Here is a 115,343-nt window from a genome sequence, read left to right as displayed (position 1 = left end):
GCATTAGCTGAATATTTACCAACAATTAAAAATTCACTATTAATCTTTTTTTGACTTTGTAAAGCCGCATCAAGTAAATAATTATCAAATAGAGGCTTAAACCATTTTACCCCTAGCCAAATAGTCAAAATTGAAATAACTAAACTTAAAATAATTTCACCCACTTTCACCGGCGGAGGAAAATTATTAATTAGTAAGGCAATGTCACCCAGAGATAACAACCAAATTATTGTCAAAAAACTCAAATCAGGTTTAATAACTTCCGAATAAAATTTTCTGCTTTGATAAGGAATAAATTGCTCTGTTAAATATACAATTAGCTTCTTAAAATAATTAAAAATTATAATAATGCCTAAAATAATAGTTACAATTATTCCTAGCTTAAAAAAAAGCTCATAATCCAGCGTGATACTCATTATAAAAAAACTCAAATAAACTTACTCTGATTACATCTTTGAATATGGATGATGACTCGATAAATAGTTTACGAGATGACTAAATTTAAGGTTTGATTAAAAAATTTATGATTAATAATCAATAACGAATCCCATATATCAGAAATAGGAATAACTAGATCCTATAACATAAAATAATTAGTTGATAAAATTATTCATCATACTAATTTCAATTAGTTAATAAGTCAACGCAATACTAAATTTAATTAAACAAATGAAAAGAAGAACTTTACTAAGTGCAGGTTTAGGGGCTTTTTGTATAGCAATACCTTCAATTATTGCTTTTATCCTAGGGATGGAAGAAAGTAAAAGTGAAGAAAATAAATCAATCAAGAAATTGAATTTAACTCAAGCTCAATGGAAGAAAAAATTAACTCCTGCCCAATACCATATCCTAAGGGAAGAAGGAACAGAGAAACCTTTTTCTAGTGCTTTGAATAATGAAAAAAGAAAGGGTATTTATACTTGTGCAGGGTGTGATTTGCCCCTTTTCAAATCAGAAATGAAGTATGACAGTGGAACAGGTTGGCCTAGTTTTTATGACACTATTACTCAAGCAGTGGAAACTAAGGCTGATTTTAAATTATTGATTCCCCGCACTGAATATCATTGTGCTAGATGTGGGGGACATCAAGGTCATGTATTTAATGATGGGCCAAAACCCACGGGAAAAAGGTATTGTAATAATGGTTTAGCTTTAAAATTTATTCCCAAAACCTAAAAATGAGCAAAATACTAGCCATTATAATTTCTATATTCTTAATTTTAAGTCCCTCCGCTAATGCCCAAACAGATAAGATACAAACTGCAACATTTGCAGGGGGATGCTTTTGGTGCATGGAACCTCCCTACGACAAAGTAGAAGGAGTAATTTCTACTACCTCTGGTTACACTGGAGGCAATGTGAAAAATCCCACTTACAAACAAGTAAGTCAGGGACAAACGGGTCATGCTGAAGCCGTTCAAGTAAAATATGATAGTAGCAAAGTTAACTACGAAGATCTGTTGGATATTTTCTGGAAAAACATTGACCCTACCGTGAAAAATCGTCAATTTTGTGATGTTGGGAATCAATATCGCAGTGGAATTTTTTACCACAGTGAAGAACAAAAACAACTCGCTTTAGCTAGTAGAGAAAAAGTTGAGAAGCAATTAAATGGGAAAATTTACACCGAAATTACTCCTGTTAAAGATTTTTATCCTGCCGAAGAGTATCATCAAGACTATTACAAGAAAAACCCCTTGTTGTATAAATACTATCGTTTTCGTTGCGGTAGAGATCAGAGGTTAAAAGAACTTTGGGGAAGCTAGTGGCGAAGGAGGGAAGATGGGAGAAACGAGTTTGAAGAGAACCTTCGAGAGCTTGTAGAGGAGTTGGAAGTTATTAATTATCAACTATTTATCTTTGCCCTCCTCCCTTTCGAGGCAGGGTTTTTCATTCTCAAAAATGTCAATTTTTGAAACTAACAAATAGTAACAGATACCTTAAGGGGGGACAATAACTCTAAAAACCTTATAGGTAGCAGGTAGCAGGTGTTAGGTGTTAGGTTTTGTCTCCACTAATATTTATCATTATCTCTATTTACTCAATGGTTCAAATAATAGGCAAAACTATTGGATTATCAACATTTTGAGATAATATGTCTGGCTATTTATTTAGTAAATACAAAATACTGTTCATGTATTTAAAACCTGCAACCTGAAACCTGAAACCTAAAACCTACCCTCACTGCAGTTTCATTGTCTCCCCGTCAGAACAGATACATGAGTTTTTAAGTATTAATTAATCAATTATTAAGAAAAAACGCTCCCCTCTACTGTGGGAGAGGGGTGGGGTGAGGGCAAGATAATTTTGCCCTGACTTTGAAAAAAACCCTGCTTTCGAGGGGGAATAAAGGGGGTTTTGCCCTTTGCCTCTTGCCTTTTGTCCTTTTGAAATTTATTCACTAATTGCTTTTCTATAGTTTTTGATTTATTAAGAAATATTAAATACGAATAAAACTGTCTTAGATAAAGGAATAATAAGAGTTTGGCATTTTTATTGGTAAGACTATTCTGAGAAAAATGTGACAATTTGTTAAAATATTTGCTAGAAATAGAAAAAGTAATTTGGCAAAGATACTTAAATCGTATCGAAAAACGGAGTTACATTAACTCTAACTCATGCTATATTAAGAAAAGTTAATTGCAGATCAGTATTATTGCTGAGTAGCAGTGCCGTCTCCAATAATATAAAGAGAGACAATATAAAAGTAAAACTTGACAAGTTAAAAAAAGAAAGATTATGACCATTGCAGTCGGACGTGTGCCAGAAAGAGGATGGTTTGATGTCCTTGATGACTGGCTCAAAAGAGACCGCTTTGTATTCGTTGGTTGGTCTGGTATCCTTCTTTTCCCTTGTGCTTATTTAGCTTTGGGTGGTTGGTTAACTGGTACAACTTTTGTTACTTCTTGGTACACCCACGGTTTAGCTAGTTCCTATTTAGAGGGTGCTAACTTCTTAACCGTTGCTGTTTCTTCTCCTGCGGATGTTTTTGGACATTCCCTCTTGTTTTTATGGGGTCCTGAAGCTCAAGGAGATTTCACCCGTTGGTGTCAAATCGGCGGTTTATGGCCTTTCGTAGCATTACACGGAGCTTTTGGTTTAATTGGCTTCATGTTACGTCAGTTTGAAATTGCTCGTCTTGTGGGTATTCGTCCTTACAATGCGATCGCATTTTCTGCTCCTATCGCTGTATTTGTAAGCGTATTCTTGATGTATCCTTTAGGACAATCTAGCTGGTTCTTTGCACCTAGCTTCGGTGTTGCGGGTATCTTCCGTTTCATCTTGTTCTTCCAAGGATTCCACAACTGGACTCTCAATCCTTTCCACATGATGGGAGTTGCTGGTGTGTTAGGAGGAGCTTTACTTTGTGCGATTCACGGTGCAACAGTAGAGAACACCTTATTCCAAGACGGCGAACAAGCAAACACTTTCCGTGCTTTTGAACCTACTCAGGCAGAAGAAACCTATTCGATGGTGACAGCTAACCGTTTCTGGTCTCAAATCTTCGGGATTGCTTTCTCTAACAAACGTTGGTTACACTTCTTCATGTTATTTGTTCCTGTAACAGGATTATGGATGAGTGCGATCGGTGTTGTTGGTTTAGGCTTCAACCTCCGTGCTTATGACTTCGTATCTCAGGAGTTAAGAGCGGCAGAAGATCCTGAATTTGAAACTTTCTATACCAAAAATATTTTATTAAACGAAGGGTTGCGCGCATGGATGGCGCCCCAAGATCAACCCCACGAAAAATTTGTATTCCCAGAGGAGGTACTTCCACGTGGTAACGCTCTCTAATCCAATAGGTGGACGTGACCTAGAATCTACCGGTTTTGCATGGTGGTCTGGTAATGCTAGACTTATCAATTTATCTGGTAAATTATTAGGTGCTCACGTTGCTCACGCAGGTTTAATTGTCTTTTGGGCAGGGGCAATGACCTTATTTGAAACTGCTCACTTTATCCCTGAAAAACCCATGTATGAACAGGGATTAATCCTATTACCTCACATTGCTACTTTAGGCTGGGGTGTAGGTCCTGGTGGTGAAGTTGTGGATACTTTCCCCTTCTTCGTCGTTGGTGTACTTCATATCATTTCATCCGCCGTTTTAGGTGTAGGTGGTTTATATCACGCTTTACGTGGTCCTGAAACCTTAGAAGAATATTCTAGTTTCTTTGGCTACGACTGGAAAGATAAAAACCAAATGACCAATATCATCGGTTATCACCTAATCCTTTTAGGGATTGGTGCATTACTGCTCGTATTTAAAGCCATGTTCTTCGGTGGTGTATATGATACTTGGGCACCCGGTGGCGGTGATGTTCGTATTATCACTAATCCTACCTTAAACCCTGCCATCATCTTTGGTTACTTAATCAAAGCTCCTTTCGGTGGCGAAGGTTGGTTCATTAGTGTTAACAACATGGAAGACATCATCGGTGGTCATATCTGGGTTGGCTTAATCTGTATCTCTGGTGGTATCTGGCACATCTTAACTAAGCCTTTTGGTTGGGTACGTCGTGCTTTCATCTGGTCTGGTGAAGCATATCTTTCCTACAGCTTAGGTGCTTTATCCTTAATGGGCTTCATTGCTTCCGTTATGGTTTGGTACAACAACACTGCTTACCCCAGTGAATTCTATGGTCCTACTGGTGCTGAGGCTTCTCAAGCTCAAGCGTTGACCTACTTAATTCGTGACCAAAGATTAGGTGCTAACGTAGGTTCTGCTCAAGGTCCTACTGGTTTAGGTAAATACTTAATGCGCTCCCCTACTGGTGAAATCATCTTCGGTGGTGAAACCATGCGTTTCTGGGACTTCAGAGGTCCTTGGTTAGAGCCTCTTCGTGGTCCTAACGGTTTAGACTTAGACAAAATCAGAAATGATATTCAACCCTGGCAAGTACGTCGTGCGGCTGAATACATGACTCACGCTCCTTTAGGTTCTTTAAACTCTGTAGGTGGCGTTATTACTGACGTTAACTCTTTCAACTATGTATCTCCCCGTGCGTGGTTAGCCACCTCTCACTTTGTGTTAGGTTTCTTCTTCTTAGTTGGTCACTTATGGCACGCTGGAAGAGCAAGAGCTGCTGCTGGTGGTTTTGAAAAAGGTATCGAAAGAGAAACCGAACCCGTATTAGCAATGCCAGATCTCGACTAATTTTAGTTTAATTGAGATTAATTAATAGCCTCTGCCTTCGTGGTGGGGGCTTAATTTTTTTATTACCTTTTGAGAAGAAGTTTGCAGATTGAGTGCTGAAAGATTTTATATAAAACTAAGATAGTCTTATGTTTTTTGATAATAAAGCCTCTATTTACCTTTGTTTATTAGCTTTTATTTTCGGGTTATTATTAACAGGATATTTTAGTTTTTCACAAGGTTTTTATTTAGGTTTATTCTCTTTTATTTTTTTATTTATTACTGGTGTTGTTCTTAAGAATAAAAGATTTTTAATTATTGATTTACGCTATATTTTTATTATATTCTTAGTTTTTATTACAGGTTTTTACTATTATTATTTTCGGCTACCTTCTGTTAGTGATTTAGATATTAGTCATTATATTTCCCATTCTTTTTATAATCGGGTTGCGGTGGAGGGGGTAATTTTAACAACTCCGAGAGTTAATCAAAACCACAAATCAAGGTTTATTTTTCAGGCAAGAGAGTTAGTTAAAGAAAATAACGAAAGGGAAAAAGTCACGGGAAAAATTTATGTTACTTCTCCTTTGTTAGAGGTAAATGGTTTATTTCCTTCTACTGTGGTGATTTTAGAGGGAAATTTATATCAACCATCTCCGCCCTTGAATCCAGATGGTTTTAATTTTGCTGATTATTTACAAAGGCAAGGAGTTTTTTCGGGATTACGGGTAAATTCTGTCAGCGTAATTAAGGAGGGTAATCGCTGGAATGAGTTTTTATTTTGGATACGAAGGCGAATAATACAAACTCATGTTCGTTTTTTAAATATACCATCAGGTAGTTTAGTCAGTTCGATGGTGATGGGAAGTCGTGCTGTGGATTTAGATTGGCAGTTACAAGAGTCTTTTCGTTTAGCCGGTTTAGCCCATGTTTTAGCGGCATCTGGATTTCATGTTTCTTTGTTATTGGGGTTAATTTTAGCTGTTACTCAATCTTTTTCCTCTCGCACTCGTTTTTTGATGGGGGGGCTAACTTTATTCATTTATGCTACTATTACAGGTTTTTATCCCTCCATTCTTCGAGCTTGTTTGATGGGTTTTGCCATTTTGGCGGCGATTATTAATGAGAAAAAAGTGCGAGTTTCTGGTAGTCTTTTGTTAGTAGCGGTAATTTTGTTATTAATTAATCCTCTGTGGATTTTTGACTTAGGCTTTCAACTCAGTTTTTTGGCCACTTTTGGATTAATTGTTAGTTTGCCTACTATTGTTCAAAAATTAGATTGGTTACCTCCAACTTTAGCTAATCTTATTGCTGTGCCTTTGGCGGCAACTCTTTGGACTTTACCACTTCAGTTTTACTATTTTCACCGCTTCCCTCTCTATGGTATTTTGACTAATATTTTGTCAACTCCTCTGGTTATTATTCTTACTTTAGGGGGAATTTTTACTGCTTTTATTGGTGTTTTTTTCCCTCTATTAGGAAGTGCGATCGCATCTATTTTTTATCCTATAATTTGGCTATTAATTAAATTAGTAAAAATCAGTAATCAATTACCTTTAAGCTCGATCGCAGTTGGGCAAATAAATATTTTTACGCTAATTATTATTTATGTCATTTTCTTAGTAATTCTTTATATAAAATCGGTTAATAAATATAAATATTTTCTGATTATTTTTACATTAATCTTGATAATTTTTCCCTTGATTTATCAAAAACTAACCTTGATACAAATAACAGTAATTGATAACTCATATAAACCAACAATAATTATACAGAATAAAAGTAACACTGCTTTAATTAATCTAGGAGATAAAGATAACATTTATTTTACAATACTACCTTTTTTAAGAAGTGAAGGTATTAATTCCGTGGAATTAGTTATCGATAATAAAAATAAAGAATCATTAAATATTTTAACTAAATATTTACCAGTCAAAAACATTAATCAATTCCATCAGAACACAATTAAATCTATTAAAATCAAAGAAATTAATCCTAATTATATTTATTTTACTCTTGAAAATAAGAGCTTTTTAATTATTAAAAAACAAGTAGATAATCTCACAAAATATAATAACTTTGATTATATAATTGTCATGGCAAACAATATTAATTATGATTTCCTAGAAAATATCAACTTTCATTCAATACTTTCAAAAAATACAGAATTAAAAACAAATTTAGAAAATACAAAAGTATCACTCATAAATAATAATTTTATTCAATGGCAACTCACAAAAAATGATCGAAGTTAGATGAGTTAATTTCCTTTTGATTTGCCATCATGCCAGATAAGAAAAAAAGAGAAATAACTTGTTATCAATAAAATGCTTGATAAATATTGGTAAAAAGTTGACAATCTACAAGCAAAAACAAGTAATGTCAACTAAAAGTTAACACTGGTCTAAGATATTTAGTAAGCAAAGATGCACTTAACTTACATTTTTCTTAATTCTTGAAAATAACTCAAACACCTACCTATTACCCATTCCCGATTTCTTACTTTTCCTCTTGAAGAAATAAATCTATGATTTTAGGCTTCATTACCTTACCCATAGCATTACGGGGAAAATCATCAACCATCAACATTTTAGAGGGAATCTTATAGACAGCTAATTTTTCTTTTGCCCATTGTCTTAAATTATCCAAGGTTAACTTATCGTCTTTGATAGCAATAATAGCCACACAAACCCTTTCTCCCCAATGCTCATCTTTTACCCCTACTACTGCACAATCTTTTATTTCTGGGTGAGTGCGTAAAACCTCCTCGATTTCTAATGCAGATACCTTGTATCCTCCTGTTTTGATAATATCTACTGACAATCTGCCTAAAATACGATAGTTTTTATTTTCTATAATGCCTAAGTCACCAGTGCAAAACCAACCATCTTTAAATGCTTTTTCGGTTGCTTCTGGTTTTTGCCAATATTCCAGAAAAACGTTGTTTCCTTTTATTTGAATTTCTCCTGCCGTGTTTTCTTTTAGGATATTTCCCTGCTCATCCACTAATCTTACTGTTACTCCGGGTAAAGGTTTGCCCACATAACCTGCAAAACGTTTTCCCTCTAAAGGATTTGATAAAGCCATCCCGATTTCTGTCATTCCATAGCGCTCTAGTAAGAAATGACCACTTATTTCCTGCCACTGTTGTAATACTTTAACAGGTAGAGCCGCCGAGCCTGAAACCATTAAACGCATTTTTCTACATCCTGCGGACATTTGTTCTCTTAAGATGCGATCGCATCTTTGCCAATAGTTGATTAATTTGACATAGATGGTTGGCACTGCCATATAAATGGTTAATTTACCCTCAATAATTTTATTCCAGACGCTTTCGGGGTCAAATTTGGGCAATAAGTGACATTTAGCTCCACTATATAAAGCACAAGTTAAAACATTAATAATTCCATGAATATGATGTAATGGTAAAGTATGTAAGATACTATCAGATTCTTGCCATCCCCATGCCTTCACAAGACTTTGAACTTGAGAAAGTATATTTTTGTGAGTAATAACAACTCCTTTGGGTTTTCCTGTTGTACCGCTAGTATAAAGAATTAAAGCCCTTCTGCTAATCTCAATTTGGGGTAAAGTAACCAGAGTGTCAACCGAAGCAATTTCTTTTGTGGAGACAAAACGACAATTATTATTTTCTGCTAGACACTTCGCTATATTTTCAAAATTAGGATGAGCAATAATGATAGAAACTTGTGCATCTTGAATTACATATTCTAACTCTGGCAAAGGGTGAGAAATACATAAAGGGACAGATATACCCCCTGCTCTCCAAATTCCCCATTGTGTCGCCACGTGATTAAATTCAGAAGGTATTAAATAAGCAATTCTTTCCTCTTTTAAGTCCTGTTTTTCTGTTAACAATAAACTAGCTATTTGATGGGAAGTAAATAATAAATCACTGTAAGTAAATTCCTTTTCTTGATCAATGATAGCGATTCTATCTAAATATTTTTCAGCTTCCTTAACTAAGGGAATATTCATAATTTTTTTAATTTTTAATATTAACGTTAGTTAGAGTTAAAGTAGTTGAGTTTTTTACAGTAGTTATGATGATTTAATAGAAAATAAAAACTTCAAATTATTATCACAACAGCAATAGACTAAAACGAAGATTTATCTTTTACTATTTAATAATTCCTTGTTGACTACCTTAACCAATAATTTATAAGACGAGAAGTCAGAGAGCCATGTTTTTTTCTTAGCAGATATTCTTATATCAAGCTGACGTTAAATCAGTGTATAACATCAGTTAATAAGTTTAAATTCCTTTAAAGCTGGTAAAAAATTGCGATTTTCATGACCAGATTTACTCAATTTAATTAAGACAAATCTTTGCAAATCATCTAAATTTTGCCATTGTGATAATGTTAACTGAAAGTTAAATTCTTCTGCTTTTTTACTAACTTGTTCTGGTATTTCTTCTATATTTGACCATTGAGGGTTAGATTCTATTTCTAAATTTTTTGCATACTCTCCAGTTTTTTCTCTAACTAATTCTTGCAGATAATTAGCATATTCTTTGATTTCTTGAGTAGTTTTGCAGGGCTTGTGTACTAAAAAATCTTTTTCTTCCTTATTAAATTCATGCCAGTGATTAAGTTTTAATTTGACTCCGCAGGTATCTAATTTATATCTAACTATCATCGGAATACATCTTAGGGAGTTAACAAAATCTTGTTCAAATTTAAAAAAAATGGTCATTTTAATAATTTAATGCTAGAGTTTGACAAAATATGAAAATTTTAGTTTTAGTCTTTATTTTTTTTACCAAATTGAGGTAATTGTATAAACCCTCTTTTTTTCTGTTTCTTTTCTTGATTACGTCCCTTATTATCTTCTGTTTTCTCTTTATTGTTATTACTATCTTGATTTTTTAGTGGTAAATTGAGAGAAGTATTTTGCTTAACTTCTGTATTCTCTTGGGAGAAAGAAGGGGTATTTAATATTTTTTCTATGGGGCGGTTTTTTTCATCAATTGTTGAGGGTGTGGAATTTTCATTTTCTCCTTTATTCTCAAATTGATTGGAGGATACATGATTTGTTATGGGAGATAAATCATTATTAGATAAAGGGTTAATATTTAAACTATTATTATCTGCTGAAGAAGCACCAATTACTTGATCTAAGGCTGTTTTATACTGAATATTATATCTCTGTTGCCTTTGTAGTCTAATTTTTAATTCTTTATTTTCTTTTTCTACTTGTTTAAGTTGATGTTGTTGGTCATTATAATTATCTTGAAGTAAGGAGCATTCTCTTTCTAAACGGGCTGTTTGTTGTTGAATTTTTTCTAGTTGTTCGGTTAAAGTTTCAATAATTTCTTTCTGATTTTCTATTTGTTGATTTTTTTCAACTATTTGTTTTTTCAAGTTTTCAACTTGTTTTTGTTGATTTTCTCCTAAATTAGAATAATCTTGATTTTTGATTACTTGAATTTTTATTTGTTGTTTTTGTTCTTCTATAATATTTTCTAAATCATTAATTTTTGCTTTTAATTTTTCATTTTGATTTCTTATTTTAGACGCGATCGCATACCAGTTAACATCATTGATTAGCGGTTTAGATGATGAGGAAGAATTGGTCATGGGTATTAGTGTTGATTTGATAATAAAAGTTTCAGGAAGTAAAAGATTCTATCTTATTTTCTTTTTAGATTAGCATAGCAACAAAATTTTCAATATAAATTGTTTATTATTTTTTTACACAACTCAAATATAATGATTATGGTTACAAAAAAATCCCCCTAAAAAGAGGGATAAATTTAATTAACTAATAACTGTTTGTTTAGTGTTAGATTATCGATTTGCGTCTAATCTTTCCTCTAATTTAGCAATATCGAGCAATGTTTTTAATAATGAATCGGGATTTAAACTCATAGAGTCAATGCCTAATTCTACTAAGAAACGGGCAAATTCAGGATAATCACTGGGGGCTTGTCCACAAATACCGATTTTGCGATTATTGCGTTTCGCTTTTTCAATTACCATGCGTACCATATCCTTAACTGCGTCGTTGCGTTCATCGAAGATATGTGCTACTAATGAAGAATCTCGATCGAGTCCTAATGTTAACTGTGTTAGGTCATTTGAACCAATAGAGAAACCATCAAAGATTTCGCTATATTGATCCGCTAAAATGACGTTACTAGGAATTTCACACATTACATAGACTTGTAAGCCATTTTCACCCCGTTTTAAACCATGTTTTTCCATCTCTGCTAATACTCGGCGACCTTCGTAGGGAGTACGACAGAAAGGAATCATCGGAATTACGTTTGTTAAACCCATGTCATCACGGACACGTTTAAGAGCTTTACATTCTAAACCGTAGGCTTCACGGTATTTTTCATCGTAGTAACGAGACGCACCACGCCAACCAATCATCGGGTTTTCTTCTTTGGGTTCAAAGTCAGCACCGCCTAACAAGTTAGCATACTCATTGGACTTGAAGTCTGACATCCTTACTACCACTGGATTGGGATAGAAAGCGGCTGCGATCGTACCTACACCTTGAGCAACTTTATCAACGAAGAAATCAGCTTTGTTTTCGTAACCCAAAGTTAACTCGGCAATCTCTTTCTTGACAGATTCATCGGTTAGTTCATCATATTTCATTAACGCTAGAGGATGCGCTTTGATATGATTAGCGATAATGAACTCTAAACGGGCTAAACCAACGCCATCGCAAGGAATAGAAGCTAATTTGAAGGCTTCTTCAGGATTCCCCACATTCATCAAAATTTTTGTGCGAGTTTTGGGTAAATTGTCTAAAGGAGTTTCAATAATATCAAAGGGTACTAAACCTTCATACACTCGTCCTTCTTCTCCTTCGGAACAAGATACAGTAATTTCTTGCCCTGTTTTGAGGATACCTGTGGCATTACCACAACCAACGATGGCTGGAATACCCATTTCACGGGCGATAATTGCGGCGTGACAGTTACAAACTACGATGGGAGTATATTTACTGGTGAATACTAAATAGTTATGGTGATCGGCTACGGTAATATTATAAACGTCCGCAGGTTGAGGTTCACTAACTTTAATTATCCGTTGCATTCTGACATCACTATCTAACAATGATTCATAGCCACCAGTTTCACGGAGTTGTTTTTCAGAAATGAGCAGATTTTTGTCTTTACGGAGTTTTAGTTGTCCTGTAACATCATCTGATAATAGTTGAGAGGCACTGAAAAAGCGAGTTTGAACTTGACGAGGGGTAATATCTCCTTTGACTCGTTGGGTATATTGTAAAATTTCCTCTAGTTTTTCCACGATTTGAACATTATGAATGTTTCGATTTCGGGTAACTTGAGGTACAGTGTTAATTTTTAAACAAGCAATGATTACCGCTTGAAGTAAGTTTTCTTCGGAGATATAAATATTGATGCGGTTTTTGTGATAGCATCCATCACCGTCAATAACTCCTGCGAGGAAATTATAGGCAAATTCGGTGCTATTGGTTAATAGTTGTTGGGTGATATTGGCTTCTTGGGCTTGTATATTCAGCGCGATCGCTTTAGAATGTAAACGATAGGCTGTAGCTTGTCCTGTTACTTTTTCTCCTCGAATATAACCCGATGATTCTGCTTTGAGATAAGGGGTAAAGGATTTACCGTAAACTGACGTCATCTTTTCATTCATGGTGGCAATGAAGGCTTCTTTTTCGGGAGTTTCTTTTTGGATAAATTGGACTTCTCCTCGATTACCCCGTAGATATACTCCACCATCGGTAATAATGCCACCAAGTAAGTAAGCTAAATCAAGGTCTTCACCCTCGTTATTAATGGGTAAAGTGGGAATACTTTGAGATACTAACACCATTTCTTTTTGGCTTAACATCTCTTGAACTTCAGTTTTCACATATTCCCCTTGACGAAGGTTTACCATTTTATGATCGGGGGTGACACTGAGAATATTGTCTAAAACTCGTCCTGTTTGAGATACACTGACTGTCATAAGGTGCGATCGCCGTTTCATCACATCTAGTATGGGTTTCCATTCCATTTTCTGAGTTTCGGGATTAAAGGCAATAGTGGATAAACCTTGATAACCTTGATCATAAATTTGTTGTAACGTCATGAAGCCTTGATTGGTGAGGATTTTTGTATTGCCATCAAAACAAGTTCTTCCCCCCTGATTAGTAACGATCGCGCTTGCTTTTTTCATAATTGGTTCCCAATCTGGATCGGTTTTGTTCGTTACAAGCACTTCACCAGCTTTAAATTCCCCAATTTTATGGACATCAAGGATAACACGAGCTTTGCCCTGTCCGATCATTTCTCCCACTGCACGACCATTTACAAGAATATTACTTGTGCCTTTGAGTTTATAGTCACGGAGGATACTGCCAGATTTTTGCGATTGTACCGTTTCAGGACGGGCTTGAACGATAAATAATTCACCAGTTTGACCATCTTTAGCCCATTCTATGTCCATAGGGCTATATTGTCCCCGCTTTTCACTGTAATGGTCTTCAATAATACACGCCCATTTTGCCAACAGTAAAGCCTCATCGTCAGTGATAGCATATTGTAACCTTTCAGATTCAGACACAGGAACGTTTTTCACCTGTTTTCCTCCGCCTAAATCATAGACCATTTTGATCTCTTTTGTGCCGAGGCGTTTATTCAAAATCGGTTTGTAGCCTTCTTTCAAAGTGGGTTTAAAGACGAAAAATTCATCAGGATTAACAGCACCTTGTACCACGTTTTCCCCCAAACCATAAGCCGCAGTCACGAAAGCCGCATCCTTAAAACCTGTTTCTGTGTCGATACTGAACATTACCCCTGAAGAAGCAAGGTCCGATCGCACCATTTTTTGCACACCCACAGATAAGGCAACCTCAAAGTGATCAAAATTTTTCACGGTACGATAAGAGATAGCGCGATCGGTGAAAATGGAAGCAAAACACTTGTGACAGGCTTCTAAAACATTTTTTACCCCGTGAACGTTTAAATAAGTCTCCTGTTGTCCCGCAAAACTAGCATCAGGTAAATCTTCCGCCGTTGCCGAGGATCTGACTGCTACATCTGTATCATAAGCACAATTTCGCATTCGCATTATTTCTTCTTCATCCTCGGTGGTACAAAGACTAGGATCAGCACCATACCGTTGACATAGTTTAAAATAAGCATCAGAAATGGCTAACTCTAATTCTTTGGGGAAAGGAGTATTTAATACTAATGCCCTAGCCTGACGACCAACAGCTTGTAAATTGGGCAAATCTTCCACATCTAAATTAGCGAATACACGGCGTAATTGGGTTTCTAAACCTGCTTTTTTGATAAAGTAGCGATAAGCATAAGCAGTAGTAGCAAAGCCTGTAGGGACATTTACACCTTTTGCACTCAATTGCTGGATCATTTCTCCCAAAGAAGCGTTTTTCCCTCCCACTAGAGGCACATCTTCAATACCTACCTCTTCAAACCAGAGTACAAACTTATCTTGTTTTGGGGAGGATACAATTCTTTCTGGGGCAGAGTGTACCATAATAAAATCTCTCCTTTACTACAGTGGAGTAATTTAATAAAATTTTGAGCAGAACCCCTGTTAATTTTTCTTCAATAATTTCGATCTAAAAACTCAATCTTTTTAAGATTTTCTTAATGATCTTCCTATTAATTTAAAGCAAATTTTAACAAAAGTTCCCCTCATGACAGAATTTTTACTTAAGGAAAATATAGAATAAACCAAATATCACAATAAAGCTAAAGCGAAATTATATGGGACATAGAATCTATCTAAAATATTTTCCTCGCAATTAATTAAACTGTTTAATTTAGTTTTTTTTATCTAAATCTAATTTTATTAAAACAGATATAATATCTATATTTTTATTTTTGAGAAAAAACTTAATTATTTGTTGCAAAGATTAAAACAATGAATATCAACTATTTAGAAGTTATTGTTGGGAATCAAAATCCTTTTCAAACAAAGGTTTTAAGCATAATAAAATCAGAAAAAAGGGCTCTATCACTTCTCGTCGTGTAAATTATTAGTGTTTGGTAGGCAAGAGGCAAGAGGCAAGAGGCAAGAGGCAAGAGGCAATAGGGGACTATTAAATAATAATTTATAAACTTTTAGTTTTTGTTTTACTATAAACACTATTCAATAAAGGTTATGGAAGTCCTGTTTCTCTTAATTTAACCTGAGTTTTGGATAAGCTGAAAGCATCCCAACTCGTAGTCAGAAAACCTTATAGCTTCTTCTTAAAAATAACGATAAAATTGCCTTAAACCGAACTGACTTAAACAAGGGGCTTAAGCCCCTTGCTAAAAACCCCTACCACCTGCAACCTGCAACCTGACACCTGACACCTAACCTTATCGGATATTCTTAAACCGAACTGAGGTTAATTTATCATAACCACACTCTGAAGAACCAAAATAAGTGTGAAAAACAGATAATTGGTTACAAATAAATAGGCAATACCTACAAGTTGCAATCTGAAACCTATCTAAATTTGATATTTTTGCAAAAAACCGAGATACTTACTTTCAATCAAAAATCATTGTTATATAATTAAGAAGTAAAGTTGTAAAAAAAAAAAATACTAATATGCCACCGTTTCTAATAACTTTAATTATCACCGCAATTTCCATGATGATAACAGCTTATATCATCCCCGGTATTGTGATTAGTAATATTACTGCTGCTCTTCTAGCCGCTTTAGTTTTTGGTATAGTTAATGCGATTGTTAAACCGATTTTAATTCTCTTTACTTTACCTGTAACGATTTTAACTTTAGGTTTATTCCTATTCGTGATTAATGCTATCTGTTTTTATTTAGCGGCTTATTTCACCCCCGGCTTGACTATTAATAATTTTGTTGATGCTCTATTAGGTTCAATTGTACTTTCTTTAATTTCTAGTTTCTTAAATAATCAGTTTTAGAAGGGTATCGTTTTAGGAGTTAGGATAAGAGTTGTAACTCAAAAGGTTATAGTTTAGTCGGTGTTGATGAATTAAGCTATGGCTTTTAGTTTCAATCGGGAATGGGGAATGAGGAATAGGTATTCTTGCAGTGATAATCAAGGAATGGCTAGGGACTCCATTGGGGTTTAAATCCTGAAATTGGTAATTCTTCCAATTTTGCTTGAGGAGATTCAGAGGTAGGAAGAGTTAGCAACCAAAGACGACTACCGACAATTAGTTCTGCTGAATTAGTTAATAAGTCTTCGTTTGTCGGTAAATTTTTGAGGGCTTTTTTTGGCAAATCATTTTCCGTGATTAGTTGATCAAATAAAATACCTAATCCATCGGGTGCTACACTAATTTTTATGTCTTGATATTTGGGCAAAGCTACGAGGGGAATTATTTTTCCTGATTGAATGTCAATGGCCACGAAATAGGGTTTTTCAATTAATTCTGTTTCTGTTTGCATTAATTCTGTTAAAAGGCAAAAAAGTTGATTCCCATTATCGTTAAATTTACAATCAATAATTGAGCCTTTGATGTTAATTAACTCTTTCTCTACTCCTTGGTTATTGACGTAAAACAAAGAGCGAGTATAACGTAACTCTGAATTATCTTTATTGAAGTTAATCATCGCCGCACTACTACCATCATTGCTGAAGGTTAAAACTTGTCCATATTTGGGAAGAAAATTAATTATTTTTTCTTGGTTTTCGCTTTCTATGGGTAAAATGGCAATACCTTCTCCTTGCGCGATCGCAATTCCTTTTCCGTCAGGTGTGATGGTAAAATCTCCTCCTTCTGTATCGAGTTTTTCTGGTACTTTATTTGGTGCAATTTTCCACAGTGCAAAATCTAAAGGGTCATTATGCTTTATTCGCTGAACAATTATGATTTCTTGATTTTCTCCTGCTAAATCAAATTGATTATTTTGATATTCTTTTCCGTTTAATATTAGTTTTAATTCTCCGGGGATTTTGGGAGTTAAATCATTAGATAAACCTGTGGTTACTTCATAAATATCTACTTGCTTAAAATCAGCATTATCATTATCTTCATTGACTGCTGAAAAAATAATTTTTTCACTATTTTTGGTAAATTTAAAATCAACAACTGTTAGGTTTTCAGGAGTGAGTATTGTTTTATTTTGTTTAGTGGAATTATTCAGAATTAATCTTCCACTTTCTTCTCCTTGACTGCCAATATAAGCGAAAGCCCTATCTCTACTCTGAAATTCTGCAATAAAAGGCTCTATTTCTGCTCCTAATTCTTCTTTTCCTCTAAATTTTTCTTGAGCTTTTTGTAAAGATAAACGATAATTTCTTCCATAGGGAATAACTCTCTCTAAAGTATAAACTAAACGTTTTCCTGACCAACTTATTTTTCCTTCTAGGGATGGCTCTATCCTTAAATTTGCTTCAACACTTTCATGGGACATAGGACGATCAAAAACTAGATAAAATGCTTTATCTATTGAACCTATTTTCTTATCTTGCCAACTAAATTCTTTAACTTCAGGATTATTATTAAATAAACATTTTCCCTCATAACAAAATTTAGTACTGCTAATTAAAAGCACAATGATAAAACTAAATATTGCTATCAGAAAAAAGCAAATTTTATCAATAGGTTCTCGGAGGTTATTAGTACTAATCATGAAGTTTTATTTTAACTTTTTAATAATATATTTTGTCTAGTATAATGGTCAAAAAAGTTGACGTTTTCTAGTTGAATCCCTAAGTTTATTTTCTCGCCAAAAGTAATCAAGTCATGATTAAATAGTTTGATTTGTAGGTTTTGTTCTGGATTATTTTCCGCATTGACTGTTAAGATGGTTTCATGACCCAAGGCTTCTACTAAGTTAACAATAACGGGAATACTAGCAGAAGATTCTTCCGTTACATAAAATAATTCTGGTCTAATTCCTAACCAAATTTTTTCATAATTATAATCTTTCAATATTTCTTGCCATTGGGATGTTAAAGGAATTTTGGTTTGACCATAAATCAACAAGTCTGGTTTTTGATAGTTAACTTCTAATAAATTCATGGCTGGACTACCAATAAATTGAGCGACAAATGTGTTGGCAGGATGCTGATAAATTTCTAAAGGTGTGGCTATTTGTTGGATTTCTCCTTGATTCATCACGGCAATGCGATCGCCCATTGTCATTGCTTCTGTCTGATCATGAGTTACATAAATGGTAGTAACTTGTAATTGTTTTTGTAGCTTAACAATTTGCATTCGGGTTTCTGTTCTCAATTTAGCGTCAAGATTAGATAAGGGTTCATCCATTAAAAATACTTGTGGATTTCGTGCGATCGCTCTTCCTAGGGCTACCCTTTGTTTTTGCCCTCCTGACAACTGTTTCGGTAATCTGAATAAAAGATGATCTATTTGTAACATTTCTGCTACGGTCTTAACTTGTGCTTGAATTTTCTTTTCTGTACTATTGACATACCGTAAAGAAGGAGGTAAAAAACCCGTTAAAGATGAGAGCAGTGTTTCTATGGGGGAGTTAGAGGGATAGTCATTATTTTTCATACGCCGTAAACCAAAGGCGATATTATCATAAACGCTCAGATGAGGATATAAAGCATAATTTTGAAAGACCATTGCTATATCTCTAGCTTTGGGGGGCAATTCGTTAACGATGCGATCGCCAATATAAATTTTTCCCCCTGAAATTTCCTCTAAACCAGCAATCAAACGTAGTAAAGTACTTTTGCCACATCCTGAAGGACCAACCAAAACCATAAACTCTCCTTCTTGAATTTGGAGATTAATTCCCTTCAAAACAGCATTAGTAATGATTTGCGACTCATCTACTTCCTTCGCCGAATTGTAAGTTTTATATAGATTCTCAATAGTAACCCGTGACAAACTCTTTACTCAATGTTTTAGCTAATGTATTCAAGGTCAGATTATAGCATTTAGCTTCAAGGTCATTCATGTTTTCCTATGGACAAGTTTCAAGGCTAGAAGTTTTAACAACTACATTCTTATATCCAGAAGTTTCCATTAATTGGCTAATAACCACGATCGCTCTTTCGTTGGCTTGTTCTAATATATTCTCATCACAGGCAGTCTGTTTAATTTTATTTAAAGTTTGTTTTTGTGCCTCACTTTGTAACTGAGGGGCGTTATCTGGACCTAAATTGAGGAAACCTCGATCATAATCATATACCTGAGATTTAGTAACATCAATTTTACTGTCAAGAATTTCTGGGGCTGGTAATTCAATAGTTATAGTATCTTGATTGATACTCACATCCTCAGAGGTAATTTTACTTAAATCTAATCCTGCTTTTACTTCTCCTCTGGCAATATAAAGTAAACTGGTTTCACCGATTACCCATTCCCCTAATTTTCGTTGAGAAGAAATAGGTGCGATCGCATCCATAACAAAAACTGTAGTTGTTAACTCACTAACCCCTTGAATTTGTTGAATTAGTATATGAGGGTCTTTTATGGTAGGTGATGTAACCTGATAGTTAAACATACCCGTAAAATTACGCCATAAATTACGAGTAGTCTGCCACGCAGAAAAAGTACCGACAGCGATAAAAATAGTTAAACTACCCTTAATGAGAATAGGAGTGGCTTTGAGAAAACGGGCATTAATAAAATTATTCATATTGTGATTTTATATTCAGTCAAGGAATAAAAGATAGTAGTGAAGGTAAGGAAAAGGGAAGAGTAATTTTTAAAATACTCAAATTTAGAACCTTGTCAAGTATATCCTAGAGAAAAATTATAGTTAAAAGGATAATAATTTTATTTTAGGAAAAGCCTATATTGTCAGAAAAGTATCTACGTCGATTTTAGCTTGTTTTAAAATATTTCTTAGTGTACCTTCTTTAATTTCTCGATGATGGGGAATAGTTGTTTTAGCTTTAGTTTTGGGATTAAACCAAATTTCATGATCTTCTTTCGCCATAGGATAAAATTCAAAGCCTAATTTATTTAGTTTTTGAGTAATTTTTTGATAGAAAAAATCAAATAATCTACCTATTAAACCTCCATAAATAGAGGATATTCAAATTCATTAGGAATGTCTTTGATAATATTTTTATTATTGTTGTTTTGTTCAAATTCTAATAAAATTTTAGCCACATCTTGAGCAATTTCTAGCACTTGTTCAATGGTTTCTCCCTCTGCCACTAAGCCTTCTAAATCATCACTAGTAGCAACGAAATAGGTTATATTATCTTCTTTAAACATCTCTATTTTTAATCTAATTAATGTTTTCATAATTTTCTAATTTTTTCAACAACTCATAGTTCATCATGACTCTTAATTTTGCTATTCTCACTTTTCACAAATTTTCTTTTCTCTTTTCCCGAGCTTTACCAGTAAACTTATTCATCAAACTAGCTTACAATATTTGAGAGATTTACCAACGACCATTAAAATAAAATCTTGCTGATTAGTAAAAGGGCATACAGCATAACTGTCCCTTCTAGGAAGATATTTATATAATAAATTTTTATGATAACAGAAAAAATATTTGGCACGAAAAAACCCGTTATTGGTGTTGTTCATTTATTACCCTTGCCCACTTCTGCCCGTTGGGGCGGTAACTTAAAAGCAGTGATGGAAAGGGCAGAACAAGAAGCCACTGCTTTAGCCGCAGGAGGGGTGGACGGTATTATTATTGAAAATTTTTTTGATGCCCCTTTTACTAAGGATAAAGTTGATCCTGCTGTAGTCAGTGCCATGACACTGATTGTCGATCGCATCATGAGTTTAGTAATGTTACCCATCGGTTTAAATGTTCTCAGAAATGATGCTCAGAGTGGGATGGCGATCGCATCTTGTGTGGGAGCTCAATTTATACGAGTCAATGTCTATACAGGGGTAATGGCAACAGATCAGGGGGTAATAGAAGGAAAAGCCCACGAAATCCAACGTTATCGCCGAGAATTAGGGCAAGATATAGCCATTTTTGCTGATGTCTTAGTAAAACACGCTCGTCCTCTTGGCACACCAAATTTAACCAGTGCCGTCACCGATACCATTCACCGAGGATTAGCAGATGGAATTATCTTATCAGGTTGGTCAACAGGATTACCCCCCAGTTTAGAAGATTTAGAGTTAGCCAAGTCCGCTTCTCAAGATACCCCTGTTTTTATCGGTAGCGGTGCTAATTGGGAGAATATTGGGCAGTTAATGACATTCGCAGATGGTGTTATCGTTGCTAGTTCCCTCAAACGTCATGGTAACATTCACGAAACTATAGACCCTAGTAGAGTATCTCAGTTTGTCGAAGCCGCTAGTACTCCCATGGTTATTCCTCAGAAAAAAGAAACTACAGAAAAGGTCAAAAACTAAATTGTTATACTCGGTAAGTGAAGAAAAGCTCAAGGGGCAAAGGGCAATTAGTGAATAGTGAATAGTTGATAGTTGATAATTACTCATTACTAATTACTCATTACTCCCCTAAACCTGAAACCTGAAACCTGAAACCTGAAACCTATTTTATAACTCCGAACCTTGAACTCAGATCATAATTAAACTAAAAAATATAATTACTTATTATGCTTCGTCGTCGAAATCAAACTTGGATACAAAAAAAATCTCGTCTTATCATTGGTGCGATCGCCATTGTGGGCTTAATTTTAACCCTCTATCTCACCATCACCAAATTGGCAGGAGGAGAAGTTGCTTGTACAACAGAAGTAGCAAATACTGCGGCAGGTTGCAGTAGTGTTTTAGATAGTGCCTATGCTTATCCTTTCGATCCCCAAGGTAAAACAGGTCCACCATTGAGTCTATTTGGCTCATTAGCCTATCTAGTTATGGCAATTTTTGCCCTTTCACCGTTATTCATTAATCCTGAAAAAAGTAAACAGCTTAGACTTAGTTTAGAAAAATGGACATGGTGGGGGATGCTAGTGGGTAGCTTTGCCATGGCAACTTTTAGTGCCTATCTAATGTATGTATTAGCCTTTGAATTGCAAACAGTTTGTTACTATTGCATCGGTTCTGCTTTATTTTCTTTAAGTTTATTAACTTTGACAATTATTGGAAACGATTGGGAAGACATGGGACAAATTATTTTTACAGGAGTTGCGATCGCACTTATCACCCTAGTAAGTACCGTGGGAGTATATGCCAATGTGAATGCTGACGTTGCCACCAATCAACCAGCCACGGAAATATCTCAAAATGGAAAAATTATCATTACTAGACCCACCGTTGAAGCAAAACCGCCCATTGGTTGGGAAATCACCACCACATCAGGAGAGTCAGAAATTGCCCTTGCTAAACACTTAGCCCAATCTGATGCCGTTATGTACTCTGCTTATTGGTGTCCTCACTGCTACGACCAAAAACAGCTATTTGGGCAAGAAGCCTTTAATAACCATCTCAAAAAAATAGAATGCGCTCCTGATGGCTTAAAAGGAGAACCACAAAAATGCGTTGACGCAAACATTAGAGCTTTTCCCACATGGATTATTCAAGGTCAAGTATATGAAGGGGTACAATCCTTAGAAAAATTAGCAGAATTAACAGGTTATACGGGAGAACAAAACTTTAAATATACTCTCAGATAAACTTTAACTTAGGTTGATGTAAGAGCCGTTAGCAGTTAGCAATTAGCGATGAAAAAGGGCAAAGGTGAAAAAAGTGAATAGTGTTGGGGTGAATAGTTGATAATTAGAAACTCCGTTCACGACTGAAAGGAGTGTACGAGCGAAGTGAACTCTCCGAACCCCTACTTGCCCCTATCTCCTCATCCCCCTAATATCCTGACACTGGCAACCTGAAACCTGAAACCTCTTTCCGATAAGTCCTAACTTAAAAGAATTTCAAAATCTCTTTATAGAGTAAAATTAATTTAGTAGTTAAACACAATACTAGAAACTATTATTGATATTCATTAACTGATATTTTCCAAGTAAGGTGTTTGAAAAATAAACTCAAGAAATTCAACACATTCTCAAGTATATTTCTCCCTATGAATAATATCCTCACCACCACAATCTTAATTGTCGAAGATGAATTAATTGCCGCCGAGAGTCTAGCTCTGGATTTGAAGAAATTAGGCTACCATATCAGTGCGGTGGTTAATAGTGGTGAAAAAGCCATTTCTCAGGTAGAAAAATCCCCTCCTGATTTAATTTTGATGGATATTATGTTAAAGGGGAAAATGGACGGTATTAGTGCGGCACAGCAGATTTATCATCAGTGGAAAATTCCGATTATTTATTTAAGTGCCTATGCTGACACAGATACTCTACAAAGAGCAAAAGCAACTCCCGTTTATGGTTATTTAGTAAAGCCTTACAAAATTGCCGACATTAGCACTACTATTAGCATGGCATTGGCTAAATATAGGGAAGATAAGCATACAGAAGAAGAATTGTGTGCCGAAAAAAAAATTAATGAATTGAAAAGTCGGGCTCTTGCCACGGCATCCCATGATTTGCGTACACCCTTAACTAACATTCTCGGCTATACTGAGTTAATTCGAGATTATGGCGATCGCATCTCCCCCGATAAAAAAGAAAGATATTTTAACTTTATTAAGTCTGCGGTGGGTAAAATGAAAGACTCTCTTGAGGACTTATTGCTAATTAGTCGGGCAGAAGAAGGCAAAGTAACCCTTTACCCGCAAAACTTTAACCTTGTGGAATATCTGGAAATATTGGTAGAAGAATATAAAAACCTCTCTGATGAACACCAAATCAAACTATGCACCAATGATAATCAATATGATGTTTGTTTAGACCAAAAAATACTTAATCACATCTTACACAATCTTTTGTCTAACGCTATTAAATATTCCCCCCAAGGAGGAGAAGTCCGTTTAAAGTTAGATAAGAATGAAGAAGAAATTATTTTAGAAATTGAAGATGACGGAATTGGCATTCCCGAAGACTATCAAGACAAATTATTTCACCTGTTCGAGAGAGGCAATAATGTTGGTAACATTAAAGGTAATGGCTTAGGATTATCTATTGTTAAAAAAGCTGTTGAGTTATGTCAAGGCAATATCTTCGTGGAAAGCGAAGAAAACAAAGGCAGTAAGTTCACTGTAGTTCTGCCAAGAGTGTCTTTGTGAACTACCTCACTAAGACAAAAAACCCATCATGTGGGTTTATCCGCTTGTATTAAGTTAATCAACGGAGAGAGAGGGATTCGAACCCTCGATGGAGCTTATGACCCCATAACTTCTTAGCAGGAAGCCGCTTTCAACCGCTCAGCCATCTCTCCTAGACGGCACCTACAGATTATAGCAAAAAACTTCTAGCTTTGACAAGGAAAAATTCAAGATAACCTGAGTTCAAGGTGCGGAGTTAGGAGTTAAGAGTAATAGACATCTCCAACAATTCCTAAAAATCGGATTACAACCCTTATTCTGTCGTTGTAAAATGATAGTTTCTGGAGATGTCTAATGAGAATTGCTATATGATCACAAAATGCGATCGAAATCTACCTCCATCTTATTTAAGGGCTTAAGAGTATCTTGATTAACAGATTCGAGCCTTCCTTCTTCCAAGCGCCAACAGTTATCAGCAATATCAATTAAATCACTAGCATCATGGGTTACAATCAAAAGCGTCCAATGCTTTTTTAAACGAGATAATAGAGTTACTAATTGTCTTTTCATCAACCAATCTAGCCCTGCAGTGGGTTCATCCAGCAATAAAATGTTAGGTTGTCTAATTAACTGTACCGCTAAAGATAATCTTCTTTGTTGTCCTCCACTTAAGGCATGAGGGGGAGTATCATAATTGATTTGCTCTAATCCCACTTCTGTAAGAGTTTCTTTGATACGAGTGGCACTCAATTCAGGATGACCTAATCTTAACTCCTCAAGAACCGTCGCACCACAGAAATGTCTTTCGGGAAACTGAAAAACAATACCACTCAACTGTTGTAAATCCTCAGAAGTTAATTCTTGGGTACGCCATAAAATTTGCCCACTGGTTTTTTCCGCCAATCCAGCTAAAATTTCTAGTAAGGTTGTTTTTCCTGAACCACTAACCCCAATGATTAACCCCAATTTTTGAGGAGGAAGGGTAATATTTATATCTTGAATTATGGGATGGGGAATAGCGGCAGGATGATAGGAAACGTTTTTTAAATAAAGCATATTAGGGGGTTCGGAGAGTTCGCTACGCTCGTACACTCCTTTCAGTCGTGAACGGAGTTCAGAGTTTTGGGGGCTTGGGGGATTGGGGGGATTAGGGGGAAACAAGTAATGAGTTAGGAGTTAGGGGTTTTATAAAAGTAGGGGAGTGGGGAGTAGGGAGTAGGGAGAATTAAAAATTCGGAAATTTTCTAACATCTAACACCTGAAACCTGAAACCTGAAACCTGTCACCTTTTAATTATCAACTATTCACTATTCACTAATTGCCTTGTCTTAATTACTTATGATGCCCCTCTGCGATCGCACGACTGCAACACCAATCAGTGGGTAAAGTGGAAGGCCAACCCATTTCAATGGCTTCCTTACAAATAGTCATAACTGTTAACTGACAATCTATTAACTGAAACTCCTCCTTCTGACATTGTTTAAGACTATGTTTTAAAATGGAGTCATCTTGAAATTCGATAGTTTTATTACACTGAATACAAACAATGTGATGATGGTGGTGGGGATAAGGATGATTTAATTCATAGTGTTTATGACCCTCGGCTAGTTCTAATTCTCTTAAAACTCTCATTTTTGTCATCAACTTTACACTGCGGTAAATAGTTGATAGACTAATGTTCTCCCCCGACTCTGTAAGCATTTGATGTAATTCTTCGGCACTGAGATGATTCCCTTGAGGCAAGTTCTGAAATACTTCAAGGATTTTTTCTCTTTGAGGTGTCATGCGCCAACCTCTGGAGTTAAGTTTTTTCTTGATGGAAGCCGTAATATCTGGGGACATAACTAACTTGAATCGTGACGATGGTTTTGTTATATGATACTTTTCTTTGGGGCTTATTTGCAACTATTCAGAACTAATTGAGAATAAACTTCTGGTTTTAACCATGAAAAGAAGTTCTATGATTTATAATTATTTACATAACTTAATAAAAGATTAAGATATTAGCAATTATGACCACCATTAATCCGATTCATAACGTAGAAGCGATCGCAGGTAATTATTGGCGGTGGCGTGGACAAGATATATATTATGTGCAAGGGGGAGAAAATAACGAAAAACCCCCTTTATTATTAGTACATGGTTTCGGTGCATCAACGGATCACTGGCGTAAAAACATTTATCAGTTAAAAAAAGATTTTCAGGTATGGGCGATCGACCTTTTGGGTTTTGGTAGATCTGGTAAACCTGCTTGGGAATATAGTGGTTTACTATGGCAGGAACAATTAAACGATTTTGTCTCAGAAGTCATTAAAAAGCCAACGGTGATTGCCGGAAATTCCCTCGGAGGTTATGCCTGTTTGTGTGTAGCGGCAAATTCCCCTGAAAATATTGCAGGAGTAATACTTTTAAATAGTGCTGGTCCTTTTTCCGATACCATCAAAAAGAGTCCGAATTTAACACAAAAAATTAGTAGTTGGGTACTAAAACAGCCTTTAATTACTTATTTCCTGTTTCAAAGACTGCGCAATAAGAAAAATATCCGCAAAACTTTAGAGAAAGTCTATTTTGATACCACTGCCATCACCGATCAACTAATAGAAGATATTTATCGCCCTTCTTGTGATGAGGGAGCATTACAGGTATTTGCTTCGGTTTTTCGTAGTCCTCAAGGAGAAAAAGTCGATCGCCTCTTAGAAAAAATGCAGTGTCCATTACTCAATATTTGGGGGGATAAAGACCCTTGGATGCGTGTATCCGAAAGAAGCGGAAAATTTATACAACATTATGATAACCTTACACAAATTCATCTCAATGCGGGTCATTGTCCCCATGATGAAGTACCAGAAGAAGTTAATTCTTTGATCACTTCATGGGTTAATGAAACGGTTTTACCTGAGTTCAAGATAAAATTGTCAGTTAAGGTAGGCAACGGATAACAGGCAACAGGCAAAAGTGCTTTTAACTGAGATCTTGCACCTGAGTAATAAATCTTTGGTTAAGGCAGGGAAAAGGGAAGAGGGAAAAGTGATAATAATTGACTTTAAAGCTATTGAAATTGATTTTTTGTCTATCACTAATTAGTGTTAATGTATTAGAGCAAGATCTGAGTTTAAATTAGTTTTAAACAAATCTTCTGACGTTGTTGAATTAAGCGATGGTTTTTAGTTTAGATCAGGAATGGAAACTCTTTCAATCAGCAATGGTAATAATATTTTGACTGCTAGATACTTGGAACAATTAAACAATGCTTTATATCAACATTCAGCAACCCCTAGAACTCTAAAAACCAAAACTCTTCTTTTAATTCCCTTGCCATCAGATTTTGTACAGCTTCTTGAGGGGTGATTTTTCCCTTCAGCAATAGATAAACTTGGTAGGAAATTGGTACGGGAATTTTTTGTTGGTGGGCTAATTTAATCAATACTGTGGCGGTGTTGACTCCTTCGGCTGTGCCCTCTAAATCCTCGATAATTTCCTCAAGGGATTTTCCTTGGGCTAAACCGGCTCCTACTTGGTAATTTCGGGATAAAGGGCTATCACAGGTGGCGAGTAAATCTCCTAAACCAGATAAACCAAAAAAGGTTTCCACCGATGCCCCTAAATGAGTTCCTACCCTAATCATTTCTGGTAATGCCCTAGTTAATAAAGCGGCTTTGGCATTAGTACCCAATTCTAAACCATCACAAACTCCCGATGCGATCGCCATCACATTTTTTAATGTTCCCCCTAATTCTGTACCAATGGGGTCATTATTGACGTAAACTCGAAAAATATCTGATGCGAACATAGCTTGAACTAACTCAGCAGATTCTATACTGGTACTAGATACTACTGTAGCCGCCGGTAAGCCTCTTTTAATTTCTTTTGATAAATTAGGACCACATAAAACAATTATAGGATGATCAGGAAAAGCCTCTTGTAGAATTTGGGAAGGAGTTTTCGTTGTCTCAAAATCTAACCCTTTTGTTGCCGTCACAATCAAAGCATTATCCTTCATCTTAATTTGCTTTAACTGTTCTATTATTGGTCTGACACCCTTCATCGAGACTGCTGAAATAATAATATCTGTGTCCACAATCACTGATTCTAATGATTGAGATGATTTACGACTCCAGATAGTGTAACTATGATTTGCCCTATCTAATAAATATGCTAGGGTTGTACCCCATGCACCAGAACCTATAATGGTAATTTTAGGATGTTGAGTCATTGTTTGAGCCTGATTTTATCGCTAAATGTTCTGTTATTTTACTGCAGTTTTCACAAGTTTTCCCGTCCTTAAAATCCCCTTTAGATTCGATGAAAGCACCTTTACCTCAGTTTTGCTTAAGAATATTGGATAAGAGTAGGTGTCAGGTATTCGGGGTTCAGAGTTAGGAGTTAGTTAGGGGCGAATAGCTGCCCGTACAGGAGTTATAAGTTATTAATTATCAACTATTTACCTTTGCTCTCCCCCCTCTCGAGGAAGGATAAAGGGGGGTTTGCCCTTTTTACCATCACTCATCGATAATTATCTCGAACTCAGGTTTGATTAAAATTAAGGGGTTTTCAGGCTAGGTTTTTATCATTGATTAGACAAATCCGCCAAGGCGAATACCAACACCGAAAACCACGAATAACACAGCTAAGGTAGTAACACCGACAATATGGTAAGCCAGTTGATTTAGGGTTTCTTTACTCAAATTGGGAATGATGAAAAATCGGGCATGAATGGCTAAAGCAAGGGTTAACAGTAATATCCCTAATTTGAACATAATATAACGAGATAAAAAGTTATCTAAATTCCATAACCCTTGAAATTGAGGGAAATAAATCCACGTTAAGCCTAATCCCGTCAATATTTGTGTGGCTAGGGAGATTAATCCCAGAGTCTCAAAGTTTTGCTCAAAATTTTCGATTAATTCTGGCTCTGATTTTTTGAGAGCTTTTGGTAATACCATTATGGCTAAGATTAAATGCCCTCCTGTCCATATAGTAGCACTTAGGGTATGTAGTAAAACTAAGATTTTAAATATCATTGCTCTTAATATATAAATATTTATTCATAATATGTTAACTATCATGCTTATCAGCATTTCTAGGTATGTTAGCTAAAGTTTATTCCTTCCAGATATTCGATCGAGGCTTTTGGTATAATTTAATACAGAAAAACAAAGAGGTATGAAGAATGGATTGGAAAACATGGGAAGAAGAAGAAGCTAAAGTTTATCAACCCGGCACACCAGTTCAATTAAAACGGGAGGGAGGTAAAATTTACTATGTCGAAGAATATGATGCGATGCTTGTGCCTCCCATTTGGTTGGAAGATTATCCCAAGCCTTGCTATCCTGAAGAATTAAGAGTTGTATCTAATTTATTTTGTGTTTTGCCTCAACTTTGCCTGTTGCCTCAAAAAACATTACAAGTAGCTTAAAATAAAAATAATTGTGTTAATATCAGCAAATTTGTTATGTCTATACTGGAATTAAAATCTAGTTTTGTTAATCTTAGTGAACATATAGAATACCCTTCTGAGGGTATTTTAAGTAAAGTTTTACTTAAGGATAAAAACTGTCAATATACCTTATTTTGTTTGGCAAAAAATACTGAAATTTCTGAACATACCTCCAGTCGTAATGCGACGGTTCATGTCATTGAAGGAGAAGGAGTCTTAATCTTAGAAGGAGAAAAAATTATTTTAACAAAAGGGGTTTTTGTTGTAATGCCAAGTAATGCACCCCATGCTTTACAAGCCACTGAGAATCTTTGTTTTCTGTTAACTCTTTCTGCTACCGATAATTCTGATTAATTTACGAGTAAATTTGTTAACAAAGAAAGAAGAAATTTTTTTATCATTAAAAATGAAAATCAAAAACAGTTTCTTGTTTAAAAACAATATTGATTCAAAAAATTTTTAGGTGTCATAATCGGAATTTTTTAATATTAAATGGTTCTTCAGAGTGTGGTTATGATAAATTAATAAAAAATAACTTCCATAACCTTTATTGAATAGTGTTTATAGTAAAATAAAAATTAAAAGTTTATAAATTATTATTTAATAATCCCCTATTGCCTATTGCCTATTGCCTTTCAGCCTACCCTAACTAATAATTTACACAACGAGAAGTGATAGAGCCTATTAAATTAATTTGATATTCAATTAATATGAGTAAATATTGATCTCCTGCGACAATTACATCTACATTAGAGGCGATTACGAAGTTCAGAAATATTAAGCTCATTATAGGATAACCTCCGTTCGGTTTAAGAATATCCGATAAGGTTAGGTGTCAGGTTGCAGGTGGTAGGGGTGAATATATTAGACATCTCCAACAATTCTCAAAATAAGGGAACCAAGCCCTAACTACGAGCCTATATTAATATTTTCTACCAGATGTCTATTTAACGTCAGTTCAGATTAAGGCAACTTTATCGTTTTTTCTAAGAAGCTATAAGGTTTTCTGACTACGAGAAAATAATGCTTTCAGCTTATCCAAAACTCAGGTTAGGATAAATAGCGTGAAACATTTTTTATAAGGTGGGCTATACCCACCCTACAGATTATGATTTAGAGGTGATGATAGGAATATCATCGGGTTGAGCTTGGGTGGGTTGTTGGAAAATACCATAGATAGCACGAACTACAGACACGACTAATACGATCGCACCAATGGCAAAGACCATATCACCGGGAATACGTAACCATACAGTCCATTGCATCCATGCAGAACCGATAACCTCCGCACTTCTGGCGTACCATGTACCATGATTAACAGACTGTACCAACTGATAGAAACCGTTAGGAATTAACCCCATTACCATCATTAGCACTAACCCTATATTTATCCACCAAAAAGAGAAGTTAAAACCTTTTTCATCCCATGCCTCATCAGGGGTAATCTCCCTTAAAGCAAACAACATAAGTGCGATCGCCAATGAGCCATAAACACCGTATAAAGCAGAGTGGGCGTGAATGGGAGTGGTATTTAAACCTTGAGAGTAGTAAAGCACAATGGGAGGATTAATTAAGAAACCGAATACCCCAGCACCTACTAAATTCCAAAAACAGGTAGCAATGAAGAATTTTAGGGGTAAACGATAGAATCCCTCTGCTTCTTTGGATAATCGCATGGATTTTAATACCTCAAAACCAATCAAAGTTAAAGGCACGACTTCTAAAGCAGAAGCCACCGCCCCCATGGCAGTAATAAATACGGGTGTACCAGAAAAATAAAGGTGATGCAATGTGCCAATTACCCCACTACCCAGATAAAGAATTGTGGTTAAATAGGTGGCACGCAGGGCGGATGAGCGTTTCAAAAACCCTAATTCACTACATAGATATGCGATCGCAACTGTGGCAAATACTTCAAAAAAGCCCTCTACCCAAAGATGCACTACCCACCAACGCCAATATTCAGCGATACTAACGGGGGTGTGATTGGTGTACATTAAACCGGAGGCATAGAATAGAGGAATAGTAATGGCACTATAAAGGAAAAAATGATTTAAGCCCGTTTTGCTTCCTTCCCCTTTCAAAGCAGGTTTTAAAGCACGATACATCAAGAATAACCAAAAAACCATGCCACCGATGAGCAGTAATTGCCATAACCGCCCTAATTCTACATATTCATAGCCTTGATGTCCAAACCAAAAGCTATTATCTCCCCCTAAAATACCTTGCACACTAGCCCAAGCACCCACCAAAGAGCCTACTACCACAACGGTTAAAGCCACTAATAAGGTACTATTACCCCACACTTGGAATTTAGGTTCATGTTTACCGAAACGGGGAGCAAAATACAACCCTGCCGCTAACCAACAAGTAGCAATCCAAAAAACGGCTAATTGTAAATGCCATGTACGAGATGCCGCATAGGGTAAATAATCTTGAATTGGCACACCGTAAAAACCTTCCCCCTCAACTGCATAGTGTGCCGTTACCATGCCCATTAAAATCTGAACACAGAATAAAGCCATCGCTACACCAAAGAAAAGGGTAGTTGCTTTTTGGCTAGGGGTAGCAATACGAATGCTAGGGCGACTCTCAACGACTTGGATTTCGTCTGCGTCTTCTTGAGTGAGATAAATGAAGATAAAACCTGCAATTCCTGCAATTAAGACAATAACAGAGACTATTGACCAAATTACAAACTGCCCGGGTGCATTATTACCGATTAAATCATCATGGGGAAAATTAGCAGTGTAGGAAAAAGGAGCATTAGGGCGATTAGCAGAGGCTGACCAAGCAGTCCAAGTTAAAAACGCCGTTACATCGTGAATTTCGCTCTCATCTTTAAACCATCCCCTCGGAATCGAATGAATTGCCGAACCATTACTTAACAATTCGTGGTAGTCAACAAAAACCTGTTCTAATCCTTTCGTTTGAGCAGGAGAGAGAGTTAAAGTGTCCACATCTTCTGCATAACGATTGATTTTGAACTCTTGTTGTACTCTAGCTTGCAAAGTTGCTCTTTCCACATCGGAGAGGGCTTCTAAATCCTCTTGAGAGAAAGTTCGATCGTTGTTGTATAATACTCCAGCAGTGGCTAAACCCCAACGATGTAAGACATCTGCTGTCCAATCGGGGGCAAGATAGCTACCATGACCCCAGATACTACCAATATGTTGTCCACCTCTACCTAAATAGGTGATTTGTCCATGTTCGATTTGATCGTGGGTTAAAATGATTTCTTGTTGAGATGATACTATTTTATCGGGAATGGGGGGAGCATTTTTATAAATTACTGCCCCTGCGGATAGTAAGACTGTAAACGTCACCACACAGATAAAGACTAACCAAGCAGGTAATCCCCATCGTTTATATTGTGGTTGGACTTTTGCCCCTAAGTTGATTGTTGAATCTGCCATATATTTTCTTGATCTATAATCGTCAATTATGCAGAAAAGACATTAAAGAAAAAATAATAAATTACACTTTGTTATTGATTTTTTTTGTGTTGCCTTTCTATTTTGATCCTATTGACTAATTATTCGATTGAGTGTTAAGAAAACCTTAATTTATGCAGTTTCAGCAATTATTTTATGAAAGAAATAAATGTTATTTTTCTTAAAGAAAGATTACCTTATATTAATTAATTTTTGTTAATTATATGAACTTAAAAAATTAAATTTTATCACAAAAGCTGTTTTTTTGCAATTATTGCATAAGATACCTTTTCGTTTAATGTTATTGCTGAAGTAACGAAGCAATCTAATGATACTATGGATAGCTAAGTCAAAAATGTTGCCATGTCTAAACTACTCATCACTCAATATCATAACGAAGTTGAAAAAATAAAACGTTATGGTGGTAGTAAGAATGAATCTATCATTAGAGTTGCCTTTCAAAATTTACTCAACAACTACTGTCAAACTCGCAATTTTTTATTAATACCTGAATTGCCTTACAAAAATCAGAGAATTATTCCCGATGGTACGATAAAAGACGCTTTACAATTAGATTGGGGATACTGGGAAAGCAAAGACGAAAATGACGATTTAGACTTAGAAATAGAGAAAAAATTTGCTAAAGGCTATCCTAACGATAATATTTTATTTGAAGATTCACACACCGCTATATTAATTCAAAGTGGTGCTGAAAAAATGCGAATTTCCATGCAAGATGTTGACGCATTAGACAAGATTTTAAAAGAATTTATTGATTATCAACGCCCAGAAGTAGCGGAATTTTATCAGGCAATCACTAAGTTTAAAGAAGACTTACCCACTTTAATTAACACCCTCAGAGAAAACATTGATTTAGCTTCGAAAAATAATCAGAAATTTATCGCTAAAAGAGACACTTTTTTTAATCTTTGTCAAAATTCTATTAATCCGAATATTACCATTGAAGATGTTAGGGAAATGATGATTCAACATATCTTAACAGAAGACATCTTTTTAACCATTTTTGATGAGGCACAATTTCACAGAGATAATAATATTGCTAGAGAATTAACCGACTTAATTGATAGTTTTTTAAAGGGAGGAGAAAGGAAGAAATTATTAAGCAGTATTCAGCATTATTATAAGGCAATAAAAAGTAAAGCTAGTCAAATAAATAATCACCACGAAAAGCAGAAATTTTTAAAAGCAATTTACGAGAATTTTTATAAGGCTTATAATCCTTTATCTGCTGATAGATTAGGTATTGTTTATACTCCTAATGAGATAGTAAGATTTATGATTGAAAGCACTGATTTTCTACTTCATAAACATTTTCATAAATTACTCATTGACAAGGATGTCGAAATATTAGATCCTGCTACTGGCACTGGTACTTTTATTACTGAATTAATCGAATATTTACCCATCAATTCCCAAAATTATGACGCATTAAGATATAAATATCAGCATGAAATTCACTGTAATGAAGTGGCGATTTTACCTTACTATATCGCTAACTTAAATATTGAATATACCTATCAACAAAAAACGGGAGAATATCAGGAGTTTAATAATATCTGTTTTGTGGATACTTTAGATCATACCAGCTTTGAAGGGAAGCAAATGGATTTGTTTGCGATGTCGTTGGAAAATACAGCAAGAATTAAGCGTCAAAATGATAAGAAAATCTCCGTAATTATCGGAAATCCTCCCTATAATGCCAAGCAAGAAAATTTTAATGATAATAATGCTAATCGTAGTTATAAAAGTATAGATGATAGAATTAAAGCTACTTATATTAAGGAAGGTAAGGCACAAAATCAAATCGTTTTATATGATATGTATGTGCGGTTTATTCGATGGGCAAGTGATAGATTAAATGATAACGGTATTATTGCTTTTATTACGAATAATTCTTTTATTGACGGTTTAACCTTTGATGGTTTTAGAAAAGTTTTAAGGGAAGAATTTAGTCACATTTATATTATTGATTTAGGAGGGAATATTCGACAGGGAGATAAAACAGGAAACGTATTTAATATTATGATTGGGGTTGCCATTACTTTTTTAGTGAGAAAAGATAAAAACGTAGGGGTTGAATACCATTCAACCCACACAAAAACGAATAATTGTGAAATTTATTATTATAAATCTGTTGAAAATTCAGTATTAGATAAGTTAGACTTTATTGGTAAAAATAAGTTAAAAGACATTAATTTTACTCATATTATCCCTAAAAATAATCACTGGATTAATCAATGTGATAATGATTTTGATGATTTGTTACCTTTAATTGATAAAGAGGTGAAAAGCGGCAAATCGGAAGAAGCTATTTGTAAGTTGTTTTCTTCAGGAATAAAAACTCAAAGAGATGAATGGGTTTATGATTTTAATAGAGATAATTTAGAAGAAAAAGTAAGGTTTTTAGTTAATATTTATCAGGAAATTTTAAAGGATGATAATTTTAAAGATAAAAATAGCATTAAATGGGATGCAGAATTAAGTAGTTATTTATCCAGAAAAATTGAAAAAGAGTTTAATCATGAACAAATTTTATTAAGTTTATATCGTCCATTTACCAAACAATATTTATATCTGGATAAGCATTTTAATGGAAGGACTTATCAATGGTTTAATATTTATAATCAAGAGGATAAAGATAATAAATATATTAATTTTTTGGTAGGTAAAAGATTACCATTTTCAACAATTATTAGTGATACGATTACAGATTTAGGATTATTTGTTACTGATCCGATTCAATGTTTGCCATTATATACTTATGATAAAGAGGGAAAAAAAGAGGAAAATATTACGGATTGGGCGTTAGAGTTATTTCGTGAGCATTATAGTAGTCATGGGGTAACAAGGGGCTTAAGCCCCTTGCCTGAGTCAGAAGAAAGCCCATTGCCTCAAAGTAGCCCATTGCCTCAAAATAGCCCATTGCCCGATAATCCCTCACTGTCTGAGCATTGGTGGCTTGTTACATTTGTTACTCATAACTCCCGTGTATCGGAAAGAATGATTACTTATGGAGTAAAAAAAGGAGAGCCATTAATTTTTAATGAAGAAAATAGAATTTTTATTGCAGAAAAAATATTAGAATCTGTGAAAAATTATAATCTTAATGTTATTACTTTTAATGTTTTACCTGATCATGTTCATTTAATTATTGGTGCTAATACTGAAAAAGAATTATCTGAGAATATCAGAAAAATTAAAGGTTTTACTTCTTTTCAATTTCAAAGATTTAATCATTGGGAAAAAGGACAAAAAATTTGGGCTCAAAAATTTCATAGAGAAGTGATTGAAGAAGAATCACATTTATTAAATGCGATCGAATATATTGAGAATAATCATTTAAAACATAGTGAAAATTGGGGAGAAGAAATCATAGCTACTTGGGAAAATCATCTTAAAATTATTGTTGAAGAAACCAAGAAATTAACAAGGGGCTTAAGCCCCTTGCCTAAGTCAGAAGAAAGCCCCTTGCCTAAGTCAGAAGAAAGCCCCTTGCCTAAGTCAGAAGAAAGCCCCTTGCCTAAGTCAGAAGAAAGCCCCTTGCCTAAGTCAGAAGAAAGCCCCTTGCTTCACAATAGTAGTCAAAAATTAATCACCAAAGAGGATATTTTTTATTATGTTTATGCTGTTTTACATAATCCGAAATATCGAGAAAAGTATGAGTTAAATTTGAAAAGAGAGTTTCCTCGAATACCTTTTTATGATGATTTTTGGCAATGGGTAAATTGGGGTAAAAAGTTAATGGATTTGCACTTAAATTATGAAAAAATAGAGCCTTATAATTTAAAAAGAATTGATGTTGCCCTCAGCCGTAACTCTTCTCCTAAAAAGCGAGGGGAAATAAAAGCTAAGTTAAAAGCGGATAAAGTTAAACATCAAATTATTATTGATGAGATGACAATTTTAACAGAGATTCCGCCTATAGCTTGGGAATATAAGTTAGGTAATCGTAGTGCTTTGGAGTGGATTTTAGATCAATATAAGGAGAAAAAACCAAGGGATAAAACCATTGCAGAAAGGTTTAATAATTATCGTTTTGCTGAGTATAAAGAGAAGGTAATTGATTTGTTAATGAGGGTAACAACTGTTAGTGTAGAAACGATGAAAATAATTAATGAAATTGACTCAAAAAACTTTTAGGTGTCATAATCGAAATTTCTTGATATGTAACTAAAGTGAGTAAATCTTGATCTCCAGTGATTATTACGTCTGCATTAGAAGCGATCACGAAGTGGCGCTGCGCGATCGCAGTTGCTAAATACATTGATTTATAAGTACTTTTCCCCTGAATCGGCGACTTTTAACAGGGTTTTTTCAAAGTCAGGGCAAAATTATCTTGCCCTCACCCCCAACCCCTCTCCCACAGTAGAGGGGAGCGTTTTTTCTTAATAATTGATTAATTAATACTTAAAAACTCCTGTATCTGTCACTATTTGTTAGTTTCAAAAATTGACATTTTTGAGAATGAAAAAACCCCGGACTTTTAACCCCATAATAATCTCACAACTCAAATAGGACGAATTTTGGTTAAGATCAATATTTATTGAGTATTTATTAATTAATAGTTATATTATAATTTTCATGTCTAATCAGGAAGCAATTAAGTTACCCCGCACCAGCGAATCAGAAGAATTAAAAAAAATCCGTCATACCACCTCTCACGTTATGGCTATGGCGGTACAAAAATTATATCCTAATGCTCAAGTTACCATCGGTCCTTGGACGGAAACTGGTTTTTATTACGATTTTGATTTACCTGAACCTTTAGCAGAAAAGGATCTCAAGGCAATTAAGAAGGAGATGATAAAAATTATTAACAAGAAATTGCCTGTTATTCGTGAGGTTGTCACCAGAGAAGAAGCCCAAAAGAGAATTAAAGATATTAACGAACCCTATAAATTAGAGATTTTGGATAGTATCAAAGAAGACCCCATTACTATTTATCATTTGGGGGATCAATGGTGGGATTTATGCGCAGGACCTCATGTGGAAACTACCGCCGAGCTTAATCCAAAAGCGATCGAACTCGAAACTGTGGCGGGGGCATATTGGCGTGGAGATGCAAATAATAAGCAGTTACAGAGGGTTTATGGTACGGCATGGGAAACCCCTGAACAATTAGCAGAATACAAACGCCGTAAGGAAGAAGCCTTAAAACGGGATCACCGTAAGTTAGGTAAAGAGTTGGGATTGTTCATTTTTAGCGATCCAGTGGGACCCGGATTACCTTTGTGGACTCCGAAAGGTACTTTGATTCGATCGACTCTTGAAGATTTTTTGAAACAGGAACAAATCAAAAGAGGTTATTTACAGGTAGTTAGTCCTCATATTGGTAGGGTGGATTTATTTAAAATTTCTGGTCACTGGCAAAACTACAAAGAAGATATGTTCCCGATGATGGCGGATAATGCTGAGGAAGCGGAAAAAGAGGTTGGTTTTGTCTTAAAGCCTATGAATTGCCCTTTCCATATCCAAATTTATAAAAATGAGTTGCGATCATATCGTGATTTACCCATGCGTTTAGCGGAATTTGGTACGGTGTATCGTTATGAACAATCTGGAGAATTGGGAGGTTTAACCAGAGTCAGAGGCTTTACTGTCGATGATTCTCACTTGTTTGTTACCCCTGATCAACTAGAAAGCGAATTTTTCAGCGTAGTTGATTTAATTCTATCGGTATTCAAGAGTTTACAATTGAAGAACTTTAAAGCCCGTCTTAGCTTCCGAGATCCCAATTCTGATAAATATATCGGTGGTGATGAGGTCTGGGAAAAAGCCCAAAATGCGATTCGTAATGCCGTTAAACAGTTGGATATGGAATATTTTGAAGCGGAAGGGGAAGCGGCTTTTTATGGACCTAAGCTCGATTTTATCTTCCAAGATGCTTTAGAAAGAGAATGGCAATTAGGTACGGTACAGGTTGACTATAACTTACCAGAGCGTTTCGATTTGGAATATACTGCCCCCGATGGTAGCCGTCAACGTCCCATCATGATTCACCGTGCGCCCTTCGGGTCTTTAGAACGTCTTATCGGGATTTTAATTGAAGAATATGCCGGGGATTTCCCTCTCTGGTTAGCACCGGTTCAAGTGCGTTTAATGCCTGTTAGCGATGATTTTTCGGGGTATGCCCAAGAGGTTTGTCAAAAAATGTTAAGCCTCGGTATCCGTGCAGAAGTCGATAACAGTGGTGAAAGATTGGGTAAGATGATTCGCAATGGGGAAAAGCAAAAAATCCCTGTAATGGCGGTTGTTGGAGCTAGTGAAGTGGAGAATAATACCCTTAGTATCCGTACCCGTGCCTCTGGGGACTTAGGTGCGATCGCCGTTTCTGAGGTGATTGATAAAGTAAAAGGTGCGATCGAATCTCACGGTAATTTCTAGTTAACCTCAGTTTGGTTTAAGAATATCGGATAAGAGCAGGTTTCAGGTATTAGGTGGCGGGTTTCAGGTAAAGATTTTTTAATTAATTTTTAAACATAATAAACTTTTAGAAATATTTATTAAGATTATTTAGTAAATATTCAAAAAAATAATTTTGATTTAATTTTTATTATTAGATGAAATTATTTACTATTAATATTTAAAGTATAATTATTGTGTAAAATACATATAAATTTTGTGCTTTTTAATATTAAAAAATAAGTAAGTATTTTGATCTAATGATGATAACAGTAAATACTTGGATACCCGTAGGACCCGCCCCCATACAAGATCCCATTCATGGACGTTTAAGTTATCCCAAAATTTGGGGAGATACTCTGATTTCAGGGGCAGTTAATGGCTTGGCAATGGTTCAAGGTGAAAATGGAGACGGTTTTCTCTATATTGGTGCGGTAAATGGTGGGGTTTGGATGCGTCCTTATACTTACGCTACCGACAGTTGGGGTGAGTGGACTTGGCAGAGTAAACCGAGTAATGATCCTAATTCTGGCTATCAGGGTATTCAGTCTATTGCGAAAATAGCTGTTTCTCCAGATAATAAATATTTAGCCGTTGGGCAAGGTAATCCTTCTAATTTCAAGGCTTTTTCTTCGGGGAATAGCAAAGGATTGCAAATAGCTAAGATACTTGAGGATGGAAGTTTAGAATGGTTAATCCTTAATCCAGATATTAGTAATCTATTTGTTGAAAATAAAATCAATATTCGAGATTTAGACTGGGCTAATAATAATCTTTTTATTGCTACTCTTAATGAATTAATGGTTTTGGATGTTGTTGAGGGCGAAGTTAGTAACTTAAGAATATTAACTCAAGATCCTCAAGAAATTTCTTTTGTACAGGTTGCTCATAATAATCAGGGTGATACTTATGGAATAAGTCTCGGAGGACTTCACTATATTGACTCGGAAAATTCGAGTGTTGCCCTTCCAATTACAGGAGATAAAGTTCAAGATTTTTATAACTCTTTAGGATCATCTATTGATAATTTACGTTTAAGTGCTTATCCTGAACTGGTTAACGGTCAAACAGTCTTATTCGTGGGGGCTTCCCAAGAAAATAAAATATCTATTATTAGCAGACTTGTTCTGAATGGTTCTGAGTTAATTGATTTTGATACAGTTAATGTTCAGGGTGATATTGGTAGTGGGCAAGGATCAGGAGAGGATTTTTATGGTAATTTCTCCTTTTTTGCTGATCCTGAAGATTCTTCTGCTTTAAGAGTTTTAGCGGGAGGTAATCAATATGGTGGAAATAGTCGAAATGGTCCTTTCACAGGAGGAATTGTTGCTGTCGAATTTCAAACAGATGGTTCTACCCCTCAATTAGTGGATTGGTTTGGTCCTAGAAATGGGATTATTCGAGAGGAATTGACAGAAGGTACAGCCCCCCATGCGGATAGTCGTGAGATTATTTTTTATGATACTCCCGAAGGATTAAAGTTGATTGAAAGTGATGACGGAGGGATTTTTCAGAAAGGGATAAATTCCGAGTCTCCATGGACTTCTTTAAGCGGAAAAGGTTTACAAACGGTTGAATCTCGTACTGGAGATTGGAGTAATATTGGCAATCAGTTGATTAGTGCCATACAAGATAACTCCGTAGCCATAGGCAATTATGGTGATTTAACTTGGTCAAATGTCTTTGCAGGGGATGGCTCTTTAGGTTTTTTTGATGATGCTTCTTATCAGGGAGATGGTTTTAGTCGGGGATACTATGCCTCTCAACAATATATGAGTCAAGGATATACCGTTTTAACTACTCTCGATGAAACAGGTACTTGGAGAAGTGTTAATTATATTTCTTTGGTAACCAATGATTACAGTGGCAATCAAGTTCCGATAGAATTATTTGAAGGAGACTGGTTTGAAAGTCTTAACCCTGAAGAGGGTTATCCTTTTGGTCTTCCTGCTAATAGTAATCCTTATCGGGCAGGGGATATAGTTTTTACAGGAACAAGGAATATTTATGAAGCGGTTTTTCCCCATTGGGAAATCGATCCTAATGAAATACTTTTAATGCCTTTACTCCCCGAAAGTTTTGAGTCCAATAGTGTTAAGTATTTTACCGCTTTGGATGTGGGTTCGAGTCTGGAAGAAGTGAGTAGCTTTGAAATGGCAAAACCCTACAGTTGGGATGATCTATATACGGCATATTCTGACCGACAAACGAGAACTTCTTATCTATTAGGAAGAAATGGCTCCGAATCATCTACTATGCTTGATCCTAATAGCTACCAGTTACAGTTAATCGATACGATTCAAGGGTTGTATATTACCGATATTGCTCATCATTCAGATTCCTTCTCAAATACAGATAATATTTATTATTTGGCAACGGAAACATCTATTTTATATTTGGGAGAAAATAACCCTTCGGGGGAAAATAATCTTTTAGCGGTGAAAATCGGAGATAATGAGCCTATTTATTATACTTATCAAGAATTAGGCTTAGATCCTCAAGTTAACCTACAAACAATTACTTTATTACCGGCAACGGATACTCACCCTCAGCAGTTAGTAGTAGGAGGATTAGGAGGTTTATGGATTAGCGATATTAACGGTAATGGGCAACCTAGCACTTTTTCCTCTATGAATTGGGATGGTTTGCCTGAAAATATAGGTCCGGGTAGTTGGAATTTGGATTTGGAATATGATCCTGTGGATGATGTCCTTATTGCTAATATGTTAGGTCAAGGTGCTTGGATTTGGAGTCGTTCGGGAGAAATTGATACCCCCCCTGAACCTGATTTTGGTATTTCTATTACTTCTAGTTTAGTCCCTCAAGCCCAATCTAATTTCTTCGATCGCCGTGGACGTAGTATTGATGGAGCGATTAGCGTTCAATTACATCGCACTCCTGAGCAACTCAATCGAGATATTACCGCCCAATTAGTGTTAAAAGATCCTATTATCTGGCAAGAAAATATCGGCTTATATGCAGATGTTAGTCGTACATTGGATTTAACAGAAGGTGCGATCGTTGATAATCAAATTCGTATTCCTCTAACCTTTGTCCCGGGGGTGGATACCTTAACTTTAGAATTTACCACCAAACGACCAAATCTTGTTTTGCCAGACATTACCGCCACCATGGAAGTGGTAAGTAACGATTTTCCCGACTCAGTAGCCGAAGGTAATATCACTTTATTTCCCAATGGGGTATCCCCCGGTTATTATGAAACCTCCACATCAGGAGTTTTTTATAATTTTGGTCAAATAGCAGGTTCAAGAAACATAACAGCGATGATGCCTAGTTCTTTACCTCAAGGTACTCAAGTGGGGATTTATGCTGTAAATACTGATGGTTCTATTACTAATGATGAACAATCAATTAATCCAGATGACCCTAATTATCTAAATTTAGCATTAGAAAACAGCCTGTATTTAGCATTTGCTAATAATCCTCAGTCAAATTTAGCCTTAAATAGTGAAAAGGCTTTAAATGGTTTTGGCGATCGCACCTCTTTTATGACTACGGAAGCCCAAAGATATGGTAATGTTCAACAAGCAGACATTGCGGAAGGATTTACCACAGGACAAACTTTTGCTTTATCTCTGAGATTTCCCGATGGTAGCGGTTTAGTTTCGGTGGGAAGGGATGCTTTTACCATTGATAATAATGCCGATAATACTATCATTTTTGATCCCAATGAGGAAAAATTAGAAGTGGGATTAGCACCAGCAGGGGGAGGAGTATTTGCGGCAGAATCTTCGGAATATACTCTCAATATTGCTCGTTTAGGGGCGTATAATTCTGGTTATGGTCTTTTCCGAGTTGATAATTTAACGGGAGATATAGATGGACTTTCCCCCGGTACTAACGATTATGCGGTGAAAGCATTAGAAAGGGCTTTATCTAATAGCGTTGATGGTTTTACAGGTCAAAATTTCCCTGAATATGGTCAAAATGGCTCAGAAATCATAACAGGTTTATCGGAAAACAGTTACTATGGTAGTTTCATTACTCCTAATCGAACAATAAATGAAGCCTTAGAATTGTTGCAAGATTCATCCTCTTTGCCATCAAATAATTATGTCCATTTTAGTATCCAACAGGCAAATCAGGGAATTATCGCCGCTTTACCGATGGGTACGGGGTTTTTCGCCTTTGAAGATATGGGTTTAACGGGAGATAGTGATTTCAACGATATATTGCTTCAGTTTATACCAAATGATTCCTTACTTTTGTTCACATAATGTTTTCCAATAGTTAGGGGTTGATGAAAAAGTCGTGTTGCCGAGGGTAGGCAAAGGGCAAGGTTAAAAGGGCAATGGAAAAATTAAGAATTAAGAATTAAGAATTAAAAATCTTTAACTCCTGTACGGGCGAATGGCCATTCGCCCCTACTTTTCCCTCTCCCCTCATCCCCCTATCCCTAACATCTGCTGTTCCTGACACCTGAAACCTCATCTCCCCTAATACCTCGAACCTGCTTAACCATTGAGCTTTTGATTGAGAATTTGATTAGCTAATTTAGGATCTGCCCTTCCGCTAGTGGCTTTCATAATTTGACCAACAAAGAACCCTTGTAATTTGGTTTTTCCGGCTCGATATTGTTCTAATTTATCAGGATTCTCTGATAGAATTTTATCGATAATTGTACTTAATTCGTCAGGATTAGAAATGGCAACTAAGCCTTTACTTTCGACAATTTCTTTAGGAGAACCGCCTTTTTCTAATAATTCAGGCAGGATTTCTTTTGCAATTTTGCCACTGATAGTGCCTTCTTCAATTAGCTTAATTAACTCTGCTAACATTTCAGGTTTTAAGGCAATTTTGTTAATATCTAAATCAGGATTGCTATTGAGATAAGCGGCAATATCTTGAGTAATCCAGTTAGCTGCGCCTTTAACACTTGCACCATTAGCAACAACGGCTTCAAAGTATAAAGCAACGTCTTTATCATCGCTTAATACCCTTGCATCGTAAGCTGATAAGCCAAATTCTGCTTCATAACGACTACGTTTGTTTGCAGGTAATTCAGGTAAAGTTTTACTAATTTCCTCTAGTTGAGCTTCATTGATTACTAAAGGGGGTAAATCAGGTTCGGGGAAATAGCGGTAATCGCTTGAGCCTTCTTTACTTCTCATACTGATGGTGCGTTGACTGCCTTCTTCCCATAAACGGGTTTCTTGGATAATGGCTTCACCTTCGTTAATTGCTTCTATTTGTCTTTCTATTTCATATTCGATGGCTTTCTGAATGGCACTAAAAGAGTTCATGTTTTTGATTTCTACTTTTACTCCAAATTCTTTTTGCCCCACAGGACGCACGGATATGTTAACATCACACCGTAGTGAACCCTCTTGCATATTGCCATCGCTAATGCCTAAATAACGTACTAAGCGGCGCAATTCTTGAGCGTATTCTGCGGCTTCCTGCCCTGTACGTAAATCAGGCTCGGAAACTATTTCCAGTAAGGGAACGCCAGTTCTATTAAAATCAACAAGGGAATGAGTTGAACCTGCTAACCTATCACTACCTGCATGAACTAATTTCCCTGCATCTTCTTCCATGTGTAGGCGAGTAATACCAATGATTTTTTTGGTTACTTCTTGGGTTTTGGGATCAACTATTTCTATTTCTAACTGTCCATTTTCAACAATGGGTAAGTCATACTGAGATATTTGATAGTTTTTCGGTAAATCAGGATAAAAATACTGTTTGCGATCGAATTTACTATAACGAGCAATTTTCCCTTGTAAAGCTAAACCCATTTTGATGGCGGAGTTTAAAACTTCTTGATTTAATACGGGTAAAACCCCGGGATGTCCTAAACATACGGGACAAACATTTGTATTTGGGGGGCTATCGAAGTTAGTAGAACAACTGCAAAAAATTTTACTGTTGGTGTTGAGTTGACAATGAGTTTCTAAACCAATAATTGCTTCATATTTGGTTTGAGTAGCTGTGGTCATATTATTATTTACTATATTATTCTTTCGATCGAACCTTTATTTCTGTTTATTCTATCCTGAATCGTTGACCAATTAGAAATTGCGAGAAATCAATTTATACTCAGGAAAATTATAACTAGATCTAAATGGAAAAAATACCTGACTTGTTTTTCAGTAATCATAAATTATTAGTTATAGTAAAATCAAGAAACTTTGAATGTGCTGATGAAGAAAAATAAAGATGAAAACACTAAAAACGTTACTAAAATTTATAAAAAATAATTTATCTTCAAGTTACAGAAAAATTACTATACTATTTATTTTTACTCTATTATTAGTTATAGCAACACCTCAAACTAGACAAATTATTCAAGCTAAAGCAATAAACGGTATCGAACAAAGAATAAAAAGTCAGAAAATGGGAATTATGGAAAATAATTTCCGCAATGAATATGAAGAATATTTTGGCAGAGTAATTAATACCGAACAATTCAATCCTGCAAATATCCGTATTACATCATCTCATAATAGTGGAAACGCCTCAGAAATAGCTCAAAAAATTGCGATCGCAGATCGTCTTGCTCAAACTAAATCAGCCGTTATGTGGGTAGTGCCAGAAAAAGAATATTTGCACTTAGTATTAATCACTTCCAGAGGGATTATTACCGTCAGAGATCTCTATGAAGTACCCTTCGATACCATCAATCAAACGGTTATAGATTTTTACCAACAAATCAACGAGTTAGAAACACCTTTTGATCTAACCTTATCTCAAAAACTACATCAATGGATTATTAGTCCTTTTGAAAAAGAAATTTTAGAACCAGAAAAAATTGACAATATTCTTTTTTGCTTAGGGGAAGGAGTCCGCTTACTACCCTTTGGAGCTCTTCATGACGGAGAAAGATTTTTAGTTCAGAAATATAATTTGAGTCGCATACCCGCTTTTGATTTAATCAATCCTGAATACAAGCCCTTAGAAAACCCCACCGTTTTGGCAATGGGAGCATCTAATTTTACTGATAATACACCCTTACCCGGAGTTTTAATTGAGTTACAAGAAGTTGCTCAAAAGATTCAACAAAGGTCTTCCCAAAATCAAGAAGAAATACTCTTTAACCAAGAATTTACCCTTGCCAATATGCAACAACGGCTGAAAGAAAAACCCTTTGAAATTATCCATTTAGCCACCCATGCAGACTTTAAACCCGGAAGCCCAAATAATTCTTATATTCAATTCTGGGACAAAAAATTAACCCTCGATAAAATGTATGAACTTCCTTGGCAAACACCCCCAGATTTATTAATTCTTAGTGCCTGTAACACTGCCGTTGGAGATAATAATTCTGAATTAGGATTTACAGGCATTGCTCTACAATCGGGAGTTAAATCAGCATTAGGTAGTTTATGGTATGTCAGTGATTTAGGTACTCTAGCTTTAATTACGGAATTTTACGAGCAGTTAATTAATCAACCAGAGAAAAATCCGACGAAAGTACAGGCTTTAACAAAGGCTCAAAATCTTTTGCTTGAAGGTAAAGTCTATTTTGAAGATAATCGCTTAATTACCCCTGAAGGAGAGATTTACCTCCCCGACAATTTAAAATTAAAAGGAAAATTAGATTTATCTCATCCTTTTTATTGGTCTGCATTCACTTTAATTAGTAGCCCTTGGTAAACCCGATTTCAATGAAAAAAGTATTGAAAAATAAGGAGTTGAGACTTATTGTTAATTAACCTCAGTTCGGTTTAAGAATATCCAACAAGGTTAGGTGTCAGGTTGCAGGTTGCAGGTTGCAGGTGGTAGGGGTTTTTAGCAAGGGGCTTAAGCCCCTTGTTTAAGTCAGTTCGGATTAAGGCAATTTTATCGTTGTTTCTAAGAAGCTATAAGGTTTTCTGACTAGGAGAAAATAATGCTTTCAGCTTATCCCGAACTCAGGTTAATTACCTTTACCCATTGCCCTCCCCCCTCGAGAGGGGGGATAAAGGGGGGTTTGCCCCTTTAACTCTACTAATTTACTCTTTCGTATTTTTTTTGATACAGTATCCCCCCCAGAGGTTTGTTATCTTTGACCACAACAAAAGCAATAAACAAAAAGAAGGTTTCTAGGGTTCCGATGCTTAAGGCGTGACTGGTCCGAGAGAAACAAGCTACTATAAAGGATTTTTTATTTAGTTGACTACAAATTAGGTAGCTACACGGAGGGAGAAAAGCCCGGGAGGATGTGATGGTTATGACTGTCACCCTTCTGGGTTTTGTTGTTTTTTAGCAACAGTTGATTATATTAAGGAGAAACAACCATGAGCAATCTACCAGAAAGTGAAGCTCAAAAGGCACTACAAAAAGAGTCTGAATTATCTTTCACGGGATGGCAACAGGAAGTTCAACAGGGCTTAGACTATGGTTTAGAAGCCGCCGAAAGTATTAAAGATCGCACCATTTCCACTTTTTCCCGTGGCGAATTGCCCCATTATGCCGGGATTAATACTTTTCTCAAAGCCCCTTATTTAGAAGATGTTAAGCAAGTGGGTAACTATGACGTTGCGATCGTTGGTGTCCCCCATGATTCAGGTACTACTTATCGCCCCGGTACAAGATTTGGTCCTCAAGGCATTCGTAAAATAAGTGCTTTATATACTCCGTATAATTTTGAGTTGGGAGTTGATTTACGGGAACAAATTAAACTCTGTGATGTGGGGGATATTTTTACCATTCCTGCTAATAATGAAAAATCCTTTGATCAAATTTCCAAGGGGGTTGCCCATATCTTCAAATCTGGGGCGTTTCCTATCATTCTGGGGGGAGATCATTCTATCGGTTTCCCCACTTTGAGAGGAGTTTGTCGTCATTTGGGGGATAAAAAGGTGGGAATAATACATTTCGATCGCCATGTGGATACCCAAGAGACAGATTTAGACGAAAGAATGCACACTTGTCCTTGGTTTCATGCTACTAACATGAAAAATGCCCCTGCGAAAAATCTTGTTCAGCTTGGCATAGGTGGTTGGCAAGTACCTCGTCAGGGAGTCAAAGTTTGTCGAGAAAGGGCAACTAATATCTTAACTGTTACCGACATAACGGAAATGGGCTTAGATGCGGCGGCGGATTTTGCCATTGAAAAAGCAACCGATGGTACTGATTGCGTCTGGATTAGCTTTGATATTGACTGTATTGATGCTGGATTTGTGCCGGGTACAGGATGGCCTGAACCGGGTGGCTTATTACCCCGTGAGGCTTTATATTTACTTAAGAAAATCGTGCAAAATACGACTGTTTGCGGTATTGAGGTGGTAGAAGTTTCTCCTCCCTATGATGTCAGTGACATGACGGCTTTAATGGCAACTCGTGTTATTTGTGACACTATGGCTCATTTAGTGGTATCAGGACAATTACCCCGTAAACAAAAACCCGACTATATCCACGAAGAAGCCCAAGTAGTTGATCAACCTTGGAGTTAACTATGCACGAAACGGACATGACAAAGGCATTAATTATGACTATTACTGACTGGTATGAGTCACAACCGCAACCATACAAAATAGACAAGGTTCATTTATTGGTGGGAGATTTTACCTGTGTTGAACCTGCTTCTCTGGAATTTGCCTTTGAAGTGCAAACTAAAAACACTTTCCTTGAAGGGGCAAAACTAGCCATTAAAAATATTCCTCTAGTTGCCTTTTGTCATAACTGTAATGAGGAGTACCAACCAGAAATCGGTTTACAGTATTCCTGCCCTAAATGTCATTCCCCGATGGATGATATTCGCTCAGGGAGGGAGTTAAAAATCGATCGCCTTGAGTATTCTTGTGTTTGATGCTCTTATGATTGATCCCCCCTAGCCCCCCTTTTTAAGGGGGGAACGAGTGCAAAAATATGTTGAAAAGTCAGGGGGATTTAGGGGGAGCTAAAACTTTTCAAACAACTTCTAAAGTCAGAAGACAACGACTCAAAGAATTATTCACTATTCACTATCAACTATTCACTAACTATGCACCAAACATTTGACGCCGCTTTAGAAATTAATCTACTTCATGCTAACCAAGCAGGAGCAGACCATAACCGATCGCACTTTGATGAGTGGGGTATTACTTGTTTTAACCTCATGAGTAGCCCCGGGGCAGGTAAAACCGCTCTTTTAGAAAAAACCCTCCATTGCCTCAGATACGCTTTAAATATGGTTGTCATCGAAGGTGATATGACCACTGAACTAGATGCAGATCGCTTACGGCAATATGGTGTCCCTGTCATTGCTATTAATACGGGGCGATCGTGTCATCTTGATTCCAAAATGGTATCGGGGGGTATTCACCAGTTAAAAGCCCAATATAACCCCTCAGATTTTGATTTACTGTGGGTGGAAAATGTGGGTAACTTGGTATGCCCCGCAGAGTTTGAAGTGGGGGAACACGCAAAAGTAGCTTTATTGAGCATTACCGAAGGGGAAGATAAACCCTTAAAGTATCCCGTTATGTTTCAAGAAGCGGATTGCTTACTCATTACCAAGATGGATTTGGCCCCTCACTTGGACTTTGACTTAGATAAATTAATCAATAATGTTAGACAAATGAATCCTGATGTAACCATCATTCCCGTATCCAGTAAAACAGAAATGGGCTTAGATCAATGGTTTACTTGGGTCAAAAATCAAGTGTCTCTCATCCATCAACATCAACAATTAATCAGTGTTTAATCAAATCTTGTCAATCCTTGTAATGGATTAAAGAATTATGAAACGAAAATCCTTTCTTTCTTACCTCGTTGTATTTTTCGCCACTTTAACCCTTGCCGTTGCTTGTAATAATCCCGCCTCCAATATCGACACTAACACCAATGCCGGAGGAGGTACTAACGGTGAAACCCCTGTCCGATTAGGCTTTAGTGCTTGGCCCGGTTGGTTTCCGTGGCAGGTTGCTTATGATCAAGGTATTTTTGAGCAGAATAATGTCAATGTGGACTTAAAATGGTTTGACGGTTATCTCGAATCTATTAACACTCTCATCGCTGAACAAATTGACGCTAATAGTCAAACTTTAGGAGATACCGTAAGTTCGATCGCAGGAGGTGCAGATCAAGTTATAGTCTTAGTTAATGATAACTCCACTGGTAACGATAAAATTATTGTCAGTGAAGAAATTAACACCATTCAGGATTTAAAAGGGAAAAAAGTAGCCGCCGAAGAAGGCACCGTAGATCATTTTCTCTTACTCTTAGGGATGAAAGAAGCAGGTTTATCTCCTGAAGATATTGAATTTGTCCCCCTTGAAACAGGTTCAGCCGCCGCTGCTTTTGTCGCCGGGCAAGTGGATGCTGTGGCAGTATTTGCTCCTTTTACTACCCAAGCCTTAACTCGCCCTAACAGTAAGGAGTTATTTAGTTCTAAAGACTTCCCGGGTTCAATTTCCGATCACCTTGTTTTTACTCGTAAGTTTGTGGAAGAAAACCCCGAACAAGTACAAGCAATGGTGGATTCATGGTTTGCCACGATGGACTATATTCAAGCTAATCCCGATCAAGCTAACGAAATTATGGCACAACGGGCTGGAGTTTCTGTGGATGAATATGAGGAATATGCAGGAGGCACAAAACTATTCACCATCGAGGAAAATTTAGAAGCCTTTACCCCCGGTGATACGATGAAATCTCTTTATTACTCCGCCGAGCAAATGAATAAGTTTTTAGTAGATGTGGGTTTAGCTAGTCAGGAAGCAGATTTAAGTAACATTTTTGATGATCGCTTTGTCAAAGCCTACGCCGAGAAGAAGGGATAGGAGTTCGGAGTTCGGAGTTCGGGGTTTTTTAAAAGTAGGAGAGTGAGGAGTGGGGAAAAATTACCTGATACCCGACACCCGCAACCTGACACCTCTTAATTATTAATTCTTCATTTTTCATTCCTTTCAAACCAAGTTAACCAAAGAGATGAATAAATCAAAAGTAAATATCCTCAATGGTTTTTGGCGTTTATCCGAGGACATTCCCAAACCTCTTTATATTACCCTTACCATAAGTTCGATCGCGCTTCCTTTGTTTTTATGGTGGTTTATTACTACTGTCGGTAATATCGATCCTAAATTTCTACCCTCTCCCGCTAATGTTTTACAGGCTTTTGGAAGGCTTTGGAGTAGCGGTGAATTAATGCAAGATACGATCGCATCTTTATGGCGAGTGGGAGTTGGTTTTTTCCTTGCCGCTTTATTCGCCATTCCCATCGGCATTTTAATGGGTAGTTTTGCCAGTATTCGGGCTTTATTAGAACCTTTGTTCGGTTTAATGCGTTATATGCCCGCACCAGCGTTTATCCCCCTCTTAATCCTTTACTTGGGTATCGGAGAAGAACCGAAAATCACTCTTATATTTATAGGTGTATTTTTCTTTAATGCCTTAATGGTTATGGATACTGTAAAATTTGTATCAAAAGATTTGATCGAATCGACGTATATTCTAGGGGGTAATAAGTGGCAAATTCTCACTCAGGTGATATTACCCCATTCTTTGCCCGGTATTCTCGATGCTTGTCGTATTAATTTAGCGGCGGCATGGCAATTAGTAATTGTTTCGGAATTGATTGCTTCCACTGAAGGCTTGGGAAGGCGTATCAGTGTGGCAGGAAGATTTTTAAAAACTGATGAGATTTTTGTCGGTTTAATTGTGATTGGTATTATCGGTTTATCTTTAGATTTATTTTTTCAATATTTATTAAGAATTTCTTGTAAATGGTCTAGTCAAAAACGTTAATTTTAAAAGTTTTAATTATTATAAAAAGAGGTGATTTTATGTTTTTACAAATTAAAAATTTACATAAAAGTTTCGATACAGAAAATGGAAAACTATCTGTTTTAAAAGATATTAATATGACCATTAAAGAGGGTGAATTTATCTGTGCAGTAGGGGCTTCAGGCTCAGGAAAATCGACTTTACTGCGTCAAATTGCAGGACTAGATAAACCCTGTTTTGGAGAAATAAAAATTGATGGTAAACTTATTACTGCCCCCGGACCTGATCGGGGAATGGTGTTTCAACATTATACCCTTTATCCTTGGTTAAATGTCCAAGAAAATACAGAATTTGGTTTGAAATTGCAAGGAGTTCCGAAAAAAGAAAGAAAAGAAAAAGCTAGTTATTATCTCAGCGTTGTTGGTTTATCTAATTTTGCCAAATCCTTGCCCAAACAACTCTCAGGAGGCATGAAACAAAGAGTTGCGATCGCACGTGCATTAACTTCAGAACCAAAAGTATTACTAATGGATGAACCCTTTGGTGCATTAGATATTCATACAAAAGAATCCATGCACGAATTTATCCTTGATTTATGGCAAAGAACAAATTTAACCATCTTTATGATTACCCATGATGTAGAGGAAGCGGTATTTTTATCTAATCGTATCTATGCTTTAGGTTCACGCCCCGGTACAGTCAGAAAAGAAATTACTATTAATTTACCAGAACGGACTTCCCACATCAAGCGCCATAGTATTTTTCATGACTATCGAGATGAGTTAATGGAATTATTACGCTTACACGGCAAAGAAGCCCTTATGGCGGCTTAATAAAACCTCAGTTCGGTTTAAGAATATCAAATAAGGGTAGGTTTCAGGTTGCAGGTGTTAAGATGTTGGGGATAGGGGGATGAGGGGAGAGGGAGAAGTAGGGGCGAATGGCCATTCGCCCGTACAGGGTTTCAGGTTTGACGGTTTCAGGTTTTAGAAGAAAATAATGAGTGTTCGGAGTTTTTAATTCTTAATTCTTAATTTTTAATTCTTAATTATCAACTATTCACTATTCACTAATTGCCCTTTTCTCCATCACTCATAGATAAAAATTTATTCCGAACTCAGATTAATTAATTTCCAAACCATTTTTGATAAATTTCATTATAAGTACCATTTTCTTTTAAAGTCAAAATTGCTTCATTAATTGGTTGGCGATAAATACTGTTTAACTGTAAAACAATGGCATAGTCTTGAGGTTCAAAAACATGACCGACAACCTGTAAATTATATTTTGTATCTTGTTTTGCATAGTACATTAAAACAGGAGCGTCATAAACAATCGCTCTAATTTCTTGATTTTTCAAAGCTGAGTAAGCCTTATGAATACTGTTATAAGTAATAACTTCCGCTCCAATCATCTGCAGAAAATTAGCTGAAGTTGTATTCGCAAGAGTCCCTACTTTTTTGTCCCGTAAATCATGATAACTATGTATATTTGCTTGTATTCTGTGCAGTGTAAGATCTGAGGATACGGAAGCAGTAAAGTAAGAAATGAGCAAAATTCCCGTAAACATCCATAGGGTTGCTAATAATCTTCCCCCGAAAGTGATAGGGGTTTTATCTCCATATCCTACCGTTACTAGGGTTACTATAGACCACCAAAAAGATTCCCAAATACCTTTGAAATATTTTTGAGGGAACATTTCTGAATTTTTTTTCCTTTCTAAAAACCACATTAAATGGGCACAAATTATGGTAACTATCACCAAAAAACCCATAGTATTCCAAAGTATTGGAGAGAAAAAAGAACGTAAAAAAACCACAAAAGGAGAGGCTTGTTTTCCAGACACCAAAATTTTTAAACCTGATTCAAAAATGGGATGGGAAAAGTCGATTATTTTTTCCCTCTCAGATGTCATAGATATACCTGCGATGGCAACGTCTGCTTCTCCTGCCATAACTCCATCAATTAATTCTTGAACATTATTTTTTCTCTTAATTGTGTAATCAATATTTAATTCAGATGCGATCGCATCCCACAATTCTATACTAAAACCGGTATATTTTTCTTGATCGATGATAACTAAAGGGGGAAAACTATTAGTAATAACTTTAAGGTTGGTTTCTGAATTTATAGGTTGATTTATTTTGTTATTTATAGTTTCTTGAGATAAACAAGAATTAGGAAAAATATTAGATATTAATAAGATTAAAGTATTTATGAGTAGAAATTTGTTTTTTAAAATCATTAGTAACAAAAAATATGTATTCTTTCTTAAAAAATCCAGTAATCAGACTGTTTAATAAAACTGAAAATTCGGAGCTTAATAAATCTTAAGAAGTGAATGAAATATTAACAAGATTTTAATTGCATTATGGAGATAAGAAACAATCATTGTTAAGAAAAAGTAAAAAAAGCCCGAATAATTGACGAACTGAATAAGAATAATTAAATTATAATTGTTTCATTTCCATTCCTCATATAGGTCGTTTTTGATGTTAAGAAAAATTAGCCTCTTACTCACCGCTTTATCCGTTTTTGGTCTTGAGTTTATACCAGTCCAAGCTCAAGAAATTATTATTGATGGTAGCACTGCAACTATTGTAACCAAAGAAGGCGATCGCATTTTAATTGATGGACAAACCCTGTCGAGGGATGGAAAAAACCTTTTTCACAGTTTTCAGGAATTTGGCTTAACTCCTCAACAAATAGCCACATTTCTCACTAATCCTAACATCCAAAATATCTTAACCAGAGTCACTGGAGGTAATCCTTCTTATATACAAGGGCTAATAGAAGTCACTGGGGGAAACTCTAATCTTTTCATCATGAATCCTGCGGGGATTGTTTTTGGGCAGAATGCCAGTTTAAATGTTCCTGCCGACTTCACCGCTACTACTGCCACAGGTATTGGTTTTGGTAACGGTATATTTAATGCTATTGGTAACAGCGACTATCAAAACTTAACAGGCAATCCCAACAGTTTTATTTTCAACACAGATAAACCCGGAAGTATCGTCAACGCAGGAGATTTAACCCTAGCAAAAGGACAAAATCTCAATCTTATCGGTGGCAATGTTATCAATACAGGAATTATTGAAACTGCTCAAGGTAAAATCAATATACAAGCGGTGGGGGGAACATCTAGGATAAAAATAACCCCAGAGGGTAGTTTATTGAGCTTAGAGATTGATATACCTAAAGATGAGCAAGGAAATTTATTAGGGTTCACCCCTCAAGATTTGCCGACTTTGTTGACAGGGGCAAAAAATACGGGTTTAGAAATTGGTGATGTAACTGTTAACAATAATCAGGTACAGGTGGGAAATGCTACCATCTCAGATAGCAAAGATAATCATTTAAGTGTTTATGCCGTTGCTTCAGGAAAAATCAGCACATCTTCTCAAAATTTGGGGGGAGAAATCACCATCTTAGGGGATAAAGTGGGAGTTATCCAAGGAGAAATTACAGCAGACGGTAGCAATGGCGGTGGAAGGGTATTGATTGGAGGAGAAAAAAAAGGTCAAGGCACTATTCCCAATGCTGAAATTACCTATATTAGTCCTGATTCTCAGGTTTCTGCTTCCGCTACCCTTAAGGGCAATGGAGGAGAAATTATTGCTTTTGCTGATAATCACGCTAGTATTCACGGAAAGTTAAAAGCCAGAGGGGGAGAGTTTGGCGGCGATGGGGGGTTTGTTGAAACCAGTGGGGTTAATTCTTTTCAGATAACAACTATTCCCGATACAGAAGCTATTGTCGGGCAACCGGGAGAATGGTTAATTGACCCTTCTAATATTGAGATTGTAGCCGAAGGTGAACCAGTTAATATTAATGTTTTTAGTCCTTTTGAACCCACGGGCGATAGTGCCGTTTTACCCGTTGGCTTAATTCAAGACGGTTTACAAATTGGTAGTGTCACAGTTTCTACTCAAAGTGAAGGGGAAGAAGCAGGAAATATTATTTGGAATAGTGATGCCATTCTTAATTATGCAGGAATTGGAGCAGATAGTGGTACAGTCAAAACTCTTACCCTTGAAGCTAATAGGAATATTCGTTTTGGTGGTGTTATTGAAAATCAAGATACCCTTTCCACAGATTCTCTTAATGTTGTCTTTAATTCTAATCTCACTGGAGAAACAGGGGGTGCGATCGCACTTTTAGAGGGTTCATCCATCAATACCAATGGCGGAAATATAGTATTGGGGGGAGGTTCAGACCCTTTAAGTGGCTTTGCTGTAGGCACACCAGACTTATTATTTCCCGAAAATATCGCCTCAACGGAAACCTTTAATAACGGTGTTGATATAAAAGGAAACCTCAATGCGGAAGGAGGAAACATATCCATCAGAGGAGAAGGTTTATCTTCTTCCACTGCCGTTAATAACGTAGGTGTTTCTATAGGGGGAGTCAATACGGTAATAATTAATACTAGGGGAGATGGTGTTATTGACATACAAGGTATCGGAGGCGATGGTAGTGCTGTAGATGTTGACGGAAATAGTAACAATATTGGTATTCTTTCGGCAGGGGGAATTATTAAAACCGAAAACGGTAATATTAACCTCATCGGTAGCGGTGGCACAGGCTTAAATGGAGATAGTGGCGTTAAAGTAACCTACGGCGAGATTACTGCTTTAGGCAATGGTTTTATCACCCTAGACGGTACAGCTAATAATGGAGTAGGATTTGGATTAGAAATAGGTGGTTCAGCAAATACGCTAATTACCACTAATGGAAATGGAGATATTAACCTCGTAGGAAATTCCAATAATAGAGATGGTGTTAGTATTGGTTCATCTTTAACCCCTTCAGGACAAACTACTAACATCACAACTAACGCTACAGGTTCAATTAATATCCTAGGAAATACCAATATTCCTAATAACGACAATCAAGGAATCCATATCAAGGAAGCCACCTTCATTCAATCAGCAAATAATCTTCAACTCCTCTCTAATGGAGATATTTTACAAGATAGTCAATCTCAAATTACTGCCCAAGGATTTTCCACTATTGGGGCAATTATACCTTCAGGGGAATTTTCCGTTCCTGCGAATATTTCCTTAGTAGGCACAGAAAATGACTTTAACGTTTTAGAAACCAGTATTGCCAATAATCTTACGGTAATTGATGTTAACGATTTAATCCTCTCTAATCAAATCATAAGCGGAAATTTAGAAATTTCGATCGGCAACACTTTAACCCAAATATCAGAAACCAGTATTAATGTTTCAGGTAATACCGGTATTACTACCAGCGATCCTAACTTAGCTGATGTCAATATAAATAACTTTAATCCTAGTGGCACAGTTTTAGATGAAGTTTTAATTGGTGGTAACTTTACCCTTAACTCCGCAGGAGAAGTAACCCAAACTCTTACAGGGAAAGTGCAGGTAGCTGGAGAAACCATTATTAATCCATCTTTAGATAATTTAACCAATGCAGACAACATCATTAATAGTCAAGCAAGAAATATCGTCGATATTGATGGAAACGGAAATATTTTTATTCGTCAATTAGGAATTGTTAATGTTTCTGAATTATTGCTAAATGCAGAAATAAGTACAGACATTACAGGTAATTTAACAGTAATTAGCGAATTTCCTACAGGAAACCTTGCTTTTAATGATTCACCCATAACAGGAGGGCAAGTTATTAATTTAGCGGGGAATTTTGGTAATAATTTGAGTATAACAACCACTGCCCCTGAAGTTGTCCCCGTAACTGCCACTCTCCCGGGTATCATTCAAACTGATGCCATTAACGTTGCTGGTAACACTTTACTCAATGCTACTTCTCAAGGTGATATTACCCTCAATCAGAATAATAATTTTGTCGGGGCGTTAAGTATTGAGCAAGGAAATAACGTCAGTATCAGAGATGTTAACACTTTAAATGTTGGTAATTCCTTAGTTAGCGGTAATTTAACTTTAAACACCAATGGCAATTTAAGTGATAGTGGAGCTATAAATGTTAGCGGTTTAACTACTCTTAATCCTAACAATAATGATATTATTTTCGATTCAGTTAATAACGACTTTCAGACGGTTAATTTGCGCAGTGGTAATAACGTTATTCTCACAGATATTAATGATTTAACTTTGTCTAATGATTTAGGAAGCATTAATGTTTTGGGGGATTTAGATTTAAGAATTGCTAACACGAATATTCTTAATAGAGCCATTCAAGCTCAAAGTCTTCTTACTGATAGCAATGGTATTACTCAAATTAATACATCTTCCATCACCACAACAGGTAATCAAACTTATAATGATCCAGTAATATTAACTAGAAACACTACCATTACAGGGGATAATATTGCTTTTAATTCCTCCATCGATTCTTCAGAAACACCTGTTAATCTAAATGTAAGGGCAACAAATAATCTTAATTATGGAGATGGTATAGGAAGCGATCGCATCGGTGCTAATATTGGATTGAATAACTTACAAAGCAGAGCTTTAAATACATTTCTCAATATTAACTTAAATGGTTTACCAGACTCCGCCGTGAGTATTCGCACCTTGGGTAATCAGTTTTTCTCCACTTCCAGCACTAATCCCAACGTTATTGCCAATGCCTTCTTATTTCAAAATACCATCTTAGAAGGAAATAACATCGATATAATCCTACCCACTCAAGTAGATAGCAACTCCTCAACTCCCATTTCTTTCACCGTCAACGCTTTAGGTTATGTCAATATCGAAGGAGATGGCAATATTAACGATATACCCCTTGCTATTAGCACCGCCTTACCTAACACCAGTGGTAATATCAGCATCAATGCAGGGGGAGATATAGATATAGAAGGTTTAACAGAAACAGGCAAACAATTTGGTAATGCCTTTACCCTCAATAGTGGTAATATTTCTCTTAATAGTAATAATGGCCATGTTTTAGCTGGTGGATTATTCACCGCAGGGGCATTGCAATCTGGTGCTATCAATCTCACAGGGGAAGAAATTGTAACAGGAGTAATTATCGGTAATCTACCTCCTTTCGTCCCAGGGGCAGGAGCAGATATTACCATAAATGCAGAAAATACCCTCGTTGTGGGTCAAATTCAAGGACAATCCCTCAATGTTGACGGAAATCTAGCCCTCAGTAACTTTTCCGCCCTTGGTTTTCCTTTACCGCCTGATCCAGAATTAGCACCTTTAATTAGTTCTAATATTACAACGACTGGAAATCAAACCTTTAATGGCTCAGTTTTTCTTGATGATGGTGTCACCTTCACAGGGCAAAACATCAATTTTAACGGCGGTGTTGACTCTTTCAACTTCACTCTCCAGCTAACAGACACAACGATTCCTCCGGAAGTCTTTGCCGTCTTCTTAAGTGATATTCAAAACAGAGAAGGGGCAACTTCTCAAGCAGTAATAGTTAGTGCAGGGGCGACTATTAATTTAGGTGATGGTATTGGCAATGATACTTTAGGAGATATTGCAGGTTTAGCAAGTTTAACAACCAATAATGTACCAACAAATATTAATATCAGTGGTAATGGTGATAGCATCGTTACTACAGGAGAGCAAGTATTTAATGGTGTCGTGACATTGCAAGATAACTCTATTTTGAAGGGGGGTAATATTTCTTTCAATCAAGCCCTTAATAGTCAAGAAGGAGAAAATAATAATTTAACGGTTAACAGTAATAATCTTATTTTTAATCAAGCAGTAGGAGATGATATTCAACCTTTAGGAGAAGTTACCCTCAATGTGCTAGAAGAAGCACAACTTAATCAATTTAATAGCAATAGTTTAATTACTGATAGTCAGGGCTTAACCCGATTAAATGCGAATGTTACTACTACGGGCAACCAGATTTATAATGGCAACCTTAACGTTACCAATAACATCAGCTTAGTTAGCACCCAAGGAAGTCTTAATTTTAATAACACCGCTTCGGTATCAGAAAATCTGACCTTACGGGGTTTCACTGCCATTAGTTTTCCTGAATTAAACTCTTTTGCAGGTAATGATGGTCAATTATTTTTACAAACTAATAATACTGGTTTTTCTTTTGGTAGCGGAGAAAATAGTCAAGTAGTTGTCACAAATCTTAATAGTGTTAATAATTTTAATCGTATCACTGTAAGTAATGATGTAGATAGAGGGATTGCAATTAATGAGCCTTTAACGGTAAATGACCCCATAACACTAGAGGGTACAGATATACTTATCAACGCACCCATTAACGGCAACGATAATGCTTCCATCACAATTAACGGGGATGGTTCAACCACAACTCTTAACGCTGATATTATCACCCTAGCTAATCCTATCACTATTAATGATAATGTTATTTTGGGTAATAATGTTTTACTAAGCACTACTAACGAGACGGAAAGTGCAGATATAAATATTTTTGGTAATATCGATGGCACTCAGAATTTAAGTTTTAACGCCCTTAACAGCAATATTTTTGTTAGCGGGGAAATCGGAGGCACTCAACCTCTGAATAATTTGACCATTACAGCCAATACAACTAATTTTACTGGTGGTTTTGTGGGAAGTTTAGGCAACCAAATTCTCAATAGCGAAATTTTGGTGACAGGCAGTAATATTGACTTTGAGGCTCAAGGAGAATTTCTCAGTGGTAATATATTAACCCCCGGATTAGATTTAGATATTAATGCCGCCAGTATCACCACGGGTAATATTAATACTTCTGCTAGTTTAGGTCAATCCGTTGCCCCTTCTGTGGGTGACGTTAACTTTAATTCTTCGAGCAGTATTAACGCAGGTAACATTGAAGCCAATAGTAATACTGGTCAACAAGGGGGAAATATTACCTTAAATGGCGTTGGGGATATTAATAGCGGTAATATATCATCTTTTTCTAATGGTTCTAATTCGAGTGCCAATGGTGGTACAGTTAATATTCAAACTCAGGGTAATTTAAGTACAGGTAGCATTATCTCTCGCTCTTGTGCCGGGGGAGAAAGTTGTGGCAGTTTGGGGGTAGAAGATGTCATTAGTGGTGATGGTGGCAATATTAGCTTACAAGTAGGGGGAAATATTGAAATCTTAGGAACTATTGATTCTCGCTCTTTTGCTGGTTCTAATTTTGGTAGTGCGGAAACGGGAAATGCTGGAGATATTTCCATAATTGCAGGTAATGATATTACAGTTGGTTCATCATCAGATACTCTAAATATTTTGGCTTCTTCTAGGGCATTAGCACCTTTTGATGTTACTGCTTCTAATGGGGGAAGTGTTAATGTTCAAGCAGGGGGAAATGTTAATTTTAACAGTGACAATCTCGGTTTGATTGAAACTACTTCTTTCGCTTTAGAAATTAGTGAAAGTAATGATGATATTGTGGGAGTGATTAATAGTGGTAATGGAGGAGATGTTACGGTTGATGCTTTAGGGGAAATCAATCTCGGAGTTTCTATTTTTACTAACTCAGGATATTTTTGTGATAACGGCTGTGAGTTTGGAGAAAGGGGAGTAGGGGGATTAATCACCCTCGATAATGCTTCTTCTGAGAGTCCTAATATTAATAATATTACTGTCAATGGTGAGTTATTTTCCGCCGCAGTGGGAGGAGGAGGAAATATTGTTATCGAAAGTCGAGGAGATATTAATGTACTTAATAACATAAGTGCTGGTTCTTCTGTTGAGGCAATTAATGCTCAAGGGGTAACTGGTAACGGCGGGAATATTACGATTGATACTATCGGCAACCTGAATATTACTGGTAATGTTGATACTTCTACTTCTGCAACTTCTGATTTAGATGGTATCTCAGGTAATGGCGGTAATATTACTCTTAATGCTCTATCTATCACAGCAGGAAATATAAATAGTAGTACCAGAATTAACTCAGAAACGGGTCAAGAAAATAGTGGTAATGGTGGTGACATCAACTTAAGCGCGATCGAGGATATTGAGGTAAATACAATTAATAGTAGTAGCCAAAATGGAACGGGCGGTAATATAAATATTTCAACTACCGGTAAATTAAGAGTGTTGAACACCATTGGAGAAAGAAATATCAGCATTGACAGCACTGGCGAAGATGGTGGAGGTTCAATTTTAGTCGATTTATTCCCTAATGGTATCGAAGAAGGACAAACCACTGATTCTCGTTTACCCTTTACCGTCGGCAACTCAGAAGATAACGGCACAGAAGGTCTTATCAGTAATACACAATTCAGTATTGTTGAAGGCGAGTATTTTAACACTGTCACAGAAGGGAATATCACCGTTAATTTATTACCTCAAACTCCCGTAGAGCCTCCTGTAGAGCCTCCTGTAGAGCCCCCTGTAGAACCCCCTGTAGAGCCTCCTGTAGAGCCTCCCGTAGAGCCTCCTGTAGAGCCTCCTATTGAACCCCCTGTAGAACCTCCTATTGAACCTCCTTTGGAAACAGAAAGACGCTTCCCCATCAGTAATCCAGATAATTCTGTAATACGTCCCAATGAAGATATTGTTCAAAATATTGCTTTACTGCCCCAAGATGCACCCATTGTAACCATTAGTCAGGCAAGAACAATCTTACTCAACCTTGAAAAAGAAGTGGGAGAAAAACCTGCTATTGTCTATGTAAGTTTTACCCCCAAAGGTTATCAACCATCAGACTTTGACGAAGATTTTGCCCGTCGAGAAATTAATAACACCAATGAATATAGTCAAGTTGAAATTGACACCAATAAAGTACAACCAAATATCGCTCCTCCTTCTTCTCCTGACGATATTTTAGATATTTTAGTTATTACTAATGAGGGTAATCCCATTCGTATGGTTTTACCTGTAACTCGTCAACAAATCACCCAAACTGCTACAGATTTATGGTCAAGTGTAGCGAATCCTTTTGATTTGAATGATAGCTATAAACCTTATGCTAGTGATTTATATAATTGGTTAGTAAAACCCATTGAAAAACAATTACAAGAGCGAGAAATTTCTAACTTATTATTTATTCTTCCCGCCGAGATTCGTTTTACTCCTTTAGCGGCTCTTTATGATCAAGATAGTCAAGAGTTTTTAGTAGAAAAATATAGTAGCGGTTTAGCACCTAGTTTAAATCTAAATGATAATCGTTTTCGCCCCATTCAAGATTTAAGTTTATTAGCTATGGGGGCTTCTGATTTTTCTTATCCTAATGTGATACCTTTACCGGCTGTTGCCTTGGAATTACCAACTATCAGAAAAGTTTGGACAGGAGAAAATATTACAGACTCCCAAAACTATCTCAATGAAAACTTTACCCTAGAACAAATCAAAAATAATTTAAGCCGTCAATCCTATGGAATTGTCCATTTTGGTACTCATGGGGAGTTTAATTACACTGAGACGCAAAATAGCTTTATTCAATTGCATAATAGTCGTTTAAACTTAGAAGAAGTACGTCAATTAGGTTTAAATGATCCTCTAGTTGAGTTAATGGTATTAAGTGCCTGTGAAACCGCTTTTGGTAATGAAATAGCTGAATTAGGGTTTGCAGGGTTAGCGGTACAAGCAGGGGTAAAAACGGCAATGGGTAGTGTTTGGCAAGTGAGTGATACTGGTACTCTTGCATTAATGACAGATTTTTATAGTCAGTTGAAATCAGCACCCATCAAAGCGGAAGCACTAAGACAAGCTCAATTAAATCTTTTACGGGGGAAAGTGTACAAAGCAGAGGATGGAAATTCTATTGTTACCCCTAATCTCTCTGTTTCTTTGGAGGGTTTACCAGAAAATTCTCGTCAGAAAGAAAATTTTTCCCATCCTTTCTATTGGGCTCCTTTCACTATGATTGGGAATCCTTGGTAATTTATTCAACTTATTATTGGTACAATGAAGCGAGAAGCCCACCCTATTATACCAACGGTTAGTAACGTGGTACTTCGCTAATGTTTAATCATAAGGAATCTACTGATAATGATCAACGACAAAGATATTGAATATATGCGTCAGGCGATCGCACTAATGCGAGAGGCAGGAGTTGTCAAGAAAACAGGAGGGGCATTTGGAACAGTTGTAGTCAAAGACGGAGAAGTAATTGGGGCTTCTGGGAATAGTGTTTTGCGAGACAACGATCCTACAGCCCATGCAGAAGTAAACGCTATTCGTCAGGCTTGTAAGAAATTAGGTACTGTTGATTTATCAGGAGCAGTTTTATATAGTAGCTGTGAATGTTGTCCGATGTGCTATGCAACGGCTTATTGGGCTAGAATTTCTAAAATCTACTATGCGGCGGGTTGGAGTGATTTTGCAGATCTTTTTGATGATGCTAATATTCAAGAGGACTTAGTAAAAGAATATAAAAATCGACTACTTGCTCCCGAGCAAATTCTTCAAGAAGAAGCCCAAGCCGTTTGGCAAGAATTCAGAGAACTTCCCGATGGTGCAAGATATTAATGGTACATCAAATATAAATAACCTCGGTTCGGTTTAAGAATATCGGATAAGGTTAGGTGTCGGGTTTCAGGTTTCAGGTTTTGGAAGAAAGTAATGAGTAACGAGTAACGAGTAATTATCAACTATTCACTATTCATTAAATTGCCCTTTTCTCCATCACTCATAGATGAAAATTTATCCCGAACTCAGGTTAAATATTGTTATTACCAAAAATTAATTGGAATATGTCGGAAAATTTGCAACAGTATAAAAAGAGCAAGAAAAATGGTTATTAATGCTAATAATTGCTCTTTTTTTGTGCCTTTACCTTCTAACCAATTTTGATAGAGACGACTAACCCAAGGAACTGCAAACCAACCAGTTATGGCAACACTACAAAAATTACCAAAAAGCATCCATGTAGGAAAATCGATTAAAGATGGTTTTTTTAAAAGTAAATTAAATAGCATAACAGTGGGATAAAGTACCAGTAAAACTAAAAGGTTAATTTTCCACACTGGAGAAGAATTATTAATACTTTGTTTTATCCAACGGGTATAACTCTCGAAATTCCCTTCCCCCTGAAAAGGATAACCATTATTTTCTTCTGCAGAAAGTAACTCTCGTCTCTCTTGACTATCAATCCAGTGAATACAATTCTCTGGGGTGTCAAATCGTAATATAGTTTCAAAAACAAGGGTTTCTCCTTGTTCAATTAATACAGGCAAATCTTCACTAATATAGCCTTGATATTTTTGAGCTCGTGTCCTTAATCTTTCTTGAAATTGTAAAAAATCATTATAAGCAGAGGGATTTATTCTATGTATAAAACGATATTCAAAGTATTGATCAGATACTTGCGGTTGTGAAGAGGAAGAACCCATAATAGAGTGAATAGTTAATAGTGAATAATTAATAATATTACTGCTTACTCCTAACTCTTGTCCCCTTCTCTACTCATCCTCCTTTGCCTCTTTAACTTTGCCCTTCGATTTTAATTTTTAATCAATTCATTTGCCATGATTGAGTCATAAGCCTGTTTTGCCGCCGCCTGTTGAGATGCCTTTTTTGTTCCTCCTTTACCAGTGCCTAAAAGTTTGTCTTGCAACCAAACTTCTGCAATGAAACGTTCATTTTCTTTGACAAAAGATTCACTTTGTCTAACTTTATAAATTGGAAGAATTTTATATTTTCCTTGAGTCCATTCTTGTAAGGCATCTTTATAATTTTCACGAGCGGGATCAGCGTGTACTTGAATTGCTTTTTCTTGTAATATGGGATCTAACCAAGGTCTAATTAAACTCATATCCTTCGTGCTTTCATATAAAGCCCCCAACACTGCTTCAAAACAGTCTGCTAAACGAGAAGGTTTACCCCATTTATCATTTCTTACTCCTCCAGAAGCCAATAAATACATTTCTAAGCCGTACTGTTCGGCAATTTCAGCTAAAAAGCGATCGCTCACTAATATAGAACGAATAGCGGCAAAATCCCCTACGGGTAAATCAGGATAAGTTTCTAACAATAATTCTGCACAGGATAAACGGATGACAGCATCACCAACAAATTCTAATTGTTCATAGTTATCTTTGGGAGAAATACTAGGATGAGTTAAAGCTAAATCTAATAAGTGCCAGTTAACTAAAGATACATCTTGTAAGCCCAACTTTTGTAATAATTTTCTTAAGTCTTTCTTTCTGCGAGGATCTTGAATCACTTTCATATACAATTAATCTATCTATATAGTTACTAATTTTACGGACATTTATTCCATCTAACTAGCTTTATACGATTTAACTCGTAATGGGTCAACTACAAACCTCACTATCGAATCCCTGTTAAAAACAGACTCTCCGACTACTTTTCTACCAATATTCAGACTACCGTTTACATCTGCTGAATATAAATAACCATTACTGGCGGAGAATAAACCTCTATTTAACCTTTTCCCCAAATATTTCTCTTGTTTTTTTACGGGTTCTAAATCTAAAAAGCTACATTTTGAGGTATAGCTTTCTTCTGTTGTTATTACTTTTATTCCCACTAATTGTGCTTTATAGGTTAACTGTTGGATTAATTTGTCATGGGGAATATTGACAAAGTTTTGATTATTTTTTTTACCCAGTTTTATTCCTTGTTTCCAGTTTTTATTTTGCCCAATTACCAATAAACTTATGTTATTCTCTAGTAAATTATTTATTATATATCTACTAGCTGTGTGGAGGTAATAATCCACTTTATTATTTCTTTTTAAAATCAAAGATTGTATTCTTTTCGAGGTTTTTTGTTTATCATTTAATTGAGATTTTAACTGAGCAATTCTTTTATTATAATAGTGATTACATGATTTTAATGCCCTCCCACAAATTAATTTTGGTTGAAATCCTTTTTTATTTGATGTTAAGACAGCTAAGTTATTTAAACCTAAGTCTATATAGGCTGAATTATCAAAAATAATTGTTTCTTTCTCTGGTTTTTCATAGACTATTTCCACTAAATAAACTCCTGTTTTTGGAATTAGTCTTACTTCTAAAATTTCCTTAATATCTGTTTTTATTAAGATGTTACTTTTGGAGGGATTTACTAATCCTTTTTTGAGATATTTTACGGAAATAGCTTGATAATTATAAGTGACAATATTTCTTCCTTTTACTTTGTCTTTATAACGAGGTAATTTTGGTTTCCCCGTAAATTTAGACGGGTTTTGTTTATATTCTTTAACAGCAGATTGATAAGATTTAAAGGTTTTTTCTACTTGTTTTAAAACTAATTGACTCACTTTTGATGGTAATAATCTATAGTCTATTCCTCCTTTTAATTGATGATAAAGTTGATTTTGACTAGGAATTTTTTCTCCTTTAAAAAAGGCTTGGCGACATAAATAAATTCCACAGTTATAAAGATTTTTCGACAAGAAAGTTAACTTATCTATGTCTTGATAAAACTGATTATTTGGTTTAATTAGATGTCTCTGAACTAATTTCATTTTGGTTTTCTTTTAAACATTGTATTAAGCATTCGGTTTTTCGAGTACGTCTTCTCATGGAATAGAGTCTAGCACGAAAAGAAGTAATAATTGCCACAAAATCTTGCATTAAATCATCTTTTCTTTCTTCAGCTAAATTAACTACTTCTATATCTTTGCCTTGTTTATTTAGCAGAACTTTTAAGTAGTTAAATCCGACTCTAGTTAGTCTATCTTTATGCTCACAAATAATTAAAGAATAATCATCTTTAAGCAATAATTCGATTAACTTTTTCCGATTATCATTTACACCACTGCCAACTTCCTTAACAACTCTCTTTTCTTAATTGTAAACCTTGACGTACCACTTGAGATCCTACGTCTCGACTGTTTCCTTTCTCTGATAAGTGGCGTTTCCAGATTTTACTGCCCGGTTGTCCTGCAAAAATTTGCAAAGTGTGCCTCATGATAGTATTTAATTTTAGGTTTCGAGATGTCCATAAGTCAATATAAGGATAAAGAGATTCAACAATTTCCTCTCTGGTTTTGATTGGTTCTGAACTTCCGTAAATTTCTTGATCTATAGATGCAAATAGATAAGGGTTATCATAAGCGGCTCTTCCAATCATTACCCCATCAACTTTTGTTAAGTGTTGTTTCGTGGCTTCAATGGTCTTAATTCCACCATTAATCTCAATGGTTAAATGAGGCAAATCTTGCTTAATTTGATATACATCTTCATAACGTAAAGGAGGAATTTCCCGATTTTCTTTCGGACTTAATCCCTGTAACCATGCTTTTCGGGCGTGAATTATGAAGCGATCGCACCCTGTACTACTAACGATTTTAATAAAATTCAATAAATCCCCATAGGAGTCTTGATCATCAATACCAATACGGTGTTTTACTGTCACGGGAATATTTACCGCTTTATTCATTGCTTCAACACAACGAGCAACGGTATCAGGTTGAGCCATTAAACAAGCTCCAAAATTACCGTTTTGAACTCTTGAACTAGGACACCCCACATTAAGATTGATTTCATCATAACCCCAATCTGCTCCGATTTTGGCGCATTCTGCCAGTTGTTGAGGGTTATCTCCCCCTAATTGTAAAGCAACGGGTTTTTCTTCGGGGGAAAAATCTAATAATTTAGTGCGATCGCCGTGTATTATAGCTTGAGTCGTAATCATTTCCGTATAAAGTAAGGTATGTTTAGTCAATACACGCATTACATAACGAAAATGTCTATCAGTATAGTCCATCATTGGAGCGATACTAACTCGATAATAAGGGTTCGGAGTTCGGAGTTCGGAGTTCGGAGTTAAAGTTAACATATTAAAAATGAAGAAAAAGGCAATGGGCAAAGGTAAATAACCTCAGTTCGGTTTAAGAATATCCAACAAGGTTAGGTGTCAGGTTGCAGGTTGCAGGTTGCAGGTGGTAGGGGTTTTTAGCAAGGGGCTTTCTTCTGACCTAGGCAAGGGGCTTAAGCCCCTTGTTTAAGTCAGTTCGGATTAAGGCAATTTTATCGTTGTTTCTAAGAAGCTATAAGGTTTTCTGACTAGGAGAAAATAATGCTTTCAGCTTATCCCGAACTCAGGTTAAATAGTTTATAGTCAATAGTCAATAGTCAATAGTCAATAGTTGATAATTAAGAATTAAAAACCCCGTTCATGACCGAAGGGAGTGTAAGAGCCCTCAGTGCGAACTCTCCGAACTAAATTCCCCCTCTCCCCTCATCACCTCATCACCTCATCCCCTAAACACCCCAATACCTCGACACCTGCAACCTGACTCATAACTTCTCCTCAATAACCTAATTATCCGCTCCCTCAATCGGTGCAAAACCCTGTCTTTGGATATTTTCCGTCACGACACGGGGTTCTAAGAATTGTAACAAATAATCAGGACCTCCTGCTTTTGAGCCGACTCCAGATAGTTTAAAACCACCAAAAGGTTGACGAGCGACGATCGCGCCTGTGATACCTCGGTTAATATATAAATTACCCACCTCAAACTCCTTACTGGCCCTGTCGATATGGGCAGGAGTACGAGAGTATAAACCCCCTGTGAGAGCGTAATCTGTACCATTGGCTATTTTGAGAGCGTTATCAAAATTTTCTGCTCGAATTACCGCTAAAACAGGTCCAAATATTTCTTCTTGGGCAATTACCGCATCTTCAGAAATATCTGTGAAAACAGTGGGAGGGACAAAGTAACCTGTTTCAGGAGTAGACACTTGAATGGCTAACTTACCTTCTTTTTTCCCTTGTTCAATGTATTCTAAAATACGGGCTTGGGCAGTAGCATCGATAACAGGTCCTACTTTTGTACTAGGATTTTTCGCATCTCCCACATTAATGGATTTGACGGCTTCGGTTAAACGCTCCACAAAGCTATCATAGACAGAGTTTAGCACGATTACCCGTGAACAAGCAGAACATTTTTGCCCACTGAAACCAAAGGCAGACTGCACAACCCCTGCTACTGCTTGATCCAAATCTGCACTTTCATCGATAATAATGGCATTCTTACCCCCCATTTCCGCAATAACACGCTTGAGATGCTTCTGTTTTGGTTGCAATATCGCCGCATCCGCATAAATTTTACAACCCACTTCCCTTGAACCCGTAAAAGCGATTAAATGAATATCAGGATGTTTAACGAGATAATCGCCAACAACTGAACCTTTACCCGGTATATATTGGAAAACTCCCTTCGGAATCCCCGCTTCTACTAAAATTTCTGCAATTTTTGCCCCAATTACCGTGCTAGTTGCCGCAGGTTTGAGTAAGGCACAATTTCCAGCTACCAACGCCGCTACCGTCATCCCCGTAGCAATGGCAAAGGGAAAATTCCAAGGGGAGACAATTAAGGCAATACCTTTAGGTTGATAGAAATAGCGATCGGTTTCTCCTGCTACATCATAATTATAACCACGATCGAGCCTTTCCATTTCTGTGGCATAATAACGGCAAAAATCAATAGCTTCGGAGACTTCTGGATCACCCTCTTTAATGATTTTACCAACTTCATAACACATCCAAGCAATTAATTCATGGCGACGAGCCTCCATTATGTCTCCTGCTTTGCGCAAAATATCCGCCCTTTCTTTGACAGGGGTTTTACTCCAAGTTTTAAAAGCCAATGAAGCTGATTCCATCGCCTCATCCGCTTGGGAGAGGGAAATTAAGCCAATTTTTCCGACAACCTCACTGGGATGAGAAGGATTAACCGAGTCGATATAGGTTTCTGTTTCCACATATTCGCCGTTAATCAGGGGTAAATAGGTTTTCCCGAGCTGATTATGGACTTTTGTTAAGGCTTGTCGGGCTTTACTCAGGTTTTCTTCCCTACCATAATCCGTATCAGGGGCAGGGTTAAAGTCTTTATCCTTCGTTATTGCCATCACATCGAGACTTTCTTTTCCCTTATTAAGACTATCTCTATCATCTCCTCCCTTATTAAGATTATCCAGACTTTCTTCCCTCTTAGTAAGATTATCCAGATTTTCTCCCCCCTTAGTAAGGGGGGTTGGGGGGGTTACTCTAGGAGGTGCGATTAATTCTGCGATGGGTTTTTCCTCCGAATTTTGCCGTAAAAAAGAGCTATTAGCGGTATTTTCCAGTAAACGGCGGATTAAATAAGCCATACCCGGTAATAACTTACCATAGGGGGCATATACTCGCACTCTATAGCCTTTCTTGACAATAGCTTTAGCTAAACTCTCTCCCATGCCATAGAGTATCTGACACTCAAATCTGCGTTTCGGAATCCCCAAACTTTCCGCAATGGCGATCGCCGAGGCTTGAGTGCGGACATTATGAGATGCGATCGCACCGTAGAGATATTGATGATTTTCGAGGAGAAGACGAGTTAAATTCTCATAGTTAATATCTGTTTCAGGTTTTTGATTAAATACGGGTTGTGTCCAGTGATTTTGACGAGATTTGATGGTTTCTTGATCCCAATATGCCCCTTTTACTAACCTAACGGTAATGGGATTACCTCGTCTTTTCGCCCAATTAATCCACTTTCTCAAATCATTCTCGGAATCCCTTAAATATCCCTGAATTGTCACCCCAATATCGGTACGAGAGCGAAATTCATCTTCCATCAACAACTCCTGTAAAATGGCAATGGTGACATCTTTATAATTGTATTGCTCCATGTCGAAATGCACCGCCGCTCCGTATTCTTTAGCGTGTCTCAATAAAGTACGGATGCGATCGCACACTTTTATTTTACCACCGTCAGGATCAACAGGATCAAATTGAGAGTAAAAAGCCGTTAACTTGACAGAAACTTGCACTTTCGGGAGATTTTCTCCGTCAGCCATGTCAATTTCGGGAACAGTTGCCCATTTTTGAGCTTGAGTGCTTAATTCAGTAATTAAATCCAAATAACTTTGTAAATATGACTCCGCTTCTCTTTCCGTAATCACTGCTTCCCCTAACAAGTCGATGGTAAAGCCCATTTTTTCCTTACGCATCCTTTCCACAGCCTTAATTACTTCTTTGATGGTTTCCCCTGAAATGTATTTATAGGCGAGAGTTTCCACCGCTTTAGTGATAGTGGAAGCGGCAATTTGAGCTGGAGGAGAATTTGGTTCGGTAAAATTCAATAAACCCTTTAACTCATTAGGCAATTCCACCTCTTCCGCCGTCAAATACTGTTGCAGATGACGCATAACCTCCCCTTTACTCTGTAACGCAGGTAAGGCATCGATGAAACGGAATAATTGCACCCTCAAACCGGGATTACTCATCGTCCAATTCATCAGTTTATCATCAAACTGCATCTGTTCTTTGAGACGACTGAAAATATTACCTTTCTGTCTGGTTGCGAGAATCAACTCTTGGGCGATTGCTTGAGTTTTTTCTTCGTATTGAGAGGGATTTAATTGTGAGGAAACCACCATAATTTTTCTGCTAAAATGTAGCTGATTATACTTAATTTTTTGTGGATAAAATCTAGTTAAAATGCAGTTTTTGCATCATAACAGTATAGTTTTTCTAAGGTAATATCCTATCATATATATATAGGAAAAAAAGAAAAAAATAGTTAGTTATTATTGCTTAATTAGCAAAAATTATAATGCTTTTTAAAATCGAGTTTTTTGTGTTTTATCGTGTAAGCAAAAGTCATCTATATGTAATAAAGTAAGAAAAATACTTACATTTTTTTCAATCCATTGAAGTGAGTAAAAAAGTAATTTAATAAACATTAAAGAGGAGAAAGAGGAAACTAACTCTTAATTACTAATCACTGATAAAAATGGCTCTATCACTTCTCGTCGTGTAAATTATTAGTTAGGGTAGGCTGAAAGGCAATAGGGGATTATTAAATAATAATTTATAAACTTTTAGTTTTTATTTTACTATAAACACTATTCCATAAAGGTTATGAAAGTTCTGTTTCTCTTAATTTATCATAACCACACTCTGAAGAACCATAAAAATAACCCTTACACTACCAAAAATTTTATATAAAACTCAAGTTTAATATAGGGGCTAATGGTGTAAATTTATTCTATTAAATCAAAACTTAATCAAAATTTAATCAAATCAAATATGAGTAAAGTATTATTAGTTGATGACATGAAAGCTGAATTAGATTTATTGCATCAATACCTAACAGAGGCAGGTTATGATGTAACAACGGCTAACAATGGAAAAGAAGCTCTTGAAATGGTAGATAATAATAAACCAGACATAATCGTAACAGATTGGATGATGCCAGAGATGGGCGGGTTGGATTTATGTCGTCAATTAAAGAAAAATCCTAATACAGCAACGATTCCTGTGGTAGCTTGTACAGCAAAAAATCGAGATGTGGATAAAATGTGGGCAACAAAGCAAGGGGTTAAGGCTTATGTTATTAAACCCTGCACGAAAGAAGATTTAGTCAATGCGGTGAAATCGGCTATTAATTCTTAAATCTTTTCTTTGATTGGAGAATTAGGGGAAGATGTTTTAGGTGGATAAGGGGAGGGAGATAAGGTGTCAGGTTTCAGGTTTCAGGTTGCAGGTGTCAGGGTGTTTAGGGGATGAGGTGATGAGGGGAGAGGGAGAAACAAGTAATGAGTAAGGAGTAATGAGTTAAGGGTTTTTAATTCTTAATTCTTAATTCTTAATTTTTAATTATCAACTATTCACTATTCACTATTCACTAATTGCCTTTGTCTTTTTGAAATCTATATTATGTCTATGTCTGAATCTGTTTCTATTTCTTCTAAGTTAGAGCAATTATTACCACAACTATTTGAAAATAAAGACCTAAGAGGCGATCGCTACTTAAGATTTCAGTTAGATGCGGGTATTACTGCTTTAATACCTATTGATGATGTCAGAGAATCGCTACTAATTGATAGAGATAAAATTACTCCTGTGCCAAAAATGTCCCCTTTTATTATGGGAGTAATCAATTCTCGCGATCGAGTCTTTTTGGTGATGGACTTGCCTTTGTTAGTTAATTTAACTCCTATTTCTGCCTATGCAAGAGAGTATAACTTAGTAGTTGTTAATATTGCCCCTTTTATTCCTAATAATAATTCTCATTCTTCTGAATTATGGCTTGGTTTAGCGGTGCATAAGATAGAGGGTATCACTAGAACCGAGCAAAAACCAATTAAAGACGATTCTTCAACCCCATTATTTTCGGAAAAAAGCCTAGATGAATATATTTATGGCTGGATTATTGAACAAAATCAAACTTTAGCGGTTTTAGATTTAGTTAAGATAGTTAAGAAAAGTTTTTAATATTGATTTAATAATCTTATATTTAGTTAAAATTCACAGATAAAAAAATGATTAGTCCCAATTCTACTTTTCCCCTACAAAACGAATCTTCAGAAAAAGAAGATATTTCTTCTCTCCAACCTTCAGGGCAAAATAAGCTAGAGGGTGAAGACATTATCAAAAAGGGGGGAACTTTTAGACAAAGACTATTAACGACTATCTTACCCACTACTTTAATCCCCTTAATTGTTGCTAGTTCTATAACCATTAATATTACAAGTTACAGAGCAGAAAGAGATGAGTTAAATCGCCTAGAAGAAATTGCTATTTTGGGCGAGGAAATAACTGGAAGATATTTTCAAAATGCCTTGAGGCTGAAAGAAGAATTACAAACAAATCCTTTAATTATTCAGGCAATAGAAGATAGTAGTCAAATTGTTGAATCTCAAGGATTATTGCAACAGTCTATTCCTCAATTAGAAAGTAATTTTGCTCAAAATAAGTTATTGATACCGAATGTAACTCTAAATAATTACCTCAAAGGGTTATCTGATAGCCGGGGAATCTCAGAAATTATCATTACAGACCCCAATGGCTTTAATGTTGCTTATAGCTCTACTCCTAGTGATTTTGTACAAAGTGATGAGCAATGGTGGCAAATAGGAAGTAAAGAGGGGGAAAAAATTCTCAATTCTGTATTTGATGAGTCAATAAACACCGTTGTAGTTGAAACTGTCAGTACTTTAAATGAATTTAACAATGGAGCAGTTTTTGGAGTTGCCAAGATTAGTGTATCAGTACAAACTTTACAAGAAACCTTAGCTAATCTTTTAAACAGAGAAATAGTCGGTACAACAGTATTGCAAATTATTGATGGTCAAACGGGAAATTTATTAAATTCGATCGCACCAGAGACTCTTAATATATCAACAAGCCAAATTGTTGGGGGTGAGGTTGTCACTCAAGTGGCAAAAGTTTTTTTAGAAAATCAGTCTAATAATAATCTTTTGGAATTACAAAATCAATTAAATCAAATACCCAATTTATCAAATATAGATGTAAGAGAGCGAATAAAAGGAGAAGATTTGAAAGTACTAACTTTTCAGTTAAATGGACGATTTTTTAAAATGTTGTCTATTCCTGAAACTAATTTTTTGGGAGTAATTTCTGTTGATCAAAGTGAAATTTATCGAGAAGGAAATCAATTAGCTTTTATTTTTGGTTCTCTGGCTTTTTTCTTAGCAATTCTTGCCATTGCTAGTATTATTCTTTTAGCACAAAACTTCTCTGAACCCTTAACTAATCTAACCAATAAAGCGAAACAGGTAGCACAAGGAAATTTAGAAGTTGAGGCAACTTTAGAAGGAACAGAAGAAAATCGTATTCTTGCTTATAATTTTAATGGCTTAGTAAAACGGGTAAAACAACTTATTCAAGAACAAGAAGCGATCGCCAATCAACAAATAGAAGAAAAAGAAAAATTAGAAATGGGGATTTACCAACTACTAGAAGACTTACAAGACGCAGTAGATGGAGATTTAACGGTGAGAGCAAGTTTAAGTTCGATGGAAATGAGTACCGTTGCCGATTTATGTAATGCTATTCTCGATAGTTTACAAGATATTGCTTCTCAAGTACAAAAATCCAGTAAACAAGTAATTTCCGCTTTAGAAAAAGATGAACAATCTATCAAAGAATTGACCAAAGAAGCGATCGAAGAAAACTATAAAACTATGGATACATTAGTATCAGTAAAAAATATGTCAGAAACTATCGCCAAAATTGCACAAAGTGCGAACCAAGCCGCCACCCTTGCAGATGATGCTTACTCTGCCACCGAAGAAAGTTCTAAAGGTATGGATGCAACAGTAAATACTATTGTTAGTCTCAGAAATACGGTGGGAGAAACCGCAAAAAAAATGAAACGCTTGGGGGAATCTTCCCAAAAAATTTCACAGGTAGTATCTTTAATTGAAGAAATTGCTTTAAAAACGAACCTTCTTGCCATTAATGCCAGTGTAGAAGCAAGTCGAGCAGGAGAACAAGGACAAGGTTTTACAGTGGTAGCAGAACAAGTTGGGGCATTAGCGGAGCAATCTGCTTCAGCAACCAAGGAAATTGCTAAAATCGTGGCAGAAATTCAAAGAGAAACCCAAGAAGTCACCAATGCAATGGAGTCTGGTACAACCCAAGTAGTAAATACAACCCAACTGGTAGAAACCACAAAACAACAATTAGAACAAGTTTTAACTCGCTCTCGTAATATTAACCAGTTAATGCAAAGTATTTCTCAATCCACTGTCTCTCAGGCTCAAACATCCCAAACCGTACAAGAATTAATGGAACAAATAGCCTATCAGTCAGAGGAAAGATTAGACTACTCACAAAAAATTGTGGAATCAATCCAAGCCACATCACAAATTGCTCAACAGTTAGAGTCGGCGGTAGAGCAGTTTAAAGTCAGCGAGGAAAATACCGTCATTAATTAAATTAGATATAGAATCTTCGATTATTTTTATTAAGAATTAGGAGTGCGTGAACAATGTTATAAATCATAAAGGGAGATAATGTTAATGCTTTGGCTACGATGAATGGATTTATTTGTTTTTTCATTAGTGATAAATTCATCAACTTGAAGTAATTTAGCTGATGCAATATGTAAAGAATCCATTGCTCCTGTACCATAATTACTAGCTTCCTCTAATGCTTTTTTTATTATATTTTCTAAGTCTGTAGCCCAATAAAATACTGCTTCAAAATAAGTTTTATAAAATTCTATTTCAGCTTGTTTTTTATTATAAATAGCCTTGGGTAACCTCAGTTCGGTTTAAGAATATTGGATAAGGGTAGGTGTCAGGTTTCAGGTTGCAGGTTGCAGGTGTTGAGAGAAAGTAATAAATAACGAGTAATGAGTAACAAATAATGAGTGTTCGGGGTTTTTAATTCCTAATTCTTAATTATCAACTATTCACTATTTACCTTCGCCCCTAGCGGCAAAAATTAATACCCCTGAGTCAATAAAGGTCTTTTTCATAATTATTGGATTAACTTTGCCAGTATTCTCATTGTCTCATTTTTTTTTCTATTTCCACCTGTTCAGCAGTTAATAAAGGTTCTCCTTCAGCGATAATTTTTGCTCTAATTGCCCTTAATTTTTTCCCCAATGACGATGGTTGTTTTTTTGATTGATAGGTCAATTTTTCTGTTGAATAATTATTTTCAATATAACTAGCTATTTCTTCTAATTTGGAGGTAGGTAATTTATCTAAATAGTTATTAATTTTTTCTTTAATTTGCAATTTTGTCATTGGTTTTTCCTCCTAAAATTTGATATTTTTATCTTAACCTGAGTTTTGGATAAGCTGAAAGCAGACCAACTCGTAGTCAGAAAACCTTATAGCTTCTTCTTAGAAATAACGATAAAATTGCCTTAACCCGAACTGACTTAAACAAGGGGCTTAAGCCCCTTGCCTAGGTCAGAAGAAAGCCCCTTGCTAAAAACCCCTACCACCTGCAACCTGCAACCTGACACCTGACCTTTTTTAAATTGAAATTGCCATTCCAGCACGATGCCAAAGGCACTGCCTCTGTCCGCACTTACCCTCATATACGAAAAAACTAGATAAATCGATAAAAAAATGGATCAAGAACAAATAAAAATGAATTTCCTCGATGAAGCGGAGGAGTGTTTTGATAGTATTGAGTCTGCGTTACTGCATATTAGTTCTACTGTTGCCGAAACAGAAAAAATAGACTTAGCTTTAAGGGCGGCTCACTCGGTGAAAGGGGGGGCGGGGATGATGGGATTTATGACTTTAAGTGAAGTTGCCCATCGTTTAGAAGATTTTTTGAAAATTTTACGGGTACATTATCATTCGACTAATATTGATGTTGCGATCGAAACTTTATTATTACAGAGTGTAGATCAAATGCGTCATATCAGTGATTTGTACCGTCATGGGTTAGAAATAGACGAAAATTTAAGTCGAGATTTAGAGATTATTTTCACAGGCTTACAAGAATATTTAGGAGAACTTACCCCAGAAGACGAGGATTTTTTGTTTACTCAAAATGAGCAGGTTGATTCGGCTTCTTTGATGTTTGAGGAAGGGGCGCAGAATATTATTGATAATTTTGCTCGGTCGATGGAAAATTTATCGGTCGAGGAATTAAAATTTACTTTACAGTCTGCCTGTGAACAACTATCCTTTTGCGCTCAGTTAGCAGAATTAACCCCAGTTATAGAACTTTGTCAGTCTATTCAACAACATGCTGAAATTATTGAAACAGAAAATATTAAAGCTCTTTGTGATGAAGCAATAAAATCTTGGCGACGCACTCTTGCTTTAGTTATGCGCGGTAGCTTAGATAAATTGCCTTCTAGCTTGGATGTCTCTTTTATGCCCCTAGAGGAAAATTTAGTTAGTTGGGATGAAGATGATTTATCCTCCTTGACGGATGCCCTTGATACTGTCACTACAACAAACTTATTCTCTCCAGAAGAAACATTCGATGAAAATGATTTATCTTCCCTAAGTGATGCTCTCGATAACTTAACTTCTGAGGAAATATCCTTGGAGGAAGATTTGGTAACGAATAACAACCGAGAAGATACTGAGGAGTTGTTAATTCCTGAAGAAGAATTAGCCTTATTGGAAAATGCTTTATCTGAGGCAATTAGTGAAACAACCGAAGAAATTAATACACCCGTTATCAATCAAGCAAAGCCAACTATTTCCAAAACTTCTAGCCGTCAAACTGTCAGAATTTCCACAGAACAAATTGAACAGTTAAATAATTTATTTGGCAAGTTAATTTTAGAACGAAATCGGGTTAATTCCCATTTAGAACAATTAAAAAACTTTGTGGAATTGATGAATCAACGGATGAGTAAGTTAGAAGACTCTAATCGCCTTTTGCGTGATTGGTACGATCGCACTTCCGTAGCGGATTTAATTACTGTTACTCAAGGGGGTGGTATTGCTTCAAAAAACGTTGCCAGTAGTCCTTTAAATGAGCAGTTTGACGCTTTAGAGATGGACAGATATACTGATGTTCATTTGATTTCTCAGGGGCAAATAGAGACGATTGTGCAGTTAAAAGAGGTGGGAACTGATATTAACTTGGAACTGCTGGAAGTAAACCGAGGAATGCAAGAACTAAATCAAACGATGCGATCGCTGCAAAAAAATGTGACTCAAATTCAAATGCGCCCTTTCAGCGACTTAGTTAAAGGCTTTCCCCGTTTGATGCGAGACTTAAGTATTCAATATCATAAACAAGTAAACCTCACCATTGAAGGAAAAAACACCCTGCTCGATCGCACCTTTATTGAATCTCTGAATGCACCGATGGTACATTTGATTCGCAACGCCTTTGATCACGGAATCGAATCACCCCAAACCCGTCAAGAAAAAGGAAAAGCCACCATGGGGAACATCAAATTAAGTGCCGTCAACCGAGGAACAAAAACCATTATTACCATTGAAGATGATGGGGCAGGAATTAACTTGGACAAAATCAGTCAAAGACTCCAAGAAATGGGTTTTAGCCCAGAGCAAATAGAGCAAATGTCCTCTCATCAATTGGTAAATCATATATTTGATGCAGGTTTTAGCACTGCTGATCAAGTTACCGAATTATCTGGGCGTGGAGTTGGTATGGATGTAGTACGCACCAACTTGCACGAAATAGGAGGAGAAATTCAAGTTACCACCAAGATAGGAGAAGGGACAAAATTTACTTTAACCGTGCCTTTTAACTCCTCCATTTTAAGGGTAATGATTGTCGAAAGTGCGGGGGGATTTTTCGCTATACCCGTCAACAGCGTGCGAGAAGTCCTTAACCTTTCTTCAGAAATAGAACAAAATTCTCGACAAATAACTTGGCAAAATCAAACAATTCCCCTCATATCCTTAAAAGAAACTCTTACTTTCAATCGCCCCTATCAATCTAGGCAAATGTCAGGTAATCCCATCATCAATCAATCTGTAGCCATCGTTGTTGGCGAGGGAAATAACTTGGGTGCATTAGAAGTGGAAAAATATTGGGGAGAACAAGAAGTCACCATTCGTCCTATTGAAAGTTATATACCCTTACCAGAAGGTGTTATTAGTTCCATGATATTAGGAGATGGGCGAGTATTACTTTTAATTGATCCTGTTTCTTGGATTCAATCTTCTATCACAGAGGAACAAACTTTTATCCCTTCTATTCCCCATACATTCGTTACTCCAAACACCAAGACAATTCTTATTACCGATGACTCTATCAATATTCGTCGTTATCTTGCCTCTACTCTGGAAAAGGCAGGTTATCAAGTGGAAGAAGCCAAAGATGGACAAGAAGCGGTAGAAAAGCTATTAAGTGGTTTATCTGTTCAAGGGATGATTTGCGATATTGAAATGCCCAACCTAGACGGCTACGGAGTTTTAGAGGAAATCAAAGGAAAACCTGAATTTCAGTCTTTACCCATTATCATGCTCACTTCTCGCAGTAACGAAAAACATCGTCAAATAGCTCTTAATTTGGGGGCAAGTGCTTATTTTTCCAAACCTTACAACGAAGGGGAATTACTCGAAACGATAAAAAATCTCATATTAAGCTAGTTTGCATTGCACAAGGCAAGAGGCAAAGGGCAAAGGTGAATAGTGTTGGGGTGGATAGTTGATAATTAAAAATTAAAAATTAAGAATTAAAAACTCTGAACACTCATTACTTTCTTCTAAAACCTGAAACCTGAAACCTGACACCTTATCTCCTCATCCCCTAAACACCCTGACACCGAACTGAGGTTAACTCCAAACTCATTTCTCAAATTTAAAGTGTATTTTTAATGAGTTTATTTATATATAAAAATTAAGATTTCAACATTATACTTAAGTAGGTTGTTCAAAACTTTAAATATTCGACAAAATTTTGTGTTATAATTAAGGCCAAAATATTTTTTTTTACAGCAATCATAAATAATTTTAGATTAAGAAAAAACACATTAGTATTGCTAATTTTTATTGTTTTTATCTTATTTTTATCATAAAAAACTTTTTCTAATCAATATTAGAGATTCCGTGGTGTCTCCTTATATTTTCGATCTTTTGAGTATTTTTACTTATCTCAAGAGTCGTTTTGTGTTGCTTAAATTTCATATTTTAAATTAAACTTATTTATTTTATTTTTATCTGCAATGAATCAAGAATATCCTCCTTTGGAAATACTAAGGAAAATTTGTCAAAATAAACAAACTGGACATTTACAAATTCAAACAAATTCTGTCAGATGGAATATTTATTTAGTTGAGGGTAAAATACAATATGCCCAACACAATTTACAGTCTATTGAAACTGTTAAAAATTACTTAATACATCTACAAATTCCCTTTGCTAATACTATTGGGTCTGATTTGAGAAATCTTAGTAAACCGTTTTTATTACTTGCAATCGTAAAAGAATTAGTAGAACAAAATCAAATTAATAGAGAGCAAAAGAATATTCTATTAAGGAAACTAACAGAAGATGCGATCGAATCTTTTATCTGTTTACCAGAAGGACAAACTAAATGGGAAGTAAATAATAATCTATCACTAATGGGTGCGCCAAAGATATTTGAGAATAATGGAATAGAAGGCGATCAAATTATTGACTCACTTAAAGGGAAGATTAGCCAATGGCAAAAACTAAAACCCTTCATTTCTTCCCCCCATCAGCGCCCTTCTTGCCCCAATATAAGCCTTTTATCAACAAAGGTATCTGGAGGAAGTTTAACCCCTTCTGTATTACAAAAACTTGTCAAAACCATGACGGGAGAAAGTCTCAGAAATATTAGCTTCCTACTCAAACAAGATGATTTTAAATTGGCTCAAGTATTATATCCTTATATCAAACATCGCATTATCATTTTAGATCCTCCCAAATCCCCCCTTGATAAATTACCATTAATTCCGTCTGTTAGTAACCTTTCTTCTCTTCGGGTGCGTAATGTTAGGGGAAATTATTTCACAGAAAAAGCTGAAAATATATCTTCTTCTGTAAAGTCAACCATCGTTTCTTCCACTAATACTGTCAATACTGTTAAAAATAATCTTCCCGTTTCTTCTACGATTAAACCATCTCCTTCTATTGGTTCTAAAACTCATAAAATTATTTGTATTGATGATAGCCAAGTAATGTTAGACACCATCAAAGATTATTTAGGAAGTGAAAATTATGACACTTTGACGGTAGCAAATCCCATGCAGTGTTTACCATCTTTGTTTGCGAGTAAACCAGACTTAATATTGCTGGATTTATCCATGCCAAATATTAACGGTAATCGTCTTTGTCAAATCTTGCGTAGCAGTCCTACTTTCAAACAAGTTCCTATAATTATTGTGAGTGGAAATATTAATATGTTAACTCAAGAAAAAATAGAGGCGATCGGAGCTAATGACTTCTTACCCAAACCATTTACGAAAGAAGAATTATTAGTTATTGTAAATAAATACTTATTATAGAAATAAATAAATATTATCATGAATATTACTTACGACATCCCTCTTGTAATACTATCTGCGATCGTTGCCGTGGGGGCAGGTTTCTTTACCATTGAAATGTCCAATGAAATAGTTTTAAATAAAGGTATTGAGCGTTGGACTTGGTTAATTATCAGTGCTATTACTATGGGTATGGGTATTTGGGGTATGCACTTTATCGCTATGACGGCTTTTTCAATGGGGGTTGAAGTTAGCTATGATTTTTTGATCGTCGTAATTTCTCTTTTGGCGGCGATAATAGGCTGTGTACAAGGTCTATATATTATTACTCAACCATTAGTTAACCTGAAAACCTTACTAGCGGCTTCTATTACTATGGGGGTTGCGATCGCAGGTATGCACTACATTGGTATGGCAGCCATGAGAGTCCCCGGAACTATTAATTATGATCCGATCATTTTTACTTTATCCGTAATAATTGCTATTGTTGTCTCCTTTGCGGCGATGAAGATAGTAATTAGCCTAAGACAAATGAAAAAGAATTCCCGCTACTCCTTATATAAAGTAATCGCTTCTCTAATCATGGGAGGAGCAGTTCTTTCTATGCACTACACAGGTATGGCCGCCGCTAAATTCAAAATTGATGTCAGCTCTTTATTATCACTATCACAGGCTAATTTTTTAGATAGTGAGGTAATTGGCTCTTCCGTTGGAATTACCGTAATTGGGATGTTTGCCATTATTTACATAGTGTTATTAAATGCGAGTTGGAATCGTTCCGTTTAGAATAATTGCATAGTAACGAAAAAGTAATTATGAATTAGCAATTAGGAATTAAAAATTATCATTTCTCTATCGTGAAACAAGCATCTTGCTTGTAATTTACTTATTGTGTTATGACGATTCAAACTCTTAATCTGACTCCTCCACTTTATGAATATTTATTATCCGTTTCTCTAAAAGAAGCATCTATTCTTAAGGAGATAAGGGAAAAAAGCTCAACTCACCCCCTCGGCAAAATGCAAATAGCTCCCGAACAAGCACAGTTTATCTCTTTACTGATAAAGTTATTAGGGGTAAAAAAGATCCTTGAAATAGGAGTGTTTTTAGGTTACAGTTCCACTGCAATGGCATTAGCTTTACCCGAAGATGGACAACTCATCGCCTGTGAAAATAATCCCGAATTTGCTGAAATTGCCCGTCAACATTGGCAAAAAGCCTCTTTAGAAGACAAAATTATTCTCCGTTTAGATTCAGCCTTAGACACCTTAGAAGCATTAAAAGAAGAAGGATATAATGAAGAATTTGACCTCATCTTTATCGATGCCGATAAGAGTAATTATTATAACTACTATGAAAAATCCCTTGATTTATTAAGAAAAGGGGGATTAATGATCATAGATAACGTTTTGTGGCATGGTAGAGTTGCCAATCCCGAAATTAACGATAATCGCACCAAAAGAATGAGAGAATTTAACCGCAGATTGTTTGAAGATGAAAGAATCGAATTGAGTTTACTACCTATTGGGGATGGATTAACCCTTGTAAGAAAGATCTAAATTTTAGTTGAATCAATTAGGTTTTGACTAAATTGTCGTAAAGCGATGCTTGAACCCTGTTTCCATGCCAACTCCACATAATTGGGCAAAATATTCTTCACATCTATATCAGGAAATAAACGACTTTTATCACTGTCTAAATAACCCTCTTTTTTCCAGATATAAATAATCAAAATTTCTTGACGATAAATCCATAACTCAGGAATTTTTAACAATTCATAAGCCTTAATATCCGTTATAGAGGTAAAATCTACTAAAACCTAACACCTAAACCCTAACACCTAAAACATTACGCCTCGCTTTCGATTTGTAAGAATAATAATCCCATTACAACAGCAGGCATAACTAAGCCAACAGCAGGAACTAAAATGGCAGGTAAGAAAGAAGCCGCAAAATCTCCAAGAATCATTTTTTTATTTTCCTATACTAAAAAAAGTTAACCTAGATGGATATTACTGCTAAGTTTAACCAAAAAGAATCAAATATAAAGATTCTTAACAAAAAAATGTGAATAGACTCCGATCAAGTTAAAGTAAGCTAAAAATACTTAATTATTTGATAACCAATTTAAGGAGATCGTATAAAAAACAATGAGTATAGACGTAGTAAACCACGGTGGAGATCCCCAAGTAGGAAACCTCTCTACTCCCATTAATGGATCTGCTTTTACTAAGGCTTTTATTAATGCTTTACCTGCATATCGCAAAGGTTTATCTCCTAACCGTCGTGGTTTAGAAGTAGGTATGGCACACGGTTACTTACTATATGGACCTTTTGCCGTTTTAGGTCCTTTACGTTTAACTGAATATGGACCTACTGCTGGTTTATTAGCAACTATTGGTTTAGTTTCTATTCTTACCATCTGCCTATCCATTTATGGTGCGGTGGGAGTAAGCAAACCTACTGAAACTTTGACCACTCCTGAAGTACCTATGGATTTAGCTACTAAAGAAGGTTGGAGTGAATTTGCTGGTGGCTTTTTATTAGGTGGTTGTGGCGGTGCGTTTTTCGCTTTCTTCCTCTGTCAAACTCCCCATTTACAGCCTTTAATTGAAGTTGCTAGTAACATTTGGTCTTCATAACATCGGTTAATTACTGTTAAAATTCAATCCCTCTCCAAAATTAAGAGAGGGTTTTGTTTTTTCTATCGGTTTAAAACATCATTTCGATGGGATACAGCCCCGACAATCGCCCCAACTTCGTCAATTAAATTTTGTTCGATACCTAACTCTTTGAGAGTATTGATCAAATTTTCTGCGATCGCATCAAAATGAACATCCGTTAAACCCATATTATCTACTAAATGTTTATGGGATTCTCGCATATCTCTACCAGAAAAAGTATCAGGACCTCCAAAAGCATAAGTCATAAAAGCCTTTTGATGAGCTTTTTGTTTCTTCATATCCGTATTGGCAAAGAAATAATTAACTCGGTCATCCTTTAACACCTTATCATAGAACTTATCGACTGCAATATCTACAGCTTCTTTACCGCCTAATTTTTCGTACAAACTACTCATGATGAAATACTCCTATTTTGATTCATTGCTATATTGCTATTTAGCAATTATTAATATCTTCTCACATTCATCAGGAATATGAGTGAGTAAAATACAATAAGTGCATAAAATTAATGTTAATTTTGCATAAAACAGGAGGATGATATTAACCTCAGTTCGGTTTAAGAATATCGGATAAGGGTGGGTATCAGTTATTGGATAGCAGGTTTTAGGTTTAGGAGGGTAATGAGGAAAGGAGAAAAGTCTTTTTAATCAAATTATGAATTTGTTGAGTTTAATTCGGTGGACAAATCTAAGTGAAAACTCTAGGGAAATAGAAATTAGAATAGAACTAAGGCAGTTAAAGATTAATTAAAACGAACCTTATTGCCAAATTTCCCAAATTGTTATAAGGAGATAGCCAAATGGAAGCCCTAGTCAGCATAGTCATCCCCGTTGTAATTTTTGCCCTTACAGGCTTTAAAGTCGATCGAGAATATGAAAGAGGGGTTATTTTTCGTTTAGGGAGAATGAGTGGCATCAAAGGACCTGGTATTTATTGGACAATTCCTCTGATTGATCAAAAAGCAAAAATTGATATTCGTACAAAAACAGTTGACATACAATCTCAAGAAACCATTACCGCCGATAGTGTCACTGTTAGAGTTAATGCAGTATTATACTACAGAGTTTTAGATCCCGATCGCGCTATCAATCGTATCGAAAACTATGAATTTGCAGTTTATCAAGCCTCTATGACTACCCTGCGTAATGTAGTTGGACAAAATATTTTAGATGATATACTACGAAATCGAGACAAAATTAATCATCAAATCCAAGAAATAGTTGATGAGATTACTGATCCTTGGGGTATAGTCATTGAAAGAGTAGAAATGAAGGATGTAGAGATTCCCCAATCTATGCAAAGAGCAATGGCACAGGAAGCAGAAGCCATCAGAGAAAAACGGGCAAGACTGATTAAAGCCTCCGCAGAAAAAGAAGCCTCTTTAATGCTTTCTGAAGCTAGTAATCAAATTGCAGAAAATCCCATCGCCCTTGAGTTGAGAAGACTACAAACTTTAACGGAAATCGGTACAGAAAATAATACTACTACAGTTATGTTAGTACCAACCGAATTAATCACTATGACTAAACAGATGGCAGAAAAGATGAGTAAGAGCTAGAAGCAAAGTGTATAGTTTAAAGGGCAAAGGGCAAGAGGCAAACCCCTCTGTGTCTCCCCTTAAAAAAACCCCCTTTTATCCCCAGGGCTGTTTCATTTTCGAGAAAGAAAAAAGAGCGGGAGATAGGGAGAGAGGGAGATGAGGGGATTTTTGTTCATAAAGTTTTAACTAATAGAAAAAAATCCTTGTATATCTTACTCTTACTTAATCTCAGTTAACCTAATTTTTTATTTTGAAACAGCCCTGCCTCTCGAGCATGGTTTTTTCATTCTCAAAAATGTCAATTTTTGAAACTAACAAATAGTAACATATACAGGAGTTTTTAAGTATTAATTAATCAATTATTAAGAAAAAACGCTCCCCTCTACTGTGGGAGAGGGGTTGGGGGTGAGGGCAAGATAATTTTGCCCTGACTTTGAAAAACCCCTGGTAAAAGAGGAGATATAGAGGGGTTGTCAAATTAGTCTCTAATGAAAATAACGATAAAGCCAGTGTTTTTCTCCTTGTTGAAGAATTTTAACCATTTCTTGACGAAGATAATATTTCTCTTTATTCGACAATCCTCCTCGAAGAATATGAAGACTTTGCCAGACTAACACAGAAGTAGTAAAGCCCATACAAAAAGCAATTCCTAACGCCCCTAAAGGAGTAAATTCAATTCCTACTCGAATCGCCGCCCAAGTGCATCTTTCCTGACAAAGAGAAATTGTTTCTCTAAATTGCCACAATGACCATGGTAAAATTAGTATCCAAGCACATACAACCAAAATCCAACGAAGATATATCTTTAATTGATATAACCTTTCTATTTGTGCTTCTGTAACTTCAGGCATATTTTGATCAGCTTTGTTCATGATTTAGACAAAAATATATTAGTGTTGCTGATAGCTTCATACTTTCTAACGATTAATTAAACTCAATTCAGTTTTCCAGAGATTGGCATGTTGTTCATGACGATTATCATGGAAAATGTCATAGTTAGGATTAAAGTTACCATTACCTAATTTAAGAGCTATTTTGCGGTGTAAATCTTCCGTATTTTTCGCTAATTGACGGGTTTTCCAAAGAGTTTTAGTCGCCGTAAAAGTTTCCGTATTTTCTAACCAGTCTAACTGTCGATATGCCGTTAAAAGCTGTTCAATGCTAGGTTTAAATTGTAATAAAGGCGATGTAGGCTTAATTTCTGCTAAAAATTGACAAAGATTGTAAGCATACTCAATATCACTGCTAATATGTCCACAATAAGACTTACGATAAGCTAAAGCATGATATAAAAACTCTTCCACCACATCAGGATTTTTATTGGCAAAAGCATATTTAACTCCCCCTAAACTGCGATGAAGATACCAAGCCCGAATATCCTCTACTTCTGCCATCGGACTTTGAGTGGTACGGGCATCGGGATAATTCCAGAATAACCCTAAAACTCGATTAACCATTTTTGTTTTTATATGAGGCAAAACTCGGTTTTTAAATTCTGTATCTCCTGCCCCTCGATAAGTTGGATCATAATAACCATATTTATCGTGGATATTTTTTCTGTACAATCCTCCCACTAAAGAAAGGTAGCAGGTTTCTAAGTATTCTAAATTCTGGTCATAATTAGCCCGATTATAAAGCATAATATCCTGAAAATGATTACCTTGTAAATCCACTTCGGTTACTAAACTATGGGCAATGACCCAATCTGTCTCTTCATCTTTATCTAATTCTTCAGCAAGGACTTCTAAACATTCGGGAATAATCGTCTCATCCACTCCTAAAAAGGTGATATAGTGCGATCGCACCTCTAAAATTGCCCGATTCCACGCTTTTTGGATGGTTTCCCTTTGATGTGATCTAAAATATACAATGGGTAACTTTAACTCATCCGCTAGGGCTAAAAATACCTGATATTCCTCATCAGGTGAACCACTATCCATTAAAATTACTTCCATATCTCCTGTTTTTGCCAGAGTTTGTTGTGCCAAAACCCGTAAAAATAAAGGTAATTTAGGAGCGGCATTATAAAGAGAAACGATTACTGATACTTTATAACTATTTTTATCTCTCCTATCGTCTATAATTTCATATTCTTCACGGTCATATTTTAGCAAATTAGTATAAGTTGTATTGAGAAAATCTAAGGCATTTTCTGTTTGTTGATTAATGTCTTTAAACATCACTTCTGTAGCTTTTGCCTCTGATTTAAAGCCTTTTTCCTCTAAAATTTTTAAGACATAGGGTAACTCATTAAACTTATCATAACCTAAAGTTCGCATACTTCTAAGTAAATAGGTTGCCGCCACTAAATCATTATTTCTCATCCTTTCTAAACGAGCAATTTCTCGCCAAACTCTCACTCTATCAATCCTAAAAGCACTCTGAATTTTTCCTTTAATTCCCTTTGCCTCTGGTTCAACAGTTTCTACAAAGTTCCAAACTTGTTGCAATTTTTTTTCTATCTCTAATTCCGTTTGTTCACTTAGAGTAAATACCTTATGATATTGGGAAGCAAGAAAAGGCGATTTAATTAACTGAGATGCTCGATTATTTTCTGCGTAATCAGTGGCTTTATTCTTTAATTTACTAACAGTAGGTCTAACCACTTTTTGCATTAATTTAGTAGCATTATTTTTGATAATATTTTTATTTTCAGGGCGATGTTGCCAATAATCAATTAACTGTAAATACCATTGTTTTAATTCCAAAGCAGTATCCTTTTCAACATCACTTTCTGCTTGATAAATTTCTGTTAAATTAGGATCATTAGTAGAAGTATCAATATCAATTAACGCTCGATTTAATTTCTCTCTATATTCTTGATAATTTTCTAAAACATCTGCTAACTTAGGTAAACATTCATAAGTATTTTCTACATCTATTTTAATCCAGGGTAATTGAGGGAAATTTTCTTCTAAAAATTGACAAACGCCAGCACCACTACCGATAGCTGTAGGACATCCTGAAAAAAGAGATTCTAACGCTAATAAATTAAGAGTATCATAGCGAGAAGGAAGAAAAATAATAGCAGGTTGAGCAAAAATTTGCTTTAACTCTTCTCTTGGTTTTGATGATTTAATTTCGATATTAACTAATCTTTTATTAATCATCTCCTGTAATAAATCTTGAGAAGATTGTCCAAATTCACTATAACTATGAGGTCCAATAATAGTTGCTTCACTATAGTTATGAGGAGATAGCCACCAAACTAAATTAACAAAAATATCTGCTCCTTTTCTTTTTTCTGTTCTACCAATAAAATATAAATTAGCTTTTTTATCTATATTTTTTAAAGGCTGAGGTTTAGGTAAATCAATAAAATGTAAGGGATTAAAATAATGGCTTTTAACATTAACTAATTCTCTCCATTCTTGTAAATAACTTTTACTAATTCCATAACGAATATCAGCAGTTTTAAACTGCATTTTTTCCTCTAAATCGAGAGGAATATTTACTTCATTAGAGCCAAACCAATCCATCCGTAAAGTGGTAGATATTTTTCCGTGTAGAGAAAGAGCAACTTTATTACATTTAACTCCGTGATACTCTAAAGCTGGACGTAAGAAAAGAGTATATTGTTCATAATCAGGAGCATCCACAACATCAAATTCATAATCTTTAACAGAGTTAGCAATATTACTAGCTAAAGTGAAAGAACGATAAGTCCAACGAGGGGGATTTACGTTAAGATAATAGTTAAGATCATTAATTTCATAAATAGGTTGATAAGGGATTGGATTTGCATTTTTTGGACGAGGATTGTTAGTATTTTCTTGGTTAATTAAATAATAAAATTCAAGATGAGGATTTTTTTCAATGATTTGACGGTAAAAAGTTTGTCCGCCTCCTATTTTTTTGAATAAGTCAAAATCTGCAATTAATATTTTCATAATAAAAATTTCGTATAACAGTCTTAAATGATTTATATATTTTTATCAATTCGAGATCTCAGTATAATAAAGAAAGGTTCAGTAGAGGAGTGATCAAAAAATTAAAAGATTAATTTCATTTGATGTGATACAACTTTAAATTAATATGAATGCTTTACAGTTAATCGGTAAAACTATCAAAAACTGGCAAAATAAATCTCTTCATCAATCTACTGTTACCTCTAATAAAGAGTCTAGTAGTAATAATGTTTCCGAAGACAGTCAACCTTTTCTATTACGTTGTATTTGTCGGATTCATTCTCCTGTAATGATTATTATTTCCGTCACCAGTTTAACGGGATTAATTAGTTATCGTTTCTACAATCAACCAGAGTTAGCAGTTGGCACTATCTCTCCTGCCAAAATTGTTGCCCCCCGTGATGGTAGTTTTGTTGATCAAAAAACCACCGATGAATTGCGGAAAAAAATTCGGAATGGTTCTTTACCTGTACTTCAAGAAGATACTAATATATCTAATAGATTAAGAACTAATTTAGAAAATCAGCTACGAGAAATCGATAATTTACGGAGTTTAAAACGGAATATTTCCTTAGTTTCTACAGGAATTATCTCTACACCCATTCAATTATATTTATTTAATCTGTCACAGAATGAATGGCAGGAAATAATTAACGATGTCAATTCAAATCAACCTCTTAACTTAGAAAATAACGCAGTAAGACAATTATGGAATTATAAGCAACAAGTTGATGAAGTTAAATTCCAAAATCTTTTAAATCAGTTACAGCTATATAGGGAACAATATCAAACTATTGAATCACAAATTCAAAAAATCTCTTTCGATAATTTGAGTAGGGCAGATAAAGAAGTTTTATTTAGTTTAGATAGAAATACTTGGCAAAAAAGTCGGCAACAAATTTTAAAAACCCAAAAGCTAATTTTAACTCAGGGTATTTCCGCAGGATTACCAGAAGAAATCAAAGAGCAAACAGTTCAAATTCATCTTGAAAATGCCCTACCTCCTAACTTGGTTAATATTGGCGTGAAATTATTATTGCCCAATTTAAAACCCAATTTAATTATCGATCAAGAAAAAACCAGTGCAAGGGCGGAAAAAGCGGCTCAAGAAATTGAACCAGTAGTAGTTTCCATTCAAAAAAATGAAGTAATTGTCAATGCGGGAGAAAAAATTACTCAAGGTGATTTTATTCTTTTAGACAATTTTGGTTTAAGTCGTAGAAGTATTAACTGGACTGGAATTCTGGGTTCTGGTGCTTTAGTTTCGGTGTCTTTAATTACTTTTATGGCGATCGCAGATCGTGTTAAGAAAAAGTTAAGGCGCAGAGATCAAGTATTAATATGGTTATTCAGTCTCTCAATTCCAGCCATTAGTATTGTCGATGTGGGCTACAATTCCTTACCTGCGGTTGGATTTTTAACTAGCACTTTTTATGGACCAACCTTAGCCTTAACCCATGTTACTTTGATGACAGGTTTAACCATATTTCAAATTGAAACAGTGGGATGGCAATATCTAATTCCTTCTTTTGCTGGTGGAATTTTAGCCAGTGTAATGGCTAGTCGTCTTCATTCAAGGGAAGAATTAGCCCTATTAGGTGCAGGAGTCGGATTAACTCAGGGTAGTGTTTATTTCATCGTTCATTTGGTGGGTAGTGCCGCCGCAGGTACTGTATGGTATGCCTTATTACCCGGTGCATTATGGCATGGTACTGTAGGGCTAACTTATACAGTTTTAGCCTTGGGAATCTCCCCCTATTTAGAAAGATTTTTTGATTTAATTACGCCCATTCGTCTAGCAGAATTATCAAACCCCAATCGCCCCTTATTAAAAAGATTAGCAACAGAAGCCCCCGGCACATTTCAACACACCATGTTTGTAGCTAGTTTAGCTGAAGCCGCCGCCCGTCGTTTGCATTGCAATGTGGAATTGGTCAGAGCAGGTACTTTATATCACGATATAGGAAAAATGCACGATCCTCTCGGTTTTATCGAAAATCAAATGGGGGGTCCAAACAAACACGACATGATAAATAATCCTTGGAAAAGTGCTGATATTATCAAAAAACACGTTAGCGAGGGAATTGTTATGGCAAAAAAATGTGGACTACCCCAAGCTATTAGAGATTTTATCCCTCAACATCAAGGTACTTTACTTATTTCCTATTTCTATTTTCAAGCCAAGAATCAGAAAGAAAACAACCCTGAAATCATGATCAACGAATCAGATTTTCGCTATGATGGTCCAATTCCCCAATCAAGAGAAACAGGTATTGTTATGTTAGCCGATGGTTGTGAAGCCGCTTTGCGCTCTCTTAAAAATGCAACTCCAGATCAAGCTATGGCAATGGTTAATAAGATTTTTAAAGCCCGTTGGCGCGATCATCAATTAGATGACTGTGGAATCAAATATGAGGAATTACCAATTATTGCAGAAGTATTTGTAAATGTTTGGCAACAGTTTAATCATCAGAGAATCGCTTATCCAAAAGGAGCGTTAGACAGAAATTAATATCAGTGAAAGGTGTCAGGTTGCAGGTTGCAGGTGTTAGGAGTACGATTTCAGAGTATTGGGATATTTGGGGATGAGGCGATGAGGGGGAAGTAGGGGCAAATGGCCATTCGCCCCAATAGGAGTTCGGAGTTTTTAATTCTTAATTCTCAATTCTTTACCTTTTCCCCTTGCTTCTTTAATTTTGCCCTTTCTTAACCTAAAAATTTTATTGATAATGATTCAAAATAAATTTTACTAAGTTTTGCTCACATTTTTCTAGTTTTTACGTTTTTTTCCGTGTTAACTACCTGCCACAAATCAACAATTTTATCTAGGACTGAGATAGTAATAGTAACAAAACGTTATATTTTAAGAAACTAGCAATCATTAATAATAACAATAATCAAAAAAATCATGCGTGTAATCTTAATGACGGGGAAGGGCGGAGTTGGTAAAACATCCGTTGCGGCGGCCACAGGTTTAAAATGTGCGCAAATGGGTCATAAAACCCTAGTGTTAAGTACAGATCCCGCCCATTCTCTAGCAGATAGCTTTGATATGGAATTGGGACATGAACCTAAAGCAATTAGAGAAAATCTCTGGGGTGCTGAACTAGATGCACTAATGGAATTAGAAGGCAACTGGGGAGCAGTTAAACGTTATATAACAGAAGTTTTACAGGCTAGAGGTTTAGATGGTGTCCAAGCTGAGGAATTAGCTATTCTTCCGGGTATGGATGAGATTTTTGGCTTGGTGCGTATGAAAAGACACTATGATGAGGGAGATTTTGATGTTTTAATCATCGATTCTGCTCCTACAGGTACTGCTTTAAGGCTACTCAGTCTTCCTGAAGTTAGTGGTTGGTACATGAGAAGATTTTACAAACCTTTTCAAAGTATGTCGGCGGCTTTACGCCCTCTTTTTGAGCCTATTTTTAAGCCTATTGCTGGATTTTCTTTACCTAGCAATGAAGTAATGGATGCACCCTATGAATTTTATCAACAGATTGAGGCTTTGGAGAAGGTTTTAACGGACAATGCGCAAACTTCGGTTCGATTGGTCACAAATCCTGAAAAGATGGTAATTAAAGAGTCGTTAAGAGCTCACGCTTACTTGAGTTTATATAATGTTTCTACGGATTTAGTTATTGCTAATCGTATTATTCCCGAAGAAGTTGAAGATCCTTTTTTCCAAAAATGGAAGGCGAATCAAAACATCTACAAAAAAGAAATTTATGATAACTTCCATCCTTTACCTGTGAAAGAAGTTCCTCTTTACTCTGAAGAAATGTGCGGTTTACAGGCATTAGAAAGGCTCAGAGATACGTTATATGATACTGACGAAGATCCCAGTAAAGTTTATTATCAAGAAAATACCATTAGAGTTGTTCAAGAAAATAATAACTATAGTCTTGAATTATACTTACCCGGCATTCCTAAACAGCAAATCAAACTGAATAAAACAGGGGATGAGTTAAATGTAAGAATTGGTAATCATCGCCGTAATTTAGTTTTACCTCAAGCCTTGGCGGCGTTGAATCCTTCTGGAGCAAAAATGGAGGAGGACTATTTAAAAATTAAGTTTGCCAATAATTAGGAGTAATGGGGTATTGGGTTATTGGGGCAGTGCTGTTTCAAAGTAAAAAATTAGGTTAACTGAGATTAAGTAAGAGTAAGAGATACAAGGATTTTTTTCTATTAATTAAAACTTTATGAACAAAAATCCCCCCATCTCCCTCTCCCCCTATCTCCCGCTCTTTTTTCTTTCTCGAAAATGAAACAGCCCTAGGTTATTGGGGGGATAACCTGACACCTGATACCTGATACCTGATACCTATCTAAATCAATTGACGGCGTATTTCATAGAGACAAATAGCAGAAGCTACCGAGGCATTTAAGCTAGGAGTTTTTCCTGTCATAGGAATGGATACTAGAAAATCACAGGCTTTAGCGGTGGAAGGGCTTAATCCTTTTTCTTCTGAGCCTATTACTAAACCGATCGCACCTTCAAATTTAGTATTATGTAAGGAGTTACCCTCCATCATCGTGCCATAAATCCAAAAACCTGCTTCTTGTAAAGATGCGATCGCATTATTCAAATTAACAACTCTTGCGACGGGAAAATAAGCTAATGCTCCTGCCGCCACTTTCATCACCGTAGAAGTAACTCCTACCGCCCTTCTTTGAGGGATAATTAAACCCTGCATGGAAAAGGCTTCTGCCGTACGAATGATTGCTCCTAAATTGTGAGGATCATTAATACCGTCAGCAATTATAATTACTGGATTGTCTGTTTCACTTTTTGCTTTATCAATCAATTCTGATAAATCGACATACTCATAAGGGGCAACAGTGGCAACAATTCCTTGGTGATTTGCTCGGTTGGTTAATTGATCTAATCTTTTATTATCCACCACATCAATAACAGTACCATTAGCCTTAGCTTGAGGAATTAAAGACTCAAAGCGAGAATCATGAAGCATTCGAGAATTTAGGTAAAGACGATTTAATTGTTGTCCGTTTTCTAAAGCGGCTAAAACAGGATAAGAACCATAAATTAAATCAGAACTCAATTCATTTTCAAATGTATTAAGATTTTCTGAAGCAGGAGAAACAGAAGATTTTGGTTTTGAAGGCTGATTTTTCTTTTTAGGTTTAAAATTCGACATAACTGAGAATTGAGTGATGAGTAATGAATAATAAGTGATGTATTGATTGGGGTATCGGCCAGAAATAAAAGAAAATCATTAACCTGCTACCTGATACCTGATACCTGATACCTGATACCTTTTTGAGATTCTCCATTCTAAATCCTTAATTGTTAATTCTCTCTTATTCAACTGTCATGATACAATAAAAGTTTGCCTATTAAATTACATTAAAATATTTATATTAGAGGTACAATTATGGCTCAAATGTACTATGATAATGATGCTAAATTAGAGTTAATTTCTAGTAAAACAGTAGCAATTATCGGTTATGGTTCTCAAGGACACGCTCACGCTTTAAACCTCAAAGAAAGTGGAGTTAATGTCATTGTTGGACTTTATGAAGGTAGTAAGTCTAAAGCTAAGGCCGAATCTGCTGGTTTAAAAGTTCATTCCGTAGCTGAAGCCGCTTCCTTAGCTGACTGGATTATGATTTTATTACCAGATGAAGTACAGCGTACTGTTTATGAACAAGAAATAGCACCTTACCTAACTAAAGGTAAAGTATTATCTTTTGCTCATGGTTTCAATATTCATTTTGGGCAAATTGTACCTCCCGCCGATGTTGATGTTGTCATGATTGCTCCTAAAGGACCGGGTCATTTAGTTAGACGTACCTACGAACAAGGGCAAGGTGTACCCGCTTTATTTGCTGTTTATCAAGATGCTTCTGGAGAAGCGCGCGATCGCGCTATGGCTTATGCTAAAGGTATTGGTGGCACTCGTGCAGGTATTTTAGAAACCTCTTTCCGTGAAGAAACCGAAACCGACTTATTTGGTGAACAAGCAGTATTATGTGGTGGTTTATCCGCTTTGATTAAGGCTGGTTTTGAAACCTTAGTTTCTGCTGGTTATCAACCCGAATTAGCTTATTTTGAATGTCTCCACGAAGTAAAATTAATCGTTGACTTAATCGTTGAAGGCGGTTTAGCAGAAATGCGCAACAGTATTTCTAACACTGCTGAATATGGTGATTATACCAGAGGACCTAGAGTTATCACCGATGAAACCCGTGCAGAAATGAAGAAAATCCTCACTGAAATTCAATCTGGACAATTTGCCCGTGAATTTATCTTAGAAAATCAGGCAGGAAAACCCGGATTTACTGCAATGCGTCGTCGTGAGTCTGAAGAAACCATCGAGGAAGTTGGTAAAGACTTAAGAGCGATGTTTAGCTGGTTGAAAAAATAATTAGCCTCACTTTTATTAGTGAATAGTGAATAGTGAATAGTTGATAGTTAAGAATAAAAAGCTCTTAACTTATTTCATTATTCATTACTCATTTATCCCCCTCACCTCAACAACCCAAACCAAAAGATTTTTCAGCAAATCATAAGTAATTTATTCACACCATTCTTTCAAGGATTCCGATTCAATCCCGATTGTGTGCAGTAAAAATTTTTGTAGATTTAGCATTTCTTTTAATGATTCATCGTCAGGATGATCCCATCCTAATAAATGTAAAAAGCCATGACTAGCTAACCATAATAATTCTATCTCTAATGAATGAAGATGCAGTTGGGCTTGTTTTTCTGCCGTTTCCACTGAAATAATAACATCCCCTAATGCAACTAAATCCATATCAAAATCAGGAAAGTCAGTTTCTAAGGCGGCAAAAGATAAAACATCTGTAGGTTGATTTTTGTCTCGAAATTGAGCATTAAAACTCTTTATATCCTCATCATTGGTTAGTCTTAAAGTCATTTCATAGATTTTTGTGGGATCGAAATCCAAATCCAAACTATTTAACCATTTTTCCAGATAAATTTGCCAATTTTCTTCTTTAATGAGGGGTATTTGATTTTGAGGGGTGAAAAATAAATCTTCTAAATACAATTCCAGACTATAAGCCATATAAAAATGAGAGGATGTATTGGTAATTTTCTCTTAATTCTCCCATTAATCTTATCACCTTTCTTGTATCCCGTTTAGGCGTTGGGGAATTAAACCATGATTTTTAGTTTAGATCGGCAATGGGCAAAGATGTATAGTGAATAATTGATAATTAAAAATTCCGTTCACGACCGAAGGGAGTATAAGAGCTGAAGGCGAACTCTCCAAACTCAAACTGAGATAGTGTCGAGCAGATCGCAAATCAATTATTATAGATAGAGTATGTTTATGATTAAAGTAATAAATTAACGTGAGTAAAACTAACTTAGAATTTTTAGCCGACACAGATCCAGCTATAGCGGAAATTATTGCTAATGAGTTACAAAGACAAAGAGGACATTTAGAATTAATTGCTAGTGAAAATTTTACCTCTCCTGCGGTAATGGCGGCACAGGGTTCTGTTTTAACCAATAAGTATGCAGAGGGTTTACCGGGTAAACGCTACTATGGTGGTTGTAAATTCGTTGATCAAGCGGAAGATTTAGCCATTGAAAGAGCAAAACAGTTATTTGGGGCGGCAATGGCAAATGTACAACCCCATTCAGGGGCGCAGGCTAATTTTGCTGTATTTTTAACCCTTCTTAACCCCGGGGATAAAATCATGGGGATGGATTTATCTCACGGTGGACATTTAACTCATGGTTCTCCTGTTAATGTTTCTGGTAAATGGTTTGAGGTTTGTCAATACGGTGTAAGTAAAGAAACTGAACGCCTTGACTATGATCAAATTCGTGAGTTAGCGTTAAAAGAACGTCCTAAGTTAATCATTTGCGGTTACTCCGCTTATCCTCGCATTATTGATTTTGAAAAATTCCGTGCGATCGCAGATGAAATAGGAGCGTATTTATTAGCAGATATTGCCCACATTGCAGGATTAGTAGCCACTGGGCATCATCCTAACCCCGTGCCTCATTGTGACGTAGTTACTACCACCACCCATAAAACTCTCAGAGGACCTCGTGGAGGCTTAATTTTGACCCGTGACGCAGAATTAGGTAAAAAATTAAATAAATCTGTTTTTCCCGGTACTCAAGGCGGTCCTTTAGAACACGTCATTGCAGGTAAAGCAGTGGCTTTTGGTGAAGCGTTAAAACCTGAGTTTAAAACCTATTGCGGACAAGTTATCGCCAATTCTAAAGCATTGGGTAATCAGTTAGTAAATAGAGGCTTTAAGTTAGTTTCTGGCGGTAGTGATAATCACCTCAATTTAGTGGATTTACGCTCTATCGGCATGACGGGTAAAGTGGCAGATCAACTTTTAGGAGAAATCAGTATTACTGCGAACAAAAATACTGTACCTTTTGATCCTGAATCTCCTTTTGTCACCAGTGGTATTCGTTTGGGAACTCCTGCTGAAACCACTAGAGGTTTAACAGAAGAGGATTTCACCGAAGTGGCTAATATTATCGCTGATTGTTTACTCAATCCTGATGATGCAGATGTGAAAGCTAATTGTATTAAGAGAGTAGAGGCATTATGCGATCGCTATCCTCTTTATCCTCATTTACAGATTCCTGTACCTGCTTTAGCTTAACTTGACCTCAGTTCGGTTTAAGAATATCCGATAAGGTTAGGTGTCAGGTGTCAGGTTGCAGGTTGCAGGTGTTAGGGGATGAGGTGATGAGGGGAAAGGAGGAAGTAGGGGCTTAGGGTTTTGGGGGGGGTAGGGGTTTTTAGCAAGGGGCTTTCTTCTGACCTAGGCAAGGGGCTTAAGCCCCTTGTTTAAGTCAGTTCGGATTTAGGCAATTTTATCGTTATTTCTAAGAAGCTATAAGATTTTCTGACTACGAGTTGGGATGCTTTCAGCTTATCCAAAACTCAGGTTAACTTGAGTAATGTATCTAGTGAAAAGGCAGGAAATAAGCAATAAACAATAGGGGCAATACTTGCCTCATAAAAAAATCAGAAGCTAGAAATGGTTGAGGTTTCAGCCTATAACAGTCAATTCTAGTTTCTGAGGTGTAATGACTAGGGAGTGGGGAGAAGACTTTTCTTAATTCTTCTGACTCCCGACTTCTGACTCTTTTTTCTTAATTTTTAATCTTTATTTTCTTTCTAAAGTGCTGATATAAACGACGGGATACTCTCCAGACTGCCTAAAGATTTGCTCTACAGTGTTTTGGCTCAGAATGGTAATTTCATGAATCCCTGACTCTTTTGTTTCAACCATTTTGAGAGTACAGTTGCGGGGATTAAAAACACCATATAATGTCTCTGTATCTTCGATAACTTTTACTCCCTCACTATTATTTCCCGTCTTTGTTTCTTCCTTCGTTTTCCAAGTATATTGACCTTCTAAAATATTGTCGGTTTTTGCTTTGATTTCTAAAACTCCTGAAACCTCAAGTAAGCCTTGTTTATTTAAAACTTGTGTTACATCTGATTCCCAAACTCCTTCTAATTCTTGAGCAGATGCGATCGCACAAGATGGAGTTTCCGCTTCAACATTAGTTGAAAAAATGCCAAAAGAGACGAAGCAAGTCGCAGAGAATAAAAGTAAAGATGGGATTTTGCGCACCATATTTAAGCAATATATAAACTTTTCCTTATTTTAACACTTAATGAATATTATCCTCTCCTGATTGATTAGAGCCTAAAACCTGCCACCTAAAACCTGAAACCAAGCCTTCTTATCCGATATTCTTAGAACTGAGATTAATTATTTTTAATTGTCCAAAAAGGAAACTGTTGACTAGGATTAATTTTGACCCCTTCAATATTGCTATGGAAAAAAGCATAATCTTTATTTTGCCAAAGAGGTATATAAGGAACTTCCTCAGCTAAAATATCCTGAATTTGAATAAATATGGCTTTTCTTTTGGCTAAATCGTCTTCTTGCCTTTGTTGATCAATTAATTCATTCATTTTCTCACTGTAGAAAAAAGAACCTTGAGTTTGCGCCCCTCCTTCCAAACATCCTTCTGTTTCATTGCCTTGTACACATTGTAAAAAAGGTTGAATATAGTTATCTGCATCGAGAAAGTCAGGATACCAGTCACCCAAAAAACTGGAATAAATCCCTTTGCCAAGGTTACTAAAAGCAGTAGCACTTTCTACCCCACTAGGTACAAACTGGATTATACCCTCTAATTGTTGATCAGCGATCGCTTTTAAGGTAGAAGCAACCCCACTACGGGTTTTAGATGCAGAAGGATACCAAACTTCAACAACTGCAGGATTTGATGGAGAATAACCTGCCCCTGTTAATAATTGTTTAGCCTGTTGAATATTATCATTTTCATTCTCTGTCTGAAAAACAGGTTGATAAGAGTCAAATACCGTGGGGATTAAACTATATAAAGGTTCAGATTGTCCCTGTAAAACCCTTTCAATCATTAAACTACGATTCATTAAAAGTGCGATCGCTTTTCTGACGTTTAACTGATCTAAAGGAGGTTGATTGCGATTTAACACCATATAACTTACCACAGTACCAGAACCTTCAATCACATTAAAAGCACCATTTTCGGACTCTTTTAATAAAGTGGTAATTTGTTCAGGAGCAAAAGTTTGATAAGCCACATCAATGGCATTAGTTAAAAAGCTATTGTATAAATTGGCAGAATTTCCCGCATAAATTTGAATATCAATACCCTTATTAACAGGTTTTTCTCCCCAATAATTCTCAAATACTTCCAAACTGACAGAATCACTATTAAAAGCACTTAATTTATAAGGACCAGTGCCAATTAATTCACTGGGCTTAAATTCACCTTCACCAATGGTATAATTTTGGGGGGAAACAGCACACGCTCCGGGAAATGCCAACAAAGCAGTGAAAGCAGAAAAAGGTTTGTAAAGAGTAATCGTTAATTCATACTCTCCCGTTACTTGAATTTCTCTGATAGTATCACTCAATAGAAATGATGGTTTACCGCCATTTTGCATAAACCTATCTAAAGAAAATTTCATCGCCTCTGCATTAAAAGGTGTGTCATCGTGGAATGTCACTCCCTGCCTCAAGGGAATTTTATAAACTAAACCATCATCGCTAATAGTAGGCATATCCTCAGCCAACAAGGGTACTAATTCTGTCGTACCTAGTGTATATGTGTAAAGACTCTCCGCTATATTGTAAATAAGATTTAATCCTGCTGTTTCATAACTGTCTGCAGGGTCTAAAGTTCTCGCTTTTAAAGTTGTACCGATACTGATTCTACCATTCTCCGAGGACGAACCATTAGAAGTATTCTGATTACTAGGATTTCCACCGCACGCAATTATCAAACTGCAACAAATTAATCCTAAACCAATATACTTCAATAATTTTTTTATTTGTACCATGCTTAATTTTAGACAATTCAAAAATAAATCTTCTCAAATTAATCAATAATAACCTGAGTTCGACACGAAGAAAAATTAGGACTCACCTTACATAATTCATTTTGTAATAAAAATATTGTAATCGTAAAAGTCTCCATCTGTAATGATTGGAGAGGAAATCACCGCAAAATTATTCTTATTTTGACTTTAAAGTGATTAGGAATGTTTCTTAAAGTTAGGAGTTGAAAGTTCCAGCAAAATGGGTTAAATACTTTTGCCTGTTCTTTTTTCCCTGTTTTTTGTTTGCTACTTTCATCGACAATTTTATGTCAAACTCAGGTAATTACTGTTTTAATATTAAATTTCAGTAACAATTGATACATTATTATCGAAAAAAAGTTATGATTTGATAAACTAAAAGAATAAATATCAGTCAATTTATAGTTATCGAGTGAGGGTAAAAGCATGGGTTTATTTGGAAAAAGCAAAAGTTCAGGTACAAGCGTAAAGGCTCATAGAGAAAATTTAAAGAAAAACTTAGAGCATCGCTTGACAGTTGCTAGAAGCAACGGAGATGAAAAATTAGTAAAACAGTTAGAACAAGAAGCGGCATATCTAAACTTGAATTAATTATTGAACGTTTATTTAGCTCAAGAATATTGGATAAGGGCAAGTTTAATGGTTTAGCAGAGTAAATAAGTAATGAGAAAGGGAGAAAAGGAGAGAGATATAAGTTCGGGGTTTTTGATTATCAACTATTCACTAATTGCCCCTTGCCCTTTCCCTATTTCCCACCTAAATGGGAAATTACAATCATATTTAAAATCAGCAGTGCCAAATTTTATATTAAACCTCAGTGAATATAAGCTAAAAATGTGACTGAGAAAATCCCATCGCAAAGGGTAATTGCCACCAAGGAAGAAAAGGATAGCGATGATGTTCTTGATGATAACTGAAATGATAACAGGTAATTAAAGACAATAATATCGGTAAATGAAAACTCTTAATTGCACCTAAACTATATTGATTATCCTGATGATGACGATGGGGTAAAAAAGTCCCAAAAAAGAATAGTTGTAACGAACTAAAAATTAAAGGCAAAGCCCAAAATAAAAGTAAATTTAACCAGTGAATGTGAAAAAGATTAACAATTATTAAAATTAATAAACATAGACGACACAAATTTAAAAAACTGACATATTTCCTCATAAATCTAAAATACCAAAAGCAAAAATTTGGGTTATGCTCATGAAAGTCTGGATCAAGACTCGTACCAGTGAAACGATGATGCAAATAATGTTTTTCCCTTAAATCTCTGAAAGATAACCCCCCATATAAAATTAAAGCTAAAGCGGCGATCGCATCATTGATATTAAGATTGTAAGGAAAAAGAATACCGTGCATACCATCATGGGCAACGATAAACAAACCAGTGCAGTGTGGTCTGCTAATATCAAACTTGGTTTTTGGTATCAATTAGGAAAATTTATGAAAGAAGAATGTCAAAATTTAAAACTAATTCCTCAACAGGGAATTTCCGAACCGGCAGAAGATGGTTATACTCAAATTAAAGTGACTGGAAAAGTTCAAACCCCTTGGTTTGGTGGTAACGTTGGTATGGATATTGCTTGGCGCTTTTTACTTAATCCTGAGAATAAAATCTTTTTTGTTGCGATTGACTTATTAGCATCTCCTAAAGAGTTATTAAATTTTATCCGTTAAGAGATTTCTATTGATAAATATACTGTTAGAATTCCCCCAAAACAAAAACAAAAGGGGGTTTTTTCATTTTTGAGAAAGAGAAAAAAAGAGAAAAGAGGGTGAAGGGGAGATGGGGGATTTTTGTTTAACCTGACACCTGATACCTGTAACCTGACACCTTTTTTTTGCGTTTTATAGAAAGATATTGATATGATGAGAGACATCTTTAAATTTTCTTATATATATCATTTAATTATCTACTATGTCCACAACTATTAATACAACAGGATGGAGTCATACTGAAATAGAAATTAGTCAAAAAGTTTTAAAAAAAGCCTATCAAAGAGAAACAGAAACTTTAATGGCACAAGTGAGAAACCAGATTGAGGACATGTCAGACATGGAGCAATTATGGCAAATTCATGATCTTTTGAGTGCCAAGCGTTATGATCTTGATGGGAAATATGATACTAGGGAAGGAATGTTAGTGTTCACTTTTGCTCAACTTTTAAAAGAGGGTTGGATTAGTTTGGAAGAATTAACTGGTTTAGACTCTGCAAAGTTAGGGAAAATTTCTTCTTTATCTAAGATGTAGGCTTGAGGTTTTAGACAAAAATATAATTAATTGTCTATGAAAGATAACAGGTGATAGGTTAAGGGCAGATGTAACTACTTTCGAGGGGCTGTGTTTGGACTTTACATCCAAATCCTGCAATCCTCGTTAGATTTGGAGTATCGTAAAGGGTTGACAGATTATACGAGAAGTTTATTGAAAGAGCGTGAGAGGGAGAAATAGGGGCTTAGGATTTTGGGGTGGTAGAGGTTGAATATATTTAACATCAGTTCGGATTAAGGCAATTTTATCGTTATTTCTAAGAAGAAGCTATAAGGTTTTCTGACTACGAGTTGAGATGCTTTCAGCTTATGCAAAATTCAGGTTAATAAAACTAAATATATGAATGAGTAGATAACGTCAGTTAATTCCTAATCGTTAATTGTCTTTTGCTGATAACTTGCCATAAAATCCATAAAATCTTCTCTAATTAAAGGCTCACTGACTAACCATCCTTGAATTAAATCACACCGAAAATTTTTCAAAATTTTTTTTTGTGTTTCAACTTCTACACCTTCGGCTACGACTTTCATATTGTAACCTTTTGCTAAAGTAATGATAGCTGAAACCAAGGCTTGATCTTGAAAATTAGTAACTAAATCTGTGACAAAAGACTTATCTATTTTTATAAAATTAAAAGGGAACTTTTTCAAATAACTTAAAGAAGAATAACCTGTACCAAAATCATCGAGAGAAAATTTAACTCCTAAACCAGATAATTCCTTGATAATTGTTTCTGTTTTTTCGCTATCCTGCATTAAGATACTCTCCGTAATTTCGATTTCCAAATACTCAGGATTGAATTGCGTTTTTATTAAAATCTCTTTTACCTTATCAGCAAAATTATCTTGTTGAAACTGTTTTCCAGAAACATTAACTGCAATCATAATCGGAGGATAACCCAAATCAAGCCACCTTGTACCCTCTTCACAAGCCATTTCCAAAACCCATTCTCCAATAGAAATAATTAATCCCGTTTCTTCTGCTAAAGGGATAAACTTACTCGGTGATACCACACCCAACACAGGATGTTGCCAACGTAATAAAACCTCAACCCCTTCAAGAGTATTTGTTTTTAAGTTAAGTTGAGGTTGATAAGTTAAAAATAATTCTTTATTTTCAAGGGAATTATATAAACTATTTTCTAACTCAAATAATAAAGTTTTTTCTTTATTAAGAGTATTTGTATAAAACTGATAATTATTTCTACCCATCTGTTTTGCACGATAAAGAGCAATATCAGCATTTTTGATTAAATGTTGTTCATCGTTACCATCTTCAGGATATGTGGCAATTCCAATACTACAAGTAGTAAAAATCGTATATTTTTCAATGGAAAAAGGCTCTTTTAAAACATTGATAATTTTTTCTGCTACTACTTGAGCAGAGGTTTTTTTCTTTATTTTTGAATCTTCATGGTTAATTAATTCTAAAGGGGTAATTAAAATAAATTCATCTCCCCCCCAACGAGCTACAAAATAGTCGGAAGGAATTACAGATACAAGTCTGTGAGTAAAATACTCTAACAATTTATCTCCTATGCTATGACTCAAGGTATCATTAATGTTTTTAAATCTATCAATATCAATAAACAAAACAGCAAAGAATTTTGAAAGTAGGCTTTCTTTGGCTTCTTGAATATTTTTGCTTATTTGCCAATAAAAAAAATCTCGATTAGGAATACCAGTCAAAGAGTCGTGTAGTGCATGATATTTTAGTTTTGCTTCGGAGTTTTTTCGCTCTGTAATATCAAAAATATAGCTTCTCATAACATTTTCCTTTGATAAATAATGAATATACTGCTCATAATGTTTATCTTCTATCTCAATTTCTCTGATAATTAATTCTCCATGATTTTCTTCTGAAACTGGTTTTAAGTCTTTTATAAGGGGATTTTCTTGGTTTGTTTGTTTTAGCAAGTCTTCAAAGCTAAGTTTCGCAGAAGGATTACAGTAAATGATATTGCCACTAAAATCAAACTCTAAAATAGGATTAGGAGATAATTCAGGAAAAGAAGCTAATCTTTGTATGTCGTAGTTTTCAAGACTATTTTTAAGATTTAATTCCGAAACAATGAGAGTATCTTGAAGTTTTTCTCTTGCTAAATTACTGCTAGTTAAAGATTCACTCTTAGATTTTTTAGAGTTTAGATCACAATAAGGATAAATAATTATATTGTCAGAAACTTCCTGTTTATAAACAGCTTGATTGTCGTTACTACCAAAAGCAATTAAATCACCATCTCTAAGGGAATGATGTATTATTTTTTTTCCATTAACCAAAGTTCCATTTTGACTTCTTTTTCCTTCTAAATCTCCATCTATCAGTATATATATACTTTCTCCATTGGCTGAATCTCTGCGCATTAAAGTAGCATGATGTCTGGATACTGAAGGTGAGTTAAGACGAATGGAATTATTAGAATGACGGCCAATAAAATATATTCCTTCTGTCAGTTGAAAGGATGTATCTTCCGTACAATCATCACACAGAAAAAGTAAAAGATGATTATTTTTATTGGATGAGTCATTCATTGATGATAGACTATACTTTTAAAGTACTAATGAAGTTTAAATTAAGACTGCGACACTCATAAATTCGGAATAGGAATTCTTTTTTATCTTAAACTATGTTAATTATGGCATTGTAATATTTGAATAAAAATTTTAAATTTAGTTTTGTTGGCTATGATCATTGAATAAATAAATTGAATAGAAATTGTGTAATAAAACTTTACATTTAATTAATAAAGTATATCATTGACCGCCGATGATGATAATATATATTACCAATTAGAAAAATTAGTTTAGTAAGGAACAATTAATTAAAATGGAAGCAACGATGTTATTGGCTAAATTACCAGAGGCTTACGAGATTTTTAAGCCTTTAGTGGATGTTTTACCTGTTATTCCCTTATTCTTTTTGTTATTAGCTTTTGTATGGCAGGCTGCCGTAGGCTTCAGATAAACAATTTTGTTTTTACCAATATTTACAAATAAGCCCATGTGAGTGAATATAGTCACAACATGGGTTTTATTTATGTTTTTATCTATATTCATAATGTTGTTATTTTAATAAAGATTAAGAGATTAGGAAAAGGGAAGCATAATTAAGTCTATGATGAAAAAAGTTTTAATTTTATCTACCCCTGTGGGTGCATTAAGTTCAGGCATTGGTGGCGGTGTAGAATTAACTATTTATAATCTGATTCAAGAAATGCAAGGGCGTGGTCATATTATAAAGGTAATAGCTCCAAAAGGATCTTTTTTTGACCATGCTGATATTATTGAAATTGAGGGAAATTTACATACTCCTGCTCAAACTCAAAGCCGTCAAACCCCTGTGATTATGCCTGATAATTCGGTTTTAGCAAATATGCTCGATTATGCTTATCAGATACAATCTGAATACGATGTTATTGTTAATTTTGCTTTTGATTGGCTTCCTTTTTATCTTACTCCCTTTTTTTCAACTGCGATCGCACATTTTATTAGTATGGGGTCTCTTTCTGATAGTTTAGATCAGATTATGGGAAAAATAGCAACACGATTTCCTTATCAATTTGGTGTTTATACTAAATCTCAAGCAGATACCTTTCCTTTTGCAGATAAATGTCAATGCTTAGGTAGTGGTATTGATTTATCTTTATATCAGTTTCAACCTCAACCGAAAAAACAATTAGCATGGTTAGGTAGAATAGCCCCAGAAAAAGCCTTAGAAGATGCCGTAAAAGCCTCGGAAATCACAAACATTCCCTTACTAATTTTTGGTAAAATTCAAGACCAAGAATACTGGCAAACCATTCAAAATCAACATCCCTCAGCCCCAATTAAATATCAAGGGTTTTTATCTACCAAAGATTTACAAGCACAACTGCGTGATTGTTTAGGATTGATTATGACTCCTCGTTGGGTAGAAGCCTTTGGAAATGTTGCCATTGAAGCTCTTGCTTGTGGCGTTCCTGTAATTAGCTATGCTAGAGGAGGTCCTGCGGAAATTGTTACCGATGGCAAAACAGGATTTTTAGTAACCCCTGATAGTGTGGAAGATTTAGCGATTGCCATTCAACGTCTTCCCGAAATCAATCGCTATGATTGTCGTCAGGTGGCAGAAGATGTTTATTCTTTAACGGCATGGGGCAACCGTTTTGAATCGTGGTTAGACTCTTTTATTTAATCTAAAAAATCTGTTAGAATTTCGTCTGGTTCATCATATATGTCTTCATCATCCAAAGAATGGGTGATATTTCCCTTGTCTATATGACGAGGATTGATTTGATATTGTAGATTTTCCACCAGTTTTTCTAATATATGAAATTTAGCTTCTATTTTTTCTAACTCTAAATTTTTCGCTTCTAATACACTCAGGCGTTGGTTTAATTTTTCATAGTCTTGTGTTAATTTTTCTAATTTTTCATGCTCCAAACTTTCACCTAAATAATTACCGATAATACTAGCGATTAATTTTTCTAAAGATATATTCTTTTGTTGAGCAATATCAATTAATTTTTCTTTCCACTCAGAATCAATATAAATGTTTAAAAATGATATTTTATCTCCTTTTTTGTCCATTATTTATGCTTGAAACTTTAATTAAATAACTAAAAAAATCTTTATAAATCTAACAGAGGTTTTCTTAACACCTAAACACTATAAGGGGCGAATAAATTCAACCCCTCTCCCATAATTTTCTGTTTTTTATGGAGAAACGAAAAGTGCGGTCGCCGAAGGTGCGGCTACGCCGATCGCGCTTCTATGATTAAATTATTATCAGAATTAGCTCATTTTATACTTACCACCTTTAGCCGGATCTGTCCAGTCACAAGCAAAACCCTTAGTTTCAGCTACATATTGATTCCAAGGTATTGGGTCAACAGGTGCATCTGTGGCAAAGACAATATCAAATAAACCGTCATCTCTTACCTGTCCGATTCTGACTGTTTTAGAAATATGATGATTAGGTTGCATGGTGACAAGTCCTTCAGGGGCTTGTAATGACTGGCCGACAGCCGCACTTCTCACAGGCTCTAAATCGGTTGTGCCGGCGGCTTCAACGGCTTGTTTCCAGAGATAAACCATAATGTAAGCAGCTTCCATGGGATCATTAGTTACCCTGTCTTGACCATATTTAGCACGAAAAGCCTCTACAAATTTTTCATTTTCGGGACTTTCTACAGTTTGAAAATAGTTCCATGCGGCATAATGACCTTTAAGATATTCTACCCCAATTTGTCTAACCTCTTCTTCGGCAATACTTACAGACATAACAGGATATTTATCTGGAGTTAAACCTGCGGCTTGGATTTGTTTGAAGAAAGCAACGTTACTATCTCCGTTTAAGCTATTAAAAATAACACCGCCGTTGGGTAGAGCGGCTTTTATCTTAGTAATAATGGGAGTAACTTCCGTATTGCCAAGGGGTAAATAATCCTCTCCTACGGTGGTGCCACCTTTTGCTTCTAATTGAGCTTTAATGATAGTGTTTGCTGTTCTGGGAAATACATAGTCAGAGCCAACGAGGAAAAATTCCTTACCTTTATTTTCTAATAACCAATCTACAGCAGGTTCAATTTGCTGGTTAGGGGCGGCACCAGTATAGAAGATATTTTTAGAGCATTCTTGTCCTTCGTATTGTACGGGATACCATAACATATGATTTTTGGACTCAAATACAGGTAAAACAGCTTTTCTACTAGCAGAAGTCCAACAGCCAAATACTGTTACTACTCCATCTTGATCAATTAGCTTAGTTGCTTTTTCCGCAAAGGTAGGCCAATCAGATGCGCCATCTTCGACAATCGCTTCAATTTGCTTTCCTAAAACTCCGCCACTAGCGTTAATTTCTTCGATCGCAAGTTGTTCAGCTTCCACAACAGTGGTTTCACTAATGGCCATTGTACCACTAAGAGAGTGCAAGATTCCTACTTTTATGGTATCCCCTTCACCACCAGAAGGAGTTTCCGTAGTGGTATCCGTAGCGGTATCATCGGCAGGAGGAGGAGCATCAGCACAGGCTTTGAGGAGTAAACTTGTTCCTAATGTAGCCGATCCGTAAAGGAGAAATTTTCTTCTACCTAGTCTTGACATAGTATTATTTTTTACTAATTATGTTGTTTTAAACTAATTAATAGTAAAGATAAGGTTAAGCATATTTTGTATTTTTGGATACATAATTTTTATGGGAGTGGTTAGTGAAGGGTAAATTAATTGTTGTAACACTAATTTTGATCTGTTTAACGGGGGTTAGTATTGTTTGGATGGGGGGGATTCAACCAGAAATTTTGCATGAGCAGGTAAAGAGACTGGGAATTTTTGCACCAATAATTTATGTATTGTTATATATTGTTGCTACGATTTTACTTTTACCATCAACTCCTTTAAATATTAGCGGCGGTTTAATTTTTGGTTTTCAATGGGGTTTATTTTGGACTGCGATCGCAGCTATTATGGCCGCTATAGCAAGTTTTATCTACGCTAGATTTCTGGGACAAAATTGGGTCAGACAAAAATTTGGTAGTTACCTACAAAACCTTGATGAAGAAATCAGAAAAGGAGGAATATGGTATATTTTCGCTATTCGTCTTTTACCTTTAATTCCTTACGGAATCGTCAACTATGGGGCAGGTTTGACTTCTGTTACCCAAAAAGATTATTTATTTGGTACGATTTTCGGCACAATTCCGGGGATTTTTCCCTTTGTGATGATAGGAGCAGGTTTAGCCGAGGGCAGTATATTACCCGTAACCATTGCCTCTGGTTTAGCGAGTTTACTATTATTCGGAGCAACTTGGTTTAAAAATAAATCAAAAGGCAAAAAAAACTAAGGAAATAGTGTGAATAATTAAGATAAAATCTACCTAAACTGATTGAAAAAATAAAAAATTAAGCCTAAAAAACTATTAATATCAAACCTAAATTAATAAAATACAAAATACTATTAAAAAATTATGTTAATCGCTATTGCATCTTTAAAAGGTGGTGTTGGCAAAACCACAACAGCCATTCATTTAGCCGCTTATTTACAAACAGATCAACCAACCCTACTTGTTGATGCTGATCGCAATCGTTCTGCCTTAGTGTGGGCTAGGGAGGAAAAATTACCTTTTACAGTGGCTTCTCAGGCTGGTTCTGCCCCTTTTATGGCAACTCATAAACATATTGTCACAGATATGAGAGGGGGACCAGAAGAAGATGATTTTGTGGACTTAGCAAAGGGAAATGATTTGATGATTATTCCCACCACCCCCAATCATTTGGATCTCGATGCTACTATCAAAGCAGTAGAAATGCTGAAAAAACACAATGTGAATAATTATAAAATTCTCTTGACGAAAGTAGATTCTCGTACTAGCAACAGCAGAACTGCGAAATATTTTTTAAAAGAACAAAATTTGCCTCTATTCAAAACAGAAATTCCCCTTTTAATCGCTTTTGAAAGGGCTTCACAACACGGAAAAACCGTAAAAGACTACAGCGACGATCGCGCTAAAGTGGCATGGAAGAAATATCGAGATGTGGGCAAGGAGATTATGAGTTAGGAGTTTAAAATAGGTTTCAGGTTTCAGGTTGCAGGTGTCAAGGTGTTGGGGAAGCGTGTTAATTAAACACTTTTGCTGTCCCCCCTCGAGAAGCAGGGTTTTTTAAAAGTCAGGGCAAAATTATCTTGCCCTCACCCCCAACCCCTCTCCCACAGTAGAGGGGAGCGTTTTTTCTTAATAATTGATTAATTAATACTTAAAAACTCCTGTATCTGTTACTATTTGTTAGTTTCAAAAATTGACATTTTTGAGAATGAAAAAACCCTGCTCTTTTACGGGGAGAAAGGAAAAAGAAAGTTATTAAATAATAGTGGTTCTATCACTTACTTTGAGTATGTAAATTATTAGTTAGGGTAGGCAAAAGGCAAGAGGCAATGGGCAATAGGGGATTATTAAATAATAATTTATAAACTTTTAGTTTTTATTTAACTATAAACACTATGCAATAAACGTTATAGAAGTCCTGTTTCTCTTAATTTATCATAACTACTGTATGAGAAATAATGAGAAATATTTTTAGCCTCCGCTAACAGGTGGAATTAAGGCTATTTCATCTTGATCATTTAAGATAAAATTAGGTTCAACAAATTGTAGGTTAACTGCAAATCTGGTGATATTTTCCCAAGGTTTTAATTCTGGTTTTTCTTGTACGATAAAGTCTTGCAATAATTGTTTAACTGTTATCTCTTTTTCTAATTTAAGGGTGATTTCTTCTTTTTGATAGGTTTCTTGGTAGATGGCAAATAGTTTGACTATCACTGTTATTTTATGTTTGTTTTCTTTCATTTTTTGGCTCTATTAATTTGAAGATATAAATTATTAGTTTAGATAGGAAAAAGAGAATTATTTAATAATCATTGATAAACTTTTAATTTTTATTTTGCTATAACTCCTGTACAGGATGATTTATATAAGTTATTTTCTATTAGTTTGCCATAACTACCGTAAAAGAAAAGTGTTAATTAACCTGAGTTTGGGATAAATTTTTATCTATGAGTGATGGCGAAAAGGGCAATTAGTGAATAGTGAATAGTTGATAGTTGATAATTACTCATTACTCATTACTCCCCTAAACCTGACACCTGCAACCTGCAACCTGCAACCTGATACCTACCCTTATCCGATATTCTTAAACCAAACTGAGGTTATTAAAATTAAGAAAGAGTCGTTATAGTTTAAAAAACAAATTATATAATTTTATGCAACCAGAAAACTTACTAGATTTAGTTAAAAAACAAGGAATTAAAAATGCAGAGGTTTATCAAGTTGAGTCTTATTCTCGCCCGATTTGTTTTTCTGCTAATCGTTTAAAACAAATTGAGTCTTCTCAAGTTTCTGGGGTTGCCTTACGTTTATGGAGAGATAATAAACCGGGTTTAGCTTTAGCTTATGGAGAGTTTACTGCTGATGATTTAATTGCAAAAGCCCTTGCTGTTTCTGATTTGAATGATCCTGAAGAAATATTTTTAAATGGTACAAATAACCTAATTTATTCTAACGATGATGGTAACTCAAAAAGATTTGTTGATCAAGATAAAAAAATTATAAAAGAAGGAGGAGATGCGATCGCATCTATTTTAGATTTATATCCAGAAGCGATTGTTAATTTGGATGTGGAATGGGAAAGGGAAACCACAACATTAATCAATACTCAAGGATTATACTGTCAACAAAAAGATATTAGTCAAAGTGCGTCTGTGGGATTGGAATTAGTAAGAGAAGAAGACTTTTTAGGCATTTATGATGGAGAATATTCCCATGGACATATTGATTTAAGTAGAATCATTGAATCAGTTTTAAGACGATTAGAATGGGCAGAAAAAAACGTTGCTGTCAAAACAGGTAAATTTCCAGTCTTATTCACTCCTAATGCTGTTGTCACTCTTTGGGATACCGTCACCGAAGCCTTAAATGGAAAATATATTCTTGATAAATCATCTCCTTGGAGTGAGTCTTTAGGAAAAGTAGTTATTTCTCCTTGTTTAACTTTAAAGCAACAACCAGATTTGAAACCCTATGATTGCCCTTTTGATGATGAGGGTAGTATGACTCAAAATTTAACCTTAATAGAAGCAGGAGTCTTAAAAAATTTTTACACTGATAAAAAAACCGCTTCTAAACTAGGTATAAGTAATACAGGTAATGGTTTTCGTACGGGTTTAGGTGCTTATCCCAGTCCTGATTTAGTAAATTTAGTGATTAGTGAAGGTAATAAGTCTTTTCCAGAAATAGTAAAAAATATGGATCACGGTATTATTGTCGATCAGATTCTCGGAGGCGGTGCGGACATTTCCGGGGATTTTTCTTTCAATATTGATTTAGGTTACTTGGTTCATAATGGAAAAATTCAAGGCAGAATTAAAGATACTATGTTAGCGGGTAATGTTTATCAGTGTTTACAAAAAGTAAATGCGATCGCATCTGATATAGTTTGGAGTGGTGCTTGTTATACTCCTTCCATAGTTGTGGATAATATCTCTGTGGTAAGTGATAGCTAATTACCCTGAATTCAGGATAAATTTTGATCTATGGATGATTGAGAAAAGGGCAATAGGTAATAAAAGGGCAAGGGGCAAAGGTAAATAGTGAATAGTGAGTAGTTGATAATTACTCGTTACTCGTTACTCATTACTTTCTTCTAAAACCTGAAACCCTGTACGGGCGAATGGCCATTCGCCCCTACGTCTCCCTCATCCCCTCATCCCTCTAATACTTAATACTTCAACACCTGACACCTAACCTTATTGTTTTAGTCACAATTAAGCAACTCCAAAAATGTTCAAAGAGGAATGAAATTTTCTTGAATTTGGATATGTTTTGAACAAGTTTGCTATATTCTTCTGAACAAAGAGAAAAAATTATTGTCATATCAATGAATGATTTACAATGGGTTCTAATCTGTGCTGGATTAGTATTTTTAATGCAACCCGGATTCATGTGTTTGGAGTCGGGTTTAACCAGAAGCAAAAATAATATTAATGTTGCAGTTAAAAATTTAGCTGATTTTGGCATCTCCGTAATGCTGTTTTGGATGTTTGGTTATGGGGTGATGTTTGGCTTAAGTAGGGGCGGGTTAATCGGTACTCAAGATTTTTTTCTCGATGTAGGGGATAATTTTAAATTAGGAGCTTTTTTTCTCTTTCAAGCAATGTTTTGCAGTACTGCTACCACTATCGTTTCAGGGGCTGTGGCAGAAAGATTACGCTTTAATTCTTATATTATGGTGGCGGCGTTGGTGTCTGGATTAGTTTATCCTGTATTTGGACATTGGGCATGGAATGGTTTGAGTTATGATAACAATGCTTTTACCGGTTGGTTAGGGCGTATGGGTTTTGTGGATTTTGCTGGATGCACTGTAGTTCACTGTATCGGTGCTTGGGTTGCTTTTGCTCTACTGTTGGTAATTGGTTCAAGACAAGGAAGATTTTTAGAAG

85 protein-coding genes, 1 tRNA gene, 2 pseudogenes and 1 riboswitch (2 of these 89 running past the window's edge) are annotated in these 115,343 nt (G+C 35.7%); of the genes and pseudogenes, 47 read left to right on the top strand and 41 right to left on the bottom strand.

All coding sequences use genetic code 11. The annotated features are described in order from the left end of the window. Positions 1-236, bottom strand: partial view of a mechanosensitive ion channel family protein gene (locus CYAN10605_RS16165; protein WP_241212779.1) — the beginning only. 670 nt of this gene lie to the left of the window's left edge; the window shows 236 of its 906 coding nt (coding positions 1-236); it begins with the start codon at positions 234-236; the stop codon falls past the left edge of the window. 433 nt (positions 237-669) lie between these two features. On the opposite strand from CYAN10605_RS16165, the gene msrB reads away from it, so the two are divergent. The 5 genes from msrB to CYAN10605_RS16140 all read left to right on the top strand — a co-directional run bounded on the left by msrB (position 670) and on the right by CYAN10605_RS16140 (position 7,389). Next, positions 670-1,176, top strand: a complete 507-nt coding sequence (gene msrB / locus CYAN10605_RS16160; protein ID WP_015221017.1) for a peptide-methionine (R)-S-oxide reductase MsrB — start codon at positions 670-672, stop codon at positions 1,174-1,176. Positions 1,177-1,178: 2 nt separating this feature from the next. Continuing rightward, on the top strand, positions 1,179-1,766 hold the full coding sequence (gene msrA, locus CYAN10605_RS16155) for a peptide-methionine (S)-S-oxide reductase MsrA (RefSeq protein WP_015221016.1): 588 nt from the start codon (positions 1,179-1,181) through the stop codon (positions 1,764-1,766). A 973-nt stretch (positions 1,767-2,739) separates the two neighbouring features. Then, complete coding sequence (gene psbD, locus CYAN10605_RS16150; RefSeq protein ID WP_015221015.1) at positions 2,740-3,795, top strand: photosystem II D2 protein (photosystem q(a) protein); 1,056 nt, start codon at positions 2,740-2,742, stop codon at positions 3,793-3,795. Next, a complete protein-coding gene (gene psbC / locus CYAN10605_RS16145; RefSeq protein ID WP_015221014.1) occupies positions 3,779-5,155 on the top strand; it encodes a photosystem II reaction center protein CP43 in 1,377 nt (458 codons plus the stop codon). Before psbD ends, psbC begins: the two co-directional genes overlap by 17 nt. Positions 5,156-5,283: 128 nt before the next feature. Further along, positions 5,284-7,389, top strand: coding sequence for a ComEC/Rec2 family competence protein (locus tag CYAN10605_RS16140; protein ID WP_015221013.1), 2,106 nt, complete (start codon positions 5,284-5,286; stop codon positions 7,387-7,389). 244 nt (positions 7,390-7,633) lie between these two features. Here the strand turns inward: CYAN10605_RS16140 and CYAN10605_RS16135 are convergent, their stop codons facing one another. From CYAN10605_RS16135 to ppsA, 4 genes are all read right to left on the bottom strand, one after another. Next, complete coding sequence (locus tag CYAN10605_RS16135) at positions 7,634-9,133, bottom strand: acyl-CoA synthetase (protein ID WP_015221012.1); 1,500 nt, start codon at positions 9,131-9,133, stop codon at positions 7,634-7,636. 264 nt (positions 9,134-9,397) lie between these two features. Further along, positions 9,398-9,853 (bottom strand): nitrate reductase associated protein, encoded by a 456-nt coding sequence (locus CYAN10605_RS16130; protein ID WP_015221011.1) that lies wholly within the window; start codon positions 9,851-9,853, stop codon positions 9,398-9,400. A 47-nt stretch (positions 9,854-9,900) separates the two neighbouring features. Beyond that, positions 9,901-10,737: a coiled-coil domain-containing protein gene (locus CYAN10605_RS16125; RefSeq protein ID WP_015221010.1), complete on the bottom strand. Its 837-nt coding sequence runs from the start codon at positions 10,735-10,737 to the stop codon at positions 9,901-9,903. A 210-nt stretch (positions 10,738-10,947) separates the two neighbouring features. Continuing rightward, complete coding sequence (ppsA, locus tag CYAN10605_RS16120) at positions 10,948-14,643, bottom strand: phosphoenolpyruvate synthase (protein WP_015221009.1); 3,696 nt, start codon at positions 14,641-14,643, stop codon at positions 10,948-10,950. A 1,068-nt stretch (positions 14,644-15,711) separates the two neighbouring features. Between ppsA and CYAN10605_RS16115 the strand changes: the two genes are divergently transcribed. Beyond that, a complete protein-coding gene (locus CYAN10605_RS16115; protein WP_015221008.1) occupies positions 15,712-16,047 on the top strand; it encodes a phage holin family protein in 336 nt (111 codons plus the stop codon). A gap of 148 nt (positions 16,048-16,195) precedes the next feature. Here the strand turns inward: CYAN10605_RS16115 and CYAN10605_RS16110 are convergent, their stop codons facing one another. The 5 genes from CYAN10605_RS16110 to CYAN10605_RS16090 form a co-directional block, all read right to left on the bottom strand. Next, positions 16,196-17,725 (bottom strand): hypothetical protein, encoded by a 1,530-nt coding sequence (locus CYAN10605_RS16110; protein ID WP_015221007.1) that lies wholly within the window; start codon positions 17,723-17,725, stop codon positions 16,196-16,198. Between the two features lie 11 nt (positions 17,726-17,736). Next, complete coding sequence (locus CYAN10605_RS16105) at positions 17,737-18,951, bottom strand: ABC transporter ATP-binding protein (RefSeq protein WP_015221006.1); 1,215 nt, start codon at positions 18,949-18,951, stop codon at positions 17,737-17,739. Positions 18,952-19,027: 76 nt separating this feature from the next. Beyond that, positions 19,028-19,705 (bottom strand): DUF4230 domain-containing protein, encoded by a 678-nt coding sequence (locus CYAN10605_RS16100; protein WP_015221005.1) that lies wholly within the window; start codon positions 19,703-19,705, stop codon positions 19,028-19,030. 156 nt (positions 19,706-19,861) lie between these two features. Continuing rightward, on the bottom strand, positions 19,862-20,050 hold the full coding sequence (locus CYAN10605_RS16095) for a type II toxin-antitoxin system HicA family toxin (RefSeq protein ID WP_277422505.1): 189 nt from the start codon (positions 20,048-20,050) through the stop codon (positions 19,862-19,864). A 32-nt stretch (positions 20,051-20,082) separates the two neighbouring features. After that, a complete protein-coding gene (locus CYAN10605_RS16090; protein WP_015221003.1) occupies positions 20,083-20,322 on the bottom strand; it encodes a type II toxin-antitoxin system HicB family antitoxin in 240 nt (79 codons plus the stop codon). A gap of 237 nt (positions 20,323-20,559) precedes the next feature. Between CYAN10605_RS16090 and btpA the strand changes: the two genes are divergently transcribed. From btpA to CYAN10605_RS16075, 3 genes are all read left to right on the top strand, one after another. Further along, positions 20,560-21,402, top strand: a complete 843-nt coding sequence (btpA, locus tag CYAN10605_RS16085; RefSeq protein ID WP_015221002.1) for a photosystem I biogenesis protein BtpA — start codon at positions 20,560-20,562, stop codon at positions 21,400-21,402. 206 nt (positions 21,403-21,608) lie between these two features. Continuing rightward, on the top strand, positions 21,609-22,628 hold the full coding sequence (locus CYAN10605_RS16080; protein WP_015221001.1) for a vitamin K epoxide reductase family protein: 1,020 nt from the start codon (positions 21,609-21,611) through the stop codon (positions 22,626-22,628). A 404-nt stretch (positions 22,629-23,032) separates the two neighbouring features. Beyond that, positions 23,033-24,139, top strand: a complete 1,107-nt coding sequence (locus CYAN10605_RS16075; RefSeq protein ID WP_015221000.1) for a hybrid sensor histidine kinase/response regulator — start codon at positions 23,033-23,035, stop codon at positions 24,137-24,139. Between the two features lie 62 nt (positions 24,140-24,201). Here CYAN10605_RS16075 and CYAN10605_RS16070 read toward each other — a convergent pair. From CYAN10605_RS16070 to CYAN10605_RS16060, 3 genes are all read right to left on the bottom strand, one after another. Continuing rightward, positions 24,202-24,291: transfer RNA gene (locus CYAN10605_RS16070), tRNA-Ser, on the bottom strand. Positions 24,292-24,490: 199 nt separating this feature from the next. Beyond that, on the bottom strand, positions 24,491-25,174 hold the full coding sequence (locus CYAN10605_RS16065; RefSeq protein WP_041922965.1) for an ABC transporter ATP-binding protein: 684 nt from the start codon (positions 25,172-25,174) through the stop codon (positions 24,491-24,493). Positions 25,175-25,450: 276 nt separating this feature from the next. Further along, the gene (locus CYAN10605_RS16060; RefSeq protein WP_015220998.1) at positions 25,451-25,960 is read right to left on the bottom strand and encodes a ferric uptake regulation protein; all 510 of its coding nucleotides are present in this window, start codon (positions 25,958-25,960) and stop codon (positions 25,451-25,453) included. A gap of 170 nt (positions 25,961-26,130) precedes the next feature. Here CYAN10605_RS16060 and CYAN10605_RS16055 point away from each other — a divergent pair, with 170 nt between their 5' ends. Next, complete coding sequence (locus CYAN10605_RS16055; protein ID WP_015220997.1) at positions 26,131-27,057, top strand: alpha/beta fold hydrolase; 927 nt, start codon at positions 26,131-26,133, stop codon at positions 27,055-27,057. A gap of 335 nt (positions 27,058-27,392) precedes the next feature. Here the strand turns inward: CYAN10605_RS16055 and CYAN10605_RS16050 are convergent, their stop codons facing one another. Together CYAN10605_RS16050 and CYAN10605_RS16045 are read right to left on the bottom strand one after the other, a co-directional pair. Next, positions 27,393-28,331: an NAD(P)H-dependent glycerol-3-phosphate dehydrogenase gene (locus CYAN10605_RS16050; protein WP_015220996.1), complete on the bottom strand. Its 939-nt coding sequence runs from the start codon at positions 28,329-28,331 to the stop codon at positions 27,393-27,395. A gap of 361 nt (positions 28,332-28,692) precedes the next feature. Beyond that, a complete protein-coding gene (locus CYAN10605_RS16045) occupies positions 28,693-29,139 on the bottom strand; it encodes a CopD family protein (protein ID WP_015220995.1) in 447 nt (148 codons plus the stop codon). Positions 29,140-29,288: 149 nt separating this feature from the next. Here CYAN10605_RS16045 and CYAN10605_RS16040 point away from each other — a divergent pair, with 149 nt between their 5' ends. Together CYAN10605_RS16040 and CYAN10605_RS16035 are read left to right on the top strand one after the other, a co-directional pair. Then, the gene (locus tag CYAN10605_RS16040; protein ID WP_015220994.1) at positions 29,289-29,534 is read left to right on the top strand and encodes a hypothetical protein; all 246 of its coding nucleotides are present in this window, start codon (positions 29,289-29,291) and stop codon (positions 29,532-29,534) included. 36 nt (positions 29,535-29,570) lie between these two features. Further along, the gene (locus CYAN10605_RS16035) at positions 29,571-29,909 is read left to right on the top strand and encodes a cupin domain-containing protein (protein ID WP_015220993.1); all 339 of its coding nucleotides are present in this window, start codon (positions 29,571-29,573) and stop codon (positions 29,907-29,909) included. 752 nt (positions 29,910-30,661) lie between these two features. Here the strand turns inward: CYAN10605_RS16035 and CYAN10605_RS16030 are convergent. Beyond that, entirely contained in the window at positions 30,662-32,971 is a 2,310-nt protein-coding gene (locus CYAN10605_RS16030; RefSeq protein ID WP_015220992.1) for a nitric-oxide reductase large subunit, read from the bottom strand. A gap of 381 nt (positions 32,972-33,352) precedes the next feature. On the opposite strand from CYAN10605_RS16030, the gene CYAN10605_RS16025 reads away from it, so the two are divergent. Then, the gene (locus tag CYAN10605_RS16025; protein WP_015220991.1) at positions 33,353-37,150 is read left to right on the top strand and encodes a type ISP restriction/modification enzyme; all 3,798 of its coding nucleotides are present in this window, start codon (positions 33,353-33,355) and stop codon (positions 37,148-37,150) included. On the opposite strand, the gene CYAN10605_RS18945 is transcribed toward CYAN10605_RS16025, so the two are convergent. Next, the gene (locus CYAN10605_RS18945; RefSeq protein WP_190275003.1) at positions 37,122-37,274 is read right to left on the bottom strand and encodes a hypothetical protein; all 153 of its coding nucleotides are present in this window, start codon (positions 37,272-37,274) and stop codon (positions 37,122-37,124) included. The genes CYAN10605_RS16025 and CYAN10605_RS18945 overlap by 29 nt on opposite strands. A gap of 317 nt (positions 37,275-37,591) precedes the next feature. On the opposite strand from CYAN10605_RS18945, the gene thrS reads away from it, so the two are divergent. Both thrS and CYAN10605_RS16015 read left to right on the top strand, forming a co-directional pair. Then, positions 37,592-39,394, top strand: coding sequence for a threonine--tRNA ligase (gene thrS, locus CYAN10605_RS16020; RefSeq protein WP_015220990.1), 1,803 nt, complete (start codon positions 37,592-37,594; stop codon positions 39,392-39,394). Between the two features lie 278 nt (positions 39,395-39,672). Then, on the top strand, positions 39,673-43,650 hold the full coding sequence (locus CYAN10605_RS16015; RefSeq protein ID WP_015220989.1) for a DUF4114 domain-containing protein: 3,978 nt from the start codon (positions 39,673-39,675) through the stop codon (positions 43,648-43,650). Positions 43,651-43,887: 237 nt separating this feature from the next. On the opposite strand, the gene gatB is transcribed toward CYAN10605_RS16015, so the two are convergent. Continuing rightward, positions 43,888-45,372 (bottom strand): Asp-tRNA(Asn)/Glu-tRNA(Gln) amidotransferase subunit GatB, encoded by a 1,485-nt coding sequence (gene gatB, locus CYAN10605_RS16010; protein ID WP_015220988.1) that lies wholly within the window; start codon positions 45,370-45,372, stop codon positions 43,888-43,890. Positions 45,373-45,592: 220 nt separating this feature from the next. Between gatB and CYAN10605_RS16005 the strand changes: the two genes are divergently transcribed. The 8 genes from CYAN10605_RS16005 to CYAN10605_RS15975 all read left to right on the top strand — a co-directional run bounded on the left by CYAN10605_RS16005 (position 45,593) and on the right by CYAN10605_RS15975 (position 52,896). Beyond that, the gene (locus CYAN10605_RS16005; protein WP_015220986.1) at positions 45,593-47,029 is read left to right on the top strand and encodes a CHAT domain-containing protein; all 1,437 of its coding nucleotides are present in this window, start codon (positions 45,593-45,595) and stop codon (positions 47,027-47,029) included. 417 nt (positions 47,030-47,446) lie between these two features. Continuing rightward, positions 47,447-47,575: riboswitch (guanidine-I (ykkC/yxkD leader) on the top strand. A gap of 77 nt (positions 47,576-47,652) precedes the next feature. Further along, positions 47,653-48,810 (top strand): agmatinase, encoded by a 1,158-nt coding sequence (gene speB, locus CYAN10605_RS16000; protein ID WP_015220985.1) that lies wholly within the window; start codon positions 47,653-47,655, stop codon positions 48,808-48,810. A 2-nt stretch (positions 48,811-48,812) separates the two neighbouring features. Further along, the gene (gene hypA / locus CYAN10605_RS15995) at positions 48,813-49,166 is read left to right on the top strand and encodes a hydrogenase maturation nickel metallochaperone HypA (RefSeq protein WP_041922561.1); all 354 of its coding nucleotides are present in this window, start codon (positions 48,813-48,815) and stop codon (positions 49,164-49,166) included. Between the two features lie 59 nt (positions 49,167-49,225). Continuing rightward, complete coding sequence (locus CYAN10605_RS19360) at positions 49,226-49,357, top strand: hypothetical protein (RefSeq protein ID WP_277422488.1); 132 nt, start codon at positions 49,226-49,228, stop codon at positions 49,355-49,357. Next, the gene (gene hypB, locus CYAN10605_RS15990) at positions 49,341-50,042 is read left to right on the top strand and encodes a hydrogenase nickel incorporation protein HypB (protein ID WP_015220983.1); all 702 of its coding nucleotides are present in this window, start codon (positions 49,341-49,343) and stop codon (positions 50,040-50,042) included. Before CYAN10605_RS19360 ends, hypB begins: the two co-directional genes overlap by 17 nt. A 37-nt stretch (positions 50,043-50,079) precedes the next feature. Then, entirely contained in the window at positions 50,080-51,120 is a 1,041-nt protein-coding gene (locus tag CYAN10605_RS15985; protein WP_015220982.1) for an ABC transporter substrate-binding protein, read from the top strand. A 148-nt stretch (positions 51,121-51,268) separates the two neighbouring features. Continuing rightward, positions 51,269-52,084 (top strand): ABC transporter permease, encoded by an 816-nt coding sequence (locus tag CYAN10605_RS15980; protein ID WP_015220981.1) that lies wholly within the window; start codon positions 51,269-51,271, stop codon positions 52,082-52,084. A gap of 38 nt (positions 52,085-52,122) precedes the next feature. Continuing rightward, positions 52,123-52,896, top strand: coding sequence for an ABC transporter ATP-binding protein (locus tag CYAN10605_RS15975; protein WP_015220980.1), 774 nt, complete (start codon positions 52,123-52,125; stop codon positions 52,894-52,896). Positions 52,897-53,189: 293 nt separating this feature from the next. Here CYAN10605_RS15975 and CYAN10605_RS15970 read toward each other — a convergent pair whose 3' ends face one another. Continuing rightward, positions 53,190-54,308, bottom strand: a complete 1,119-nt coding sequence (locus tag CYAN10605_RS15970) for a transporter substrate-binding domain-containing protein (RefSeq protein ID WP_015220979.1) — start codon at positions 54,306-54,308, stop codon at positions 53,190-53,192. A 247-nt stretch (positions 54,309-54,555) separates the two neighbouring features. Here CYAN10605_RS15970 and CYAN10605_RS15965 point away from each other — a divergent pair, with 247 nt between their 5' ends. Continuing rightward, a complete protein-coding gene (locus CYAN10605_RS15965; RefSeq protein ID WP_015220978.1) occupies positions 54,556-63,828 on the top strand; it encodes a CHAT domain-containing protein in 9,273 nt (3,090 codons plus the stop codon). Between the two features lie 108 nt (positions 63,829-63,936). Then, positions 63,937-64,416: a nucleoside deaminase gene (locus tag CYAN10605_RS15960; protein ID WP_015220977.1), complete on the top strand. Its 480-nt coding sequence runs from the start codon at positions 63,937-63,939 to the stop codon at positions 64,414-64,416. 203 nt (positions 64,417-64,619) lie between these two features. On the opposite strand, the gene CYAN10605_RS15955 is transcribed toward CYAN10605_RS15960, so the two are convergent. From CYAN10605_RS15955 to pruA, 6 genes are all read right to left on the bottom strand, one after another. Further along, positions 64,620-65,279, bottom strand: coding sequence for a putative antibiotic biosynthesis monooxygenase (locus tag CYAN10605_RS15955; protein WP_015220976.1), 660 nt, complete (start codon positions 65,277-65,279; stop codon positions 64,620-64,622). A gap of 110 nt (positions 65,280-65,389) precedes the next feature. After that, positions 65,390-66,118, bottom strand: coding sequence for a ribonuclease III (gene rnc / locus CYAN10605_RS15950; protein ID WP_015220975.1), 729 nt, complete (start codon positions 66,116-66,118; stop codon positions 65,390-65,392). A gap of 51 nt (positions 66,119-66,169) precedes the next feature. Then, complete coding sequence (locus CYAN10605_RS15945; protein WP_015220974.1) at positions 66,170-67,381, bottom strand: RNA-guided endonuclease InsQ/TnpB family protein; 1,212 nt, start codon at positions 67,379-67,381, stop codon at positions 66,170-66,172. Next, complete coding sequence (locus CYAN10605_RS15940) at positions 67,353-67,637, bottom strand: recombinase family protein (protein ID WP_241212777.1); 285 nt, start codon at positions 67,635-67,637, stop codon at positions 67,353-67,355. The genes CYAN10605_RS15945 and CYAN10605_RS15940 overlap by 29 nt, the downstream gene beginning before the upstream one ends. A 49-nt stretch (positions 67,638-67,686) precedes the next feature. Continuing rightward, positions 67,687-68,697 (bottom strand): tRNA dihydrouridine(20/20a) synthase DusA, encoded by a 1,011-nt coding sequence (gene dusA / locus CYAN10605_RS15935; RefSeq protein ID WP_015220973.1) that lies wholly within the window; start codon positions 68,695-68,697, stop codon positions 67,687-67,689. 482 nt (positions 68,698-69,179) lie between these two features. Next, positions 69,180-72,284 (bottom strand): L-glutamate gamma-semialdehyde dehydrogenase, encoded by a 3,105-nt coding sequence (gene pruA, locus CYAN10605_RS15930; RefSeq protein ID WP_015220972.1) that lies wholly within the window; start codon positions 72,282-72,284, stop codon positions 69,180-69,182. 652 nt (positions 72,285-72,936) lie between these two features. Here pruA and CYAN10605_RS15925 point away from each other — a divergent pair. From CYAN10605_RS15925 to CYAN10605_RS15915, 3 genes are all read left to right on the top strand, one after another. Then, on the top strand, positions 72,937-73,302 hold the full coding sequence (locus CYAN10605_RS15925) for a response regulator transcription factor (RefSeq protein WP_015220971.1): 366 nt from the start codon (positions 72,937-72,939) through the stop codon (positions 73,300-73,302). A gap of 270 nt (positions 73,303-73,572) precedes the next feature. Then, positions 73,573-74,124 (top strand): chemotaxis protein CheW, encoded by a 552-nt coding sequence (locus CYAN10605_RS15920; protein ID WP_041922560.1) that lies wholly within the window; start codon positions 73,573-73,575, stop codon positions 74,122-74,124. 47 nt (positions 74,125-74,171) lie between these two features. Beyond that, entirely contained in the window at positions 74,172-76,592 is a 2,421-nt protein-coding gene (locus tag CYAN10605_RS15915) for a methyl-accepting chemotaxis protein (protein WP_015220969.1), read from the top strand. 56 nt (positions 76,593-76,648) lie between these two features. Here CYAN10605_RS15915 and CYAN10605_RS19355 read toward each other — a convergent pair whose 3' ends face one another. After that, complete coding sequence (locus CYAN10605_RS19355; protein ID WP_277422487.1) at positions 76,649-76,774, bottom strand: hypothetical protein; 126 nt, start codon at positions 76,772-76,774, stop codon at positions 76,649-76,651. Positions 76,775-77,165: 391 nt separating this feature from the next. Continuing rightward, positions 77,166-77,411, bottom strand: a complete 246-nt coding sequence (locus CYAN10605_RS15905) for a hypothetical protein (RefSeq protein WP_015220968.1) — start codon at positions 77,409-77,411, stop codon at positions 77,166-77,168. A 330-nt stretch (positions 77,412-77,741) separates the two neighbouring features. On the opposite strand from CYAN10605_RS15905, the gene CYAN10605_RS15900 reads away from it, so the two are divergent. The 4 genes from CYAN10605_RS15900 to CYAN10605_RS15885 all read left to right on the top strand — a co-directional run bounded on the left by CYAN10605_RS15900 (position 77,742) and on the right by CYAN10605_RS15885 (position 84,129). Next, positions 77,742-80,711 carry a hybrid sensor histidine kinase/response regulator gene (locus tag CYAN10605_RS15900; RefSeq protein WP_015220967.1) on the top strand — a complete coding sequence of 990 codons (2,970 nt, stop codon included), beginning with the start codon at positions 77,742-77,744 and terminating at the stop codon, positions 80,709-80,711. Between the two features lie 575 nt (positions 80,712-81,286). Next, on the top strand, positions 81,287-82,591 hold the full coding sequence (locus CYAN10605_RS15895) for a response regulator (protein ID WP_015220966.1): 1,305 nt from the start codon (positions 81,287-81,289) through the stop codon (positions 82,589-82,591). 18 nt (positions 82,592-82,609) lie between these two features. Further along, positions 82,610-83,356, top strand: coding sequence for an MHYT domain-containing protein (locus CYAN10605_RS15890; RefSeq protein WP_015220965.1), 747 nt, complete (start codon positions 82,610-82,612; stop codon positions 83,354-83,356). A 110-nt stretch (positions 83,357-83,466) separates the two neighbouring features. Next, a complete protein-coding gene (locus CYAN10605_RS15885) occupies positions 83,467-84,129 on the top strand; it encodes a class I SAM-dependent methyltransferase (protein ID WP_015220964.1) in 663 nt (220 codons plus the stop codon). Here the strand turns inward: CYAN10605_RS15885 and CYAN10605_RS15880 are convergent. Together CYAN10605_RS15880 and CYAN10605_RS15875 are read right to left on the bottom strand one after the other, a co-directional pair. Continuing rightward, positions 84,126-84,383: pseudogene (locus CYAN10605_RS15880) on the bottom strand (Uma2 family endonuclease); the annotation flags it as partial. The gene CYAN10605_RS15885 and the pseudogene CYAN10605_RS15880 sit on opposite strands and share 4 nt — an antisense overlap. A 35-nt stretch (positions 84,384-84,418) precedes the next feature. Next, on the bottom strand, positions 84,419-84,538 hold the full coding sequence (locus CYAN10605_RS15875; protein WP_015220963.1) for a photosystem I reaction center subunit VIII: 120 nt from the start codon (positions 84,536-84,538) through the stop codon (positions 84,419-84,421). A 187-nt stretch (positions 84,539-84,725) separates the two neighbouring features. On the opposite strand from CYAN10605_RS15875, the gene CYAN10605_RS15870 reads away from it, so the two are divergent. Continuing rightward, positions 84,726-85,211, top strand: a complete 486-nt coding sequence (locus tag CYAN10605_RS15870) for a photosystem I reaction center subunit XI (RefSeq protein WP_206536282.1) — start codon at positions 84,726-84,728, stop codon at positions 85,209-85,211. Between the two features lie 62 nt (positions 85,212-85,273). Here CYAN10605_RS15870 and CYAN10605_RS15865 read toward each other — a convergent pair whose 3' ends face one another. Then, positions 85,274-85,648, bottom strand: coding sequence for a group I truncated hemoglobin (locus tag CYAN10605_RS15865; RefSeq protein ID WP_015220961.1), 375 nt, complete (start codon positions 85,646-85,648; stop codon positions 85,274-85,276). 404 nt (positions 85,649-86,052) lie between these two features. Between CYAN10605_RS15865 and CYAN10605_RS15860 the strand changes: the two genes are divergently transcribed. Further along, entirely contained in the window at positions 86,053-86,811 is a 759-nt protein-coding gene (locus CYAN10605_RS15860) for a slipin family protein (RefSeq protein WP_015220960.1), read from the top strand. A gap of 467 nt (positions 86,812-87,278) precedes the next feature. Here CYAN10605_RS15860 and CYAN10605_RS15855 read toward each other — a convergent pair whose 3' ends face one another. Then, on the bottom strand, positions 87,279-87,665 hold the full coding sequence (locus CYAN10605_RS15855) for a hypothetical protein (RefSeq protein ID WP_015220959.1): 387 nt from the start codon (positions 87,663-87,665) through the stop codon (positions 87,279-87,281). 45 nt (positions 87,666-87,710) lie between these two features. Then, on the bottom strand, positions 87,711-90,683 hold the full coding sequence (locus CYAN10605_RS15850; protein WP_015220958.1) for a glycosyltransferase: 2,973 nt from the start codon (positions 90,681-90,683) through the stop codon (positions 87,711-87,713). 145 nt (positions 90,684-90,828) lie between these two features. Here CYAN10605_RS15850 and CYAN10605_RS15845 point away from each other — a divergent pair, with 145 nt between their 5' ends. After that, positions 90,829-93,213: an HD family phosphohydrolase gene (locus tag CYAN10605_RS15845; protein WP_015220957.1), complete on the top strand. Its 2,385-nt coding sequence runs from the start codon at positions 90,829-90,831 to the stop codon at positions 93,211-93,213. A 396-nt stretch (positions 93,214-93,609) separates the two neighbouring features. Then, the gene (locus tag CYAN10605_RS15840; RefSeq protein ID WP_015220956.1) at positions 93,610-94,791 is read left to right on the top strand and encodes a TRC40/GET3/ArsA family transport-energizing ATPase; all 1,182 of its coding nucleotides are present in this window, start codon (positions 93,610-93,612) and stop codon (positions 94,789-94,791) included. 241 nt (positions 94,792-95,032) lie between these two features. On the opposite strand, the gene rlmB is transcribed toward CYAN10605_RS15840, so the two are convergent. Continuing rightward, positions 95,033-95,863 carry a 23S rRNA (guanosine(2251)-2'-O)-methyltransferase RlmB gene (gene rlmB / locus CYAN10605_RS15835; protein ID WP_015220955.1) on the bottom strand — a complete coding sequence of 277 codons (831 nt, stop codon included), beginning with the start codon at positions 95,861-95,863 and terminating at the stop codon, positions 95,033-95,035. Between the two features lie 237 nt (positions 95,864-96,100). Between rlmB and ilvC the strand changes: the two genes are divergently transcribed. Continuing rightward, the gene (gene ilvC / locus CYAN10605_RS15830; protein ID WP_015220954.1) at positions 96,101-97,093 is read left to right on the top strand and encodes a ketol-acid reductoisomerase; all 993 of its coding nucleotides are present in this window, start codon (positions 96,101-96,103) and stop codon (positions 97,091-97,093) included. A gap of 150 nt (positions 97,094-97,243) precedes the next feature. On the opposite strand, the gene ybeY is transcribed toward ilvC, so the two are convergent. Continuing rightward, positions 97,244-97,756 carry an rRNA maturation RNase YbeY gene (gene ybeY / locus CYAN10605_RS15825; RefSeq protein WP_015220953.1) on the bottom strand — a complete coding sequence of 171 codons (513 nt, stop codon included), beginning with the start codon at positions 97,754-97,756 and terminating at the stop codon, positions 97,244-97,246. A 289-nt stretch (positions 97,757-98,045) separates the two neighbouring features. On the opposite strand from ybeY, the gene glyA reads away from it, so the two are divergent. Continuing rightward, positions 98,046-99,329, top strand: coding sequence for a serine hydroxymethyltransferase (gene glyA, locus CYAN10605_RS15820; protein WP_015220952.1), 1,284 nt, complete (start codon positions 98,046-98,048; stop codon positions 99,327-99,329). A 510-nt stretch (positions 99,330-99,839) separates the two neighbouring features. On the opposite strand, the gene CYAN10605_RS15815 is transcribed toward glyA, so the two are convergent. Further along, the gene (locus CYAN10605_RS15815; RefSeq protein WP_015220951.1) at positions 99,840-100,316 is read right to left on the bottom strand and encodes a hypothetical protein; all 477 of its coding nucleotides are present in this window, start codon (positions 100,314-100,316) and stop codon (positions 99,840-99,842) included. A gap of 134 nt (positions 100,317-100,450) precedes the next feature. Continuing rightward, positions 100,451-102,079 carry an ABC transporter substrate-binding protein gene (locus tag CYAN10605_RS15810; protein ID WP_015220950.1) on the bottom strand — a complete coding sequence of 543 codons (1,629 nt, stop codon included), beginning with the start codon at positions 102,077-102,079 and terminating at the stop codon, positions 100,451-100,453. A 444-nt stretch (positions 102,080-102,523) separates the two neighbouring features. Here CYAN10605_RS15810 and pirA point away from each other — a divergent pair, with 444 nt between their 5' ends. Beyond that, positions 102,524-102,688 (top strand): arginine synthesis PII-interacting regulator PirA, encoded by a 165-nt coding sequence (pirA, locus tag CYAN10605_RS18940; RefSeq protein ID WP_015220949.1) that lies wholly within the window; start codon positions 102,524-102,526, stop codon positions 102,686-102,688. 237 nt (positions 102,689-102,925) lie between these two features. Here pirA and CYAN10605_RS15805 read toward each other — a convergent pair whose 3' ends face one another. After that, a complete protein-coding gene (locus CYAN10605_RS15805; RefSeq protein WP_150108965.1) occupies positions 102,926-103,486 on the bottom strand; it encodes a fatty acid desaturase in 561 nt (186 codons plus the stop codon). Between the two features lie 54 nt (positions 103,487-103,540). Here CYAN10605_RS15805 and CYAN10605_RS15800 point away from each other — a divergent pair. Both CYAN10605_RS15800 and frp read left to right on the top strand, forming a co-directional pair. Further along, positions 103,541-103,780, top strand: a pseudogene (locus CYAN10605_RS15800) (ketosteroid isomerase family protein); the annotation flags it as partial. A gap of 241 nt (positions 103,781-104,021) precedes the next feature. After that, a complete protein-coding gene (gene frp, locus CYAN10605_RS15790) occupies positions 104,022-104,354 on the top strand; it encodes a fluorescence recovery protein (protein WP_015220948.1) in 333 nt (110 codons plus the stop codon). Between the two features lie 389 nt (positions 104,355-104,743). Here the strand turns inward: frp and CYAN10605_RS15785 are convergent, their stop codons facing one another. Continuing rightward, positions 104,744-106,906 carry an EAL domain-containing protein gene (locus CYAN10605_RS15785; protein ID WP_015220947.1) on the bottom strand — a complete coding sequence of 721 codons (2,163 nt, stop codon included), beginning with the start codon at positions 106,904-106,906 and terminating at the stop codon, positions 104,744-104,746. A gap of 295 nt (positions 106,907-107,201) precedes the next feature. On the opposite strand from CYAN10605_RS15785, the gene CYAN10605_RS18270 reads away from it, so the two are divergent. Both CYAN10605_RS18270 and CYAN10605_RS15780 read left to right on the top strand, forming a co-directional pair. After that, positions 107,202-107,339 carry a photosystem II reaction center protein K gene (locus CYAN10605_RS18270; protein ID WP_015220946.1) on the top strand — a complete coding sequence of 46 codons (138 nt, stop codon included), beginning with the start codon at positions 107,202-107,204 and terminating at the stop codon, positions 107,337-107,339. A gap of 150 nt (positions 107,340-107,489) precedes the next feature. After that, entirely contained in the window at positions 107,490-108,548 is a 1,059-nt protein-coding gene (locus tag CYAN10605_RS15780) for a glycosyltransferase family 4 protein (RefSeq protein ID WP_015220945.1), read from the top strand. Here the strand turns inward: CYAN10605_RS15780 and CYAN10605_RS15775 are convergent. Together CYAN10605_RS15775 and urtA are read right to left on the bottom strand one after the other, a co-directional pair. Continuing rightward, on the bottom strand, positions 108,545-108,943 hold the full coding sequence (locus CYAN10605_RS15775; protein WP_015220944.1) for a restriction endonuclease subunit S domain-containing protein: 399 nt from the start codon (positions 108,941-108,943) through the stop codon (positions 108,545-108,547). The genes CYAN10605_RS15780 and CYAN10605_RS15775 overlap by 4 nt on opposite strands. 204 nt (positions 108,944-109,147) lie before the next feature. Then, on the bottom strand, positions 109,148-110,458 hold the full coding sequence (urtA, locus tag CYAN10605_RS15770) for an urea ABC transporter substrate-binding protein (RefSeq protein ID WP_015220943.1): 1,311 nt from the start codon (positions 110,456-110,458) through the stop codon (positions 109,148-109,150). A 104-nt stretch (positions 110,459-110,562) separates the two neighbouring features. On the opposite strand from urtA, the gene CYAN10605_RS15765 reads away from it, so the two are divergent. Beyond that, positions 110,563-111,195: a TVP38/TMEM64 family protein gene (locus CYAN10605_RS15765; protein WP_015220942.1), complete on the top strand. Its 633-nt coding sequence runs from the start codon at positions 110,563-110,565 to the stop codon at positions 111,193-111,195. Between the two features lie 123 nt (positions 111,196-111,318). Continuing rightward, complete coding sequence (locus tag CYAN10605_RS15760) at positions 111,319-111,909, top strand: ParA family protein (protein ID WP_015220941.1); 591 nt, start codon at positions 111,319-111,321, stop codon at positions 111,907-111,909. A gap of 516 nt (positions 111,910-112,425) precedes the next feature. Here CYAN10605_RS15760 and CYAN10605_RS15755 read toward each other — a convergent pair. Then, complete coding sequence (locus tag CYAN10605_RS15755; RefSeq protein ID WP_015220940.1) at positions 112,426-112,695, bottom strand: MoaD/ThiS family protein; 270 nt, start codon at positions 112,693-112,695, stop codon at positions 112,426-112,428. Positions 112,696-113,108: 413 nt separating this feature from the next. Between CYAN10605_RS15755 and CYAN10605_RS15750 the strand changes: the two genes are divergently transcribed. Beyond that, complete coding sequence (locus tag CYAN10605_RS15750) at positions 113,109-114,407, top strand: TldD/PmbA family protein (protein WP_015220939.1); 1,299 nt, start codon at positions 113,109-113,111, stop codon at positions 114,405-114,407. A gap of 374 nt (positions 114,408-114,781) precedes the next feature. Further along, positions 114,782-115,343 carry the beginning of an ammonium transporter gene (amt, locus tag CYAN10605_RS15745; protein ID WP_015220938.1) on the top strand. The gene runs 2,237 nt beyond the window's last position, so only the first 562 of its 2,799 coding nucleotides appear in the window; the start codon lies at positions 114,782-114,784; its stop codon lies beyond the right edge, outside the window.

Origin of the sequence: Cyanobacterium aponinum PCC 10605 (assembly GCF_000317675.1) — a bacterium.
Taxonomy (GTDB): Bacteria; Cyanobacteriota; Cyanobacteriia; order Cyanobacteriales; family Cyanobacteriaceae; genus PCC-10605.
This window is presented reverse-complemented; position numbering and strand designations above follow the sequence as displayed.

Coding starts and splice junctions, on each gene's coding strand:
- msrB (WP_015221017.1), top strand. CDS start 670: ATGAAAAGAAGAACTTTACTAAGTGCAGGTTTAGGGGCTTTTTGTATA.
- msrA (WP_015221016.1), top strand. CDS start 1,179: ATGAGCAAAATACTAGCCATTATAATTTCTATATTCTTAATTTTAAGT.
- psbD (WP_015221015.1), top strand. CDS start 2,740: ATGACCATTGCAGTCGGACGTGTGCCAGAAAGAGGATGGTTTGATGTC.
- CYAN10605_RS16140 (WP_015221013.1), top strand. CDS start 5,284: ATGTTTTTTGATAATAAAGCCTCTATTTACCTTTGTTTATTAGCTTTT.
- CYAN10605_RS16135 (WP_015221012.1), bottom strand. CDS start 9,133: ATGAATATTCCCTTAGTTAAGGAAGCTGAAAAATATTTAGATAGAATC.
- CYAN10605_RS16130 (WP_015221011.1), bottom strand. CDS start 9,853: ATGACCATTTTTTTTAAATTTGAACAAGATTTTGTTAACTCCCTAAGA.
- CYAN10605_RS16125 (WP_015221010.1), bottom strand. CDS start 10,737: ATGACCAATTCTTCCTCATCATCTAAACCGCTAATCAATGATGTTAAC.
- ppsA (WP_015221009.1), bottom strand. CDS start 14,643: ATGGTACACTCTGCCCCAGAAAGAATTGTATCCTCCCCAAAACAAGAT.
- CYAN10605_RS16115 (WP_015221008.1), top strand. CDS start 15,712: ATGCCACCGTTTCTAATAACTTTAATTATCACCGCAATTTCCATGATG.
- CYAN10605_RS16110 (WP_015221007.1), bottom strand. CDS start 17,725: ATGATTAGTACTAATAACCTCCGAGAACCTATTGATAAAATTTGCTTT.
- CYAN10605_RS16100 (WP_015221005.1), bottom strand. CDS start 19,705: ATGAATAATTTTATTAATGCCCGTTTTCTCAAAGCCACTCCTATTCTC.
- CYAN10605_RS16090 (WP_015221003.1), bottom strand. CDS start 20,322: ATGAAAACATTAATTAGATTAAAAATAGAGATGTTTAAAGAAGATAAT.
- btpA (WP_015221002.1), top strand. CDS start 20,560: ATGATAACAGAAAAAATATTTGGCACGAAAAAACCCGTTATTGGTGTT.
- CYAN10605_RS16080 (WP_015221001.1), top strand. CDS start 21,609: ATGCTTCGTCGTCGAAATCAAACTTGGATACAAAAAAAATCTCGTCTT.
- CYAN10605_RS16075 (WP_015221000.1), top strand. CDS start 23,033: ATGAATAATATCCTCACCACCACAATCTTAATTGTCGAAGATGAATTA.
- CYAN10605_RS16065 (WP_041922965.1), bottom strand. CDS start 25,174: ATGCTTTATTTAAAAAACGTTTCCTATCATCCTGCCGCTATTCCCCAT.
- CYAN10605_RS16060 (WP_015220998.1), bottom strand. CDS start 25,960: ATGTCCCCAGATATTACGGCTTCCATCAAGAAAAAACTTAACTCCAGA.
- CYAN10605_RS16055 (WP_015220997.1), top strand. CDS start 26,131: ATGACCACCATTAATCCGATTCATAACGTAGAAGCGATCGCAGGTAAT.
- CYAN10605_RS16050 (WP_015220996.1), bottom strand. CDS start 28,331: ATGACTCAACATCCTAAAATTACCATTATAGGTTCTGGTGCATGGGGT.
- CYAN10605_RS16045 (WP_015220995.1), bottom strand. CDS start 29,139: ATGATATTTAAAATCTTAGTTTTACTACATACCCTAAGTGCTACTATA.
- CYAN10605_RS16040 (WP_015220994.1), top strand. CDS start 29,289: ATGGATTGGAAAACATGGGAAGAAGAAGAAGCTAAAGTTTATCAACCC.
- CYAN10605_RS16035 (WP_015220993.1), top strand. CDS start 29,571: ATGTCTATACTGGAATTAAAATCTAGTTTTGTTAATCTTAGTGAACAT.
- CYAN10605_RS16030 (WP_015220992.1), bottom strand. CDS start 32,971: ATGGCAGATTCAACAATCAACTTAGGGGCAAAAGTCCAACCACAATAT.
- CYAN10605_RS16025 (WP_015220991.1), top strand. CDS start 33,353: ATGTCTAAACTACTCATCACTCAATATCATAACGAAGTTGAAAAAATA.
- CYAN10605_RS18945 (WP_190275003.1), bottom strand. CDS start 37,274: ATGTATTTAGCAACTGCGATCGCGCAGCGCCACTTCGTGATCGCTTCT.
- thrS (WP_015220990.1), top strand. CDS start 37,592: ATGTCTAATCAGGAAGCAATTAAGTTACCCCGCACCAGCGAATCAGAA.
- CYAN10605_RS16015 (WP_015220989.1), top strand. CDS start 39,673: ATGATGATAACAGTAAATACTTGGATACCCGTAGGACCCGCCCCCATA.
- gatB (WP_015220988.1), bottom strand. CDS start 45,372: ATGACCACAGCTACTCAAACCAAATATGAAGCAATTATTGGTTTAGAA.
- CYAN10605_RS16005 (WP_015220986.1), top strand. CDS start 45,593: ATGAAAACACTAAAAACGTTACTAAAATTTATAAAAAATAATTTATCT.
- speB (WP_015220985.1), top strand. CDS start 47,653: ATGAGCAATCTACCAGAAAGTGAAGCTCAAAAGGCACTACAAAAAGAG.
- hypA (WP_041922561.1), top strand. CDS start 48,813: ATGCACGAAACGGACATGACAAAGGCATTAATTATGACTATTACTGAC.
- CYAN10605_RS19360 (WP_277422488.1), top strand. CDS start 49,226: ATGTTGAAAAGTCAGGGGGATTTAGGGGGAGCTAAAACTTTTCAAACA.
- hypB (WP_015220983.1), top strand. CDS start 49,341: ATGCACCAAACATTTGACGCCGCTTTAGAAATTAATCTACTTCATGCT.
- CYAN10605_RS15985 (WP_015220982.1), top strand. CDS start 50,080: ATGAAACGAAAATCCTTTCTTTCTTACCTCGTTGTATTTTTCGCCACT.
- CYAN10605_RS15980 (WP_015220981.1), top strand. CDS start 51,269: ATGAATAAATCAAAAGTAAATATCCTCAATGGTTTTTGGCGTTTATCC.
- CYAN10605_RS15975 (WP_015220980.1), top strand. CDS start 52,123: ATGTTTTTACAAATTAAAAATTTACATAAAAGTTTCGATACAGAAAAT.
- CYAN10605_RS15970 (WP_015220979.1), bottom strand. CDS start 54,308: ATGATTTTAAAAAACAAATTTCTACTCATAAATACTTTAATCTTATTA.
- CYAN10605_RS15965 (WP_015220978.1), top strand. CDS start 54,556: ATGTTAAGAAAAATTAGCCTCTTACTCACCGCTTTATCCGTTTTTGGT.
- CYAN10605_RS15960 (WP_015220977.1), top strand. CDS start 63,937: ATGATCAACGACAAAGATATTGAATATATGCGTCAGGCGATCGCACTA.
- CYAN10605_RS15955 (WP_015220976.1), bottom strand. CDS start 65,279: ATGGGTTCTTCCTCTTCACAACCGCAAGTATCTGATCAATACTTTGAA.
- rnc (WP_015220975.1), bottom strand. CDS start 66,118: ATGAAAGTGATTCAAGATCCTCGCAGAAAGAAAGACTTAAGAAAATTA.
- CYAN10605_RS15945 (WP_015220974.1), bottom strand. CDS start 67,381: ATGAAATTAGTTCAGAGACATCTAATTAAACCAAATAATCAGTTTTAT.
- dusA (WP_015220973.1), bottom strand. CDS start 68,697: ATGTTAACTTTAACTCCGAACTCCGAACTCCGAACTCCGAACCCTTAT.
- pruA (WP_015220972.1), bottom strand. CDS start 72,284: ATGGTGGTTTCCTCACAATTAAATCCCTCTCAATACGAAGAAAAAACT.
- CYAN10605_RS15925 (WP_015220971.1), top strand. CDS start 72,937: ATGAGTAAAGTATTATTAGTTGATGACATGAAAGCTGAATTAGATTTA.
- CYAN10605_RS15920 (WP_041922560.1), top strand. CDS start 73,573: ATGTCTGAATCTGTTTCTATTTCTTCTAAGTTAGAGCAATTATTACCA.
- CYAN10605_RS15915 (WP_015220969.1), top strand. CDS start 74,172: ATGATTAGTCCCAATTCTACTTTTCCCCTACAAAACGAATCTTCAGAA.
- CYAN10605_RS19355 (WP_277422487.1), bottom strand. CDS start 76,774: ATGGATTCTTTACATATTGCATCAGCTAAATTACTTCAAGTTGATGAA.
- CYAN10605_RS15905 (WP_015220968.1), bottom strand. CDS start 77,411: ATGACAAAATTGCAAATTAAAGAAAAAATTAATAACTATTTAGATAAA.
- CYAN10605_RS15900 (WP_015220967.1), top strand. CDS start 77,742: ATGGATCAAGAACAAATAAAAATGAATTTCCTCGATGAAGCGGAGGAG.
- CYAN10605_RS15895 (WP_015220966.1), top strand. CDS start 81,287: ATGAATCAAGAATATCCTCCTTTGGAAATACTAAGGAAAATTTGTCAA.
- CYAN10605_RS15890 (WP_015220965.1), top strand. CDS start 82,610: ATGAATATTACTTACGACATCCCTCTTGTAATACTATCTGCGATCGTT.
- CYAN10605_RS15885 (WP_015220964.1), top strand. CDS start 83,467: ATGACGATTCAAACTCTTAATCTGACTCCTCCACTTTATGAATATTTA.
- CYAN10605_RS15875 (WP_015220963.1), bottom strand. CDS start 84,538: ATGATTCTTGGAGATTTTGCGGCTTCTTTCTTACCTGCCATTTTAGTT.
- CYAN10605_RS15865 (WP_015220961.1), bottom strand. CDS start 85,648: ATGAGTAGTTTGTACGAAAAATTAGGCGGTAAAGAAGCTGTAGATATT.
- CYAN10605_RS15860 (WP_015220960.1), top strand. CDS start 86,053: ATGGAAGCCCTAGTCAGCATAGTCATCCCCGTTGTAATTTTTGCCCTT.
- CYAN10605_RS15855 (WP_015220959.1), bottom strand. CDS start 87,665: ATGAACAAAGCTGATCAAAATATGCCTGAAGTTACAGAAGCACAAATA.
- CYAN10605_RS15850 (WP_015220958.1), bottom strand. CDS start 90,683: ATGAAAATATTAATTGCAGATTTTGACTTATTCAAAAAAATAGGAGGC.
- CYAN10605_RS15845 (WP_015220957.1), top strand. CDS start 90,829: ATGAATGCTTTACAGTTAATCGGTAAAACTATCAAAAACTGGCAAAAT.
- CYAN10605_RS15840 (WP_015220956.1), top strand. CDS start 93,610: ATGCGTGTAATCTTAATGACGGGGAAGGGCGGAGTTGGTAAAACATCC.
- rlmB (WP_015220955.1), bottom strand. CDS start 95,863: ATGTCGAATTTTAAACCTAAAAAGAAAAATCAGCCTTCAAAACCAAAA.
- ilvC (WP_015220954.1), top strand. CDS start 96,101: ATGGCTCAAATGTACTATGATAATGATGCTAAATTAGAGTTAATTTCT.
- ybeY (WP_015220953.1), bottom strand. CDS start 97,756: ATGGCTTATAGTCTGGAATTGTATTTAGAAGATTTATTTTTCACCCCT.
- CYAN10605_RS15815 (WP_015220951.1), bottom strand. CDS start 100,316: ATGGTGCGCAAAATCCCATCTTTACTTTTATTCTCTGCGACTTGCTTC.
- CYAN10605_RS15810 (WP_015220950.1), bottom strand. CDS start 102,079: ATGGTACAAATAAAAAAATTATTGAAGTATATTGGTTTAGGATTAATT.
- pirA (WP_015220949.1), top strand. CDS start 102,524: ATGGGTTTATTTGGAAAAAGCAAAAGTTCAGGTACAAGCGTAAAGGCT.
- frp (WP_015220948.1), top strand. CDS start 104,022: ATGTCCACAACTATTAATACAACAGGATGGAGTCATACTGAAATAGAA.
- CYAN10605_RS15785 (WP_015220947.1), bottom strand. CDS start 106,906: ATGAATGACTCATCCAATAAAAATAATCATCTTTTACTTTTTCTGTGT.
- CYAN10605_RS18270 (WP_015220946.1), top strand. CDS start 107,202: ATGGAAGCAACGATGTTATTGGCTAAATTACCAGAGGCTTACGAGATT.
- CYAN10605_RS15780 (WP_015220945.1), top strand. CDS start 107,490: ATGATGAAAAAAGTTTTAATTTTATCTACCCCTGTGGGTGCATTAAGT.
- CYAN10605_RS15775 (WP_015220944.1), bottom strand. CDS start 108,943: ATGGACAAAAAAGGAGATAAAATATCATTTTTAAACATTTATATTGAT.
- urtA (WP_015220943.1), bottom strand. CDS start 110,458: ATGTCAAGACTAGGTAGAAGAAAATTTCTCCTTTACGGATCGGCTACA.
- CYAN10605_RS15760 (WP_015220941.1), top strand. CDS start 111,319: ATGTTAATCGCTATTGCATCTTTAAAAGGTGGTGTTGGCAAAACCACA.
- CYAN10605_RS15755 (WP_015220940.1), bottom strand. CDS start 112,695: ATGAAAGAAAACAAACATAAAATAACAGTGATAGTCAAACTATTTGCC.
- CYAN10605_RS15750 (WP_015220939.1), top strand. CDS start 113,109: ATGCAACCAGAAAACTTACTAGATTTAGTTAAAAAACAAGGAATTAAA.